Below are 115343 nucleotides of genomic sequence, written 5' to 3'. Positions count from 1 at the left end.
TCTTCGCTGCAACGCTGGTCACGCTGGCAGGCGCCGCGCTGGTGGGAGGGGCGTCCGACGCGTCCGCCGAGGAGATGTCTCGCCGCGCCTGGCTCGGCGTGGAGCTGGCGCCGGGGCCGGCCGGGGGCGTGATCGCCAAGCACGTCGTCACCAGCTCGCCCGCGGCCAAGGCCGGCATGGTGGACGGCGACCTGCTCGTCGCGGCGGATGGCGTGCCGCTCGAGGATCCGAAGCAGCTGATCGCCCGGGTCGCGCTCGCTGGACCGGGGAACGTGGTGAACCTCCGGATCCGGCGCGGCGGCCGGGAGCGCGATGTGGCGCCGACGCTGGCGCCATTCCCCGGGCGCGATCAGATCCTCCGCCTCGACAAGGTCGGCACGCGCGCGCCGGACTTGAAGGCGCTCGTCACCGTCTCCGGGACGGTCCCCGCGACCGTCGGGGCCCTGCGCGGAAACGTGGTGTTGCTCGATTTCTGGGCTACCTGGTGCGCGCCGTGCCGCCTCATGGCCCCGCAGCTCTCGAAATGGCACGCGACGTACGCCGCGCAGGGGCTGCGGGTCGTCGGGGTGACGAGCGACAACGTCGGCGTCGCGACGAGGACGGCTCAGGCGCTCGCCATGCGCTACGCGGTCGCGTCGGACGCCGCGGAGGCGACCTCCGCAGCGTACGGCGTCTCGGCGCTCCCGACGATGTTCGTGATCGACAAGAAGGGCATCATCCGCGAGGTGCTCGTCGGCTACGACCCGTCCCGGCACGCCCAGATCGAGAAGCTCCTCCAGGCTCTGCTCGCAGAGCCGGCGCCGTAGGAGCCGCAGGCCCGCGGGCTGGTCGGGTTGCCTCCCCATGCTCCTCTCCATCGACGAGTTCCTGTGGGCGCTGCGGCGCGACGGCTTCGCCGTCTCGACCGCGCAGGCGATCGACGCGGCGCGCGCCTGCGCCCTCGTAGGGTTCGGCGATCGCGCGGCGCTGCGGGACGCCATCGGCGCGGTGGTCGTCGAGCGCGCGGCGGATCTCCGGCGGTTCCACGCCTGCTTCGATCGCTTCTTCTCCCCTGCCGGCGCGCACGTCGGAGATCTCTGGGGACGCCTGCGGGAGCGCGGGTTCTCGGACGCGGAGCTCTCGGCCCTCCGCGATTTGCTGAGCGCGGCGGCGGAGCGGAGCGGCGCCCATGGCGACGCGGTCGCGTTTCACGCGCTCACCGGGGCCGCCGGGGAGCTCGATCAGCTGCTCCGATCGGCGGGGATCGCCCGCGTGCTCGCGCCGATGACGAGCTCGCTCCAGGTCGGCTTCTTCGCGCAGCGGGTGATGGACCAGCTCGGGGTGCCGTCCGTCGCGAGCGCGCTCCGGCGGATCCGGAGCGCGCTGCAGGAGTCGCTCGGGGAGGACCGAGGAGCGGCCCTCGCGGACGCGCTGTCCGCGGAGCTGGAGCGCATGCGGCACCGCGTGCGCGAGCACGTGACGCTGTCGCTGCGGCGCCTCGAGGGCGAGGCGCCCGAGACGGCTGGCCGCATGGATGTTCCGTTCGCCTCGCTCGGCGAAGACGAGATGGAGGACGTGCGCCGCGCCGTGCGGGATCTCTCCGAGAGGCTCCGCGGCGCCGAGCGGCTCCGCAGGCGCCGCGCGCGGCGCGGCAGGATCGACCCCCACCGGACCCTGCGGCGCAGCCTCCAGACCGGGGGCGTGCCCTTCCAGCCGGCGAGGCGGGCGCGCCGGCGCGACAAGCCGCGCCTCATGGTCCTGTGCGACGTGTCGGACTCGGTCCGCGTCGCCGCCAGGTTCATGCTCGAGTTCGTCTGCGCGGCGCAGGACCTCTTCGACCGGACCCGATCGTTCGTCTTCGTGAGCGAGCTCGCCGAGACGACCGAGCTCTTCGAGGTGGCGCCGACGAGCGTCGCGCTCGCTCGTATCCAGCGCGGCGAGGTGGTGAGCCGCGCGCACAACTCGAACTACGGGCGCGTGCTCAGGGCCTTCGAGGAACGGTACGGGCGCGAGGTCGATCGGCGGGTGACGATCGTGATCCTGGGCGATGGTCGCACGAACTATTTCCCGGACGAGGCAGAGGTCCTGAGGCGCCTCCGCGACCGGGCGCGAGCGCTCCTCTGGCTGTGCCCCGAGGGGCCCGGCGCCTGGGGGACGGGAGACAGCGCGATGCTGCGCTACGCGGCGGCGTCGACCAAGGTGCTGGTAGCCCGGACGGCGCGGGAGCTCGAAACGGCGGCGCGGGAGGTGGTCGCCAGGCGCGCTTAGGACTATGGCTCGCGCCATGTCGCTCGATCAGAAGCTGAGGGAGCTCACGGCGCGCATCGAGAAGGGGGGCGCGCAGAAGTACCACGACAAGAACGCGGAGCAGGGCAAGCTGTTCGCCCGGCAACGCGTCTCGCTGCTCCTCGACGAAGGCAGCTTCATCGAGGATGCGGCGCTCGCCAACGCGCTGGATCCCGAGCTGCCGGCCGATGGGGTCATCACCGGCACGGGGACCATGGACGGGCGCCCCGTGTGCGTGATGGCGAACGACTCGACCGTGAAGGCCGGCTCGTGGGGACGCCGCACCGTCGAGAAGATCCTGCGCGTGCAGGAGACCGCGCGGCGCCTCCGGTGCCCGCTGTTCTACCTCGTCGACTCCGCGGGCGCGAGGATCACCGACCAGATCGAGATGTTCCCCGGCCGGCGCGGCGCGGGCCGGATCTTCTACAACCAGGTCGAGATGAGCGGCCTGGTCCCGCAGATCTGCCTGCTGTTCGGGCCATCGGCGGCGGGGGGCGCCTACATCCCGGCGTTCTGTGACGTCGTGTGCATGGTCGAGAACAACGCGAGCATGTACCTGGGCTCGCCGCGGATGGCGGAGATGGTGATCGGCGAGAAGGTCTCGCTAGAGGAGCTCGGCGGGGCGCGCATGCACTGCTCGGTCTCGGGGTGCGGGGACGTGCTCGTGAAGACCGAGGAGGAGGCGATCGCGTTCGCGAAGCGGTACCTCGCGCTGATGCCGCAGAACGCCGAGCAGGCCCCGCCGCGGGTCGAGCCGAGGCCGGAGAAGCCGGCGCAGCGCTCGCTCGAGGACGTGATCCCCGCCGACGAGAACAAGCCCTTCGACATGATGGCCGTGATCGACGCGATCATCGACGAGGGCAGCTTCGTCGAGATCAAGAAGCTCTACGCGAAGGAGATCCTGACAGGGCTCGCGCGCATCGAGGGACGCGCGGTCGGGATCGTCGCGAACCAGCCGAAATACAAGGGCGGCGTGCTGTTCGTCGACTCGGCCGACAAGGCCGCCCGGTTCATCTGGCTCTGCGACGCCTTCAACATCCCGCTCCTGTACCTCGCGGACGTGCCAGGCTTCATGATCGGGACCGTCGTCGAGCGGCAAGGGATCATCCGCGCCGGCGCGAAGATGATCGCCGCGGTGAGCGAGGCGACCGTGCCGAAGCTGTCCGTCGTCGTCCGCAAGGCGTACGGGGCCGGGCTCTACGCGATGTGCGGGCCGGCGTTCGCGCCGGACGAGTGCATCGCCCTGCCCTCGGCGTCCATCGCGGTGATGGGGCCGAGCGCCGCGGTGAACGCGGTCTACTACAACAAGATCCAGGCGGTCCCCGAGGGGCCCGAGCGCGACGCGCTCGTGCAGAAGCTGCGCGAGGCGTACCGGGCCGACGTCGACCTGGAGAAGCTCGCGAGCGAGCTCGTGATCGATGCGATCGTCCCGACGGCGAGCCTCCGCCGCGAGGTGGCGCGCCGCTTCGATCGTTACGTCGGCAAGGTCGAGGAGCGCCCGCGCAAGAAGCACCTGGTCCCCCCGGTGTGAGCGGCGCGCCGGGAGCCCGCGCCGCGCGCGTGGCCCCGCAGCGCAGAGGCGCGGGGCGCCGAGCCCGATGCGCTCGGCGGCGCCGGCCGGTCGCGGTCGTGGTGTAGACTCGCCGCGTGCTTGCTCGCAGGCTCCCGCTCGCCCTCGCGCTGCTCGGCCTCGCCCTGACGACCGTGGATGCGCGCGCCGACGCTCCAGCCTCGGCGATGGCGCGCCTGCTCAGGCCGCGCCTGGGACGGCATCCGCTCGCCGATCCGCGCGGACGCATCCCCGTGCTGGTCCCGCTGCCGGCTCGCGCCGATGCGCGGTCGCTCGGGTTGCTCCCGGTCGCGCCGGGCTTCGGGACCGTCCGGCTCGCGCCCGAGGACGTCGACGCCTTCGCCGCCGAGCACCCGGAGCTGTCGCTGCTCACGGGACCGCCGCGGCTGCCCCTCCTGGATCGATCCAGGAGGTGGATCCGGCTCGATCAGTACCGGGAAGCCACGAGCGCGGACGGCATGGGCGCGGACGGCGAGGGGGTGGTCGTCGGCATCGTCGATACCGGCATCGACGTGACCCATCCGGATTTCCGGGATGAGGACGGCAGGACGCGGATCCGATGGCTGCTTCAGGCGGGGGATCCCAGAGGGCTGCAACCCGCGCTCGAGCGCGCGTACGGCTGCGATGATCCGAGCCAGTCCCCGTGCGCGATCTTCTCCAGCGTCGAGATCGACGCCATGCTGGCGGAGGAGCTGCCTGGCCTTCAGCGCGACATCACCGGCCACGGCACGCACGTGGCTTCTATCGCGGCGGGGAACGGCGGGCCGATGGTCTCCCAGCGGCCGCGCTACGTCGGGGTGGCGCCCGCGGCCACGCTGATCGTCGCCGCGCCTTCGCGACCCGGTGACGGCTTCGATGACCCGGACATCCTGAAGGCCGTGCAGTTCATCTTCGACCGCGCCGACGAGCTCGGCATGCCGGCGGTCGTCAACCTGAGCGTCGGGAGCGATTTCGGGCCCCACGACGGGACGAGCCCGCTCGAGGTCGGGCTCGCCGCGATGGTCGGCGGCGAGCGCAGGGGGCGCGCGATCGTCGTGGCCGCCGGCAACAGCGGCGCGCTGTACGAGATCGACGGCGAGGGGCCGATGGGGATCCACACCGAGGCGCATGTCTCGCCCCACGCCGTGACACGCGTGCCCATCCGCACGCCGGCCTCGTCGAACGGGTACGGGTACGTCTGGATCACGTTCCGCCCGGACGATGAGGTGTCGGTCGGCCTCGAGGGGCCGGGCGGCGAGGCGTGGATCGGCCTCGTCGATCCCGGGGAGGACGCCGGCTACAAGGGCGACGACGGCAGGACGACCGGCGCCGTGATCAACCGGCTCGCGAACGGGAAGTCGGCCATCACCGCGGACACGAACAGCGCGGTCGTGGCCTTCAGCGGGGCGTGGGAGGCAGGCGAGTTCGCCATCCTCCTGCAGGGCCGCGGAGACGCGCAGCTCTGGGTGACGGGGCTCGGCGACGTCTCGCCGTCCCACGATCTGGGGCTCCAGTTCACGCGCGGGATCAAGCAGGGCACGATCAACGTGCCCGCGAGCCACCCTGGCCTGCTCGCCGTGGGCTGTACCATCAACCGCGTGAGCTGGAGGCCGCACGGGCGCCGCACGAACGTGCGCCTCACGAGCGTCGAGGGCGAGCTGATCGAGGAGGACAGCGCCTGCTATTTCAGCGCGGCCGGTCCCACGCCGTTCGGCGTGGCGAAGCCCGAGATCAGCGCGCCCGGCGGCTTCGTCGTGGCGGCCATGGGCGACGGGGTGGATCCGCGCGACCGGCCCGGAGGGCTGTTCGACACGCCCGGGTGCCCCGACGACGAGCCGTGCTTCGTGGTCGACGATCACCACGCGGTCGCGTCGGGGTCCTCGATGTCGGCGCCGCAGGTCACGGGCGCGATAGCGCTCCTCTTCCAGCGCGACCCGCGCCTGAGCCAGGCGGACGTCACGGAGATCCTCCAGGCAGGCGCGCGGTATCCGAGGGGCAACGTGCCGCTGGACGCGCAGCTCGGCCCCGGCGTGCTCGACCTCGAGGGCGCGCTCCTCGCGCACTGGAGGCACCAGACCGAGGGCGGCGAGCCGGCGATCGACAGGAGCTGGTACGTGCTGTCGAGCACCTACGCGAGGCCCGATCCGTCATGGCCCGTCTGGGGGACGGTCGAGCTGCGGCGCTCGGATGGAGCGCCGGTGGGGGGCGCGGGCGACAAGCTCACGTTGTCTCTCCGCGGCGGGGTCGTGCACACGCCGCTCCGACAGGTGCGCCGCGGGCTGTGGCGGTTCGCGGTCGCGGCGCCGCGCGGCTCCGGCGGAGCGACGCTGAGCGTCGACGTGCTCTATGACGGCGTCTCGCTCGGCGCGCGCGAGCTCCCGATCGGGAGCGACGTGTGGATGGCGAGCGGGGAGCTCGAGGCGGCGAGCGGCGCGTGCTCCTGCGCGGCGCCCGGCTCGGTGCGCGGGCTCCCGCCGGGCGTCGCCGCGAGCTGGGTCGTGAGCGGCCTCGCGGCGGCGGCCGTGGCGCGCCGCCGACGCCGCGGCTGAGCTCCAGAGGCGCGGGGCGCCTGGAGCCGCGGGCAGGGGCGAGAGGACAGCACGATGGCGCAGGCTCGCGCCTGGCTGCCATCCGGCGCTGTCCGTGTCACCGTGGCCGCGCGGCAGGCGGAGCTGCCCACGATGCCGCCTGCCCGGGGGCTGTGATGGAGAAAAGGATGAGCTCAGGTCGACCGACCACCGAGGAGACAGGCGCGGAAGCGAGAGATCGGCTCCCGCCGCGGCCGATCCGCTTCGCGGCGCGCACCGGCTGGGATCTCTCGGAGAACCAGCTTGCTTCCGTCCTCGTCGAGGCCCGCCGCGCCGGGCGCGCGCTCGTCGACTTCACCGAGTCGAACCCGACGCGCTGCGGGATCGCCGAGACAGCCCCGCTCATCGCGCGGCTGGGCGAGCCGCGCGGCTGCCGGTACGCGCCGCTGCCGCTCGGCGATCCCGCCGCCCGCGCCGCGGTGGCGCGCTACTACCAGGAGCGCGGCCTCGACGTGGATCCCGCGGGCGTCGTGCTGACGGCCAGCACCAGCGAGGCCTATGGCTGGCTCCTCAAGCTGCTCGCCGAGCGCGGCGATGACGTGCTCGTCCCCGTCCCGTCGTACCCGCTGCTCGAGTACCTCGCCTGCCTGGAGGACGTCTCGCTCACGCCTTACCCGCTCGTCAAAGAGGAAGGATGGCGGATCGACCTCGGCGCGCTGGAGCGCGCGGCCGGCGAGCGGACGAGGGCGGTTGTGCTCGTCCACCCGAACAACCCGACCGGCTCCTTCGTGCGCCGCGACGACGCGGCCGCGCTCGAGGCGTGCGCGCGCGCGCGCGGCCTTGCGCTGATCGTCGATGAGGTCTTCGGCGACTACGCGCACGGAGACCTCCCCGCGGACCGGCTGCCGAGCTTCGCGGGCCGACGGCAGGCGCTGACCTTCGTCCTGAGCGGGCTCTCGAAGGTGATGACGCTGCCGCAGCTCAAGCTCGGCTGGATCGTGGTCTCGGGCCCGCCGGACCTCGCCGCCGCGGCGATGGAGCGGCTCGAGGTCATCGCCGATACCTACCTCTCGGTCGGCACGCCGGTGCAGCTCGCGCTCCCGGAGATCCTCGCGGCGCGCGCGCCCGTCCAGCGCGCGATCCTGGAGCGCGTGCGGACGAACCTCGCCGCGCTCGACGCGGCGATCGCGGCGCGGGCGACCGTGCAGCGCGCTGTCCGGCGGCTCCCGGTCGACGGCGGCTGGTACGCGACGCTGGAGGTCCCGCGCGTGCACGACGACGACGGGTGGGTCGAGCTCCTCGTGCGCGAGGAGGGCCTCATCGTCCACCCCGGCTACTTCTTCGACATGCCGCGCGACGGCTTCCTGGTGGTCGGTCTGCTGCTCGAGCCGCCCGTGTTCGCCGCCGCCGCGCTGCGGCTCGTCCACCGGCTGGAGCGCGCGCTCAGCGATGGATGAGGACCACCGTGGAGCGGCCCGCGTCGCGTGACGCCCGCAGGCCGTGCCACCCGTCCGGCACCGGCGGATCGGTCCACGCGAACATCTGCTTCGCGTCGATGGGGGAGAGGTTGACGCAGCCGCCGCTCTTCAGCTCGCCCCAGGCGTCGTGCCAGTACGCGCCGTGCAGGGCGTGAGGGCCATGGAAGTTCTGCACGAACTGCACCTCGGAGTGGACGAGGTCGTCGTTCGAGCTCGACACCATCGTCGCCGTCACGAACTTCCCGTCGATGCGGAAGCGCCCCGTGGGCGTCGCCGCGGTCTCGATGGCGGGGACACCCTTCCGCGGCACGCCGCCGCGCCCGGGCGAGACGAGCGTCGCGAAGACCGGGGTGAGCTCTTCGTACGCGACGAGCCATCCGCCGAGCACGCTCACCTCGATCCACTTGCGCGGCGGCGAGGAAGGGTCGTTCTCCCCATCGAGCGGTGAGCGCTTCGCCGCCTCGATCACGACCGCGTCCTCCGCGCGCACGTAGATCCCCGGCTCCTGCGTCTCGAGGAGCTGCTCGGCGCCGTCGACCTCGGCGCGGCCCGTGAGCCCGACCCAGTCGAGCCGCGCGAAGGACGCGCCGGTCGGCTCGAACCGGCCGTCGGCGCCGCGCCGGTACTTCGGTCGATCGGTCTTGCGGAAGAACGCGAGCGGGAGCGAACGCCCGTCCTTCAGCCACACGCCCTGGAAGCTCGAGCGCGGGTAGGGCCTGAGCCGATCCTTCGGCATGTACGCCTGGTCCGAGGTGACCACCCAGGTCCGATCCAGCGCGTCGAACGCCCGGGTGAACGCCACCGTCGAGCCGGTCACGATCCGGTCACGCGACTCGCGAACGAGGCCGCCGAAGGGGAACAGCGCCGGGGCAGCGACGCCCGCCGGCTCCAGATCGACCCCGACGAGGTCCGTGTCGATCGCGCGGATGGCGTCATCGCCGCCGGCGGCGCGCGCATTCGCGACGTTCGCGAGGTGCTCCGCGAGATCCCACTCGGCGCGTCGCTGCTCTTTCTCGCTCGGGAGGCGCGGGTAGCGCGGCGCGCCGGTCGACTCCGCGTACTCGTAGGGCCAAGGGGAGTCGATCCTGGGCGCGTGGGGGCGCAGCGCGACCACCACCGGGTCGTTCGGGTCGACGGTGGCGCTGGCGCCGGCGCAGACGTAGCCCCGCGGCTCGACGGCGTACCACGCGTCGCAGCCCGCGCCCGGCGTGCGCGCCGCCTCGAGGCTGCCGCCGCGCACGGCGACGGAGCCGCCGAGGCCGAGGTAGCCGCTCCATCCCCGCGTGGGGTAGGGGCCGGGGTTGATCCAGGCAAACCGCGCCTTCGAGTAAATGCGCGCGACCTCCGGTGCCGCGTCCGCGGAGGGCGCCGCCTCCGTCTCGGCCGGGTCGGCGGCGCGGGCCTTCGCTGCCGCGGCAGGTGCGGGCTCGACGGGCGCTGCGGGCTGGGCGTCGACGGGCTCGACGGGCGCTGCGGGCTGGGCGTCGACGGGCGCTGCGGGGTGGGCGTCGTCCGCCTCGGGCGGGGCCGGCGCGGCCACGGCAGGGCTCTCTTCGGAGCATGCGGCGGTGCCCCCGGAGGCGACCGCCCACGTCAGGGCCGCGAGGAGCAAGGGGCACGGTGAGCTGGCCATGCAAGCGGTAAGAGACTACTTGCCGGAAGCCACCGCGGACAAGCGGACGTCGGCGCAGAAGTCCGGGGCGGAACCCGCAACCCGGCCCGCGCCGCGCGCCCTCCGCCGGACCGCGGCGGCCCGATACCCGCCGGACCGCGGCGGCCCGATACCCGCCGGACCGCGGCGGCCCGATACCCGCCGGACCGCGGCGGCCCGATACCCGCCGGACCGCGGGCGTGGGGCGCTACAGCCTGCCGAGCACGGCCACCACGAGGAGGATGATCCCGACGAGCGCGGCCGCGAGCATCATGAACCGCGCCAGCCGCGGCTTGAGCCACCTCCACAGGACGAGGCGAGCCACCTTCCACAAGAGCGCCAGGATCTGCCAGAGGACCTTGCCCACGACGGCAGCGTAGCGCAGTCCCGGGGCGCGCGCCCCCGACCGGAGAAGCGTTTCGTGCCTGCTGAAGGGCACGGCGACGGAGGAGCCCAGCGATGGCCCGCGCGCCGGGCGGGCCCAGGGCGCAGCCGCACCGTCAGCACGACGGCGTTCTCGGGCCAGGCGTGCGCGACGTGCGACGTCAGTCGATGCTGACGCTGACCTTCGAGGCGTAGCTGCCAGGGGAGGGGAAGGTGATCTCGCGGAGCGCGTCTGCGACGCACTCGGCCGCCTCCTCGCCCCGCTCGTCGGCGCTGGAGACGCCCACCCCGAGCGCCTTGCCGTCCGTGTCGATGTACAGCGTCGCCGTGAGCTGGCTGGCGCCAGCCTGGCTCCGGCAGGACTCGAGCGCCGGGCGCGCCTTCTTGTACGGCGTCCCGAGCTGATCAGGCGTCCACGGCACGGGCAGGCGCTCGTCGCTGCTCGGCTCGAAGGTGAAGCTGTTCTCGGCCAGCCCCTCGCCGCCGACCGGCTTCGGCCACCTCGTTGCCTTGAGGACGTCGAGCATGCACGCCTCGGTCTCGCGATCGCCGAGGGTCGATTCCTTCACGAACGCCCAGCGCGCCGTGCCCTCCTCGGTCACCCGGACCTTGAACCGTATCTCGCCGCCGAGATACGGGATGCGCTGAACGCCCCTCTCGTAACAGCGCGAGAGCCGGTGCGACGCGCGCTCGAACGCCGCCTGCACCTTCTCCTCGTTCATGGCGCCGATCTCGGCGCGCGCGCTCATCGACGAGCGCCGCTCTTCCACCGGATCGGCGTCGCGCATGAGCGGCGCAGCGGGCGCAGGCTCGGCGCCGCCGCAGCCAAGGAGGGCCGACGAGGCCAGGAACGCGACGAGGAGGAGCGAAGCCTTGAGCAAGCGAGTGCGTTTCATGATTCGACACGGACTGTATACGACCGTGTCTTCCGGCGAAAAGAGGGGATGGAGGGCAGGCCGCGCTCCAGTCACCCTGATCGTTTCTATGCCGCCGCGAACACCGACGCCCCGCTCCAGACGCGCGTCCGCTCCGAGAGGAGGCGGCCGTGACGCACATGGTAGAGGCGGAGCGGCGTGTGTCCGTCCACGAGCGCCTGAGCGCAGAACATCCGGGCGGGCGCGCCGGCGCGGACAGGCGTGTCCGCTTCGCGGTGCGTGTGCCCGTGGAGCACATGGATGTGGTCGTGCTCCTGGAGCAGCGCCATCTGCTCGGCGCTGTTGAGCAGGCCGTCGAGCCACTGCCACGCGCCGACAGGGTGGCAGCGCGGCGGGTGGTGCTGGGCGAGCACGAGCGCGTCGCCCGAGCGCCGCGTCTCGGCGGCGAGCTGGGCGACCTGCGCCAGCGCGCGCGTCGCGATCGCGCCCGCCGAGCGGGTCACCGGCTGCAGGATGGCCGTGGAGACGGCGGCCAGCACGACACCGGGGAGGGCGACGGTCGTCCCGGGGCCGCTCGTCGCCGCGAAGGGGCGCAGCGGTCCGCAGAGGGCGCGCTCCCAGGCGTCGCCGCCAGCGTAGACGTCGTGATTGCCAGGCGCCAGGGTGACGCGCGCCGGCGGCCAGCCGCTCTCGGCCAGCACCGCGGCGAGCACCTCGAACTGGGGGGCGGTCCCGTCCTCGGTGAGGTCGCCCGTGAGCACCAGGTGGTCGGCCCCGCTCTGCCGCGCCTCGATGAGCGCGGCCAGCGCGCGGCGGCGCCGCTGCTCCGCGTCGATCGGGCGGCCGAAGCTCAGGTAACGGAGCCGCCACCGCTCGGCGCCGCGGCGCCGGCCGTGATCCGCCTCGAGGAGATGAAGATCGGTGAGGTGCGCGAGCGTCGTCATCGGCGGCGATCGTGCTCCCGACCCCGCGTCGTTCCAGCGACATCGACGCAAGCTCTCGGCGACGCAGCGCGGCCGCAGGCGCGCGGGCGCCGCGCGCGCTCGACCCGGCGCCCGCCCTCGATCCGGCCGGGGGAGGTGAGCCGTGACGCCCTCCCGGCCGCGCGCGCGACGCGATTGTGACAGGAGCAGGCGGAGCTCTACCATCGGCCGCCATGCCGGGTGCAGCTCACCACATCTCGGACGCGCTCGTGCGCATGGCGTCGTCAGGGGCCATCGGGGTGGGCATCGCCGCGGCGCTGCTCGTCGCGGTACGGATGCTGGCGCCCGCCGCGGAGCGCGGGAAGCTGCGGCTGCCGATCGCGTTGCTCTGCCTCCACGTGGCCGTGCTGCTCGCCCGGCTCCCGCTCGATCCGGCGTCGCCGCTGCACCGGGCGCTGTCGGTCGTCGGGCTCTTCTTTCTCCTGACCGCGCTCGGCCGCGCCGCCTTCCTCCTCGTCGTCGACCTCATCCTCGGCATCCGCCTCGGCCGGCCGCTGTCGCGGATCATCCGCGACATCTTCCAGGGGCTCGTCTACGCCGGCGCCGTGCTCATCACCCTCCGCGCCGCGGGGGTCGAGCCCGGCTCGCTGCTCACCACCTCCGCGCTGCTCACGGCGGTGATCGGCCTGTCGCTCCAGGAGACGCTCGGCAACCTCTTCGCGGGCCTCGCGATCCAGGCGCAGCAGCCGTTCGAGGTGGGGGACTGGATCCAGATCGAGCCCGATCCGAGGCTCATCGGGCAGGTGATCGAGATCAACTGGCGCGCGACCAAGGTGCTCACGAACGATCAGATCGAGCTCACGATCCCGAACGGCACGCTGGCGAAGAGCACCATCCGGAACTTCACGAAGCCCACCGCGACGGCGCGGCGGACCATCGAGGTGCGGGGCCCCCACGACGTGTCGCCGCGGGTCGTCGAGCAGGCGCTGCTCGACGCGGCGGCCTCCGCGCCAGGGGTGCTGCCCGCGCCGCCGCCCTTCGCGCTCGCCGCCAGGTTCGAGGACAACGGCATCGTCTATCAGCTCTACTTCTTCACCGACGACTTCGCCCGTCGCGACCGCGTCGACTCCGCCGTTCGCCAGCGGATCTGGTTCGCGTTCCAGCGCGCGGGCATCTCCATCCCCGTGAACACCCACGCCGTCAGGATGGCGGACACGTCGTCCGAGGCCCGCGCGCGCAGCGAGGCCGAGGCGCGGCAGCGCCGCCTGCAGTCGCTGCGCGTCGTCGACTTTCTCGCCGCGCTCCCGCCGCCGCTCCTCGAGCGGCTCGCGACGCTGACGAAGACCTGTCATTACATGGTCGGTGAGGTCGTGATCCGGCAGGGCGCCGTCGGGCACGAGCTCTTCATCGTGCAATCGGGCGAGGTCTCGGTGGTCGTGGGGCGCGAGGGCGGCAGCACGGCCGAGGTGGCGCGCCTCGGCCCGGGCAAGTTCTTCGGCGAGATGTCGCTGATGACGGGGGAGCCCCGCAGCGCCACCATCCAGGCGGTGAGCGATTGCGAGCTCGTGAAGGTCGACAAGGAGGCCTTCCACGAGATCCTGGCGGCGGCGCCCGACGTCGCCGAGAAGATCACGGAGGTCTTCGCCGCGCGGCAGTCCGCCATCGACGAGAACGTCTCGGTGCGCCGCGCCCGCGCCGGCGCGGAGGAGGCCAGGACGGTCGCGCTGGTCGAGAAGATCCGGCAGTTCTTCTCGCTTTGATCGCCCGTCCCTGGAGCGCGCCGGCGGCGGGGCGCTCGGGGAGCCCCACCGCCCGCGCGCCCGCTAGGGCGCGCCGCTCCCCGGGACGCGCAGCCCGCCCGCGGTGAGCTCGTCCTCCTCCCAGTTGTCCTCGAAGCTGTTGTCCTGCTCCACGTCCGGCCTTGGCGTGCCCTGGAGGACCAGGCCGAACCGGTTGCCGGTGGCGCGGGAGCGCGCGAGCGCGCCGTCGCTGTGGTCGAAGAGCAGCCCGGCGCGCGCGCAGCCCTCCACCTGCGTCGCGCTCACCTGCGCGGTCGAGCGGAGCGCGAGGATGCCGTCGCCCAAGTCCGGCACCGCCTCCACCCGGCCGCCGTCGCCCGGGGCAGAGAACGTCCCGATCTCGACGTTCCGGACGAGGGTGTCCTCGATCGCGCCCGAGGAGGACAGCAGCAGGAGGCCCGCGACGCGGCTCTCCAGCACGGCCGATCGCCGGACCACGAGATCCTCCACCGCGTCGCTCAGCAGGCCGACGCCGCCGGTGCCGTCGCGCTCCTCCGGCGCCGTGCGCTCGACGAGGCTATCCGAGAGCTCCAGGCCCGCGCCCCCGGACACGGCGATGCCCGCGACGCGGGCCCCCGAGACGTAGGTCGACGCCAGCACGGCGCGCGCATCCTGCACGAGCACGCCGGCGGAGCGCTCCGGGCGGAGCGGGCTCGCGCGCGTGCCCTCGATGACCACGCCCGTGGCCGAGAGCTCGCCGCCTGACGTGAGCAGGCCGACGTCGCCGGCCTCGAACACGAGGCTCGACGACAGCGAGAGCGCTCCGCCCCGCTGCTCGATGGCGTACCCGGGGCGCTCGGGACCCGCGGCGCCCGCACCCTGGAAGAGGCACCCGGAGGCGTCGACCGCCGTGCCGGCGCCCGCGATCTCGAGCTGGGCGTCGCACGCGCCGGACAGCACGGTGGACGAAAGCGTCGCGCGGGCGCCCTGCTCCACCGTCACGCCGCGCGTCTCCGGCGCCGCCTCGGGCGGGACGGAGACGAGGCTCCGGCTCGACACGAGCTCCGCGAGGGCGCCCGTCACCAGCGCGCCCACGCGGTGATGCACGAGCGCGCTCGCGGTGAGCCGGAGCGCGCCCGCGTCCAGGAGCACGCCGACGCTGTCGCTCGCCGCCGCCGGCGCGGCGATCTCGAGCAGGTTGCCCTCCGCGATCACCTCCTGCGCCTCGGAGCTGATCCGCAGGTTGACGGCGCCGTCGACCAGGGCGTTCTCGGTGAGCCGCGCGCGCGCCCCCGAGTGGACGAGCACGCCGGTCCAGACATCGGCCGTGACCTCGTCCGACGGCGCCGCCTGGATCAGGCTGCGGGACAGGTCGAGGCTCGCGCCGGGGAGCGTGACCACGATGCCGCTGCCGCTCGCGCCGGTGACGCGGACGTCGCGCACCGTCACCTCCGCCGCCTGGATGAACAGCCCGAGGGAGGCGCTCTCCACGCTCACGCCGCGCACGCCCGCGCCCTGGACATCGTGGATCCAGATCGCGCTCGTGTTGCCGTCCCGAGCGGGCTGCGCGCCACGGAGAGTGACCCTGGATGCGCAGCGCCCGACCACCTCGATGGGCCGCGTGATCTCGACCGGCTCGTCGTATACGCCCTCGGCCAGGACGACGCGGCCGCCGTCCTGCACCACCTGCAGCGCCTCCGCCAGCGTCGCGAACGGCTGCGCGCGCGAGCCGGCCCCGTCTCCACCTGCGTGGCTCGGATCGACATGCACGTCGCCGGGCGCCTCGACGACATGGCCCCACGGAGCCGCGCCGCAGCCGTCCGGCCCGTCGATGGAGACGCACCCCTTCTGCGGGACGGCGAACGTCCCTGTCGGGCACTTCGCCATGGTGGGGAGACAGGCGTCGCCCTCGATGAACTCCGCAGCACAGCCGGGGATCCCGACCTCGACGCACCCCTCGTCGTGCTTCGGCACGGTGCCGGGCGCGCACTTCGCGAGCGCGGGACGACAGAAGCCGTCGTCGTCGACGAACTCACCGGCGCAGCCCTGGATGCCGACGGAGACACAGCCGCTCGAGGTGTCGAGTTGATGCGGAGCGCACGCCGGCGCGCCGTCGTCGCGCGGCCGATCAGAGCGCCGCGAGACAGGCATGGTGTCGCAGCCGAGCGACGAGGCCGCGAACAGGCCAGCGGTGAGAGCGAAGAGACACCGGAACGTCGAGGATCCGAGCTTCACGCGCAACACCCAGGCAACGTAGCAGATGAACACGCCGCGCATTTCGAGGAATCGCGCATTTCTTCGTCGCGCGCCGCGATCGTCGCCGTCACCGCGGATCGAGGCCGGACACGCTCACGGTCGTGACCCGGACAGCTGCACGTCGGCGCGCGCCCACGCCCTCTCGAAGCGCTCGTGTGCGGCGTCTGCCTCCTGTTCCCTGCCCTGTGCGCGCAGGCTCTGCTCGAGGCCGCGGAGCGCCCAGCCGTTCTCGGGGTTGCGCCGCAGATCCTCCTTGTAGACCGTCTCCGCGTCGCGCGGGCGACCGGCCTCGAGGAGCGCTGCGCCGAGCGTGTGGCGGACCGGCTCGGGCCAGTCCGGCGGCTCGAAATAGCGCAGTGTGTCCTCGACGCGTACGGCCGCCTGGAGCAGGCGGACGGCGGCGCCGGCGTCGCCGCGCGCCGACGCGATCTGGCCCTCCAGCACGAGAGAGGCGATCTCGAGCAGGTCCCGCGCGCTGTTGTTGCCGATCGTCGTCCCGCCGAAGCTCTCGGACGACATCGCCCCGAGCGCCGTCGCCTCGCGCTCCGCCTCGTCGAGGCGCCCCGTGGACGCGAGCGCGAGGCCGCGCGCGTAGCGCCACACCCCCGTCGTGTAGCGCTGCTCGGGCGGCGGCGCCGGCTCCGCGAGGAGGTCGTCCCAGCGGCCGAACCGGACGAGCGCGAACAGCGTCGCAGGCTGGAACAGCTCGAGCATCGGCATGTGCCGCACCTCGTCGTCGGGCACCGCGGTGGAGAGCTCGCGGGCGGCGCGCAGGGCGACGGCGCTGCGCCCCTCCATGCTCGCGGAGAACGAGAGGAAGTACAGGTTGTGAGGGAAGTACATCCGCGGATAGATGCCCCGCGGGCGCTGCTCGCGGATGTACCGGCGATCGACCTCGGCCGCGCGCTCGTTCGCGTCGGAGGCGTCCGCGTACCGGCCGATGCGCACGAAGATGTGCGACGGCATGTGCACGAGGTGGCCGGCGCCCGGGGCCAGGCCGCCGAGCCGCTCGGCGCTCGGCAGCGCCCGCTCCGGCTCGGGCGACGCCTCGACCGCGTGGATGTAGTAGTGGTTCGCGCCGGTGTGCTCGGGATCGCGCCGGAGGACGCCCTCCAGGGTGGAGACGATCTCCTCGGTGTCCGGCTGCGGGCGGCCGTCGAGCGTCCAGAGATCCCACGGGCGAAGATCCATGAGCGCCTCGGCGAAGAGCGTGCTCGCGTCGAGATCGTCGGGGAAGCGGCGGGCGAGCTCCCGCATCGCGTCCGCGTACGCGCGGTCGAGGGCGGTCCGGTCGGCGACCGGCGCGGCGGCGTGGCGCTCCGCCAGCGCCTCGATGTACGCGCGCTCGGGCGCGCTCGCGCTCGCGGCGAGCGCGCGCGCCTCCTCGATCGCCTCGAAGGCGGCCCGCTCTCGCTCGGGCTCGGCCGGCTGGTTGATGTTCGGGCCGAGCGTGAGCGCGACACCCCAGCGGGCCATGGCGAGGCCGGGATCGAGGCGCGCCGCCTCCTGGAACGCCCGGCGCGCCTCGTCGTGGTTGAACGCGTAGACGAGCCGCAGCCCCTGATCGAAGTAGCGCTGCGCGAGGGGCGACGAGGTCGTCACGGGGTGATGGAGCGGGCCGAGATCGTCGAACAGCGGGACGCCCTCGGCGTCAGGCAGCTCCCCCTCGTGGCCGGGCGACGGCTCCGCTCCGGGCGAGGCGGGGTGTGGCTCCGCGCCGCACGCCGAGAGGGCGAGGGAGCAGAGCAGGGGCAGGCTGAAGAGCGCGTGTCGAGCTGTCATGGGCACCTCGCTGAGGCTCCGCTCTCCAGCGGCAACGGCGGTCCACCGCTCCTCGCGGGGTCGCTGTGCCCTGGGCGCCGCTGTCCGGCGTGAGCGCGGAGGTCGATGGAGGCGAGGGCCATGCACGCGTGGTTCCCGCCGGGCGGGAAGGCAGCGCACAGCAGACAGGGGGCGCTCGCGCAGAGGGGCGCACCCCGCCGCCATCACCGTGTGCGATGGACGGACGGCGAACTTTGCGCCACCCTCGGTACATGACGACCTGCCGAGAAGAAGCTCTCCGCTGGGTTCACCGCTACGCGATCGGCGGCGCCGCGTTCGCCGCCCTGCCGCTCCCGGTCTCCACGTCCGCCGGGCTCGTCGCGATCGAGACCCACATGATGACGATGATCGGCGAGATCTACGGAGAGAGCGTCGGCTCCGTGGCGACGACCGCCGCCGGCGGGAGCTTCGCGATCCTCGGACAAGGCCTGAAGTTCCTCGCCACCCGGGCGGTCGGCTTCGTCCCCGTGATCGGGCCGGCCATCCGGATGACCATCGCGGGGCTCACGATCGTGGCGATCGGCCGCGGCATCGTGGGGCACTTCGAGAGGAAGTACCCGGGCAAGGTCTTCGATCGGCCATGAGCGGCCGGCGCGCGCGGGGAGCTCCCGCCCCGGGATGCCGGCGCGCCGCCGCGTCGTCGTGGGAGGTCCGTCAGCCCTCGCAGCCGGAGCAGGCGAGCGGGCACGTCCCGTTCACCGGCTCCTGGCAGTGCAGATCGGGCGCGTCGGCGCTGGCGCCGTAGTCGCAGCAGAGCGCGCCGGGGCCGCAGCACGCCTTCCCGCAGCAAAGGCCCTCCTCGCACCCGAAATCGGGATCGCAGGGGTCCTTGCACTCGCCCTGGATGCAGGCCTCCTCGGCGCCGCACTGCGCGCCGCACGCGCCGCAGTTGAGCGGGTCGCTGGCCATGTTGACGCAGGCCGGGCCGCAGCACGTGAGCCCCGCCTCGCACGTGCATTCCACCGGTCCTCCACCCTCGCCGCCAGCGCTGGTCGTGCTGGTGGTCGTCCCGACGTCACCGCCCCCGCCGCCGCCGGTGGAGGTGGTGCTCGTCGTGGTGACGTAGAGCGGCATCACGTTGACGGTGCCCGGATCGGCTTCACATCCAGCGAAAGCGAACCACGTGGTCAACGACAACAATGCGATCACCCGGTGACAGGGCATGAGCACCTCCAAGCCGATCATGACACTACCACGGAGGGATGCGGCGATACGAGGGGCGCGCCGCACGACGCAGCGCGTGCTGCACGGGCGTACGCGCTGGCCGCGCGGGCGCGTGCGACATCAGGGCGTGACGCGCTTGCAATCCGACAACAGCCCCGTGTACCAGTCGTCGTTCCTGTCGAGCCAGGCGCCCTCGCTGGACCACCGGATGCCGGGACGCTTGATCTTGCCTTCGACCGCGTAGGTGCATTTCACGGCAAACCGCGTGGACGGCAGCGTGCCCGTGAGGGCAGGCTCGCTCCAGAGGCCGGCAGCGAGGAACTGGACCCGATCCGTGGTGGTGTAGGGGCGGAGCAGCGTCTTGTCGTCCGCGGTCCCCTTGGACCAGCCCTTCGTGGGCGATTCGAACGCGCAGTGCCGTCCGTTGACCTCCTGGGGCGACCAGCAGGCGAGATCCTTGATGTCCGTGGACACCAGCGTGATCTCGAGCTGGGCCTTGTCCCCCGTCTTCCACCGGGGGCCGGCCGTGCCGCCCGCGGGCTCACGCCCGAAATAGGCGAACGCCCCGGCGAGACCGCCGACGATGATGAGGAACAGGATCATGCTCTTGCCGAGCGACCCGCTCTGGGCATGGGAGGCCGCGCGAGGTCGCGCCCCGGGCTTCCTGCCCGCCGCGCGCCGGGCGGCGCCCGCGGCCTTCGCGGGCCGCGAGGCCCTCTCGGGCGCTGCGGCGTCGGCGCCGGAAGCGGTCCCGCTCTCGCCGTCGCCGTCCGTCTTCGTGTCCTGCGCGTCGGCCTCGTCGGAAGGCGCATCGTCCGTGCCGGGGCGGTCTCTGTCTTCGGAGCTCGTAGCCATCGAGGCGCTTTATGTACCGGAGCGCGTCCCCGACTCAAGCATTCCGTCGACCGGGGCGCTGTGTGCGATCGAACGTCCCATCGCGCGGCCCATGATGTAGGCTGCGCTCCCGATGACCTCCGTTGCCAGAAATCCTCGCGCGCGCATTCTCGGCACAGGCCGCTCCCTGCCGCTCGTCGCGCCGGAGGGTGCGGCGCCGGCGCCGGCGACCCCCGGCGCCCCGGAGGACGGGAGCGCGGGCGCGGACCGGCGCTGCGCGGGGCCGGGCGAGGCGACGAGCGATCTGGCGGTGAGGGCGGCGAAGGCGGCCCTCGACGCGGCCGGCGTCGGGCCGGGCGACCTGGAGATGATCCTCGTCGCCACCTCGAGCGGCGACGCGCCGATGCCGGCGACGGCGGTCTATGTGCAGCGGAAGCTGGGGGCCGAGCTCATCCCGTCGTTCGATCTCTCCGCGTCGCTGACGGGCTTCCTCTACGGGCTCTCGGTGGCGGACCAGTTCGTGACGGCCGGGACGATGAAGCGCGTCCTCGTGGTCGGCGCGGACCTGCTCTCGCGCCGCGTGGATCCGCGCGATCGCGCCTCGGCCCTGTTCTTCGGCGACGGCGCCGGCGCGGTCGTGGTCGGGCCGGCGGCCGGCGACGGGCGCGGCATCCTGAGCGTCCGCCTCCGCGCCGACGGGAGGAAGGCCGACGTGCTGCTGGTGCCCGGAGGCGGATCCGCGGAGCCGCTCACGGCGGAGCGGCTCTCCGACGGGCGGCAGTACCTGCGCGCGAAGCTGCCCGAGCTGAGGCAGGCCGCGGACGAGCGCCTCGGGGCGCAGGCCCTCTCGGCGCTCGACGCGGCAGGGCTCGCGCCCGCGGACGTCGACTGGGTGATCGTACACCACGCCGACGGCCACCTCGTGGCGTCGCTCGCCGAGCGCCTCGGCTGCCCGGCGGAGCGCGTCCTCGGCGTGGTCGACGAGTCCGGCGCGGCCCGGGCCAGCGCGGGCTCGGTCGCGATCGCGCTCGACCAGGCGCTCCGCGACGGCCGCATCCGCCCTGGCCAGGCCGTGCTGCTGTGCGCGCTCGGCGGCGGCCTCACCTGGGGCAGCGCCGTGCTGCGCATGTGAGCCGGCCCGGGCGGCCCGGCGAGCGCGGACGCGCGCTCGCCGCCGCGGGCTCGTCGCGGAGCGACGCCTAGAGCCCGTAGAAGCGGGCAGGGTTGTCCCAGAGGATCTTCCGGAGGACCTCGTCGGGGAGCTCGCCGCGCAGCGCGAGCGCCCGAGCTACGAGATCCGGTCCGTGATCCGGGTGGGGATAGTCGGTGCCGAAGAGCAGGTTGTCGGCGCCGATGCGGGGGATGACCTCCGGCAGGTACGGCTCGTCGGGCTCGAGCCCGACGAAGCACTGGCGGCGGAAGTACGCCGACGGCGCCTGCCGGACGTGCGGCGCGACCTCGCCGGCGAGGTTTCCGTACTCGATCTCGTCGAGGCGATAGAGCCAGTACGGCAGCCACCCGCAGCCGGCCTCGAGGAAGGCGATCCGCAGGCCCGGGTGGCGCTCGAGCACGCCGCCCTCGAGGAGGGCGAGCAGCGCCATCATCTGCTCCATCGGGTGCGAGCACGCGTGCAGGGCGAAGCGGCTGGAGAAGCGATCGGCGCCGGCCGCCGGCAGGTGCGCGTGCGCGCCCTCGTGCACGGCGACCGCGATCGAGCGCCGCTCGCACTCAGCCCAGAACGGCTCGTAGGCCGGGTCGCCGAGCGTCCGGCCCTCGACCGGGTTGGGCCGCAGCACGACGGCGCGAAACCCGAGCGCGGCCGCGCGCTCGAGCTCGAGCGCCATCCGCGCCGGATCGTGGGGGCTCACCAGGCCGACGCCGCGGAGGCGCTCGGGATCGCGCGCGCAGAAGTCGCGCAGCCACGCGTTGTACGCCCGCGCGTACGAGGTCGCGACGCGCGGATCCAGCGGGGCCACGCCCTGCAGCGCGAGCCCGAGGGTGGGGTAGAGGAAGGCCACGTCGACGCCCTCCCGGTCCATGTCCGCGAGCTGCGTCTCGGGCCGCTCCAGCGCGCCGCTCCCCCCGTGCCGCCGGGAGGCCGCCGCCGCGAGCTCGCGCGCGGCGCGCGCGCCCATCCGGCGATAGACCGGGCGACCGTCCACCACGGGCTGCGGCGGGAGCGGCAGCCAGCCGTCCGGACCCCGGCACGCGACGCGATCGGCCAGGGCGCCCTCGCCGACGTACGCGAGGCGGGGCGCGTGCGACCGGAGCTCCGGCTCCATGTACGCGGTCCAGAGATCGATCGGCTCGATGACGTGGCGATCTGCGTCGAGAATGCGGTGTCCGTCGCGCACGAGCGCCCCCCTTCGCCCGCCGCCGCCCCATCCGTCACACGGAGAGGGGGGTCGGGTTGAGATCCTCCTCCCGCGCCGGCCGGGCGAGCCAGCCCAGGCGGACCGGGACGTCGTACAGGCGCCCTGGCCCGAAGCGCGGCCAGAAGTGGCGCAGCCCGGGCACGACCACCTTCACGGCCGAGAGCCCGGTGTCCGGGCGCGTCTGATCGAGCACCACGGTCTCCAGGCCGACGCGGGCGGCGCGCTGCACGCACTCAAGGACGTCGTCGAGGAGATCGTCGCCCGGCGCGCGCTCATAATCGTCGCGCGTCCGCGGCGGGGCCGCCTCGGCGGGCAGCGCGTAGGCCGCGCCGCCTTGCAGGGCGCGCTGCCACGGCGCGGGCGCGCGGTCGTCCAGGTCGAGGAGCTGGTTGAGCTCGGTCAGCGCCCGCTGCACGCCGAGCCGGGCCTCGAGGTGGCAGCCGAAGCCGATCGTGAACCGGCCGGCGTCGGCCGCCCGGGCCAGCGCGACGAACGCCGGGACGCCGAGATCGGTCGTGACGTCGAGGACCCAGAGGCGCCGGCCGAGCGCGCGGTAGTGGGCCTCGAGCGCCTCGAAGTAGGGCTCCTCGAAGCTGCGCAGATCGACCGCGGGCCGCTCGACGCGGTTGTACCACCAGAGCGCGACCGCATCGCGCTCCACGAGCTCGAGGAAGCCTTGCAGGATCGCCTCCTCGAGGCAGTTGCCCGCCGCGTGCCCGCTCGGGTTCATGCAGGCGAACCGCTCCTCCGGGGGCACCGGGAGGTGGAGATAGCAGCAGGCGGCCGGCAGGTAACGCCGCTCTCCGCGCGTCAAGGACCACGCCGGCGCCCAGTCGATCACGGCCTCCTCGCGGAAGGGGAGGGGGACGCGCTGCCGCCGATCCGCCACCGAGGCGTTGATGGCCTCCCGGTCGCGGTACTGCGCCTCGCTGAAGTGCTGGAGATCGTGCGGGTGGATCGCGGCGCCCCCGAGCTCGGCGCGGCGGGCGCGGACGAGGGGCTCGTCGCCCTGGAACGTGGCGCTGTAGCGCTCCACGGCCTCGCACAGCGCGGCCGCGCGGGCCTGCGCGGCCGTCTTGCCCTTGCCGCCGCACGCGCGGTGGAAGTCGTCGAACGACGGCGGCTCCTCCCGGGGGCAGGCGTGGCTCACGGCCCCGTACACCGGCCGGAGCGGGTGGTCGCGCCCCGCGACTGGCCCGAGGCCCGCGACGATCCCGGTGATGGGGCTGATCAGGTGCCGGGCGCGCGCGAAGGTCTCCTCGGGCGTGACGGTGCGGTAGCCGCCGTCGTCGGTGAACCGCTTCGGGCGCGGCTCGAGCCGCACCGGCGCGCTCGCCCGTGCCCGCGCGGCCTCGGGGGCGCCGCACGCGGGGCACTGGGGGCGCCGCGCCACCGCGTGCTCGGCGAGCTGCGCGCGGGCGAGGTCGAGCGAGACGAGCCGGCCGTCGAGGGGGCCGGCGCCGCCGCCGGCGATCCAGCGGGCGACGAGGACGGCGGCGAGGGCGAGCGCGGCGCGGCGACCGGCGGGGAGCCCCACGCGCGGCGGCAGGAGCGGCGCGCCGTCGCGGCCGAGGCGGCGCTCCAGGTAGGTCTCCACGGGGCGGTTGTGCCGCAGCCGCTGGGCCAGGCAGGCCCAGCACGGCCCCGCCCCGGGCCGGAACACGGGCCCCGCCCACGGCTCCACCCCGCCCGGCTTGACGGGCAACCACGGCGCCGCGTCCCGGAGCGCCCGCCGGTTCCACGCCTCGAGCTCGGGGTCGAGGTAATCGCCGGTCACGACCGCGACGAGCGCGGCCTCGCTCCGCACCACGACGCCCGCCTCGGCGAGCGCGTCGGCGAGCGCCCGCGGATCCTCGCCGCCCACCGCGGCGACCGCGACCGGCGTCGCCGCGAGCCGCCCGGCCGCGCGTCCGGCGCACTCGCCGAGCGCCTGCCAGAAGCCCGCGGCGCCGGGCGCCGGCGCGGGCTCGGCGAGGTAGCCGCGCTCCTCCAGCCGGCGCAGCGCGTAGCCGACCTCGGCGGGGGACGCCGCGCCGGCGAGCTCCGCGACGAGCTCGGCCTCGGTCCGGCGGCCGTCGAGCAGCGGCCCGAGGAGGCGGTAGAGCCGGCCGCGCAGCATGAACCGCTCGCGCTCCCCGACGAGGAAGAGCGTCTCGTCGCCGACGGGCTCGACGCGCAGGTGGTGCTTTATCGCAAGACACCGCCGCTCCATCCAACTACCCCCCCTGAGCTCCAGCTCTAGCACGCCGCCCGTGGCCCGGCCGTCGCGCCCGGTGGCCTCGGGGGAGGGGGAGCGCGCGTGGACACATGAGGTCTCGCGCTCGCCGTCGCGGCGCGCGGACGGAGCGCCGCGACGGCGCCGCCAGCGATGAGCTCGTCCCGCGCCGAGGCGGCGAGTGCGAGAGGGGCGGTGTCCGGGGGCGCGCGGCGGAGCGGCCGAAGAGCTCCTCCGCTCGCAGCAGGAGCGCTGTCTCTCGGTCACGCGGCGCTCCCAGGGGGAGACGTCCGCCGGCGTGCTCGGCGAGCACCGTGAACGTGGTGAGCCCCGGTCTATATATATCCACGCCACCCGCGTAGAGGGCCCGAGCTTGCGCCGGCGGGCGGACCTGTTATCGTGCCGGCCCCATTTCACTCAGGAGATCTCATGAACGACACTCCGCTGTACAAGGATCCCACGCAACCCGTGAGCCGGCGGGTGGATGACCTCCTGAGCCGGATGACCCTGGACGAGAAGGTGGGGCAGCTCATGCAGCTCGACGCCCAGGGGGATATCGAGGACGCCATCGGGCGCATGAAGGTCGGCAGTCTCCTGCACTGCAACGGCAAGGACGCGGACGCGGCGATACGGCGCTCGCTCCGCACCCGCCTCGGGATTCCGGTCCTGATGGCCGACGACGGCATTCACGGCCACTCGTTCTGGGCGGGGGCCACGATCTTCCCGACCCAGCTCGCCATGGCGTGCACCTGGGATGCGGGGCTCCTGGAGAAGGTCGCCCGGGTGACCGCCGTCGAGATGCGGGCGACGGGGCTCAAGTGGACGTTCTCCCCCGTCCTCTGCCTGACACGGGATCTCCGCTGGGGCCGAGTAGGGGAGACGTTCGGCGAGGATCCGCACCTGATCGGAGAGCTCGCCTGCGCCATGATCCGCGGCTACCAGGGCGCGGGGCTCGGCGATCCGGACGCGGTCCTGGCCACGGCGAAGCACTACGCGGGGTACTCCGAGACGCTGGGCGGGCGCGACGCCTCGGAGGCCAACCTGCCGCGGCGCTACCTGAGGTCGTATTTCCTGCCGCCCTTCGAGGAGGCCGCGCGCAGCGGCTGCATGGCGTTCATGACAGGATATCAGTCCATGGACGGGATCCCCGCCACGGCCAACCGCTGGCTCCTGACGGAGGTCCTCAGGGAGGAGTGGGGCTTCACGGGCGTGGTCGTGACCGACTGGAACAACGTGGCCAGCCTCGTGCACGATCAGAAGGTCTGCAAGGACATGGCCGAGGCGGCCGCGGTGGCGATCCGCTCCGGCAACGACTTCATGATGGCCACGCCGCAGTTCTACGAGGGGGCGCAGGAGGCGGTGCGCCGCGGTCTGCTCGCCGAGGCCGAGATCGACGCGGTGGTGCGGCGCGTCCTCGGCCTCAAGCTCTCGCTCGGGCTGTTCGAGGATCCGGGGTACAGCAGCGAGCAGCGGATCCGGGAGGTCATCGGGTGCGCGGCCCACCGGGAGCTCAACCTGGAGGTCGCCCGGGCGTCGCTGGTCCTCTTGAAGAACGACGGCCTCTTGCCGCTCCCGGACGGCCGCGCCGCGAGCTCCTCGGCGGGCGGCGCCGCCTCCGGGGTGGGCGCGGCGGAGCGGCCCCTCCGCCGGATCGCGGTGATCGGCCCGAACGCCGACGATCCGATCGCCCAGCTCGGGGACTGGTCGCTCGGCTCGGGCCAGATGAGCGGCGGCAACGGCCCCGAGCACCCGCGCTCGAGCATCATCACGATCCTGGATGGGATCCGGGAGCTCGCGCCCCCGGGGTGCGAGGTGGTCGATGCCCCGGGCTGCTCGATCGTCAGCGACGACGCGTCGGGGATCCCCGCGGCGGTCGAGCTGGCCCGCGGCGCCGACGTGGTGGTCCTCGTCCTGGGAGACCGGATCGAGTACATCGGCGAGACCAAGAGCACCGCGACGCTCGAGCTCATGGGCGGGCAGAGGGCCTTGGCGGACGCGATCGCCGGGGTCGGCGTCCCTGTGGTCGTGGTGCTCGTCAACAGCAAGCCCCTGGTCCTGCCGCGCTCGGTGCTCGGGGCTCCGGCCCTCGTCGAGGCGTTCAACCCGGGGATGATGGGCGGGCGCGCGGTGGCCGAGGCGCTCTTCGGGCGCATCAACCCGTCTGGCAAGCTGACGATCTCGTTTCCGTACCACGTGGGCCAGCAGCCGGTGTTTTACAACCAGGCCCGCGGCCAGCACGGGACCCGTTACGCCGACCTCACCCAGGAGCCGGCGTTCGCCTTCGGCTTCGGCCTGAGCTACACGCGCTTCGCCTACGCCGACCTCAAGGTCCTGACGCCCACCGTGGCGCGCGACGGCGCGGCCTCGTTCGAGGTGACGGTCGCCAACACGGGGGCGCGCGACGGGGTGGAGATCGTCCAGCTCTACATCGAAGATCGGGTGACGTCGTCGACCTGGGCCGTGAAGGAGCTCAAGGCGTCTGCCCGCCTGAGTCTCGCCGCCGGGGAGGCGCGCACGGTGCGGTTCGACGTGCCGGCCGCGGAGCTGTCGATCGTCGACGCCGAGGGGCGCCGCGTGGTGGAGCCGGGGGAGTTCCTGGTCCACATCGGCGCCTCGTCGCGCTCGCAGGATCTCTTGAGCGCCGGCTTCGCCGTGGCGTGAGCCGTCACGGCGGCCGCGGGCGGCAGCGCCGACCTCTCTCTGACAGAGGGGGGATGATACCGGGCGTGACCTCAGGCCGTGCGGCGCTGCTGGGCACGCCAGGCGGCGGGGCTGACGCCGTGGTGGCGCCGGAACAGCCGCACGAAATGGCTCGGGTCGGCGTAGCCGACGCGCTCTGCGATCACCTCGACATACTCGTCGGTCGCGAGGAGCCGGCGTCGCGCCTCGGCCAGGCGTCCCGCCACGATCCACGCGCCGACCGTGCGCCCGGTGGCCTGCTTGACCGCGGTGGTCACGTAGGCAGGCGTCCGCCGCACCGCCGCCGCGACGTCCTTCAAGGAGAGCGGCCCGAGGCACCGGGCCTCGATCACGGCCAGCGCCTCGACCACGATGGAGGGGCGCTGCGGCGGCGCGGCCTGGGCGCTGCCGCTCGCGCGCACGACCTCCGCGAGCACCAGCGCGAGCAGGCTCTCGGCGACCACCGGCATCGCGCCCGCTGCGTGCTGCTCACGCTCGAGCTCCCTCATCAGATCGAGCACGTACGCCTGTCGCGCCGCCGGCAGGTCGACCACGGGGGATGCCCCGTGGCGCACGCGGTCGATCGGGGCGAGCAGCTCGCCGTAGCGAGCCGGGTCGAGGCACGTCCGGCAGAAGCCCAGCCCCCACACCTCAGGGCGGTTCATGGACAGGACGCGGTGCGCGTCGCCGGCAGGAATGATGTGGAGGTGCCCGGCCGTCAGCTCGAACTCGCCGCGATGCTCGACCCGCATGCGACCTCCGACGTGCAGCGCGAGGGCGACGTAGGTGTGCACCGCAGGGCTCCGCCTCGGCCGCGGGGGGTCGCCGGTGCACGAACGCTGTAGGACCCGGATCGGCGTGGGATCGAGATCGTCGTGGCTCACCCGCGGAGGGTACCACCCTCGCCGTGGCCCGGCCGCGGAGAGGCGCGGCGATCCAAAAGGCGGCCAAGGCAACCGAAGAGGCGGCCACGGACGCGCCCCTCGGACGGCGATGGGCGCGCGCGGTTGAGCGGTCCGCTGCGAACCGCCATCGAGTCCTGCGCCGAGCCTGGCGGAGCCGTCCGCGGCCCGACGACGGCGAGCATCGCGATCGGCCGCAAGACCGGCTGACAAGGATGGCAGTGCGACCCGTCCTGCCTGGTCGCGCTGCATTCTCCTTCTCGACCCGACGCCGGACGGGTCGAGCTGCTGTCCGACCGATGCGCGGATGCGCGATCCGTCGCGCCCCTCGAAATCCTGGGAGGGGAGGGTCGGATCCGATCGCGACCGCTCGTCATCGCGAGTTCGCCCTCGGGCGACAACGTACTAGGGTGGAGGCCGCCCATGCACATCCTCTCGCTGCGACCGCTGGCCGTCTCCACGATCCTCTGGCGAACGCCCGCGGGCCTCTCTCTCACCATCCCCCTGAAGGCGACCTTCCAGCTCGCGCCCGAGGCCGTGGCCTCGCTGACCTCGCCGCTGCCGCTCTTTCATGACGTCTTCTTCGAGCAGAACGCAGGTCGCAGCCTCTATGTCGCCTCGGACGCCGCCCCGCACAAGCCCCGCGCCGACGTCCTGCTCACCGGCAGCGCGTACGCCCCGCCGGGCCAGCGCGTGCCCCACCGCCGGGTGCGCCTCGCGATCTTCGGCGGCGCGTCCGCACAGGCGCCCGCCGTCGACAAGCGGATCCAGGTCGTGGGCGAGCGGCGGCGCGATCCGGCGACGGGTCAGCCGAGCGCGGCCGCCCCGTTCGCGCGGCTGCCGATCCGCTACGAGCTCGCCCACGGCGGGGCGACCTTCCCCGAGAACCCCGTCGGCATGGGCGCCGACCCCGCCGACCTCCGGCTGCCGAGCCTCCTCGACCCGTCGAACCCGTCGGCCCCCGTCGGCTTCGGGCCCATTCCGGGCGCCTGGCCGCAGCGCCGGCGCGCGCTCGCGGGGTGGGACCCGGCCCTGCTCTCGAAGCCCGTCCCGGAGCTCCCCGCCGCCATGGACTGGGGTTATTTCAACGCCGCCCCGCGCGACCAGCAGATTCCCTACCTGCAAGGCGACGAGTGGATCCTGTTCGAGGGCCTCCACCCGACGGCCGCTCAGGTGCGCTCGCGCCTGCCCGGCCTGGAGGCGCGCGTGCTCGTCCGCGCTCCGCCCCTCACCGATCCGGCCGGGGTGGAGCTCCGCGCCTGCTGCGACACGCTCTGGATCGACGCCGATGCGCTGCGGTGCACGCTCACCTGGCGCGCGTCCCTGGCCGTCGCCGAGCACGCCCTGGAGGGCCTCCAGCGCGGCAGTGTCCTGGCGACGCTCGCGCTCCCCCGCGAGCGCGTGGCGTGGCCTTCGCCGGCCCCCGCCGCGTCCACACCGGCCGCGTCCACACCGGCCGCGCCCCCGCCGCCTGCGCCCCCGTCGGCCGCGTCCTCGCCGGCCAGGCCTCCGGTCCTGCCCGTCGGCGCGACGACGGCGCCGCTGCCCGAGGGCGTGCGGCCCCCTGTCTTGCCCTTCGGAGGCCCGGGCGCGGCCGCGGGCCGGGGCTCCGGTCCGCCGCCGGTGCTCGCCGGCACGCGCGAGTTCAACCTCCAGGATGTGATGCGGGGGCTCCGTCAAGAAGACGCCCCGTTCCCGCTCGCGCCGGCGCGCCCCCCGGAGAGCGTCGACGCCGCGAGGCAGCCCGCCGAGATCCCGTGGGAGAGCCTCAAGCAGGCCTTCCCCGCGATGGCCGCGCACATCGAGGCGCTGGGCGGCGCGCCGCTGCCCACGGCCACGCTCCCCCTCCCGGAGCCGGAGCCCTCGCGGCCGACCAGCGAGGACCTCGCGGCCTCGCCCGACATGCCGCCGCCCGCGCGGACCACCGAGAACATCCCCCTGTTGAACCTCACCCCGTTTCCGGCCTTCACCCTCCCATGGCAGGTCCGGCCGCCGAGAGACTCGCTCACGATCGTGGTCAAGGGCACCTTCACCCTCGTGCCCGGCGCGCCGGCCGCGATCGCGCCCGACCAGGAGCTCCCCGCCGGCGACACCCCCGCCGAGGGCGGCCCCGCCCAGGGCCTCCGCTACCCGTCCGATTTCGCGATCTTCAAGCCGAAGGCCGACGTCCTCCTGGTCGGGCACGCGCATCGCCCGAGGGGCGCCGAGGCCGCGGCGCTCGTCCGGCTGCGCCTCGGCGACGCGCTCGATCGCGCCGTCGTGGCCGTCGGCCCGCGCCGCTGGGACGCGCTCGGCGTCCCCACGGCGCCCGAGGCGTGGAGCCGCATCCCGCTCCGCTTCGAGCACGCCTTCGGCGGGCCCGGGTTCGACGCGAACCCCGCGGGGACCGGGTACGGGGCGCGCGCCGGCGACGCGCTCCCCTCGCTCGAGCTGCCCGACCTGCTGATCCGCGCGGCGGGCGACAGGCCCCCTCCCGCCTGCTTCGCGCCGGTCCCGGCCGCGTGGCGGGAGCGCCTCCAGAAGATCGGCACCTACGGCGACCGCTGGAGGAAGACGCGCTGGCCGTTCTTCCCCGACGACCTCGACTGGACGTACTTCAACGCGGCGCCCGCCCCGCAGCAGATCCCGTATCCGCGCGGCGACGAGGCGTTCGAGCTCTGGTCGGTCCGCCCGGACGGGGAGGTCGCCCGGGGGCAGCTCCCCGGCGTGCGCGTCCGCGTGTTCGCCCAGGCCACGGAGCAGGGCGGCGGCGGGTTCTCCGAGGTCCCGATGCGGCTCGACACCGTGTGGTTCGACGCGGACGCGCTCCGGCTCGTCCTCGTCTGGCGGGGCCTGCTCGACGTCGCCGACGAGGACGCCTCCGAGCTCGCGTCGCTCTTCGTCGTCAGCGAGCCGATGGGGAAGGGCGAGCCGATGACCAAGAGCGAGGCGAGGGCGCGCTTCTTCGCGGAGCTCGCGGCGCGCGAGGCCGCCGAGCAGCCGCCCGCGAGCGACGCGGAGGCGGCCAACGACAACGCGGGCGAGGGGGCGGAGATGGCCCTCGACGCGCAGATCGCCGAGCGGCTCGCCAGGGCGCGGGCGCGGCGCCGGGTCGCGGGGGGCGCCGCGGCTGCGGGGGCGGTCGAGCCCGTGGGGGCGGTCGAACCCGTGGGGGCGGTCGCGGACGCGGACGTGGACGGCGAAGACCTGTCGGGAGGCGCAGCGGCATCCGCGGACGCGCCGCCCGGAGCGCCGGCGGCGGCGCGCGAGGGGATCCTCGAGCTGCTTCGCCTGGGCGAGCCGCTCGCGGGCCTGGATCTGACGGGCGTCGACCTGTCCGGGGCCAGCCTGGAGGGGCGCGATCTCGGCGGCGCCGTCCTCCAGCGAGCGAACCTGCGCGGCGCCCGGCTGGACGGCGCGCGGCTCGTCGAGGCGGTCCTCGCCGGGGCGGACTGCGAGGGCGCGAGCTTCGAGGGCGCCGACCTCACGCAGGCGGATCTCACGGGCGCCAACGTCCAGGGGGCGCGCTTCTCGGGCGCGGTCCTTTCGCTGGCGGCGGCGGCGGACGCCCGCTGCGAGGGCGCGGTCTTCGAGGGCGCGCAGGCGCCCGGCGCGAGCTTCGCGGGGGCGGCGCTCCGGCGGGCGCGCTTCGACCGGGCGGACCTCTCCGGCGCGGAGATGATGGGGAGCTCGATCGACGAGGCGAGCTTCCGCGACGCGACGCTCGACGACGTGAAGCTCTACGGCGCGTCGGGATCGCGCGTGATCCTGGACGGGGCCTCGCTCGTGGACCTGCGCGCCGACGACGTCGCGCTCCGGGGCAGCTCGTTCCGGCGCGTGAAGGGCCCTGGCTCGGTCTGGGAGGGCGCCGACCTCACGGAGGGCGTGTTCGAGGGCGCGGCGCTCCGGGAGGCGAGCTTCACCCGGGCGACGCTCGACCGGGCCGTCCTCGACGCCGCCGACCTGCGCGACGGCCGCTTCCGCAAGGCGCGGCTCCGCGGCGCGCGCCTGGTCGAGGCGAACCTCATGCGGGCGGCGTTCGACAGCGCCGATCTCGAGCGGGCCGATCTGCGCGGCGCGAACCTGTACCAGGCCGAGACCTGGAAGGCGCGCACGGCGGAGATCGATCTCACCGGGGCGTTCGTGGCGGGCACCAAGCTGGCCTAGAACGCCGATCACGTTGAAGTTCCGCAGCGATCAGCCGATGGGAGAGAAAACTGCGAGGGCGCATCGCTCAAACTGACGGTGGCTCCCTGATGATGATTGCCGACCCCCCTGAGCATTGGTGTTGACCGTTAACCAAGCTCGTCCGGTCGCGCTCAGGGCCCGAAGCCCGAACCGCTGCCCCCTCATCGGTCACCAACGTGAACGTAAACGTGGACGTCTGAGCATCCATCACATCTCGCCTAACCTCGCGAAATTACTCGTATTTGCCCTGAGGGCAAAGTCCAATCATTTCGAGGGCTTGAGCGAGATGTGACGGATGATGAGACGTTCACGTTCACGGTCACGCTCCGCGACGGATCCGCCGGGGGTCACAACCTTTTGAATTTGTACGAGTTTCAACCTGTCCGGTGAGCTAGGGCCGCTCCAGGACCATCCGCGCGCCGAGCGCCACGAGGACCACGCCGGAGATCGCCTCGAGCGTCCGGCGCGCGCGACCGCCGGCCATGGCCGCCTGGAGCCGGCCGAGGAGCAGGACGAGCGCCAGGTACCAGGCGGTGTCCACGGCGACCCACGCCAGCGCGAGGACCAGCAGCACCGGCAGCGCCGGCGCACCGGTCGGCACGAACTGCGGCAGGAAGGAGGCTGCGAACACGGCCGCCTTGGGGTTCGCCAGGATGGTGAGCAGGCCGACGCGGAAGGCGCTCCACCCGCCGCCGGCGGCGGGCTCCCGGGCGCCCGACCCCAGCTCGCCGCCGCCGGCCCGAGGCCGCCCCAGGATCGACTGGACGCCGAGCACGACGAGGACCGCCGCGCCGGCGAGGCGGAGCGCGTCGTAGGCGACCTCGGAGGCCTCGACGAGCGCCGTGGCGCCGAGCGCCGCCACGAGGGCCCAGAACAGGAGGCCGACCTCGTTCGCGGCGATGGTCGCGAGCGCCGCGCGGCGCCCGCCGCGCAGCGCCTGCCGCACGATGACGGCGGTGCTCGGCCCCGGGATCATGGCCAGCACCAGCGCGGCGCCGCAGAAGGCAAGGAGGGTCGGGGTCATGAGGAATCGGTGTCGTCCGAGGGCGGCTCGCAGGCGGCGTGGCACCACAGCTCGCCTTCAGGCCTGGTGATGGGTCTGTCCGGGGGAATATCACAGACCCGCCGTCGGGCAGAAGCGAGCGGGCTCGGACGTCGCCCCTCAGGTTCGTCTGACGAACGGTGACGACTCCAGAAGGGTTCTCCTCTCCGCCCTCCTGGCCGGCCTGTGCGCCGCGCCACCCGCAGGCTGTGGAGGGAAGGAAGCCCCTCCGATGCACGGGCAAATTGTTGACGGTGTTACTTTTCAGTGGAGGTGAATTCAATGGAACACTGTGCTGCCAACCCGGGGCAGATCCCGCCGTTTGGGGCTTGACGTCACCGAGGTGTTTGCCTTTCCTCCCACCCCGTTTCGCCCAGGGCGACCCCCGGGAACCGGGGCACGGCGATTTCCCACTTGATCCGCCGTCGCGAACGGACGAATGAGCCGGCGCTCGCTCCGGCCGGGGGCGAGCGAGAGGACCATCACCCGTGGATGCATTGTCGTATCAGTCGATCGCAACGGGCGCCGTCGCGCTCATGGTCGCGCGCGTCTTCTACGTGCGCGTCAAGAAGGCCCCCGAGGGCAACGAGACGATGGCGCGCATCGCGCGCTACGTCCGCGAGGGGGCGATGGCCTTCCTCGCGCGCGAGTACAAGGTGCTCGCCATCTACGCCGTCGTCGTCTTCGCGCTCCTGGCCGCGACGCTCGGGCTCCTCGCCGCGGGCGCCTTCGCCGCCGGCGCGTTCCTGTCGCTCATCGCCGGCTTCTTCGGCATGAAGGCCGCGACGTACGCCAACGTCCGCACGGCCGAGGCCGCGCGCGCGCACGGCAAGCCCACCGCGCTCGTCACCGCGCTCGACGGCGGCGCCGTCATGGGCCTCTGCGTCGCGGGGCTCGGCCTCATCGGCCTCGGCGGCATCTACGCCCTGTTCCGCAACGACGAGCACCTCGCCACGATCGTCCACTCGTTCGCCGTCGGGGCGAGCTCGATCGCGCTCTTCGCCCGCATCGGCGGCGGCATCTACACGAAGGCCGCCGACGTCGGCGCCGACATCGTCGGCAAGGTCGAGGCGAACATCCCCGAGGACGACCCCCGCAACCCGGGCGTCATCGCCGACAACGTAGGCGACAACGTCGGCGACATCGCGGGCATGGGCGCCGACATCTACGAGAGCTACGTGGCCGCGGTCGTCGCCGCGATCGCGCTCGGCCTCACGATGCCGATCGCCACGCTGCAGCAGCTCGCCCCCTCGATGGGCGAGACGGAGCTCCGCGCGATGGCCGTGTCGCTGCCGCTGCTCCTCGCGACGATCGGCCTCGCGGTCTCGGTCGTCGGCATCTTCATCACGCGCGCGCTCAAGAACCTGCCGCCGGCCCGGGTGCTGCGCCTCGCGCTCATCCTCCCGCCGTTCCTGGTCGTGCTCGCGGCGGCGGCCGTCCTCCCGCAGCTCGGCTACAGCTTCGGCGCCGTCGTCACCCTCGCGGCCGGCGCGGCGGGCGGCGCCATCGTCGGCCTCGTGACCGACTACTACACGTCGATGGGCCCCATCCACAAGGTGGCCCAGAGCTCGCTCACCGGCCCCGGCACCAACGTCATCCGCGGCCTCGCGGTCGGCCTCGAGAGCGTCGCGATCCCGCTCCTGGTCCTCTGCGCGGTGGGCTGGATCTCGAACCACTACCTCGGCCTCTACGGCATCGCGCTCGCCGCGGTCGGCATGCTCGCGGGCACCGCGATCGTCATGACCGTCGACGCCTACGGCCCCATCGCCGACAACGGCGGCGGCATCTCCGAGATGGCCGGCCTCGGCAAGGAGGTCCGCGAGATCACCGACGAGCTCGACGCGGTCGGCAACACCACCGCGGCCGTCGGCAAGGGCTTCGCGATCGGCTCGGCGGTGCTCACCGTCGTCGCGCTGTTCGCCGCCTTCAACATGGAGGTCGACGCGGTCCGCCGCGCGAAGGGCCTGCCGGAGCTCGTCCTCTACCTCACCGACGCGAAGGTCCTCATGGGCCTCCTCTTCGGCGCCCTGCTGCCCTGCCTCGTCGGCGCGCTCACGATGACCGCCGTCGGCCGCGCGGCCGGCTCGATCGTCGAGGAGATCCGCCGTCAATTCCGCGAGATCCCCGGCCTGCTCGAGGGCAAGCCGGGCGTCGACCCGCAGCCGAAGGTCATCGTCGACATCGCCACGACGGCGGCCATCCGCGAGATGATCGCGCCCGGCGCCATCGCGGTGCTCGCGCCGGTCCTGGTCGGCTTCCTGGCCGGCCCCGAGGTCCTCGCGGGCACGCTGGCCGGCGCGCTCGTCGTCGGCGCGGTGCTCTCGCTGATGATGGCGAACGGCGGAGGCGCCTGGGACAACGCCAAGAAGCACATCGAGAAGGGCGGCCTCGCCGGCCACGCGAAGGGCTCCGACGCCCACAAGGCCGCCGTCGTCGGCGACACCGTCGGCGACCCCTTCAAGGACACGTCGGGCCCCGGTATCTCGATCCTCATCAAGGTGATGGGCGTCGTGTCGCTCCTCATCGCCCCGCTCATCGCCTGAGCGGACACGTCGTCGCGACGACCGAGGACGCGGCCCTTACCGGCCGCGTCGTCGTTTTGTGGGCCTCGCGCGTCGCGGGGGCGCGGCGCGCCGGGAGGGGGCGCCGAGGTCCCTTTCGTCAGGCGTGGCTCGCGATGAAGCTGGCCGTCGCCTCGGGCGACGAGAGGATCGCCCACTGACGATCCGGGTACGCGAAGTTCGTGGCGAACGCGTCGGCCAGCGACTGGCTGCGCGAGGCCGCGGCGAGGAGCGCCAGCGCGTGATCCGGCGGCGGCAGGAGGGAGGCGTTCGTCCACTCCGTGGCCGGCCGGAGCGCCTCCCAGAGGCGGTCCTCCAGGTCCGCGCAGAACGCCTCGTCGAACGCGGCGCCGGCGGCCGCCTGCCCGGCGATCCGCTCGGCGGCGAGCCACGCCGCCAGCGTGGCCATGTTCGCGCCCTGGCCCGTGATCGGATCGTGGGTGATGTGGAGATCGCCCAGCGCGAGCGCGAACCTGCCGCCGCCGAGGGCCGCGTACGCGCGCCGCACCACCGGCCTCACGGCGCCGATCACGTGGTCGCGCGGGCCGGCCACGCCGAAGCTCGCCCGATCGACGCGCTCGGCCGTGAGCGGCGCGTGCGCGAGCACCGCCTCGAGCAGCGCCGCGTCGAACCGCGCCGGATCGTCCTCGTAGCGCATCCGCGTGAGCGGATCGAGCGCGCCGCCGGGAATCGCCTCGATGAGCAGGGCGGGCATGACCCCGCCGAGGGTGAGGTACTGGTTCTCGAAGAGCTCGCCGTGCCCCGGGGAGACCTGGAACATGAACTCCAGCCGATCGGGCATGCGGAGCCCGCGGACGATGCCCGCGAAGAGCCGCCGCAGGGGCGCGGCGTGCGGGCTGCGCTCGGGGACCGTCGGGAAGAGGTCGGAGAGGCCCGCCCGGCCCGTGGCGACGACCACGAGGTCGTGCCCCGCGGCGAGGTCGCGGAGGGCGGCCGGATCGAGCGAGGCCTTCACCACGCGGCCGCCCCGCGCGGCGAAGTCCTCGAGCAGCCGCGGCAGGTAGACGCGCATGTCGATGAAGAGCATCGAGTCCTGGAGGTGGCTGACGAAGCCGAACGGCGGCTCGGCCGCCACGCGCAGCCGGACGGTGCGGGTGGCGTGCTCGGGCCGCTCCCAGTGCGCGACGCCGAGCGCCCGCTGGCGCGCCCGGGTCGGTGCGGAGAGCGCGACGGTGCTGGGCAGGCGCCCGGCCCGGATCTCGTCGGGCGTGCGCTCCACATAGAGGCTCACGTCGAGTCCCTCCTTCTGGAGGTGCAGCGCGAGGTGCAGGCCGGCCATGCCGGCGCCGACGATTGCAATGGTGGGCATCCTTGTCCTCCTTGTCCCTCTCACCGGTTCGATGCGAGCTTCACGGCGAGGTCCGCCGGGATCTCGGCGCCCCCGACCGCGGCGACTCCGCAGGAGCGGATCGCGGCGGCGAGGGCCCCTCGCGCGGCGGCCCTCTTCCAGAGGACCACATCGCTGCGCGGAGCGCGCGGGTCACTGCACCTGGCTGCCTCGTGCGCTCGCTGTTCGGCCAGAACGAGGAAGGCCGCGCTCGCCCGGCGGCCACGATCTCGGGTAAGGTGCGCGCTCGAGGCATCGCACCAATGCGCAAGAATCTTGTTTCGATGGGGTTGCTCACCGGCCTGCTCTGGTCTTGCACCTCGTCGACCTCGGGGCCGGACGCCGCCGCCAGCGGCACGGAGAGCACGGTTCAAACGGGAGGATCCTCGACGAGCGCCGGGGGGGATGCAGGCGGCGACGCGGCGGGCGGATCGGCGGCGCAGGGCGGCGCAGGCGCCGCGGATCCGAGCGGGGGCACGGGCGGCAGCGGCGCTGGAGACAGCGCGGCGGGCGGCGGTAATCAGACGAACGCGGGCGGGAGCGGTGGCACGGACGACGCCACCTCCGGAGGCACGGGGGGTGAGGGGACAGGCGGCGCGGACACGGGCTGCACGCCGAATGGCGACTCCCAGAACCTGGCGGAGAGGTATGCGAATTGCTTTCCGATCGGGGCAGCGGTGGATTCGCAGTCGTACACGACGCACGCCGCGCTGCTGAAGGCGCACTTCAACAGCGTGACCGCCGAGAACGAGATGAAATTCGAGTCGCTGCAGAGGACTGAAGGCAACTTCTCCTACGACGCGGCGGATCGCATCGTGAATTTCGCGGTCGCGAACAACATGAAGGTCCGCGGACACGCCCTGGTCTGGCACAGCCAGAACCCCTCCTGGCTGTTCTCGAGCGGCGGCGGCGCCGTGTCGAAGCAGGTCTTGCTCTCGCGCATGAAGAACCACATCAGCAACGTGGTGCGCCACTTCAAGGGCAAGATCTACGCGTGGGACGTCGTGAACGAGGCCATCATGGAGGACGGCTCGTACCGCGGGGGCAACCTGCCGGACGGCCAGAACAGCCGCTGGTACGAGATCCTCGGCGAGAGCTACATCGCGGAGGCGTTCAAGTACGCGCACGAGGCCGATCCGGACGCCAAGCTGTTCTACAACGACTTCTACAACTACATCCCTGCCAAGCAGCAGGGCATCTACAACATGCTCAAGGGCTTGCTCGATCAGGGCGTGCCGGTCCACGGCGTCGGGCTGCAAGCGCACTTCAACATCGAGCCCTCCACGGTGACCACGAACCAGGCGTATCACCAGCACGTGGCCAACCTGGAAGAGGCGATCAAGCTCTATTCGTCGCTCGGCCTGGAGGTGCAGGTCACGGAGCTCGACATCTCGCTGTACATCCCCGGCGTGACGTACAACCCGAGCACGTTCTACACGACCGCGACCTTCACCGACGACCTGAAGGCCAAGCAAGCCGCGCGCTACCGGGAGTTCTTCGAGCTGTTCCGGAAGTACGGCTCCGCGATCACGGGCGTCACCTTCTGGGGCATCGCGGACGACAACACCTGGCTGTCCGAGTTCAGCTCGGGGCGCAAGGACTTCCCCCTGCTCTTCGACGTCGACCACAGGCCGAAGCCGGCGTTCGACGCCGTGATGGATTTCTGAGCGGTCATGGTGGGCCGCGCGCCCCGGCCTGACGCGGGGTGACCGGGCGGGGGCGCTGCCGGCTGGTTCGCGCTCCGCGGCCCCGACGCGTCCCCCGCCTGCTCGACCCGTTCCGACGCCGCCTCAGGGGGCGACGAACACCTTCATCTGCGACGGCGCGACGTGCGCGCCGACAGGCATGTTCGCGTTGGCGCCGTTGTGGGCCGAGATCGCCGTGTGGACCACGATCTTCTTCCCCTTGGCGTAGACCTTCGAGCTCGCGCGCTTGAAGGCCACCTGGCCGCGGTTCACGTTCGAGATCATCCCGCCGAGCGTCCCGGCCTCGTCCCCCTTGCTGCTCGGCATCTTCGACGCCTCGGTCACGGTCTCCTTCTTCTGGATCAGCACCTTGGAGACGACCGACTCGCAGCCGCTCAGGCTGCCTACGTTCGGGAACGGCGTGGGCACGGGGGGCGCCGGTGGCGCGGGCACCTTGCACACGTCCGGCATGGCAAAGCAGGTTCCGCCGGCCTTCGATGCTGCGGGCAATCCCATGTCGTGTGTCCTCCGCCCCGGCTCAGCCGAGCAGCACGCGCTCGCCGTCGATGGAGGTTTCCTTCTTCGAGACCAGCCGGGTCCGCTCGCTGACGAGCTGGTAAGCCTCGCGGATCAGGGAGCGGGCGCGCCCCGCCCGGATCTGGAGCAGCCCGTCGACCTCGCGGTAGACGTCCCTGGCCCGCTCGATCAGCCGCTCGGCCTGGATCTCCATCCGGCCGGCGGTGGCGGCGATCTGGGCGGCGGTCGTCGCGATCCGCTCGGCGAGCACGGTCGCCTCGGTGGCGTGGAGCGAGGCCCGGTCCGCGGTGACGTCGACCGCCGGCGCGGCCACGCGCACCGCCGCCCGCTCGACGACGAGGCCCGGCTCGCCGCCCTCGCCGGCCTCGCTCGCCACGCGCCGCGCCGCGCGGTGCCGCACGTCGCGCCGCGCGCGGAGCTCGACGTCCGTGGCCGCGTCCACGACGACCTTCCCCCGCGGCGCCGCGAGCGTCAGGTCCCCCGCGGGCGCGGCGACGCGCGCCGCGCCGGTCGCCGCGTCGTAGGTCACGGCGAGGGCGCCCTCGCCGTCCCGGATCGCGATCGTGCTCCCCTCGAGCGACGCCGTGGCGCCCTCGGCCGTCTGCAGCACGGGCCCCCGCGCCGCGAGCAAGACGCCCACGATGTAGAGCTCCGAGCCGGTCGCGTGCGCGGCGACGAGCACCCGGTCGCCGGTCGTGCTCCGGTATCCGGGCACGGCGATCCGCGCGCTGGCCGCGGCGCCCTCGACGCCGGGGGCGCCGGGCCGCACGACGCGCACGACGGCGCGCGCGCCGTCCCCGGCGTCCACCACGGTGGCCTCGATCACGCCCGCGCGGGCGGGCTCGTGCTGCAGGGCGGCGGCTTCGTTTCCCATCCTCAGGTCTCCGTCCGGAAGTCCTCGGCGCGCGCGCGGTCCGGGTCGGTGTCTTTCGCGCCCTGGGTCCGCGCGCCGCGCAGCTCGGCGCCGTCGCGCTGCGCGCGGTGGAGATCGGCCCCCTCGAGGCGCGCGCCGGTGAGGTCCGCGCGCTCGAGGCGCGCGTGCGAGAGGTCGGCGAGGGAGAGGTCGGCCCCGGCCAGCCACGCCTCCCGCAGATCCGCGCCGGGGAGCCTGGCCGCGCCGAGCCGCGCGTCGCGCAGGTCGGCGCGGCGCAAGAGCGCCCCGTCGAGCGCCGCGTCGGAGAGATCGGCGCGCGAGAGGTCGGCGCCGTCGAGGATCGCCCGCTTCAGGTTCGCCGCGGGGGCCTTCAGGCCCGCGAGCGTCGCGCCGGACAGGTCGGCGCCCTCCAGGTTGACCTGAGCGGCCTTCACCGCGCCGAGGTTCGCGCCGCGGAGGTCGGCGCCGGACAGCGTGGCGTTCGTGAGCTCGCAGCCGCGGAGGTCGACGCCCTCGCCGCGCGCGTCGCAGAGGAGGGATTGCTCGATCACCGCGCCCGCGAGCTGCAGGGTGCGCAGGTCGGCGCCGGAGAGGTCCGCGGCGAACAGCCGGGCCCGGCGGAGATCCGCGCCGGTGATCGAGGCGGTGGACAGGGAGGCCTCGGAGAGGTCGGCGCCCGAGAGGTCCGCGTTCGTGAGGTCGACGTCCGCGAGCTGCGCGCCGCGGAAGGTCGCGCCGCCGAGCGCCGCGCCGGCGAGGCAAGCGCCGGACAGGTCGGCGTCCGAGAGGTCGGCGCCCGAGAGGTCCGCGTCCCGGAGATCGGCGCCGGCGAGGTCGGCGCCGGCGAGGCGCAATCCGGCCCACGAGACCGAGCTGAACACCGCCTTGCCGAGGGACACGCCCGCGAGGTCGAGGCCGCGGAGGTCGACGCCGGCGAGGCGCACGCCCTCGAGCGAGCACCCCTCGAGCCTCGCGCCCCCGAGCGAGGCGCCATCGAGCGTGGCGCCGGCGAGGTCTGCGTTCCGGAGATCCGCGCCGTCGAGCGATGCGCCGCCGAGATCGACGCCCCGGAGCGACGCGCCGCGGGCGCGCGTGCCCTTGAGCCGGGCGCCCCGGAGCGACGAGCCGTCGAGGACGAGGCCGTCGCAGGTGGAGCCGGCGAGGTCGGCGCGGGCGAGCTCGCACCCGACGAGGCGCGCGCCCTCGAGGGCGGTGCGGCGGAGGTCGGCCGCGCCGAGGCGCGAGGCCTCGAGCTCGGCGCCCGCGAGGGAGGCCGGGGGGCCCGACGCGGAGAGGTCGAGCCCCGAGGCGCGCGCCCGCAGGAGATCGGCGCCGCCGAGGAGGAGGCCTGTCGTGGCGGCGGCGCGGAGATCGACGTCGCGGAGCGAGGCGCCGGTGAGGTCTGCGCCGGAGAGGTCGGCGCCGTCGACGGCCGCGCGGTCGAGGCGGGCGCCCTGGGCGTCGCAGCCCTGGAGGAGGGCGCGGGAGAGGACGGCGTCGAGGAGCTCGGCCTTGCGGAGGGTGGCGCGGCGGAGATCGGCCCGCTCGAGGAGCGCGCCGGAGAGCTTGGCGCGGGCGAGGTCGACGCCGGCGAGGGTCGCGGCGGTCAGGATCGCGTCGCGCAGGTCGGCGCCGGCGAGGCGGCAGGCCTCGCCGGGAGGGCCGCTGAGATCGGCGCCCGAGAGGTCGGCGTCGGTGAGATCGGCGCCTTCGAGGTTCACGTTGCGGAAGATGGCGCCGGAGAGCGTGGCGCCGGCGAGCTTCGCGCCGGAGAGGTCGGCGTCGCGAAAGAGGACGTTCGAGAGATCGGCGCCGCGGAGATCGACGCCCGGCGCGGCCACGCCCGAGAGGTGGCTGCCGGCGAGCTGACCGAGCTTGCTCCGTCGCAGGAGATCTGCCGCCGTCGTGCGGGATCCGCCGTGGCTCGCGGTGCTCATGATCGCGAGGAGGCTAGGGCATCGCGCGGCGCGTGTCACTGAGGTAGCGTGCGTGCTGGCGTGTGCTCGGCGGGCCGCGAGGAGCGGCGCGCCGGCGGGGGACGGGAGAGCCGGAGAGCGGGAGGAGGCGAGGGGAGCCATGATCAGCGTCGCGGTGAAGGTGGAGACGGCGTGCGGCGCCTGCCGGATGCCGATGCCGGTCAACACGCTGGCGCGCGAGGCGCGCTGTCCGAGCTGCGGCAGGTCGACGGGGCTGGGCGACGATCTCTGGAAGGCGCTGCTCCGTGACCCGCTCTACAACGGCCCCAGGTTGCTCGCGAACGAGGTGCGTCGTAGCTCGGCTGGCAAGCTCTCTGCGGCGTACACGCGGCGCGGGCCGCGTTGCCAGGGCTGCGACAAGGAGATCCCCGTCGAGAGGATCCAGGAGGTCCGGGAACAAGCAATGCTCCGGTGCGAGCGGTGCGCCGTGCAGACGTGGGTCCGGGCGGTGCCCGCGGAGCTGGCAGGAGCGCTCCCGAACGTCACGCACCTCGTCGGCGAGGAGCCGGACCGGCTCGCAGGAGCCGCTCCGCCACCGGCCGAGGCGGCGACGTTCCCGTGTCCACAATGCGGCTCGCCGATCGCGTTCGATGGCGTGAGCCGGGCGTGCACGTGCCGCTTCTGCAACGCGAGCGTGCACGTCCCGGATGAGTTCGTGTACCGGGGCCAGCGGCGCGTGGTGGCGCACTGGTATCTCTGTTTTCATCCATCGGTGACCGCGAGCGCCCCCGCCGCGCAGGCCGTCTCTGCCGGCCTGTTCGACTGGGATGGGATGCCGGTGGCTGTCGTCGATGCGGAAGGGAATCTGTACTGCGCGGCCACGCAATCGCGCTGGTATCACGATGAACATGGCAGACTGCAGGAGAAGATCGACCACGTCCTGTGGTCCATGGACCCCTCGCTGAACATCCGCTGGCTCCAGCGAGATCGAGCGGAGCCGGCGCGCTTGCTGTGCTGCCTGAAGGACAGGCTCCTCGTGATCGGCGCCGCCGCCGGCTCACCGCCGCTCTGGCTCTCCTCGGGGACGGGCACGCCCGTCGAGAACGCCGGCGCTGTCATGCCGAGCATCGAGATCGCTCGGCTGGAGCCAGGCCACCTGACCTGCGACCGTGATGGCTCGCTGCTGCTCGAGAAGGACGGCAAGCTCAGGAGGATAGCACCGGACGGGACGGAGAGGCCCGTGTGGGCCCACCGCGATCCGCGGGGCGACGCTGGCGATGGATACGCCTGGGGGCTGAGCTCGCTCGCGGACTGTCCGGTGAACGTCCCGTCCATGCTCACGGGCATCTACTGCGGTCCAGACGGCTCGCTCTATCTGCTGGACTCGGACAAGCTCGCTCGCTTCGACGCGAGCGGGAGGAAGGTGTACTGCGAGGATCTCGACGCCAGATCCGCGGATCGAGGGGAGGGCTTGATCGGCGCCGATCTCCAGGGGAATGCCCTCGTCCTTCGCAGGGATCGGCTCGTGCGGGTCAGCGCTGCGGGCGGGCAGGGCGCGATCCTGGTCGCGGAGCGCGACGCCCTCCCCCACGAGAAGATGCGTGTTGCCGTGTGCCCTGATGGGTCGTTCTGGCTGTTCGGTGAGAAGGGGCTCGCGTGGAAGCTCGGGCACGGAGGCAGGCTGGTGTTCGCGAGCGAGAAGGAGCCCAGGCCGAAGAAGCCGACCGTCGACGAGGTCGTACAGCAGCGCGTGGAGATCGGCATGGAGATGGTAAAAGTGCGGGCGCAGGCTGAGCTTGAGAATTTGCAGCGAATATGCGGTGAGATGGAGAGGCAGGAAAAGGCCAGAGAGCGCCGGGCCAATCTTATCGCATGGATCTTCGGGATTGTGTTCTTTGTGGTGCTTTCTCTGCAAGGGACGTGCTACTGATCGCGCTGGGCGTCCAGCATCACCCGAGATCGATCCGACGTCCGCGGAGCTTTACAGCGCCCTTGCCGACGGTGATCTTCGACGAGCCAGCCAGCAGCTCGACGCTGCTGCTATTCACGTTGCACATCGAGCCACCCTTGACGAGGCGCGCCTGGCTCCCTGAGACCGCCAGCCGGCTCTCTTCGTTTCCGACAGTGATGGCGCCGGCTTCTGCGTTCAGGCTCCACTGACCCGCTTTCACGATCGCGGTGCTGCCTTCTGCCACGAGCTTGCCCGCGCTCTTGATCTCCATGGCTCCCTTGGACTTGATGTTGACGGTCCCATCGGACCTGGCAAGGAACGGACCCGTGGCTCTCATCTCGAGCGAGCCCCCAGCTCTCATCTCGAGTCGCGTGCCCGACTCGATGTCCACCACGTTGCCGCTTTCGATGCTCACCAGCTGGCCGCTCTTCAGCTTCATGCTTCCGAGCGACAGGAGGTCCACGAGCTGGTCGGAGGTCACCAGAGCGCTGCGCCTGCCTGCGATCTCCACAGAGCCGCCGGCCTTGAGCACGGCGGCGGCTCCACCTGCAACGACGGCCTGGCCATTCGATGACATGGTCGCGTTGGCCCCGCCGCACACGAAGGCGCTTACGGTCCCGGTGATGGCGGAGGTGGCTGTGGCCGAGTTCAGGTTGATGGGGCTCCCTGGCGCGGGTACAGGGGATGGGATCCGGCCCGCTGTGGCGAAAGCGTCGGCCAGGAGAGCCATCCCTTTGGCGGCCGCGACGCGGGCATGATCGATGCTCCGCTGCGCGATCTTTGCTCTGGAGCTGATGAGATCGCGTGTGCCTTTCACGCCGGTATTTGCAGCCTTGAGCCTTTCAACCACATTGCCGGCCTTTCTCCAGCCGATCGCGTCGTCGCTCTCCGTGTTGAGCCTTTTGTACGAGTTGGCCAGCTCCCTCGCGCCCTTTGCTGCCTCGGTCGCTTTTGCGATTCTCTCGACGTCTGTGGGGGAGTTGGCGAGCCACTCCTCGCGTGTCATCGGCCGGCGCGCGCCGTTCGGGTCTTGACCTGGAGGGTTCGTCATGAAGCTGAGCGTCTGCCACCGATTGGTCACCTCGCGCTCGATCGCGTCGACGCGCGCCTGCGCTTTCACGGCTTCCTCTTCGAGCTTGGCGTGCTCCTTGGCATGCCATTTCGTGGTGGTGTCGACAACGCCCTTGGCCACCCCCAGCACGCCGTCCATTAGCTTGTGCAATTTTTCGCCCTTGAGCGCATCCATGATGCTCGAGGCTCCGGCATGATTGACGATGTTCGCGGAAGTCAAGATGGAAGCGACCTCGGACACGACCGTGCTCACGGACGTGAGCGTGCTCACGCCTGCGTTCGCCACCGCGGTGTAGGCCTCGCTCGTCGTGATCGCCGCCCCGGCCTCGGGCGTGTTCGGTGAGCCGAGCTGGAACGACGCTCCCCCGAACGGCGTGGACAGCTTGATGCGCTCCTCGCCCTCGGTGTCGTCGAGGTTGATCTCGTTGTTCCCGCCGGTCCGGATGACATTTCGCCGGGAGTTCTTCGCGTCGACCGTGCTCGGCGTGTGCGGGTTCGGGACCGCCCCGGTGATGATCGGCCGGTCCGGATCGCCGTCGATGCACGTGAGGATGACCTCCACGCCGCTCCGGAGCGGGAAGTGGAACCCGTAACCCGCCCCGGCGTGCGGCTGGGCCATGCGGACGAGCCGCGAGGCCTTGCCGTCCGCGGCGCTGCTCGTGTCGAACAGGAAGCGCACGCGGTAGCGGCCCGCCTCATCGACCTCCGCATACTGGCCCTTGGCGGCCGCGTCGATGACCCCCGTGATGGCCCCGTGCACCCGGGGCTTGGGCGTGACGCGCGGCGGCCGGTAGGTCGTCGCGAACGGGATCGCCCGGAACTCGTTGGTATAGGCGTGCTCCTCGCCCCGGCCCGTGCTGAGCGTCGCCTGCTGCAGCCGGTGGCGCACCTCGACGAGCAGCAGCTCGACATCGCCGCGCGGGTGCCCCTCCAGCATGAACCGCGCCCCGGCGCCGAGGGTCTGCACGTCGCTCGCCCCCTCGAAGACCTTGCGCCCCGCGCGCAGCTCCTCGGCCCGGATGACCGCGATCCGCTCGCCCTCGTCGGGCGTCTTGAAGTGCGCGCCGTACTCGACGATATCGCCGCCGGCCGCGCCCGAGACCGTCGCGGCGGCCATCAAGGGCACGTGCGGCGTCCGGTAGTTGTAGTCCTTGACCACGTAGCGGCCCGGGATCGTGCGGGTCGTGCCCTCCAGCCGGTGGACGCCCATCTGCTCGCCCCGGGGGTAGAACTGCGCGCGCCCGCCGCCCTCGATCGGCTGAAAGCCGCTGTTGGCGTCGGAGAAGACGATGACGTCGCGGCCGTCCCGGTGCTCGAAGAAGAAGGAGATGCCGAGGTGCTCGGAGAGGCGCGAGGCGAATTGGAGATCCGTCTCCCTGTACTGCACCACGTACTCGCGGGGCGGATACGGCGCGACGAGGCGCAGCTCGAAGTCGTCGCCCTCGTGGAGCCCCGCGCGCTCGAGCTTCTTCTTGAGGATCTCCGGGACCGAGAGGTCCATGAAGATCTCCGACGTCTCGGTGAGCGTCATCCGGAAGGCGCGCGGCACGAAGGTGAGCGTGTAGGCCATGTGCAGCGTCTCGGTGTGGAGCGCGTCGCGCACGACGGAGACGACCCCGAAGAGCCGCCGCACCTCGCGGTCGCCCCGGTAAAACACGAGCGCGGCGGGCTCGGCGAGGAGCGCCTCCTCGTGGAGGCCTTCAGGGCTCTTGCACACGACGTGGAGCTGGAACTCGAAGAGCTGCGAGATGACCTCGCGCCCTTCGAGCTCGTACAGCGCGACCGCGTCGGCGGGGAAGGCGCGTGACTCCAGGCGAGCAGACAGAATGTCTTTCATGGGCGTCCCTCGGGTGAGAAGACGCCATCATCGCCCAGGTGCGCGGCGTGGTTCAACGAATTTTCCGGAGGCCGAGCCGGGCGAGCTCGCCCGCCCACGAGGTGCTCTGCGAAGGCCCGCAGCGCGGAGCGACCGCCGTCGCCCGTCCGTGCGGTCGAGTCTCGGCTTCCGTTGAGTTCGCGAGAACTCCCGATGGAATCCTTGGAGTCCGGCCGGAAGCGCTCCGGTGGGTCCCTTGGATTTCATCAGGTAGGGTGGAATGCGAAGGACACGCCTCCTTGTGTGCATGCTGTTCATTGTTGCCGAGTGTGGTTGTATGGGAATTGTGTGCCTGGGTGATAGTGCAGCGGCCGCGCGCTGGTGTGATCAAACGCCGATGTCGCGGGAATATCTAGGGGATCTGGTGTATCAGCGACGGCGTGCGGTGCGCTGCTCACTCGCGATCTCAAGGAGCACAGGTCTGCATGGCGACAAGACACGGTCTCTCTGACAATCCCTCACGCATGCGCCAGTGGAGCAGCAAGCGGAGCGCCTGGGCGGAAGATCGCGGGGCCGGCGAGGCCCCTCGCCCCCTCACCGTGGCTCGACCGGGAGGCGCCGGCGCTCGGGGGCGGCCCCCGAGGACCGGGACCTCGAGGACCTCGGCCATCATCGCGATCGCCGTGGTCCTCGTCTCGGGCTGCGGCCGTGACGCGGCAGCTCCCTCGGACGGGGCCGTATCGAGCGGTGGAAGCGGCGGCGCGCTCTCGACCGGAGCAGGGGGAGGCGGGGCAGGGGGAGGGGCGGGGGGCTCGGGAGGGGCGCCGCCGGGAGCCGGCGGGGTAGGGGCGGTGGGCGCGGGAGGCAGCACAGGGGCGAGCACCGGCGGCGCGCAGGGCGGGAGCGGGGGCTCGCCGAGCGAGCCTCGCCCCATGGTGACCGCCGCTCCGGGCACGGCGCTCGTCAGGATCGACACGAGCGTGCGGCACCAGTCGTTCGAGGGCTGGGGCACGAGCCTGTGCTGGTGGGCCCATCACGTGGGCGGATGGGAGGAAGCCAGGCGCAATGCCGTGGTCGAGGCGGTCGTCGATCCGGTGAATGGCCTCGGCTACAATATCTTCCGCTACAACATCGGCGGCGGGGAGAACCCGTCCCACGAGCACATGAAGCAGCATCGCGAGATGCCGGGGTTCCAGCGCGCCGACGGGGCCTTCACGTGGGAGAGCGACGCCAATCAGCGCGCCATCCTGTTGCGCATCGCAGAGCGCGGGACGGCGCTGATCTTCGAGGCGTTCTCCAACTCTCCCCCCTACTGGATGACGCACAGCGGTTGCGCCTCGGGCAGCCGAGACGGCGGGGACAACCTCAAGGCCGAATACTACGACGACTTTGCCCACTACCTCACGGAGGTCGTCCGTCACTACAGGGATGAGCACGGGATCGTCTTTCGCACGCTGGAGCCGCTGAACGAGCCTCAGGCCAACTGGTGGAAATCGAACGGCTCCCAGGAAGGCTGCCACTTCGACCGGGCGAGTCAGGAGAAGATCATCCAGGAGGTGGCCGGACAGCTCGCCAGCAAGGGCCTCGACGGAACGGTGGTCAGCGCGTCGGACGAGAACAGCATGGATGATGCCCTCCGGAACATCGACGCCTTCGGCCCGGCGACGCTCGCCGCCTTCCAGCAGATCAACGTCCACTCCTACGCCGGCAGCGAGCGCAAGGAGCTCCGGCGGCTGGCGGACGAGCTCGGCAAGCGGCTCTGGCAATCGGAGTCGGGGCCGCTCGGGCAGAGCATCAGCGACGACACGGACGCGGCGCTGTTCATGGCGGAGCGCATCATCAAGGATCTGCGTGAGCTGAAGCCGGAGGCCTGGGTGGACTGGCAGTCGGGCGATCCGTCGCGAAGCTGGGCGAGCTTCACGCTGGATGACCGCGAGCAGTCCTACGCTCCCATCAAGCGCTTTTACATGCATGCCGGCTTCAGCCGCTACATCCGGCCCGGCGCGACGTTCGTCGAGGTCGACAGCGAGGACATGGTGGCCGCGGTCAGCGCCGACGGGAGCTATCTCACGCTCGTGGTCCGCAACGGCGATCGCAACGCGAGCCGCGGCTACACGCTCGATCTCACCCGGCTCCCCACGGTCGGCCTCGCGGCGGAGGGGCACCGCACCTCGCGCACGGAGGACCTCGTGCGGCTCCCCGACATGGCGATCGAGGACTATCGCCTGGTGGTCACGATCCCGGCCTATTCCATCACCACCTTCGTCATCCCGATGCCCTGACTTCTCCTTTGGAGCGACGTTCATGATCGAGCATCGAACCCTCAGGTTTGCGAGTCTGTGCATCGGCGCGCTGTGCGGGACGCTCGCGGGCTGCGCCGGGGGTGGCCCCGCGGTAGCGGACGCGGCCTCCGGCGGCGCGGCGCCGGTGAGCGGCAGCGGCGGAGCCGATGCCGCCGGTGGAACGGGAAGCGGCGGGGTGGGGGGCAGCCCGGTTTCGAGCGGAGGCGCGACGGCGGCGGGGGGAGGCGAGAGCGGTGGTGGCTCGGCCAGCGCGCCCCGCGGAGCGGGGCGCGTAGGCGCAGCGCTCATTCTGAGCTCCGCGGCCCCCTGGGCGTCTGGATCCGGCCATGTGGCGTCGACGTCGTCGCCTATGCCTCGTCCGGAACCTCGACGAGCCAGCCGTGCTTGTCAGGCATGTGGCCGCGCTGGATGGCCGTGATCGTCTCGAAGATCTTTTTGGCCATCTCCCCCGCGCGCCCGTCGTTGATGCTCATGCGCCCGCCTCTCCAGCCCAGCTCTCCCACCGGCGAGATGATGGCTCCCGTCCCGCACCCGAACACCTCGGCCAGCTCCCCCCGACCGTGCGCGGCCACTACCTCCTCGAGCGCGATCCGCCGCTCCTCGACCTGGACGCCCCACTCCTTGAGGAGCGTGATGATCGACTCGCGCGTCACGCCGGCCAGGATGCTCCCTTCGAGCGGAGGCGTGATGAGCGTGTCGCGGATCCGCACGAAGAGGTTCATCGTCCCGACCTCCTCGAAATACCGATGCTCCTTGGCGTCCAGCCAGAGCACCTGCGAGTAGCCGTTCTTCTTGGCCCTCTCCGAGGCATAGAGGCTCGCGATGTAGTTGGCCCCGGTCTTGGCCGCGCCCAGGCCGCCGACGGCGGCGCGCACGTACTCATCCTCGATCCAGATTCGCACCGGCTCGAAGCCTTCGGCGTAGTACGCGCCGACGGGGCAGGCGATGATGTAGAACAAGTACGTGTCGGCCGGTCTCACGCCGAGGAACGGCTCGGTCGCGATGATCGCGGGACGAATATACAGCGACGCGCTGGGCGCCGAGGGGACCCAGTCGCGCTCGATGCTGACGAACTTCAGCAGCGCGTTCATCAGCAGGTCCGCGTCGACCGGGGGGATGCACAGGCGCTCCGTCGTCGCCAGCAGGCGACGGCAGTGCCTGTCCGGCCGGAACAGGTGGATGCGACCGTTGTCCGTGCGCCATGCCTTCAGGCCCTCGAAGGCCTCCTGAGCGTAATGGAACACCGCGGCCGCCGGATCGAGGGAGAGCGGACCGTACGGGACAATACGCTGATCGTGCCAGCCACGTTGACGATCGAAATCCATGATGAACATATGATCGGTGAAATGGCGGCCAAACCCGAGCGTGCCCTCGGGCATTGCCCGGCGCTGCTCAGTTTTACGGACTGTGATGTTCATCGCAGAGTTCCTTCACTGTGTGCGTGGCGGGTTAGGAAATATGAAATGCTGTACATGTGAACAGGTGTCCGGCAAGCGTGGAGGAAGCGGGCGCGCCGACGGCCTGGACGTCGTAGCAGCCTGGATCCACCGCTGCCCATTATGCGCCCACACCTCGAGCGTGCGCAATCCCGGTTGAGCGTGCGCGGCCCTCCGGCAGGCGCGGCCATGCGCGCTGGAGCGCTGCGCGCGGCGAGCGCGCGACCTCCGCCGAGCGGCCGGCGCCCCGAGCGGCCGGCCGTGGTGATGCGCCGCGCGCGCCGCGCTGCGGCAGCTGCTCCGGGCGCGCCGCGCGGGGTGGTCCTGGATCACACCTCCAGCGTCATGACGCGTCCGGCGGGCGGGTGTGGGCGGCGGGCGGGTGTGGCCGCCAGCATGAGCGCCATACCGCGGCGCGGGGGGGCTGGATGGATCGCCTCATATCCCCAGGATACCGGCCGCGTCACTGCAACATAGCAGGGGCGCGTGAGAGGCCCATTCCCCTCATCTCAGCGCGGGTGGTTGGCCGGTGGCCGAGGTGATGTTGGCGGCCATGAGGACATCCTTGTCGAGCACCGCGACGTCGCCCGCCCGATCGTTCTGCGCGCTCGAGACCTCGCCAGGCGCATCTGGAGACGCGAGCGCGCGTGTCGCGAGCTCATTATTCATCGAGGGACGGTGGCGAGCATGGAGGCAGGTGGATCCCCGAGGCCGCCTGCCGTCGCTCCCCGCCACGGGACGGGACGATGGAGCGGTCGCCAGGTGAGCGTCGAATTCTTGCTGCGGGCGCGCTCTCCGGTCTGCGGCCGCCTCGAGGGCACCGGCGGGCACCGCCTGCGCCCTGGTTCGGCGACGCTCCCGACCGCGAGTTCACGTTTGTTAACAATTCGGAAACATTGCTGCAGCGATCGTGCGTCGACCATTTGGCCGCGATGGACGTCCTGATGCCCGCGCAGAGAGAATGAGGAGCCACAGAGGGTACCCAAGCTCACTCCGGGCGTCGTCAGGCAGTGCGGCGAACGAGGTAGAATCGCCTTGACATGCAAAATCTATCGTGGTAGAGGCTCGAAGAATGTGGATTGTACGTATGAATGAAATCATGCGTACGCTCCTTAGGTTGCTGTCAATCCACGCGAAGACCGAGACAATGCACGACAGAATTCTCGCCGAGCAGGTTGAATCAGGGAACGCGCGGTGGGTCGAAGGCCCCGAACAGTTCGAGCGGATGCCCGAGGAGTACAAGGATCTCGTCGTCCATCAGATGATGGCGCACACGGAGGGGGAGCTCTCCGGCGCGGACGACTACCTTGAGCTCTTCTATCCCATGACGGACGACCCCTACGAGAAGAAGGTGTGCTGCGAGCGCGGCGGGGAGGAGGTCGATCACTATCGCAAAGGGGCGAAGGTCCTCGCCGACATCGGCAAGGATGCGAGCTTCATGATGGACATCCCGCTCCAGGATCGCAGCCTCTACGCGACCGAAGCCGTGAAGCGGATCGACAACTGGCCCGAGCGCGGGTTCTTCTCGATGCTCGGCGAGGCCGCCGTTCTCGAGATCCTGAAGGAGATGGCGGAGAGCAGCTACAAGCCGATCGCGGACATGTGCCCGGGGGTGATCAAGGAGGAGCGGGTGCATGTCGCGCACGGGTTCCGCATCATCCGCGACCTCTGCCAGACCCACGAGGGAACGCAGCAGGCGCAGCGCGCGCTGCTCCGCTGGTGGCCCGTGTCGCTCGACGTCTTCGGCCGCAGCGAGTCGAAGCGGTCGCGGCTGTACGTCAAGTGGCGGCTCCGCAAGTACACGAACGAGGAGGCGCGCAACCGCTTCATCGAGGCGATGGTCCCCAAGCTCCAGCAGCTCGGGCTGGACGTCCCGGATCACTCGGCCAACCGTCGCTTCCTGTAGGTTCGGAGAGCGCAGATGGAACCGAGTACACATCGGCCCTACAAGACAGCGGAGCGCGCCATCCTGAGCCTGCTCGGCGGTGATGTCGATTATCTGGAGCGGTTCAGGAAGGTCACCGCCCTCTCGCGCAAGGTACGCTCGTCAGAGTATCTGCTCACGAACGCGTGCAACATTCGCTGCGAGGGCTGCTGGTTCTTCGAGCATGACTTCGACAAGGGCACGAGGGAGCTCAAGTCTGTCGATGACGTGAGGGAGTTCGCGAAACGGGAGCGCGAGCGCGGGATCACCTACGCGATCATCATCGGCGGCGAGCCAACCCTCATCCCGGAGCGGGTCGCCGCGTTCGTCGAGGTGATGGACTACGTCACGATCTCCACCAACGGACTGCGACGTCTCCCGGTCCATGGCTTCGAGAACGTGGCCGTGCAGATCTCGCTCTTCGGCGGCGGACAGCTGGACGACAAGCTCCGCGCCATCAAGCCCGGCGGCCAGAGGTTCACGGGCCTCTTCGACACGGCGCTCCGCAACTACGAGGGTGACCGCCGTGCGTGCTTCGTGTATGCGATCACCGAGGACGGCATCGAGCACATCGAGGATACGGTCCGCCGTATCCATGAGAACGGCAACCGAGTAAGCCTCAATTTCTACAGCAAGTACAACCGCGACGAGCCGCTGCGGATGGAGAACGCGCCGCGCCTCGTCGAAGAGGCCCTGCGCGTGAAGGCGCTGTACCCGGACACGCTCCTCAGCCACCCGTATTTCATCCGCGCCATCGTCACCGGCGAGTCGCACTGGGGGACCTTCGGCTACGACGTGTGCCCGAGCCTCAGCGTGGATCACCCGGCGCACGCGGAGCGGCTGGCCAACGGCAACCCGGTCCTCCCGCGCTTCAACGCCTGGGCGGCCGACTGCAGCACGGTCAACTTCTGTTGCACCTCGGGGCACTGCGGAGACTGCCGCGACAGCCAGGCCGTGCTGAGCTGGATCCTCGTCAGCCTCGATCGCTTCCGCGAGAGCGGCGGGCACCTGAAGACCTGGATCGAGATCAGCGAGAGCTACTGGAAGCAGTTCTGCTGGGCGCCGTACGATGCGCAGAGCACGCTGGCGCAGCCGCGGCGCGCGCTCCCCCTCGTCTCGAACGCAGTCTGAGCCCCCGCCCGGTACACCCCCCAAAAAAGCGATGAGTACGCAAGCGCAATCGACTCAGATCCAGCAGCTTTCATTGTACGCGGCGGCGGCGGCCACGTGCGCCGATCGGTACGCCAAGGCGTTCTATCCGATGATCAGGGACGCGGACGAGAAGATGGTCTGCTGCGTCCACGGCGCGGAGGACATGGAGCACTACATCTCGGCCGCGGAGGTGCTGCGCGGCCTCGGCGTCGACCTCGGGAGCGTGGTCGATCGGCCGATCTCCGAGCGGGGGCTGTATGGCGCCGACGTCCTGGAGACGACGGCGAGCTGGCCGGAGCGCGCGGCCTTCTCGGCGGTCTTCGAGCGAGCGCTGCTCGCGCAGCTCAGGGAGCTGGCGCGGTCCACCTGCGCGCCGATCGCGAAGATGGCCGGCTCCGCGGTCGCGCGTGAGGAGCGCCACGCCGCGCACGGGCTCGAGCTCCTGCGCAAGGCGTGCGGCGTCGAGGAGGGCCGGGCACAGGCACAGCACGCCGTGAGGCGCATATGGCCTGTGGCGCTCGCGGCGATCGAGGAGGGCGGGCCGCGGCAGGCGTTCGCCGATGCGATGCGCGACGAGCTCGGCGCGCTGGGGCTCGCGGTCCCGGAGTGACAGGCGCGATGGCGCGCGTGGCGATCATCGACGGCGTGAGGACGGGCATCTCGAGGGCCTTTCAGGGCCGCCTCCAGGCCGCGCGTCCGGACGACATGGCGGCCCACTGCATCGACGCGCTGCTCGCGCGCAATCCGCGGCTCGACCCGGCGCGCGTCGACGACTGCGTGATCGGCTGTGCGTTCCCGGAGGGGCCCCAGGGGATGAACCTCGGGCGGAATGCGGCCGTGCTCTCGCGGCTCGGCCTGGGCGTCGCCGGGTTGACGATCAGCCGGTACTGCGCGTCGGGCCTCGACGCGGTAGCTCACGCGGCGAGCTCGATCGCGAGCGGGCAAGCGCAGGTCGTCGTCGCGGGAGGGGCCGAGTCGATCTCGATGACGATGAAGTCCGTGAACGCGTCGAACATCTTCAACCCGGCGATACGCGAGAGGTCGCCCGGCACGTACCTCAACATGAGCTGTGAGGTCCCGACCATCCCCTTCTGGAAGCGGGCTTTCCGCTCGATGGGCGAGACGGCCGAGGTCATCGCGCAGCGCGAGCGGATCACGCGGGAGGAGCAGGACGGCTACGCCTGGCGCAGCCAGATGCGCACGCTGAGCGCGCAGAGGGCCGGCTTGTTCGACGACGAGATCGCCCCGCTGGCCGTCGACGTCGCCGAGCAGCCGGGCGGGCCTGTCGAGCGCGTCGTGGTCGATCGGGACGATTGCACCCGGCCGGACACGACGCCCGAGGTCCTCGCGACCCTTCAACCGGCGTTTCGCCCCGACGGCTCGGTGACGGCGGGCAACGCGGCTCCGGCCGCCGATGGCGCGTCGTGCACTCTCCTCGCGGACGAGGAGGTCGCCCGGCGCGACGGGCTGGAGATCCGCGGCTTCTTCGCGGGCTACGCCACCGTCGGCTGCGAGCCCGAGCTGATGGCCGTCGGCGCCGCGCGCGCGACATCGAAGCTCCTCGCCGCGCGCGGGCTCTCGGTCCGCGACGTCGACCTCTTCGAGATCAACGAGGTGTTCGCCGCGCAGATCCTCTGCTGCATGCGCGCGCTCGAGCTGGACGAGGCGCGGGTCAACGTGAACGGCGGGGCGATCAGCGTCGGTCATCCGTTCGGAATGACGGGCTCGCGGCTCGTCGGCCACGCGGCGCGCGAGCTGCGGCGGCGAGGGGGGCGTCGGGCGGTCGTCGCGATGTGCGTCGGCGGGGGGATCGGGACGGCGGCGCTCATCGAATCCTCGTCGTGAGGAAGTACTATTGGTCTGAGTGACCGATTGGAGAGCAGTGTAATGTCGACAGCCGATCAAGTGATGCAGATCATCGCCGAGCACCTCGAAAAGGACGTCGAGGAGCTCAACCCGGACGCCTTGTTCGTGCAGGACATGGGCGCCGATTCCCTCGATCTCTCCGAGCTCGTGATCGCGTTCGAGCAAACGTTCAACATCCGCGTGCCCCCCGAGCACGCAGCGCAGATCCGCTCTCCGCGCAGCGCGATCGAGTACATCGAGGCGAGGGCGTCAGGGGCTCCCGGAAAGACGGCGTGAGGTGACGATTCCGATGCGTCGCGTGGTGGTCACGGGGATCGGGTGCGTGTCTCCGCTCGGCAACGATGCGGACACCACATTTCAAAGGCTCCTGGAGGGGCAGTCGGGGATCTCGCGCATCACGCGCTTCGATGCGAAGAATCACCAGGCGCAGATCGCGGGCGAGGTCCGCGGGTTCGACGTGGCGCAGTACGTCCCGTCCCGCAAGACGGCGAAGCACATGGACGTCTTCGTCCGGTTCGCGATCGGCGCCGCGGACATGGCCATCAAGAGCAGCGGGCTGGATCTCGCCGCCTGCGATCGCGAGCGCGCCGGCGCGGTGGTCGGCACCGGCGTCGGCGGCCTCCAGGTGATCGAGGCGCAGCAGCGCGTCTTGCTCGAGCGGGGCCCACGCGCGATCAGCCCCTTCTTGATCCCCATGTTCCTCGGCAACCTCGCCCCGGGGCACCTCGCGATCCACTACGGGCTCAAGGGCCCGAACGTCCACCTCTCGACCGCCTGCGCGACGGGGACGCACGCGATCGGAGAGGCGGCGCACGTCATCCTGCGCGGCGACGCGGACGTGATGCTGGCGGGCGGCACGGAGTCCGGGATCACGCCGCTCCTGGTCGCCGGCTTCTGCGCGGCGAACGCGCTCAGCACGAGGAACGATAGCCCCGAGGAGGCCAGCCGTCCGTTCGATCGCGGTCGCGATGGATTCGTGATGGGCGAGGGGGCGGGCATCCTCGTGCTGGAGGAGCTCGAGCACGCGCGCAGGCGCGGCGCCCCGATCCTCGCCGAGCTCGCCGGCTACGGGCTCACCGACGACGCGCACCATATGACCTCGCCGGACGAGAACGGAGACGGCGGCAGGCGCGCCATGCAGGCGGCGCTCGAGCGCGCAAAGGTCAACCCGGAGGACGTCGACTATGTGAACGCGCACGGCACCGCGACGCCGATCGGCGACAAGGTCGAGACAGCGGCGCTCAAGGCGCTCTTCGGCGAGCACGCCACCTCGAGGAAGCTCTGGATCTCGTCGACCAAGTCGATGATCGGCCATCTCCTCGGGGCCGCAGGGGCCGTGGAGGCGATCGTCTGCGTGAAGACGATCATGGAGGGCAAGGTCCACCCGACGATCAACCTGCGCGATCCAGATCCCGAGTGCGATCTCGACTACGTGGCGAACGAGGCGCGCGACCGCGAGGTGCGCCTCGCGCTGTCGAACTCCTTCGGCTTCGGCGGCCACAACGCGAGCCTCCTGTTCCGCTCGTTCGAGGGATGAGTGTGTCGGCGCTGCCCCCGCACATCACCTTCCTGCAGCGCGGGGTGCTGAACAGCAACAGCGTCGTCGTCCACGCGCCCGACGCGTTCCTCCTGTTCGACACGGGCTACTGTACGGGGGTGCCCGCGCTGGAGCGCGCCGTCGCCGAGCAGGCCGGGCGGTCGCTCGCCGAGCTGGCGATGATCGTCAACACCCACGCGCACCCCGACCACACCGGCGGAAATGCTTACTTGCAAGCGCGATCGCGCTGCGAGATCGTGACGAGCGACATCGATCGCATGCTCATCGAGAGCGGGGACCCGGTCACCTTGATGCGCGACTGGGCCGACCTGCAGTGTCCGTCGTTCCAGGTGACGCGCGCTGTCCGCCCCGGCGAGACGCTCGCCTTCGGCGGGGCGGAGTTCGTCGTCATCGACGGCTCGGGCCACGCGGCGGGCGAGGTGAGCTATTACTGCGCGCGGGACAAGCTGCTCATCTGTGGGGATCTCCTGTGGCAGTCGGGGTTCAGCAACGTCGTCCCGCTCGTCGAGGGGATCGGCGGCCTCGCGCGCCACGAGCGCTCGCTCGCCGCGCTGAAGGCGCTCGACGTGGAGATCGCGATCCCTGGTCACGGGCCTCTGCTCGTGGGGCGAGACGCCGTACGGCAGCGCATCGACGACAGCATCGAGACCATCCGGTTCTACCGCGCTCACAGGGATCGCTGGGCGAGCACGGTCCTCAAGTCGTTCGTCATCATGCACGTCCTCGCCGCGGGACGCGCCACGCGTGGCGCGTTCGTCGCGCGCTGCGAGCGCTCGCCGTGGTTCCGCGAGCAGGCTGCGCGCTTCTTCCCCGGCCAGGAGCGCCTCCTCGACGCGCTCGTCGACGATCTGCTCGGCAAGCGGATCCTGCGCGCGGAGCACGACCAGCTCACCTGTGCTCTGGTCGCTTGAGGGATCCGGCGAGGACCGCCTCGGCGTCCCACATCCGCCCGGTCCGGGTCGCCGCGGGGCGAAGGCGGACCGTGTCCATCGGGCGCGGACGGCCCGGCGCCGGGCGAGCCGCCGCACCTCAACCCTCCAGCGGCGTGTCGAGCGCCTGCCGCCGCGAGAGCAGCCGCAGCTTGCTCAGCGCGTTCTCCTCGATCTGCCGGACGCGCTCGCGGCTCACCGAGAACTTCCCCCCGATCTCGGCCAGCGTGTGCGCCTGCTCGCCGTCGAGGCCGAAGCGGAGCCGGAGCACCTCGCGCTCGCGCGGCGTGAGCGAGTCGAGCAGCGTCCGGACCTGTGTGTGCATGCGCCGGTGCACGAGCACCTCGTCCGGCAACGCCTCCTCGCTCGCGAAGAAATCGCCCGCGCGCGCGCCGTCGTCGTCGCCGATCGGGGCGTCCATGTACACGGGCTCCAGCGCGATCTCGCGCAGCATGTGGATCTTCTCCACCGAGAGGCCGCTCCGCTCCGCCACCTCGTCCGGCGCCGCCTCGCGCGCGTGCTCCTGCTCCAGCTCCCGGCGGGCCTGCAGCGCCCTGCGCCGGTTCTCGGCGAGGTGCACCGGCACCTTGATGACCTTGCCCTGATAAAGCAGCGCGCGCGCCAGCGCTTGCTTGATCCACCACGTGGCGTACGTGCTGAACCGGTAACCGCGCCGGTAATCGAACTTGTCCGCCGCCCGGATCAGCCCGAGATTGCCCTCCTGGATGAGATCGAGCAGCGGCACGCCCCGGTGCCGGAGCTGCCGGGCCGCGGCGGCCACGAGGCGCAGGTTCGCCTCCACGAGCTCGGCCCTGGCCTCCGCCGCCGCGCGGGAAGCGCCCATCATCGCCGAGAGCGTCCTTTCGATCGCCGCGCGCTCCCGCCCGGTCGCCCGGGATGCGGCCTCGCAGAGCGCCCGCTCGATGCGCTCCTGGAGGAGCGGCGCCGGGCGCACCTCGGTCAGCCCGGCCGCCAGATCGGCCCGGGCGCGGGCGGCGTCGCGCTCGCCCCGCCGCGGAGGCGGCATCGACCGAGCGAGCCCGAGCAGCCGCGCGAGCCGCACCGACGCCGAGCCGCGGAGCCCGTCGTCGGTGTCCGCGTTCAGCAGCAGATCGTTGAGCTCGACCCGCCCCGCCTGCAGTTCGTCCGCGATCGCCACGAGCTCCCGCAGCGCGACAGGCGACCCGACCCAGGCCTCGATCGCCGCGCGCTCCGCCGCCTCGATCCGGCGGCCGAGCTCCACCTCGAGATCGCGGCTCAGCGGCGCGTTGCCCGAGATCTCCTGGAGGTAGAGCTCGGTCACGTCCTCGGCCGATCGCGCCGACTGCGCAGCTCGCCCGCGAGCTCGCGTGGCGTGCCGGAGCACGGCCGCGCGGCTGAGGCCGGTATCCGGAGAGCGCGCGACGCGATCGTCGGCCGTGTCCGCCATTGGTTCTTCGGTCTCGCTCTCCAGGAGCGAGCTCATGGGCTTCTCCTTCATCATCGTTCACTCCACCATGGTGCCCGCGCCGTGCGCTGAGCCGCCGCGAGGGCTCACCGGAGCGCATGCGCTGGTGCGCTGGGGGGGAGCCTCCACGAGGGCTCACGACCCGATCCGGTCACGCCACGGCAGACGAGAGGGGCGCTCTGCCGGTCTCCGTACAGTAATCACCCGCCGCGTCCGGGGAAGGTCCGCAGCGAGGACGCTCCAGATATCACGTCACAGCAGCACGGCCAGCGGCAGCACGGCGGGGCGCCGCCCCGGCTCGCGGCGGAAGACGCGCCGCACGCCATGGCTGAGCGCGTCCTCCAGCGCCGGCGCCGCCGTGCGCGCCTCCGGGGGCATCGCCGAGAGCGCCTCCCGCGCGCTCGCGACCGCGGCCTCGAAGAGCGGGCCGCCCTCCTCGAGGTGCGCCACGCCGCGCCCCAGGATTTCCGGTCCGCGCAGGATCTCGCCCGTCTTCCGATCCGCCACGACGAGCACCATCAGGAGGCCCTGACCCGAGATCTGCTCGCGCTCGCGCAGCACGAGCTCGGAGACGTCGAGCCCGCCGCGCGCGTCGAGCCACACCCGCCCGCTCGGCACCGGCTCGCCGAGGCGCATGCGGCCGCCCTCCACGACCAGCGCCTCGCCGTCCTCCACGACGAAGACGCCCGACGCGGGCACGCCCATCCGGAGCGCCGTGCGCGCGTGGGCGAGGAGCATCCGGTACTCGCCGTGGATGGGGACGAAATGCTCCGGCCGCACCGCGTCGAGGAGGATCTTCTGCTCCTCGGCCTGGGCGTGGCCGCTCGCGTGGACCGCGTCGAGGGCGCGGTCGATCACGACGGCGCCCCGCTTCGCCAGCCGGTTCACGAGCTGGCCCACCGCGATCTCGTTCCCGGGGATCGCGCGCGACGAGAAGATCACGGTGTCGCCCGGCTCGATCCGCAGCCCGTGGTAGTCGCCCACGGACATGCGCGCGAGGGCGCTGTTCGGCTCGCCCTGCGCGCCCGAGGCGAGCACGACCAGGCGCTCGGGCGGGAGCGCCGCCGCGACGGCATCGTCGATGAGCACGCCGGCGGGCACGCTGAGCAGGCCGAGCTCCTGGGAGATGCGCGCGTTGTTCGCGAGGCTCCGCCCGGCGAGCACGACCTTGCGCCCCATGCCGGCGGCGAGGTCGAGGACGCTCTGGACCCGGTGCACGTTGGAGGCGAAGAGGGCGACGAGGATGCGCCCCTTCGCCTCGCGGAAGCGCCGCACGAACCCCTCGGCCACCGCCGCCTCGCTGACCGACCAGCCCTCGCGCTCGGCGTTGGTGGAGTCGGACAGGAGGGCGACCACGCCGGCGCGGCCGTACTCGGTGAAGCGGCCGAGATCGAGCCGCTCGCCGCCCACCGGGGTGAGGTCGATCTTGTAATCGCCGGTGTGGACGACGAACCCCTCGCCCGTCTCGATGGCGTAGCCGACCGCGTCGGGGATGGAGTGGGTCACGCGGAGCGGCTCGGCCTGGAACGGGCCCACGGCGAAGCTCCGGCGCGGCTCGACCTCGCGGAGCGGCACGTCGATGCCGTGCTCGGCGAGGCGCTCGCGGACCAGCCTGAGCGTGAACCGCGTCCCGTGGACAGGGACGGGGAACTCGCGCAGGAGCGACGGGAGGCCGCCGATGTGATCTTCGTGGCCGTGCGTCACGAGCACCGCGTCGAGCCCGCCCGCCTCGCGCACGTACGTGAGGTCGGGGATCGCGACCTCGACGCCGAGCACCTGGTCGTTGGGGAACATCACGCCGCAGTCGACGAGCACGCGGCGGCCGTCCTCCTCGATGAGCAGGGCGTTCATCCCGACCTCGCCCAGCCCGCCGAGAGGAATGATCCGGACTGCCATGTTGCGCAGCCTAGCACCGCGGATCGCGCGGACAGGCCACACCCCGGGCCGCGGCCCCGCCCGGCGCGCCGCGGCCGTGTCGCGCGCCGCGCCGTGCGACGCGCGCGCCAGGCGATCGAGCGCCCTGCGCGCGGAGGGGATTGGATCCGGCCCAGGAACGCCGTAGCGTGATGAGAGGCTCGTGGCCGACGTCGAGGCAGCTCGGAGGAGTGCGTCGCTGTTCCAGCCGGGCACGCCTGCCCCGTGCGAGCGGCCGGCCAGCGGACACCTGACCCGGGACCTCAGGCCATGACGACGCAGCGCCGGACGATCGCCGTCCTGATCGACAACGTCGTGGGGGACTACCAGTCCGAGCTGCGCGCCGGGGTCGAGCGCGCCGCCGAGGCGCACGACGTCAACCTCCTGACCGTCTTCGGCGACGCGCTCGAGCGCCCTGACGCGGACCAGCCCGCCCAGCGCAGCCTCTATCACCTCCTCGGCCCGGAGACGATCGACGGCGTCGTCGTCGCCTCGGCGACCCTCTGCCAGCACGCCGGGATCGACGACGTCCGGGAGTTCTGCCGGTCGTTCGCGCCGCTGCCCGTCTGCAGCATCGGCATGGCCATCGACGGCGTCCCGAGCCTCATGGTCGACAACGGGCTCGGGATCGAGCTCTCGGTCGCGCACATGGCCGACGATCACGGGTGCCGGCGCATCGCGTACATCGGCGGGCCGGAGAACCACGAGGAGGCGAGGCTGCGCGCCGGCGCGTACTGGAGGGCGCTCGCGGCGCGGTCGCTCCCGCGCGACGGGCGCCTCTTCGCCCACGGCGCGTTCACGATCAACACCGGGCGCGGCGCCATGCGCGAGATCCTCTCGCGCGGGGTCGAGCCCGACGCGGTCGTCGCCGCCAACGACAGGATGGCCCTCGGGGCGATCGAGGTGCTCGAGGCGCACGGGCTCCGCGTCTCGAGGGACGTCCTCGTGAGCGGCTTCGATGACGTCGGCATCGCGCGCTTCACGAAGCCGTCGCTGACCACCGTCCGCCAGCCGATCAAGCGGCTCGGGGCGCTCGCCGTGAAGACGCTCCTGCGCATGATCGACGGCGAGGCGGTCGAGGCGACGCGGCACGTGCAGGTCGAGCTCACGCGGCGCGAGTCCTGCGGCTGCGGGCGCCACGCGGGCGAGGCGCTGGCGTCTCCGGGCGGGGCGGCGCCGGGCGGCCCGCGCTCGGTCGAGGCCCACCGCGCGGCGCTGGAGCGCGCGCTGGAGCGGAGCGTGGTGATCCCGGCCGGCGCGCTCGACGGCTGGGCAGGCGAGCTGGTCCGCGCGCTCGACGCGGAGCTCGCCGGGGAGCGCGGCCGCTTCCTCTCGGCGCTCCAGGAGCTCCTCGACGCCGCGCGGCGCGAGGGCGCGCTCCTCGACCAGTTCCAGGCTGCGATCTCGGTGCTGCGCGCGTGGCTCCGCCGGCCGCCCGAGGACGGCGGGGACGCCGCCGCCCGGAGCGAGGCGCTGGAGGCGCTCTGGCACGCGTCGCGCATCCTGATCGCGGGCGCGGCCGTGCACGCCGAGGGGGTGCAGCGGCTGGACGTGGAGCTCGCCGCGGTCGACGTCACCTACGGCGTGCGGGAGTTCGCGGCGTGCCTGAGCCTGCCCGTGCTCAAGGACCTGCTCGCCACGGAGCTGCCGAGGATGCAGTTCTCGCGGGTCGCCGTGTCGCTCTACGACGACGCGCACGGCGCGCGGCGCGCCACGATGAGGCCGCTGTTCCTGATGGAGGACGGCCGCGAGGTGGAGGCGCAGCCCGCGCCCTTCCCGGCGCGGCTGCTCGCGCCCCCGGGGTTCTTCGGCTCCCCGACGCGCGCGAGCTTCATCGTGTTCCCCGTCGCGTTCGGCGAGGTGGAGAAGTTCGGCGTCGCGGTGCTCGACGACCGGGCGAACGCGATGATCTACGACGTGCTGCGCCTGCAGCTCGGCTCCGCGATCAAGGCGGCGGCGCTGCACCGGGCGATCGTGCGCGAGGTGGCGCTGCGCGAGCGGCTGGAGCAGGAGCGGGTCCGGGAGGAGAGCCGCGTCGCGGCGCGCATCCAGACCACGCTGGTGCCGAAGGCGCTCCACGTCGACGGGCTCGAGCTCTGCGCGGTCATGAAGCCGGCCGCCGAGGTCGGCGGCGACTACTACGACGTCATCGCGACGCCCGACGGCGGGTGGCTCGGGATCGGCGACGTGGCGGGGCACGGCCTCGCGGCGGGCCTCGTCATGCTGATGATCCAGAGCATGATCTCGGTGCTGGCGTGCAGCGAGCTGACCGCGAGCCCGGCGAAGGTCGTCTCCGCGCTCAACAGGGCGCTGTACAAGAACGTCCGCGATCGCCTGGCGCGCGACGAGCACGCGACGCTGGTCCTGCTCCGGTACGAGCGTGACGGGCGGGTGACGTTCGCCGGCGCGCACGACGACATCATCGTGTGCTCCGCGCGCACCCGGCGCTGCGTGTGCATCCCGAGCACCGGCGTCTGGATCGGCGCGCTGCCCGTCATCGACGCGATGACGCGAGACTCCGAGTTCTTCCTGGAGGACGGGGACGTCCTCGTGCTCTACAGCGACGGGGTGACCGAGGCGCGCAACGCCCACCACGAGCAGTTCGGGCTGGAGCGGCTCTGCGCCGCGATCGAGGCCGTCCAGTCGGCGCCGGCCGACGCCATCTGCGACCGGATCCTGGGCGAGGTCGCGAGCTGGTCCTCGAGCACGGACGACGACATCACGGTCGTCGTGGCGCGGTACCGCGCGCCCGGTCGATAGAGCGGCGCCTGTGTATCCTTTCGCCGCGAGGCTCATGCCTCGTCGGAGGGCGCGGCGGCGGGGCCGGGCTCCTCCGTGTCGCGCAGGCCGTAATCGCGCCTGGCCTGCTCCAGGGTGATGTAGCCGCAGCGCAGGTCGTCGAGCACGCGCGCGCGGCTGCGCCGCGCGGGATCGCCGTGCCCGCCGCCCGTGCCCGTGCGGAGCCGGCAGAGCTCACCGCGCTGGAGGAGGTGACGGGCGCACTTGCCCAGCGCGAACCGGCGGCCGTCCTCGTGCACGAGCTCCACGATGTTGGGCGAGCCCTGCTGTCCGCCGTTCAGCCCCCACGGCGCGAACCGGTGCCGGCCGAAGGTCGCCGTGACCCGCGCCCACGCCGACGTGACGCGGTAATCGCGCACGAGGCCCCGACCGCCGCGGTGCTCGCCGGCCCCGCCGTCGACGATATCCAGGGCGTACTGCTCGACGCGGACCCCGTACCGCGTCTCGCAGATCTCCACGGGGATCATGTAGGTCTCGCCGTCGCCCGCGCAGACAAGCCCGTTCTCGCCGTCCTTGTCCGCGCCCGCCCCCCAGCCGCCCGCCTGCGGCTCCACGAGGAGATACGGAGTCCCATCGTCGGGGTGGATTCCATGGATGAGCGTGCCGCAGACGGACAGGAAGTGTCCTGCGGTCAGGCGGCGCGGGACGAGCGGCGCCATGGCCTTGCAGACGAGGTCGGTCGCGTACTGCGCGGTCTCCCAGTAGGTGGAGACCGGGGCCGGCCTCTCCGCGGTGAAGATCGTCCCCGGAGGGCAGATGACGTGGACCGGCCGGAACACGCCCTCGTTGGACGGGAGCAGGGGATCGGTGATCGCCTTCCAGGCCTGGCGCACCGCCGAGCACAGGCTGGTGCGGCCGCAGTTGATCGGCCCCGGCACCTGGGCGGCCGTCCCCGTGAAGTCGCAGACGAAGCGGTCGTCGAGGGTGATCTTCACCCGCACCTCGAACGGGCCGTTGCCGACGCCGTCGTCGTCGACGAAGTCGGTCGCCTCGTAGGTCCCGCGCGGGAGCCTCGCGAGCTCCAGGCGCGCCCTGCGCTCTCCCTCGTCGAGGAGCTCCTCCATGGCGCAGCGCACGGTGGTCTTGCCGAACTTGCGGAGGACGCGGTGGAGCGCGCGCTCGCCCACGCGCAGCGCGCCCACGCAGGCGTGGAGATCGCCGAGCGTCGCGTCGGGCGTGCGGACGTTGGCCCGGATGAGCTCGAGGAGCCCCTCGTCGGGCCGGCCCGCCCTGAAGAGCTTGATGCCCGGGAACTGGAGGCCTTCCTGGAACACGTCGGTCGCGTCGGTGGTCCAGGAGCCGGGATCCTTGCCGCCCACCTCGGTCCAGTGCGCCTTGTCGACGGCGAACGCGACGAGCTCGCCCTCGTGGAAGATCGGCAGGATCAGCGCGACGTCGGAGAGGTGCGTGCCGCCGCCCACGTAGGGATCGTTCAGGATGACGATATCGCCGCTCGCGAGGCGCTCTCTCCCCATCTTGTCGAGGACGTGGGCGACGCCGAAGCCCAGGGCGCTGATGAAGTCGGCGACCCCGTTGCCCTGGGAGAGGAGGTTTCCGCGCGCGTCCGTGAGCCCGGTCGCGTAGTCGAGGACCTCGTAGATGATCGGGCTCATGGCGGCGCGCTTTAGCGCGTGAAACATCTCGTCGCCCGCGGCGATGAGCTCGTTCTTGATGATCTCCAGCGTGAAGGGGTCGATCCGAGCCTCTCGGCTCATGGTGGGCTCCTCGGCAAGGGGGCGTGGGGGCGTGGCGCGGTTCACCCGGCGGAGGGCACGTCGATGAGGAGGCTGCCCTGCTCGTGCACCGTGAGGCGATCTCCCGGGTAGAGGACGGTCGAGGCGGCCGGCTCCTCGACGACGGCCGGCCCCGCGACGCGCATGCCGGGCCGCAGGCGAGCGCGCTCGTAAAGGGGGCTGTCCAGGATCCCGAGATCGTCGAAATCGACGATGCGAGCGCCCTTGCGGGCGGGCGCGGGATCCGGAGGCGCGCGCTCGAGCCGCGGAGGGCGCGGCCTGTCCACGGCGCCGAGGGCCGCGACGTGGAGGCTCACGATCTCGACCGCGGCCCCCAGGCGGAACGTGGTGCGCTGCTCGTGGAGCGCGTGGAAGCGCTCGACGATCTCCGCCATCGCCCCGCTGTCCAGCGCGCCGCCGGGGAGGGGGATCTTGACGGTGTGCTCCTGGCCGACATAGCGCATCTCCGCGTGGCGGCGCGCGGAGACGCGGCCGGGGTCGATCCCTCCCCGGGAGACGCGCGCGGCGACCTCGAGCTCGGTCTCGCGGAGGAGCGCCGCGAGCGCCGCGGCCGAGGTCGGCTCGGCGCGCACCATCACGGTCCGCACGAGATCGGCCCGCAGATCGGCCATGAGCATGCCCCAGGCCGAGAAATGCGCCGGCGCGACCGGGACGACGACCCGCCGGATGCGCAGGCTGCGCGCCAGCGCCGACGCGTGCATCGGGCCGCCGCCCCCGAAGGCGACGAGCGTGAACTCCCGCGGATCGAACCCGCGGCGGAGGGACACGAGCCGGAGCAGGCTCTCCATGGTGGCGTGGGCCAGCCGGAGGATCCCGCGGGCGGCCTCGGCCTCGGTGAGGGCGAGGGGCGCGGCGATGCGGCCGATGGCCCTCCGGGCGGCCTGCACGTCGAGCGGGATGGTGCCGCCGAGGAAGTACGCCGGGTTGATCCGGCCGCACAGGAGGCTCGCGTCCGTGGTGGTCGGCTCCTCGCCGCCGCGGCCGTAGCAGGCCGGCCCGGGCGCCGCGCCGGCCGACCGCGGGCCGACCTCCAGCCGTCCGGCCGCGTCGATCCGGGCGATCGAGCCGCCGCCGGCGCCGATCTCCGCGAGGTCGATCACCGGGATCATGACGGGGTATCCGGGGGACGTCGGGGTCCACTCCACCTTGTACTCGGTGGTGACGCGCGCCTCGCCGCCCTGGAGCACGGCGCTCTTGGCCGTCGTGCCCCCGATATCGAGGGAGATGAGGTCGCGCTCTCCGAGGAGCTGCCCGAGCGCGACGGCGCCGAGGACGCTGCCGGCCGGCCCGGACTCGACGAGGCGGATGGGCGCGGCGCGCGCCTCGGCGAGGGGGGTGATGCCGCCGCTCGACTGCATGACATGGAGCGCGGGGCCCGGCGCGCCGCGCTCGGTCAGGCTGCGCTCCAGGAGGCGGAGGTACGAGCCGGCGAGCGGCTGGACGTACGCGTTCAGCACGGTGGTGCTGGTGCGCTCGTACTCGCGCCACTCCCGGGTGATCTCGGAGGACGCGCTCACGGGCGCTCCGGGGGCCTCTGCCCGGGCGAGCTCGGCGGCGCGGCGCTCGTGGGCCGGGTTCCGGTAGGCGTGGAGGAAGCAGACGGCGATCGCGCGGGCGCCCTTGTCGAGGAGCGCGCGCACGCCGCGCCGCACGCCGTCCTCGTCGAGCGGCGTGAGCACCTCGCCCTTGTGGCTCATCCGCTCGGTGACTTCGAGGCGGAGATCGCGGGGGACGAACGGCGCGGGTTTGCGGAAGGCGAAGTTGTAGATGTCCGGCCGGTTGGCGCGGCCTATCTCCAGCACGTCGCGGAAGCCCCGCGTCGTGAGCAGCCCGGTGCGGGCGCCCGTGCGCTCGGTGAGGGCGTTGATGATCAGGGTGGTGCCGTGGATGAAATAGCGTATCCGGGCGGCCTCCACCTGCGCTGAATCGAGGGTCTGGAGGACACCGCGCGTGAGGGCGTCCGGCGTGGTGGGGACCTTGGCCAGCGAGAGCTCCCCGGTCTCCTCGTCGAGGGCGACGAGGTCGGTGAACGTCCCGCCGATGTCGCTGGCAACACGCATGAGCATGCCTTCCTGGGCGGGCCGGCGGCCCGATCCGGGGCAGGGGGGCGGCGGCAGCGCCGCCTCGCTGGCGCGCCGCGGCCGGGGTGCCGTGGCAGCGCGGCCGTTCCGGGTCGGGGCGATCCGTGGGCCCCGGGCGCGCCTGCGTCAATGGCGGTCGCCGGGGCGCGCCGGGGGGCGGCCGGCCGCCGCTCCGGGGCTGGGTGCCGAGCGGCAGGTGTCGAGCGGCGCGTGGCGCTTCGCCCGGCGCTCGGAGAGCGCGCTGCGCTCCGCGAGAGGCTCGCCTCGGCGAGGCTGCCGGCGTGTGACGACGCTGCCGGCGAGCAGCGGCTGACGATTCCGAGATCGTCGCGCTCCGGTCCCCGGAAGTAAGGAGTGGAGGATGGCGCGACCCGCGTGCGGGGTGGCGCAACGCACGATGCGCACACGTTTTGATCAGCTCAGCAAGGCGCTGCTGGAAGATACCTTGGCCGTGGGTGGCCGACTCGTGCCCGAGAAGGAGGTGGCCAGTGAGGTTCAAAGCATCGATGGGTGGTTCGTCCCGGACCCGGGCCGTCGCGGCGCGCTCTCGGGGCGCGGCCTGCTCGGCCGGATGGTGCTCGACGCGTCCGGCTTGCTGGAGGCGTTCCACGAGCCGCCGGACATCGACGAGGTCCGGGCCTGCGTTCACAAGCAGCTGACCGTCGACCTGCAGCAACTGCGGGCCACTCCTCGGGGCGTTGCGGCGCCGCGACCGCCATTTCCGTCGCTATGGATCATCTCGGCGGGCAGGCCGGAGCGTGTGCTGGCGGCGTATCAGTTCATCCGGCTGGCCGGCTGGCCGCCGGGCTTCTGGGGGCGCTGCGAGGCGGACGCGGTCGGCTTGGTGGTCGTCCGCGACCTGCCGCCCGGGCGCGACACGCTGATGTTGCGGCTGATGGGCCGCGGGGCGGTGCAGACGGCGGCGATCGCGGAGCTGATGCAGTTGCCCGAGGACGCCTGGGAGCGCAGGGTGGCGGTCGAGCACCTGGTTGCGTTCCGTTTCAAGCTACCCCAAGATGGGTCCCACGAGGACCGGGAGTACATGATGAGCACCGAGAACCTCTATGAAACGTGGCGAGAGCGCTTCCGCGAAGAGTGCCGGAAGCTCGGCCTGGATGAAGGGCTCAAGCAGGGCCTGGACGAAGGGCTGAAGCGGGGCCTGGACGAAGGGCTGAAGCGGGGCCTGAATGAAGCGCGCAAGCAGGGCCTTCGTGAGGTCTACGAGGCGCGCTTCGGCCCGATGCCCGCGAACCTGGTCGCGATCCTCGAAGCGACCGACGACGAAGCCCGGCTGAAGTCATGGAACGTCCTGGCCGCCGTCGGCTCCGCCGAGGAGTTCGCTGCCGCACTGGCGGCCGGTAGCAACAACGGCGGCTGAGCCGCGCCGCACCCCACCTCCCAGCCCTGACGTCGTTGCCGGAGGGCCGACGATTCCTGAACGATCCTCCGTACGACCCCGTAATTCGAAGCGGGTGACCTCACCTCAGCCTGCGTGTCCGCTCGCGCGGGGGGGCCCGCAGGATGGGCTCTGAACAACCCTGACGGGACGGAAGTCAGCGTTCGCCTGGACCCCGAGCCGGCGTCCGCGAGCCCCTCGGCCACCGCCTCACCTGGCGGCCGCCACCCCCGCCGCCGCCTCCGCCACCCGTCCTGCCGCGCAGATCCCCGAGATCCTGCGCATCCCCGCCTGGCACGCCGTTCGCGAAAGAGCCCCGGCATGCAGGCCACGGCGCTCACGTTCTCTCTGCTCGGACTCGACGCGCACCCGATCCGCGTGGAGGTCGACTCGGGTCGCGGCCCGTCGTTCTTCCAGATGGTGGGCCTCGCCGAGGCGAGCGTCCGCGAGAGCCGCGTGCGCGTTCGCGCGGCGCTCCAGCAACTGGGCGTCGAGCTCGACGAATACGTGATCACCGTGAACCTCGCCCCGGCGGACCTGAAGAAGAGCGGCGGCGCTTACGACCTCGCGATCGCGATCGCCGCGCTCGCGGCGCTCGGCAAGATCCCCGCCGAGGGGCTCGATCGGACAGGCCTGCTCGGCGAGCTCTCCCTGAGCGGCGCGGTGCGCCCGGTCCGCGGCGTCCTGCCCGCGCTGCGCGGCGCGGCGGCGCTTGGGATCGCCCGCGCGATCGTGCCTCAGGGCAACGCGCGAGAGGCGGCGAGCGTCCCCGGCATCGACGTGCTCATCGCGGAGCACCTCGGCCAGGTCATCGCCCACCTGCGCGGCGACAGGCCCCTCCCCGGCGCCGGCTCGGTCTCGACGACGCCGGTCGAGCCGAGCGCCGCGGCGGTCGATCTCGCCGAGGTGCGCGGCCAGCACGGGGCGCGCCGCGCCCTCGAGATCGCGGCGGCGGGCGCGCACAACCTGATCATGATGGGCCCGCCCGGCAGCGGCAAGACGATGCTCGCTCGCCGACTGCCCACGATCATGCCGCCGATGTCCTACGAAGAGGCGCTGGACATCACCGCGATCCACTCGGTCGCCGGCCTGCTCTCTCCGGACAGGGGCCTCGTCACGACCCGCCCCTTCCGCGCCCCGCACCACACGGTGAGCTCCGCGGGCCTGGTCGGCGGCGGCGATCCGATCCGCCCCGGCGAGGTCTCGCTGGCCCACCATGGCTGCCTGTTCCTCGACGAGCTCCTCGAGTTCCGCCGCGGGGTCCTCGAGGCGCTGCGCGAGCCGCTCGAGGAGGGCACCGTCGCCCTCTGCCGCGCCCGCGCCCGCGTCGTCTTCCCCGCGCGCCCGATCCTGGTCGCCGCCATCAACCCCTGTCCGTGCGGCTTCCACGGCGATCGACGGGACCGTTGCGTCTGCTCCGTCGACCGCGTGCGCGCCTACCGCGCGCGGCTGAGCGGCCCGCTGCTCGATCGCATCGATCTCCAGATCGCGCTCCCCCCGGTGGATGTCGCCCACCTCTGCGCGCCGGAGAGCGCGCCGCGCGACGGCCGGTCGCCGCGCGAGGCGGCCCACGCCCCCGAGAGCTCGGCGGCGGTGCGGGCGCGCGTGGTCGCGGCGCGGGCCGCGCAGCGGGCGCGCCGCGAGGCGGGGGAGGTCGCGGTGGCGCACAACGCCGGGCTCGGCCCGCGCGAGCTGGCGCGCGTCGCCATGCCCGACGCCTCGGGCGCGCGCGTGCTCTCGTCGGCGGTGGAGCGGCTCGGCCTCTCGGCGCGCGCCTACACCAAGGTACTTCGGGTCGCGCGCACGCTCGCCGACATGGACGGGAGCGACGCGGTGCGGGCGGCGCACGTGGCCGAGGCGATCGGAGCGCGGCTGTTCGATCGCGAAGCAGGCTCCGGCCCGCCGCCCGCGGCGGCCGCGGGCGCCTGAACCCGCGCCGCGCGCTCAAGGACGTTGCGCCCGGGGAGCCCCGGGCGTGATCGCGGCCGCCCCGACGGCCGCGCTGAATGGCTGTCCGCGCGCTCGGGGGCGCGCACCGAAGACACGCAAGAGAAGCAGCTTCGACAAGGGAGATATCGAGATGATGATCGAGATGGCCGAGAAGCTCCGCACCGTCAAGACCGTGGTGGGCACCATCGAGAAGCAGTTCGGGAAAGGGGCGATCATGTCGCTGAACGAGGACGCCGAGGCTCGAGACATTGGCCTGATCCGGACCGGCTCGCTGTCGCTCGACGCGGCCCTCGGGATCGGCGGCTATCCGCGCGGGCGCATCGTGGAGATCTACGGGCCCGAGTCGTCGGGGAAGACCACCCTCACGCTGCACGCCATGCGCGAGGCGCAGCGGGCGGGGGGCGTCGCCGCGTTCATCGACGCCGAGCACGCGTTCGACGTCACGTACGCGCGGTCCATCGGCGTCGACATCGACCGGCTGCTCGTCTCGCAGCCGGACAACGGCGAGCAGGCGCTGGAGATCGTCGAGATGCTCGCGCGCTCCAGCGCCGTCGACGTCATCGTCGTCGACTCGGTCGCGGCGCTGACGCCCAAGGCCGAGATCGAGGGGGACATGGGCGAGTCGCACATGGGCCTGCAGGCGCGGCTGATGAGCCAGGCGCTCCGCAAGCTCACGGGGATATGCCATCGCACGGACACGACGCTCATCTTCATCAACCAGCTCCGGCAGAAGATCGGCGTGGTCTTCGGCAACCCCGAGGTGACGACCGGCGGCAACGCGCTCAAGTTCTACGCGAGCGTGCGGCTCGACGTGCGCCGGATCGGGCCGGTGAAGGTGAGCGACGAGGCGATAGGCTCGCGGACGCGCGTCAAGGTGGTGAAGAACAAGATGGCCCCGCCGTTCCGAGAGGCCGAGTTCGACATCCGCTGGGGCGCGGGCATCGACGGCGCGGCGGACCTCATCGACTTCGCCTGCCAGCTCGGCGTGGTGGAGAAGAGCGGCGCGCACCTGTCGTTCGGGGGCGAGCACATCGGGCAGGGGAGGGAGCGCGCCCGCGAGGCGCTGCTCGGCAAGCCGGCCCTCGCCACGTCGCTGCGCGCCGCGGTCGACGCGGCGACGCCGGCGCGGCCCGGCGCGAGCGCGGCGATGGATGCCTGAGCCGGGGCGGCGGCGGGCCCGGCGGCCCGGCGCCGCCGGGGCCGCGCCTCGCCTTGAGCGATGAGCCCGCGCCTCGCCTTCAGCGATGAATCCGCGCCTCGCGGGGCAGGGCGAGGCGCGGCACGGAACACGACGGACACGACCGCGGCGACGGAGGACGGGGGTCGACGCCGCGGCTGACGACATCACACGACGACCGAGCCACATACCTGGAGCACATCATGAACGAGGGACTGAACAAGGTGATTCTCATGGGCAATCTCGGCGCGGATCCGGAGCTGCGCTACACCGGGAACGGCACGCCGGTGCTTCACATGCGCATGGCGACGAACGAGTCGTTCCTTGACAAGAACAAGGAGCCCAAGGAGCGCACCGAGTGGCACAACATCGTGTTCTGGGGCCCGCGCGCCGAGGCGCTCGCGAAGGTCCTGACCAAGGGCGACGGCGTGCTCATCGAGGGCGGGCTGCACACGTCGAGCTACGACAAGGACGGCATCCGGCGCTACCGCACCGAGGTGATCGCGCGGGACCTGCGCTTCACCGGGCGCCGGCCGGTGGGGCAGGCGCTGCCGGGGCCGGACGACGACGGCGAGCCGACGCAGCCCGGGGCCGGGGTGGCGACGACCGCGCGGCTCGGGAAGAACGGCGCGCGGGGGCGGCCGCCGGAGGTGCCTGTGCTGGATGAGCTGCCGTACTGAGCGCAGCCGGAGGGACGCCGCGGGGCGGCGGCCTCGAGCCGCCTCGCGGCGCGCCGTGCATGCAATGCTCGAGTGCGTGACGGTATCCGTTCTGTAGACCGCATCGTCGCGTGATGCGCGCCATCAGCCATCGTTCCGTTGTGCCGCCCTGGCGCGGCAACCGGCACGGCTTGGCGCAATTCGGCGCAAATTCAGGAGCTCCGTGGTCGACGCTGAGCTCTGACTGGACGGAATCAACGGGAGACGAGATCCTTCATCCAGGGCACGTCGGGGGTCGCTCGCAGGATCGCGCCGCTCCATTCCCTGTCGGTCAAGCGCTCGAAGTCCTCGGTGACGGCCTCGTAGTACGACGAGGCGAGCCCCACGAACGCGCGCGACGGGCCGCCGCAGGGATCGGCCGTCACGACCATGAGCCGCGGCAGGCCGGTGCCCACGTGCAGCACGCGGCCGACCGGCGTGCCCACCTCGTCGGTCGGCTGCGTGTGCACGTCGGCGATCGTCGGGTCCTGCTCCAAGCTCTTCGTCACGTCGAAGAAGAGCTGCCTGTACCACCCCTCGAGGCCCCTGATCTCGCCGCAGTCGCCCCGGTCGATCCTGACGGCCTGGTTGATGAACTCGAGGTGCTCCTCGGTGAGGGGCAGGCCGGCGCGCTCGTTCTCGGCCATCTCGCCGAGCGTCCGCGCGACGTCGCGGAGCCGCGAGAAGTACGCCGGCAGCCTCTCCGCGAGCTGCGGCGCGGTCGACAGATCGAGCGCGCCGATGACCTCGACGCCGTGATCGGCCAGCTCGGCGATACGCGCGAAGAACCCCGGGTACGGATCGACGTACGCGTCCGGGAACTCGCACGTGGCCCCGTCCGTGTACGACGGCTTGGCGTAGAGCAGGGTGTCGTGGCGGAGCTCGGCCCAGGAGGCGAGCTGGGTGTTCAAGAGGCGCCGGCCCCACGCCTCGGTCTTCGCCACCCCGGGCAGCCCCTCGCCGTCGCCGATCGCCCGCGCCGGCGACAGCTCCCGCAGCGCGCCGAGCCAGCGGTTATAGAGGTTCTTGCCCCAGAAGTCCTCGGGGTGCGCGTCGACGAGCACGCGCATCATGTGCAGGTCGGACGCGTAGTCGAACCGCCCGAGCTCCGGCGCGAGCAGCTGGCCCGCCTGGTCGTTGCCGAGCGCGGCGAAGGCCACGTCGAGCGGATTCGGCATCATGCGCTTCACGGCGCCGTCCTTCACCCGGTCGTGGACCACGTTCGAGAAGACGTGGGAGTCGACCACGTACCGCTGGCCGAGCAGCGCGAAGCTCGACGGGAGAGGCGTCGTACCGTCGTCGAGCCCGTTGATCATGATGTGGCTGGCGATCCGCTGCGTGCCGTGGCCCTCCTTCACGAGGACCTCGGCGATCCGCGCGTCCGGGACGCCGGCGAGGCCCGAGGCGTCGCTGAGGCCGAGGTCCTCGAGCAGGTCGTCGAGCTCGGGCAACGTCATGAAGTCGCTCTCGCCGACGAAGGCCTCGATCGCGTCGTCGATGCGCTCGTAGCGGGCGAGGGTCTCCGCGTCGGCGAGGGCGCGCAGCGCGTACGCGCCCTCGAGCTGCCGCCGCTGCACGCGCTGGGTGCCGTCCGGGTGGGTCTCGAGGAAGCGAAAATCCACGCGGCCGAGCCACATCATGGTGCGGAAGTAGCGCGCGAGCTCGGGGCGCTGCTCGTCGACGTAGTGGCCGCGCGGCTCGAACTGCGAGAAGTCCATGAGCCGCTCGGCGCCGAACAGGCGCACCTCCGCCATTCCCTGGTGGGCCTCGGCGCCCGCGACGAGCTCGTCGATCGTCGCGGCGCTGGCGCCCGCGACGGGGGCGACGGGCTCGCCGTCGAGCAGCGCGAGCGCGACGGCGGTGAAGAGGTCCGCGTCCGCGCGCGCCTCGTCGCCGAGCGCTCCCCCGGCGCCCGCCGCGAGCCGCGCGCGCATCTGCTCGAGCATCTCCCCGAGCTCGGGCGCGAGCGAGGCGAGCTCCACCTCCTTCAGGATCGCGTTGTACGAGCGGTGGACCGCGTACAGGATCGAATCCGCGGACACGTAGAGCGGCAGGTCGAGCGCGTAGATGCTGTCGTAACCGTAGGCGAAGGTCGGGAATGCCTTCTTGCTCGAGATGACGAAGCCGTTCTCGGAGAGCTTCGCGAGCTCGTCCTCGTCGAGGGCGAGCACGGTGCTCTGGAGCAGCGCGAGACCCTCGGCGTCCGCCGGCGCGTAGGACAGGCCCGAGGCGAGGGACACGGGGTACTTCGCGGCGAAGTCCTCGGCGGTCATGCTCGCCGACGCCTCCCGCTCGGCGAGCAGCGCGTCCAGCTCCGCCTGCTGCTCGCGCCCGAGCGCCGAGCGCGGCTGCTCCTGCGGCTGCTCCTGCGGCTGCTCCGGCGGCTGCTGGGTGCCGCCGACGCTGGGCGCAGGCTGGATCTCCTCGCCCGCGCACCCGACGGCGAGGGCGACCACGATCGGGATGACCTCCAACCGAAAAAGCATGTTGCGCATCTTGCTCCTCTTCCCGGTGCGCGCCCCTGAACCCGGAGCGCAACGCGCCATGCGGAAAGCAAAGAGGGTGCCGTGGGCGAGGGCGCCGCACTCCGAGGACGCGGAGGTCGTCGAGCGCGAGTTTCTGGACATGGCCGGCCGTCGCGCTCCCGCCGCCGCGAGCGAGCAACCCAGGAATCACGCAATGACGATGGATGACCTCGCGACGAGCGCCGCCAGCCCGGGCACGCCGCATCCTGACAGCCGCCCACGCCGGACGCGGCTCGCCCTACCACAGAGCAGCGCCGCCCGTGCGCTTCAGGCAGCGCCCGGCGGCGCGGCGAGCTCGCTGGAGTCGAGCGGTGACGCTCTTCGCTGTTGCTGCAATTGTTCAAGTTATGCGCTGATTTGTCGCGCATGGCGGCACCGCGCACCGCCGTGCGCCGGTGTCCAGGTGATATGTTCCGCGCCATGCGAGCGCGTTCCTTGGCCTGGTCTTTTGCATTGCTCACGCTGACGGCGACCCTCGCCGCCGGTTGCTCTGGATCTTCTGACGACGGAGGCGTCGGCGGCGGTGCGGCGGGATCCGGTGGGCTGCCGGACGCGAGCGGCTCGGGGGGCGACGACGCGAGCGGGAGCGGCGGCTCGACCACGGGCGGCACCGGCGGAACCGGTGGCGGCGCCGTCGGCGCGGGCGGCGGCTCCACGACAGGAACGGGCGGCGGCGGAGCGGGAGGTAGCGGCGGCGTGGGCGGCGGCGGCACGGCCGGCGGCGGCACGGCCGGCGGCGGCACGGCCGGCGGTGGCACGGCCGGCACCGGCGGCACCACGAACCCGGGCTCCGAGCTCGGCACCGGCACCATGAGCGGCTCCGGCAGCTCGAGCGAGCGGTACGAGACGGGCCTCGTCTCGCGCGACGACACGCCATACGTGCTCATCACCAACGGCTGGGGCCCCGGCTTCGGCAGCCACAGCATCTCGTGGGAGGGCACCTCGTTCACGGTGCAGAGCATGAGCGGCTCGGCCGGCGCGATGGGGCAGCCCGCCTCGTACCCGACCGTATTCTGCGGCCGCTACTCGGTGAGGGAGGTGCCAGCGTGCGGCTTGCCGGCGCCGGTCGGATCCATCACGAGCCTGCGCACCGGCTGGCGCTGGGCCAAAAATGGCAACGAGGGCGAGTACAACGCCGCCTACGACATCTGGATGGGCAACGGCACGCAGCTCCAGGGCTACCTCATGGTGTGGCTGCGCGATCCGCCGAGCTATCAGCCCGCCGGGCAGCCGAACGCTGCGCACCAGGGCGTGACGGTCGCGAACGTCCCAGGCACGTGGAACATCTGGAACGGGATGGTGAACGGCCTTCCGATCGTGAACTGGGTGCGCGCCGAAGGGAACGACAGCTCCGAGATCGAGTTCGACGTCATGGACTTCGTGCGCGACGCGGAGATGCGCGGCCTCAGCGTGCCCGGCAACCAGGTGAACGCGGTCGCCGTCGGGTTCGAGATCTGGGAGGGCCCGATCACGAACCTGCAGAGCCTCGACTTCTACGTTCACGTGAACTGAGCGCGCGCTCCGCGCCTCGAGTCGGCGCGCGCCGCCTCGGTCACGTTGTCGCACGTGACCCCCCCATCAACCGCGCCCGCTCTGCGCCTCATCGCCGCGCGTCTCGTCGCCGCGCGCCTCGTAACCGCGCGCCGCGCGCGCAAGCGCGGCGAGCCACCCTCATGGCTCGGTTGCGCCACCATCACGAAGCCTCATTGCGTGGCACTGGAATCTAGCTGGACTTGATCTCCAGTGCTGACCTTGCGCACGGCGGCGCTCCACGGGGGCGTGGGTGGGTGGCGAAACCCCGCGCACGTCCGAGTCGACGGCTCGAGGCGTCCATCCAACGGTGGACGGTATCCGGTGGTGCCGGCCGAGGAGCCCATGTGTCCTACATGAGCCCATGAAAATGATGGTCTGACTCACCAAGATGCTCGAAGTGTGTTGACGGTTGCCTTGTAATAACAGTAATCATTGGATGCTAGGCTCGACCCGACCAGGTGTGATTCTCTGGCTGTGCCCAATCGACCTCCTTGACCGAATCTGCTCGGCCTGCGGAATGGCAATGTAGTAACCGTTCACCGAGGTACCTCATGCTCCGTAACGCGGCTCGTTTTCTGATGGTTTCTGCTGCTGCTTCTCTCGTCTCGCTGGGCTCCGCCCCGGCCGAGGCGTGCAGTGCTGTCGCCGACGCGGCGCTCGCCCTCATCGCGAGTCAGACGCCGTCCGGTAATGGTGCTTCGTTCTTCACGCTCGCCATGAAGACCCAGTCGGGATACTCGAGCGGCGACATCGCCCAGCTCTGGGGCTCGACCAGCCCGAACTCCAATCTCTACTACAACCACATCCTCGCGGGGAATCACTTCACGCAAGTCACGAACATCGCCGGTATCGCCGCCGGTGACATCATGGTCATCGACGAGGTGTGGGAGAATGGCGTCCGGAAGTACCCGGGGCACACCGTGATCGCGACAGGGCCTGCGGAGCCCATCACCGCGATGAACCCGGTCTACTCCGGTACGCTCCAGTACGCCTTGCCGATCGCCGACGCCACCTCCTCGGTCCACGGCTGCAGCAGCTTCTACGAGGACAGCCGCTGGCCGGACGGCTGCACCACCGGCACGTTCACGGCGGGGCCGGGGACGGCCTTCATGCGTCTCTACGCGGATGCCACCACGGGAGATCTGGAGGGGTACACCTGGAGCGTCACCTCGGGCGGCACGTACTACTCGCCGGCCAAGCGACCCTACGCGATCGGCAGGCTGACGTCCTGCTTCCCGACCCCGGACGACGTCTGATCGCTCCTCACGAGCGCGCCGGCGCGCGGTGATCACCGCGCCCGCGCCGGCGCGCGGCCTCGTGCCCTCGAGGCCCCGCGCCACCCGAGCTCGCCCATCCCCATCGCCCTCCCTGTGCGGGAGCCGATCGCGCTCCAGGGCAGGCCCTGTCTGACGGACGTCGCGAGCGGCCCGAGCCCAGCGAGAGCGGGCGAGGAAACCTGCCGTATCTCGATCGAGCTCTACTGACGGCTCGGGCCGCGCGGCCGTTCGTCGGAGGGAGCCTAGCGCATGCCGTGCTTCTGACCCTGCGATGGCACGCGGCAGAGCTGGGCAACGCCACGGGCGCTCAGCTTCTCGCGGCCCACCTCGAACTGAGGCACGTACATGCAGAAGCGGCCGTCTTTCTCGGTCGTGATGCTCGTCCGCCGCGAGATCATGTCCTCGAGCTCCGAGCGGGAGACCGGCGTGTCCGTCTTCAAGGTGTCCTTCACGCGGATGTCGGCCTTGCCCGGGCAGCTCACGGACGCCGTGAGGGTGAGGTTCGGCTTCACCTTCTCCTGGTCACCAGCGCCCGGCTGGCTGCCGGCCTGGGCGCCGCCGGCCTGCGCCTGACGATCGCCCCGCGCGCCGCCGGGCTGGGCCTGCTGGTCGCCCTGAGCGCCGCCGGCCGGGGCCCGGCTGCCGCCGGTGTCCTGGTCGCGGCCCTGGGCGCCGCCGGCCTGCGCCTGACGGCCGCTCTCGTCCTGATCCTGGGCGGCGCCGCCGGTCCTGCCCTGGGCACCCGGGCCGCCCCGTCCTTGACCGCTGCCGCCAGGCTGGGCTCCCGAGGGCTGCTGCGATTTGCCCGCCTTGGCCTGCTCGATCTTGCCGCTGACGGACGCGGTGTAGGTGCAGCCGTCCTCGACCGGATACGCGATCTGCTCCTGGAGCCTCATCGCTTGCTTCTGCTTCCCCTGGTCCTTCTGACCCTGGTCCTTCTGGCCCTCCTCCTTGCGCTGCGCGCGCTCGCCGCCGCTCGCCCCGGGCTGGCCGCCCTGCTGCGCGCCGCCCTGCTGCTGCTGAGCGCCCCCCTGCGCGCCCGATTCGCGCTGCTGCGGAGCGCCCGAGCTGCCCGTCTGAGCGGCCGCGAGCGCCGGCACGGTCGCGAGCGCGCCCAGGACGAGCGCGAGATGGATGGATCGATTCGACTTCATAGTACCCCCACCGTGGAATTTGCTTCAGATCGTGTTCGACGCCGTCATGGCCGAGCGTCCACCTAGGCCGCCTGCTCCCACACCTTCCTCGACAGCGCATCCTTGATCCACGCGAGGTGCCGCTGCTCGTCGGCGCGATTGCGCTCGACGACCGCCCGCGCCTCGACCGTGAGCGCCTCGTTCAGCGCCGCCTCGTACTTCCGGTTCGTGAGCTCCTCGTTGCCGCGCATCGCGAGCAGCGCGCTCTGGTCTCCGAAGCTCGTGATCGCCGTGAAGCCCTCGATGAGCTTGCCCTTGAGATCGCGTGTCTGCGCCGGGGCGCCGCCGAGCGACGTCACAAGCGCGCTCAGGTCCGTCACGTGGCGCGCATGATCGTCCCTGAACCTCGCGAGGGTCTCCCTGACCGACGCGCGCTCGCACGCCTCGATGGCCTGATCGTAAGCGGCGATCGCATCGCGATCGAGCTGGATGAGATCGTTGAGGACCTCGATGACGTCTCTCGCCATGATCGACTCTCCTTCCCGGGGCAGCGCTCCGCACCTGCCCCCCGGTCCAGCACCTTGGGCCATTGCGCGGGGACGCAAGCCGTGCGCGACGCTTCGGGCCGGGGGCGAGGGCCGGCCGCGCAGCGCTCGGCTCGACCGCCGTGGGGCGCCGCGCACGGCGGCCGGGGCGGGCGGCCTGGCCGTCCCTCGGGCCGGCGCGCTCGACCTGGCGCGGACCGTGGACCCCGGCGGGAGACCTCGCCGTTGTCGTCGCCCGCCGCCGGCGACGGCATCACGGAGATGGGATGAGCCCACGAGGCGCTCCCCGCCACGATCACGGATCGGGCGCGCCGCTGCCCGCCGCGGGACCCGTGGCGGCGGGGCGGCTCCGCGGCTCGTCGGCGGGGGACGCGCGGCGCGCGGCGTCCGCGGCGCCGGTCGCTGGCTGCGCGGCCCGGCGGCGCTGCGGCGCGAGCGGGATCGTGATCGGCTCCTCGATGAGCTCGGGCGCGAGGGCGCCGGTGGCCGGGGCCAGGGCGGGCTCGCCGGGCTCGCGACCCGCGACGACCCGCCAGGCGCGCGGCACCTTCCTCAGGCCGACGGGGTAGATGGTGAGCCCGCCGCGGTGGACGTGGATCCGCAGGAAGTTCTTGTAGTCCTCGATCCGCAGCGCCGAGAACGCCTCGTTGCCGTGCCTCCGCGCGATGTTGAGGGAGAGCAGGAGATAGACGCCGAGGAGCGTCGACCCGATCACGGCGCCGGTCAGGCCGGCGAAGAGCGTCACGCCGAGGATGCCCCACATGGCGTCGAGCGTCCGGACATCGAGGTCGAGCAGCGCGCCGCCGAGGTGGGTGAGGCCCAGCGCGGCCCCGAGGTGCGCGAGCGCATGGAGCGAGCCGGCGAGGCGGCGATACCACGTCCGGTGGGTGTCGGTGAAGACGATGAACGCCATCAGGACAAGGAGGCTCCACACCACCGCGGCCGACCCGGGATTGCGCAGCGTCAGGGAAGACAGCATGTAGAGGACGGCGGCGACGGGCAAGAAGCCCGGGTTGTAACGCGCGAACAGGAGATTGCGCCAGGTGAGCCGCCGCGAGACCGACGCGGGGGGGAACGAGGCCTTCAGGGTGTAGGGGCGCAGGCAGCCGCCCGGGCCGGAGTACACGACGTCCACCCGCTCGCCGTGCGTCGGGTGGAGGAACGCGCCGCCGCCGCCGGCGGTGATGTTCTGCCGGCCGTCGTCGGACTCGTGGCGGCGGTAGTGGTGCAGATCTCCTGCGAGGCGGACGACGATCTCGACCCCGGGCCGCGCGTCGGCGAGCTGCTTCTCGAGGAACGCGAGGTTGCTCTGGAGATCGGGGTTGTAGAGGGTGCCCTTCACCCAGTCCGGCTCGGCGGTGCAGAGGATCACGCGGTCGCCGTCGCGCATCTCGTGCCTCGCCAGCCGGCAGAAATACTCGATCTGGGGCTGGTCGATGTCGGACTCCAGGTGGATGTCCACGCCGAGCAGCCAGAAGCCGTGAGGGAGCTTCAGCGCGAAGTAGCTCCGCGACTGGCGCGTCCTCCACGCCCCGAGCGTGCGCCTCTGGCCGAAGAGGCGCATGAAGCTCATCAGCCCGTCGTACCAGTCGTGGTTGCCCGGGATCGCGAACAGGTGTGGAGGCTGCTCCACGTCGGCCTTCGGGAGCGCGGCCGCGTAGGGCGCGACGAGGCGCGTCCAGTACGCCTTCCGTGTGGCCGAGGGGTAAACCTGGTCCCCGCCCATGATCAGCACGTCTCCGCGCATCGTCTCCCGGCCGCCGAGCACCAGCGACGGCCGCGCGAGCAGGCACGCGACGGCGTAGGTGGGGTTGAAGCCGTCCCCCGTGTCGGCCACGTAGTCGAGCCAGAGCTCGTCGCGCTCCAGGTCGCCTCGGACGGCATAGTCGAAGGGCGGCTGCGGCCCGGCGATCGCCTCGAGGAGCCGGAAATCGCCGCGCGCGCCCATCAGGCCGGAGATGGCCATGTCGAGCGCGGAGCGGGCGAGCTGGAACGGGCTGTACCAGCTCGTCATCTCGTTGTCCGGCAGGGCTTCGAGCCACTCGCGATCGAGGAGATCGGGGCGGTGGGGGCGATGGGGGCGAGCGGTCATCCATTCCCTCCGAACATGGGAGGTTACCACCGCCGGCGCGGTGCGTCCGCTTCACGCAGGTCGGACTTCCACCGTGCGTGGGCGGGGAAGGGCGTGTGCGTGACGCGGGGAAGGGCGTGTGCGGGGTAGCGCAGGGGAGGCGCGCTCACGCCGTCATGCGCCGTCCTTGAGGCAGCCGGCGAGCTCGCTGAGGAGCTTGTCGGTCGCCTCCAGCCCGCTCGTGAAGACCTCGCCGTCCCTGGCGCGGCGCGAGAGCCGCATGTCGGGCGAGAGCCGGTACGGCGAGCCCTTCGGCTGCACCAGCTTCAGCACCCTGGCCGTGTCGAGCGGCGTGTCCTCCCGCAGGTGCAAGGTGACGCCCCGCGCGCTCGCCTCGCAGGCGAGCGCCTTCAGCCGCCGCAGCTCGGTCTTGAGCCGCATCAGGTGCACGAACCGGCGCGCCTCGATCGGCGGCGGGCCGAAGCGGTCCTCCATCTCGGCGGCGAGGTCCTGCACGTCCTCGGCGGCGCCGGCGCTCGCCAGGCGCTTGTAGAGCGAGAGGCGCACGCCGACGTCGGCGATGTAGTCCTCCGGCAGCAGCGCGTCGGCGTCGAACGACAGCTCCGGATCGACGTCGTGGACCACCGGCTCGCCGCGCAGCTCGTGCACCGCCTCGTCGAGCATCTGGCAGAAGAGCTCGAAGCCGACCTGGGCCACGGTGCCGCTCTGCTCGGCGCCGAGGAGGTCGCCGGAGCCGCGCAGCTCCAGGTCGAGCGAGGCGATCTGGAAGCCGGAGCCGAGCTCGGTGTGGCGCTCGAGGGCCTCGATGCGGGCGCGGGCCTCGTCGGTCATGGCGTTCGGCGGCGGGACGATGAGGTAACAGTAGGCCCGCTCCTTGGCCCGGCCGACGCGCCCGCGGAGCTGGTAGAGCTGCGACAGGCCGAACATGTCGGCGCGGTCGATGAGGATGGTGTTGGCGCGGGGGATGTCGAGCCCACTCTCGATGATGGCGGTGGCGCAGAGGACGTCGTAGCGCCCCTCGACGAAATCGAGCATCGCCTGCTCGAGGTTGTGCTCGCTCATCTGGCCGTGCGCGACGCAGATGCGCGCGCTCGGCACGAGCTCCGCGAGGCGGGCGGCCCGCTCGTAGAGGCCCTCCACGCGGTTGTAGACGTAGAACACCTGGCCGCCGCGGCCGAGCTCGCGGAGGACCGCCTCGCGGAGGACCGCCTCGTCGTGGCGGGTGACCACGGTGCGGATGGCGCGGCGGTCGACCGGCGGGGTCGTGATGATCGACATGTCGCGGAGGCCGGAGACCGCCATCTGGAGGGTGCGGGGGATGGGCGTGGCCGAGAGCGTGAGCACGTCGACGTTGGTCTTGAGCGCCTTGATGCGCTCCTTGTGGGTGACGCCGAAGCGCTGCTCCTCGTCGACCACGAGCAGGCCGAGCCGCTTGAAGTGGACGTCCTTCGAGAGCAGCCGGTGGGTGCCGATCACGACGTCGACGGTGCCGTCGCGCAGGCCGCGCGAGACCTCGTCCTGCTCCTGCCTGGTCTGGAACCGGGACATGGCGCGGACCTCGATCGGGTACGAGGCCATGCGGGCCCTGAAGCTGAGGTAGTGCTGCTGCGCGAGCACCGTGGTCGGGCAGAGCACGGCGACCTGCCGGCCGGCGCTCGCGGCGCGGAACGCGGCGCGGATCGCGACCTCGGTCTTCCCGAACCCGACGTCGCCGCAGACGAGGCGGTCCATCGGGCGGCCGGACTCGAGGTCGGCCGCGACCTCGGTGATCGCGCGGGCCTGGTCGGGCGTCTCGTCGAAGGGGAACGTCGCCTCGAAGGCGCGGTAGTCGTCGTCCGGCGGCGGGATCGGCTCGGCCGTGGCGGCGCGCCGCTCCGCGTACAGGCGCAGGAGCTCGTCGGCCATCTTGCGGACGCTCTTCTCGACCCGCGCCTTCGTCTTGGCGAACGTCTGCCCGCCGAGCCGGTCGAGCTTGGGCGCGCCCTCGCCGCCGCTGAACTTCTGGATCTGGTTGAGGCGGTAGACCGGGAGGTAGAGCTTGTCGCCGCCCGCGTACTCCACCGCGATGAGGTCGACCGTGGTCGAGCCGACCTGCTTGTGCACGAGGCCGAGGTATCGGCCGATGCCGTGCTCGACGTGCACGACGAAATCGCCCACGGCGAGGCTGCGGAGGTCCTCGAGGAAGGCCTGCGACGGCTTGGTCGAGGAGGCGGCGGCGCGGGCGGCGCGGCGGTGGGCGCGCGCGCCGAAGATCTCCTCCTCGGTGACGAGCGCGAGCCCGTCGGCCGGCGCGACGACGCCGCGCGCGAGGGCGCCCGCGACGACGAGGGCGGCGTCGCGCGACGCGGCCGCGCCGTCGCCGTCGAGGAAGGCCGGGTCGAGCGGGCCGAGGTGGGCCTTCACCCGCACGTCGCGGTGGCGGAGCAGGGTGACGAGGCGCTCGACCTGGGTCTGGGCGCGCGCCGCGATGAGCACGCGCAGCCCCGCCTCTTGCCAGGCGACGACGCGGCGCACGAGCGGATCGAGGGCGCCGTGCTTGCCGCGGGAGGCGCGGGCCGCCTTGATGGCGCGCTCCAGGTCCGACTGGTCGCGCGTGGCGAGCGAGGGGGCCCCCCCGGGGACGACCTCGAAGCGCTCCAGCGAGCCGGGGTTGTCCGTCGCGCCCTCGACCCCGGTGCGGTGCAGCGCGAGCGCGGCGCGCGCCCCGAGCCACGAGGCGACGGACGCCTCGTCCTCGTAGAAGGCGTCGACCGGGAAGTGGGGCTCGCGGTCCTTGTGGCTCCGGTCGGCGGCGGCGCGGCCGAGCTCGTCGCGCAGGCTGGCGGTGAGCGAGGCCGGGTCCTCGAGGAGCACGAGCGCGTCGTCGGGCAGGTACGACGTGAAGGCGTCGAGCTCGACGTAGGCGGGCAGGTACCCCTCGGCCCCGAAGAAGGCGCGGCCGCTGGCGACGTCGTCGACGAGGGCGCGCGCCTTCGTCGAGGGGAAGTCGATGGCGTCGCACGCGGCGCGGACCCGCTGGCGGGCGCGCTCGACGTTCTCCGGCGTGAGGATCGCCTCGCGCGCCGGCGGGAGCCAGACCTCCTTCACCTCGGCGATCGTGCGCTGATCATCCGGGTTGAACGTCTTGATGGATGCGACGATGTCGCCGTAAAAATCGATTCGCACGGGAAATTCCGCGGAAGGGGCCCAGACGTCGAGGAGGGCGCCCCGGACCGCGAACGAGCCTGGGTCCTCGACGAGGGGGCTGCGCACGTAGCCGGCAGCGCCGAGGCGGGCGGAGAGCGCGTCGCGATCCATCTCCTGCTCGGCGAGGACGAGCTCCGCGTGCTCGGTGACCTGGTCTCGCGGGACCACCTTGCGGGCGAGCGCGGCGATGGGGGAGACGAGGACCGACCACGGCAGGTCCATGGCGAGGTGGAAGAGCGTGGCGAGGCGGGTCTGGGCGCCGCGGCGGTCCGGGTTGACGTCGGCGTAGGGGCTGGCCTCGTTCGGCAGGTACAGGAGGACGCGGCCGGAGGTGGCCGCGCCGGCGGCCTCGGCGTCGTCGGCGTCACGCTCGCCGAGCAGGAACGAGGCGTCCGCCGCGAGGGCGCGGGCGCTGTCCACGTCGGCGGTGAGGGCGACGATGCGGCGACCCGCGGCGGCCGCGACCAGGCGGCGGAGGACGAGGGCGCCGGCCGAGCCGGCCGCGCCCGTGACGTGGAGCGCGCCAGGCGGCGCCGCGACGAGCGCTGCGGCGAGCTCGCGCGGCGTGACGACGCGGCGGTCGGCGGGGAGGTCGAACGAGGGGAGCGGCTCGAGATCCACCGGCGTGGAGGCGGGCGCGTCGCTGGAGGCGAGCGGGCTCGCGGCGCTGTCGTCGAGATCACCGACGAGCTCGCCCACCGTGGCGGTGAGGGGGGAGCTCGAGGCAGAGAGTGGGTGGTGCTCGGGGGGCATCGGCGCCGCGCGGTGTAGCACGGGCGGCGTGGGCCGACCCAGCGGCCGGGAAGATTGGAAACCGTGTCGAGGTGCGCCTCCGCGCCGGGCGCACCGCGCGCGCTCGCGCCCCGCGCGCGGCCGCTGCGTGCGTCGACGCTGCTGAGAGGACGACCGCAGCACACCGGGCTTTGGGCTGGTCAGACCGTGTGGAGGTGAGCGAAAGGGGAAATCGGCACGTCCTGTGAGCTTCCGGCATCTATCTCTGTTCGGAGGTGCTCATGTGCGCGCGACGCGGGGTCGCCTTGTTGCTCGGCGGAGGGCTGCTCGCAGCCGGCGTGGGTTGCGGCAGCGACGAACCGGCGGCGCTCGGCGCTGGCCGGCTCGCCCTCGCCGGGAGCGACGACCTCGCCGTCCACGCGCCCGATGCGCTCGGCGCCCAGAGCCACGCCGCCATCGCCGCGAACGCCGACGGGAGCCTCCTTGTCGTGACCTACACCGATCCTCGCGGCGCGCTCACCACCCCGATCAGCCTGTCCGGTGTGGCCCGCTCCATCGACGGAGGCAGGACCTTCGCCGAGGTGCTCGGTCCGAACGGCGAGCCCACCCTGCCGTCCGCCGCCGGCGGCCAGGTGCTCGGCGCGCCCCGCATCGCCCACGATCGGAGCCGCGATCGGTTCGTCATCGCCTCGACGTGCGTCCGTCCCGGCGACAGCCTGCAGGGCATCTGCATCCATGCCTCGAACGCCGGCAGCACGGCCGGCGCCTCCTGGTCCGCGCCGGTGGAGGTGACGCCCTCGTTCTCCGCCGGGGAGCGCGCCGAGCAGGCCGCGATCGACCTCCACGCGACGACCGGGCGGCTCGCCGTCACCTGGGTCCAGCGCGGCGCGGCGCCGCCGCGGATCGTGTACAGCCACTCCGACGATCTCGGCCAGACCTGGTCCCCCGGCGAGGTGCTCGCGCAGGCGCAGCCAGGCGGCGACATCGACGGGCCGAGCCCGCGCTTCCTGCCCGGGATGACCGACGGCGAGTCGACCGTCTACGCCGTCTTTCGATCCATCGAGTCGGGGACCTTCCTCCGCAACATCGGCTGCCGCCGATCGACCGACGGGGGCGCCACCTGGGAGCCGCCCGTCCTCCTCGACGCGACCGGCTACCCGCCCGAAGATCAGATCCTCGGCGTCGACCACGCCGGGAGCTCCCCGTCGATCGACGTCGACGAGGCCACGCGGCAGGTCTATGTCGTCTACCAGCGGAGCGGCGACGGGGGGACAGGGGACATCGCCCTTCGCTCCTTCACGGGCCCGTGCGCCTCCGGCAACGCCGTCCTCCTCAACAGCGATCCGGGCCGTGATCGGGCCCAGTTCTTCCCGATCGTGACCGTCGACCGGTCGACCGGCACCGCGCACGTCGTCTACTACGACCAGGATGTCGCGAGCTCGGGCGACCTGACGGAGGTCATGCACACCGCGTCGAGCGACCAGGGCGCGACCTGGAGCCCGCCCGTGCCGATCTCGGACCGCCCCTTTCATGCGGGCCACGGCAACGACGACTCCCGCCCGAACCTCGGCGAGCGCCTCGGCGGCGTGGCGCTCGCCGGCGAGCTCCACAGCGTCTTTGGCATGACGCGCGCCGCGCCTCGGTTCGACGAGGGGCAGCCGGGGTCGGCATCCATGATCGCGCCGAACATCCATGTGGACACCCGCGACGAGCTCGTGCGCGTCCCCCCGCTGCGCGTCGCGGGCACGCGGATCGCGGAGGCGGCCTGCGGCGCCCTCGCCAACGATCGCGTCGATCCAGGCGAGCTCGTCGAGCTCCGCGTCTACCTCGAGAACTACCTCGCGAACCCGATCTCCGGCAGCACGACCCTCTCCGGGATCACGGCGACGCTCGGCGCCGAGACCGCCTCCGCGACCGTCGTGAGGGCGAGCGCGACCTATCCCGACATCGAGCCGCTCCGCACCTTCGCGGGCGACGCTCCTTTCCTCCTCAGCACCGCCCGGGATCTCGTCCCGGGGACACCGATCGAGCTGACGCTCACGGTGAGCTCCGATCAGGGCACGATCGAGCTGCCCGTCCAGATCGAGACGGGCACGCCGGGCGCGGCGGACATCCTCCTCGACGAGGATTTCGGCGACGACGGCGCGCCTGAGCTGCCCTCCGGGTGGGCGTCGGAGCGCGCCGGCGGGCCGGCCTCCGCCGCGCCCTGGGTCGTCGCGCGGACGCTGACGCCCGGCGACAACGCGGCGTTCCATGACGAGTCGCGGACGACGTCGCTCGTCGAGCTGGTGTCGCCCGCCGTGACGATCCCGGAGAGCTCCGGCGAATCTTACGTCACGCTCGACTTCGATCTCACCTACGAGCTGGAGGACGACCCGCTGCGGATCATCCAGGCGTTCGACGGCCTGACCTTGCTCATCGAGGACCTGACGGCGGGCGCCACGCCGCGCAGGGTGCTCGCCGAGGCGTTCGCCGAGCGGATCGAGACCGGCGCGGCCCTCCACTTTCCCAGGCACCTCCCGGCCCGGGACGACCCGGACTACCTGCAGGATCAGTCGGTGTGGTCCGGGAGCTCCGGCGGGAGAGAGCGCGTGTCGATGCGGTTCCCGGGCGCGGGGCTGCGCGGGCGGACCGTCAAGCTCCGCTTCGCCTACACGCAGGATGACAGCCTGGTTTGCACCGACGTCGGGCTGCCCGGGCCGTGCGGCGTCGCGGTGGACAACGTCGTGCTCGCCGCGGTGCCGGTCGTGGCCGCGCCTTGCGGCGCGGATCTGGCCATCGCCCTGACGGACGCGCCCGATCCCGTGTCGCCCGGGGCGCAGCTCACCTACACGATCGAGGTCTCCAACGAGGGACCGGAGGACGCGAGCGACGTCGTCGTCACGACCGCCCTGCCGGCCGGGGCGAGCCTCGTCAGCGCCGCCGGGGCCGACTGGACGTGCTCCGCCTCCGCCGAGGAGATCGTGTGCCGGCGCGCGTCGCTCGCCGCGGGCGCGAGCGCGTCGATCGCGGCCACCGTGGTCGCGCCCGCGCTCGAGCCGCCGGCCGTCGCCGGCGAGATCGAGAGCACGGCGAAGGTCACCGCGGCGGAGCACGATCCGGAGCCGGCGAACAACGAGGGCAAGGCGAGCACGACCGTCTCCGAGCCGGTTCGCCTGATCGGCAACCTGACCGTCATCAGCTCGCGCTACGCCGACGATGCCGTCATCTACACGGCGCTCATCCACAACACGGGCGGACGCACGCAGCCCGACAACCCAGGGTTCGAGCTCGTGACCGTGCTCCCGCCGGAGCTCTTCCTGAACGGGGCGGTCGCAGAGAAGGGGGCGATCTCGGCCAATCCCGTCACCAACACGGTCGGCTGGGACGGCGAGGTGCTGCCCGGAGAGTGGGTGATCCTCACGATAGACTCGACGCTCAGGCGGTTCACCGAGGGGCTCTTCGTATCGACCCAGGGCACCATCTACTTCGACGCGGACTCGGACGGCATCAACGAGTCGAGCGTGCTCACGGACGAGCCCCTGTTCGCCGGCACCGCCGATCCGACCGTGATCCTGGTGCGGCCCGCGATCTGCGGAGACGGCGTGCTCGGGCGAGGCGAGGAGTGCGACGACGGCAACCTGTTCGACGGGGATTGCTGCTCGGCGCTGTGCACCGCCGAGCCGCCGGACGTCCTCTGCCGCGTCCCTATCTCGCCCTGCGATCTGGCCGAGTACTGCGATGGAGCAGGATACTGCCCGCAGGACCTGCTCTTGCCGGACGGCATGCCCTGCGATGATCTCGACGTCTGCAACGGCTTCGAGCGCTGCTTCGAGGGAAACTGCGTGAACGGCCTCCCCCTCGACTGCAATGACGGAGACGCGACGACGACGGACGAGTGCCATCCTCTCCACGGCTGCCGCAACACGCCGGTCAGCGTGGAGAGCACCGCCGCCGGAGGAGGCGGCGCCGGCGGACATGGCAGGGACGGAGCCGGAGGCGTCGACCCAGGCGAGGTCGGGGGCGCGGGCGGCGCCGGAGGAGACAGGGAAGCGGCCGCCGGCGCGGGCGGCGCCGGGGGCGACGGGGGAGCCGCCGCCGGCGCGGGCGGCGCCGGAGACGGGGGAGCCGGCGCAGGTGGCGCGGGCGGGGCAGGCGGAGCCGGCGCAGGTGGCGCGGGCGGGGCTGCAGGCGGAGCCGGCGGAGGTGGCGCGGGCGGGGCCGCAGGCGGAGCCGGCGGAGGTGGCGCGGGCGGGGCCGCAGGCGGAGCCGGCGCAGGCGGGGCTCTCGGCGCAGGCGGAGGTGACACCGTGGCGGGCGCGGGCGGCGCAGGCGGGGAATGCGGCCCGGAGACCAGCGGCGCTGCCAGCGGCGGCTCGGGCGCCGCGGGCGGGGAAGGGGACGCGGGCCGCGCCGGGGGCGCCGCGCAGCACGAGCCGTGCTGCTGCATCCGCTTCAGCTGCGCCCATGCGCCGATGCACGGCGAGGCCGGGCGCTCGCCGGGGGCGGGCCGCGCGCACGCCCTGATCGGCGTCCTCGCCGCGCTCGGCAGCGCGCGGCGCGCCCGGTGTCGCCGCCCTCGGCCCCGTCGCGCGCCACGCGACTCACCGCGACGTGATCACCTGTAGAGGAAGACGCCCTTCAGATCCTCGGTCTGCGAGATGGGCGTGCCGGCCTTCATCGAGGTGGCCCGGAACTGGTAAATCATGCCCGGGATCAGCGCTGGACCGCCGTACTCGACGGAGACGTTCTCGCTCCCCGTCACCCTGGGCACCTCCAGGTCCTCCCACACCTTCGTCCCCAGCGCGTCGAACACGGTCACTTCATAGAGGTCCTCGCTGGAGTCGTCCCGGAAGACGAACGTCGGCGCCCCGCTCACCTCGTCCAGCGTGCTCGCGCCGGGCGACACGACGGCCAGCGCCTCCGTCACCTTGAACGACTCCTGGACGGGCACGTCTCCGCCAGAGACCGTGATGCGCACGATCTCGGTCCCGCCGATCGACGTGTCCGGATCCCGCACGAGCGCGTCGTCCTCGAACGCCGCGAGGACCACGTACTCGCCGTCCGGCACCCCGGCGATCGAGAAATCCCCGGTGACGTCGCCTTGCCTCAGCCCTCGCGGGGCCTCGCCGCGCGCCGTCGCTTCATCGAAGGTGTCGCCGACGACGAGGATGACCGAGGTCGCGCTCCCGCCGGGCGCATTCACGATCTCGACCTTGCCGCTCACCACGGCCGTCGCCTCTCCGATCGCGTGCAGATCGACGCCCTGGGTCTCCTTGTCCGCGCTGACCGTCGCGGACGCGGTGTCGAGCGCGAGGCCGGCGGCATAGCCCCTCACCGTGACCTCGCCCGGCGTGACGTTGAAGATCGTGTAAGACCCGTCGAGATCGGCCGCTCCAGTGGCGCCGCCCGCCACGAGCAGCGTCCCGCCCGGCTGGTCGGCGTGGACCACGCCGGAGATGGAGCCGCGCGCGTCGCCGTCGGCGAGCGGCAGCAGCGCGATCTCGGTCGCCGCCGACGCGAGGGTGGGCGGCTTGCCCGCGGCGGTCGCCAGGTCGATGGGCAGCGCGACCCGCGGCGCCTTCGGGAAGGTCTCGTACGCGAGGGCGTCCGCGCGCAGGGTGAGCTCGGCCTTGACGGGGACGCCGTTCGCGTCGCGCCGGGCCGGCACGACGAGCGCGTACGTCCCGTCCTCTTTCGTGACGGCCACGCGCGAGATCACGGCGTCGTTCGCGTCGCGGGCGAGCACCCGCGCGCCCGCGATCGGCTGGTCGTCGAGCGAGTCGACCACGCGACCCGTCACGGTCACCGGGTCGAAGCACGCCGGCTCGGCGCCCTCCACCTCCTCGCAGACCTGCGGCGCCGCGCACCCCGTCTGCGCGGCCACCGAGCAGCTTTGCGCCTCTTCCTCGTCACCCCCGCCGCAGCCCGCCGCCGCGAAGGCGCAGAGCATCCCAACAGCCATCGAGCGCATCCCCATCGACTGGTCTCCTTTCAACCTGCGTCTCCCCTCGACACGCACAGCCTCCAGCCCTCGGACCGCCAGCGCGCCGCCTCCCCCAGGCGGTCCTAGAGCACCGATCATGTTGAACAAGCGAGAGCTCAACCGCCAAGGACGCCAAGGAGAGAATCAATTCTTGGCGTCCTTGGCGCCTTGGTGGTTCGTGTTTCTGCACTTTTCAGGCGGTTTCAACCCGTTTGTCGCCCTAGCGAAGGTTGGGCTGGCAGCATCCGGTGATGCAGTAGTAGCCCGCGGAACAAGGCTCCTGGCCGGGCAGCCCGCACGGCTGCACCCCGGCCTCGCACTGGCCCCCGTTTTCACCGCCCGTCCCGCCCCCGCCGGTCCCGGTCGCGCCGCCCGCGCCGCCGTCGCCGCTGGCGCCGCCGCCCGCGCCGCTGGCGCTGCCGCCCGCGCCGCCGGTGCCGCTGCCCGCGCCGCCCTCGAAGCAATCGTCGGGCAGCGTGTCCTTTCCGAGGCACAGCTCGCAGCGGCCGCACGTGTTGAGGCAGGCGGCCACGGGCTTGCAGGGCTCGCAGAGGCTCGGATCGTCGGCGACGTCCAGCGTGCAGGAGCCGGTGCCGTCGCCGCGCGCGTCGGAGCCGAGCCAGACATATTTCCCGCCGCCCGCGGGCAGCTCGCAGCAGCCGAAGCAGTCGCAGCCGTTCGGCGTGAGCGGTCCGCAGACGGTATGGCACGTGCTGGACTGCTTTCTGTCGAGATCCGCGCAGCTCTTGTCCTGGGCGCCCGGCGTCGACGCGGCCTCGTTGTATGCGCACATGGCGCCGTTGCTGGACTCGGGGTGATAGCCGGGCGCCACCTCGTTCGGATCGCACTGGTGATTCCAGTGACAGTCGTCGTTGCCGGACCCGGAGTCCTGGTCGAAGTAGCAATCGACGGTGCACGCGGGCCCTGCCTGGCCGGGGATCCCGCCGTAGTAGCTGTCCTCGGTGTTGTCGCACGCGCCGAGGCAGTCAGGATCCTGCGAGTCGATCAGCCCATCGCCGTCGTTGTCCAGGAGATCTCCGCACTCGTACACCTTGCCCTGGCAGGTGACGACGCTCGTCGGGGGCGCGCCGCCGCCGACCCCCGCGGTGCCCGCGCCAGCCCCGGCGCCCCCTGCGCCGCCGCTCGCGCCGCCGCCGCTCGCGTCGCCGCCGCCGCTCGCGTCGCCGCCGCCGCTCGCGCCGCCGCCGCTCGCGCTGCCTCCTCCGCTGTCGCCGGCGCCGGTGCCGTCGGGGGGGGCGGCGCCGTCAACGGTGCTGCTGCTGCAGCCGGCGCCGACAGCAGACCCGAGCAACGTCGTGAGGAACATGAAAGAGAGCGGCAAGGCGATGCGCATGGTGTCTCCAGAGCGGTGGCTCCAGCGCGCCCGCCCCGCAGCGCACGCTGGGGAGCGGGTGTACCGGCGCGGTCCACCCAGGGCAGTCACACCACGGCGATGTCGCGGCTCATGAAAATGTGCGGGTCGGTATCGAGTGTGTGCGTCGTGCTCCGGTCAGGCGTGTCGCGGTGGGGCAACAGCCCACCTCGCGCCCGTCCTGCGCCGCTCGGTGGCGCGGCCATTTGGGGGCTCACCTCCGGGGCTTGCGTTCCGGTGAGCCCCTTTTGTGGCTCGCCTGCACTTCAGCCCCTCCGGTGAGCCCCCAAACGGCCGCACCACCCGCCGCTCGAACCCCGGGCGAGCCGGTCTCCGCCGCGAACGCGGCGGAGTCACCCGGCGCGGCGGCGCCGCCGGCGAGACCCGAGGCCCACGGCCCCGGCGAGGAGCGCCGCGACGCCGACGAGCTCCCCGCCGCCCGCGCCCCGCTGCCCCGCGCCTCGCTGGAGCGAGCAGACCAGCCCGGACGAGACGTCGGGCTCCGGCGTCGCCCCGCCGCCGCTGCTCTCCTGGCAGGCGTCGCCGATCCCGTCGGCGTCGCTGTCCTCCTGCGCGGCGTTGGCCACGAGCGGGCAGTTGTCGTCCTCGTCCGGCACGCCGTCGTCGTCGTCGTCCTCGTCGTCGCCGTCGCAAGCGTCGCCCAGATCGTCGCCGTCGCTGTCTTCCTGGCCGGGGTTCGGAGCGGAGGCGCAGTTGTCGTCCTCGTCCAGCACGCCGTCGTCGTCGTCGTCCTCGTCGCAGGCGTCTCCCTCCGCGTCGCCGTCGGCGTCGGCCTGATCGGCGTTCTCGATCAAGACGCAGTTGTCCGCCGCGTCCGACACGCCGTCGCCGTCCTCGTCGTCGCACGCGTTGCCCACGCCGTCGTCGTCGCTGTCCGTCTGGTCGGGGTTCCGGACCCGCGGGCAATTATCCTCGTCGTCCGGCACGCCGTCGCCGTCGGCGTCGATGTCCGCGCCGTGGTCGCAGGCGTCGCCGCGGCCGTTGTCGTCGCTGTCCGCCTGATCGCGGTTCAGCGCGTGCGGGCAGTTGTCGTCCTCGTCCGGCACGCCGTCGTTGTCGTCGTCGTCGTCGCAGGCGTCGCCGCTCTCGTCGCCGTCCGTATTTTCCTGGAAGATGTTGGGCACGAGGGGGCAGTTGTCCTCCAAGTCGACCAGGCCGTCATCGTCGCTGTCGTCGTCACACGCGTCCCCGAGGCCGTCCCCGTCCGTGTCTCCCTGGTCCGGGTTCTCCTCCATCGGGCAGTTGTCGGCGTCGTTGGTCAGCCCGTCGCCGTCCGCGTCGCTGCCCGGCTCGCACACATCCCCGACGCCGTTCGAGTCCCCGTCCTCCTGGCTGGGATTGGGCACCTCGATGCAGTTGTCGCAGGCGTCCCCGATCTTGTCATTGTCCGTATCCCGCTGGTCCGGGTTCTCAACTGCCGGGCAGTTGTCCTCCGGGTTGCTCCACCCGTCGCCGTCGTCGTCGCCGGCCTCGGCGCTCTCTTCGCAGGCATCCCCGACCCCGTCGCCGTCATCGTCGTCCTGGTCCGGATTGAAGACGTCCTTGCAGTTGTCGGCGTAGCTCGGGATTTCATCCCCGTCGCGGTCGTCGTCGAGCCTTTCGCACGCATCCCCGACGTCGTCCTCGTCCTCGTCCTCCTGGTACGGATTGAAGGCGTACGGGCAGTTATCGATGAGGTCGGGAACCCCATCGTCGTCGCTGTCGGGGAGCTCTCCTTCGCCGTAGGGGAGCTCATCGTCGAACTCGTCGCACGCGTCCCCGATGCCGTCACCGTCGCTGTCCGCCTGATCCGGATTGGGGAAGTATGGGCAGTTGTCGCGGATATCCGCGACACCATCCTCGTCCTCATCCGGCCCCGCCCACGCCGCCGCCGGCAGGATCAGCGCGACGAGGCCCGCCGCGAGCCCCCTGGCCAAGCGTCGTCCGAGCGACCCCGCGCCCCCTCTCTCCGCACGCCTCATCGCGCCTCTCTCCTTCATGGCGACAGCTTCGTCACGAACATGTCCGCGCCCTCGCCGCCGGCGAGCCGCGCCTCCCCGAACTCCACGCTCCCGGTGAACGCCCCGGTGACGAACACCCGACCTTCCGGATCGATCGCGATCCCCGTCGCCCGGTCCGCGCCCGCCCCGCCGAACCGCTGGCTCCACAGGGCGCCGCCGTCCGGATCGAGCTTGGCCACGAAGACATCGTCGCCCCCCGCGCTCTCCAGCGACCCGCCCCCGAGCTGCACGTTCCCGCGGAACCCCCCCGAGAGGAGCACGTTCCCCGCGCCGTCGACGAGGAGCTGTCCCAGCGACGCGCCCTGCTCGCCGAGGCTCCGGCTGAAGCGGTGCTCGCCCTTCCCGGTCAGCTCCGCCACGAACACCGCGTCTCCCTCGCCGGCCGTCCGCGGGCCCCCGCCGAGATCGATCGTCCCGCTGAACTCCCCGCCCACGATCACGTTGCCCGCGCCGTTCACCGCCACGGCCCGCGCCCGCTGCGGCCCCGCGTCGCCGAAGCGCTTGCTCCAGCGGTGCCCGCCGAGCGCGTCGAAGCTCGCCACGAACACGTCGAGATCCCCGGCGCTCCGCAGCGGCTCGCCGCCGAGATCGAGCTCCCCGGCGAAATCCCCGACCACCATCACGTTGCCGAGCCTGTCCATGGCCACCGCGCGGGCCTGCTGATCGAAGCCGTCGCCGAAGCGCCGGGCCCAGAGCAGGCCGCCCGCCGGGTCGAAGCTCGCCACGAACACGTCGCTGCCGCCGGCGCTCTCGAGCCGCTCCGCGCCGACCCGCAGCGCCCCCGAGAAGCGGCCGGCCACGACGATCCGGCCGTCCGCGCTCGCGGCCACGCCCAGCGCCGCCTGCAGGCCGGGGCCCCCGAGCGGCTCCAGCCACAGCGCTCGCCCCTCGGGGTCGAGCCGCGCGACGTAGCCGTCCCGCCCGCCGGTGCTCGTCCGCTGCTCGCCGCCGAGATCCAGCGTCCCCGAGAACTCCCCGGCGACCAGGAGGTCTCCGTTCACGTCGGTCGTCAGCGCGTTCACGATCTGCGGATCGAACGCGCCGAAGCGCTTCAGCCCGAGCGCCGCCCCGTCGTCGGGCGCGAGCCGCGCCCAGAACACGTTCTCCACGCCGACCGGCTCCACGCTCTCGTCGTCGAGCGCCACGCTGCCCGTGAGCCGGCCGAGCAGCGCCGCGGTGCCGTCGCCGGCGACGGCCACGCTCGGCCCGGCGCGCTCCCCGTCGCCCACGAGCGCGCGCGCCCACAGCACCCCGCCGTCCCGCGCGCCGCCGCCGCCGCCGGCTCCGGAGCCCGAGGGCTCCGACAGCCTGAGCTCCGGCGCGCAGCCGAGCGCCGCCCAGCCGAGCGCCGCGCAGCCGAGCGCCGCCCAGCCGAGCGCCGCGCGGCCCAGCGCCGCGCGCGAGCAGAAACCCCGCGTCGCCATCAGAACACCCCTCGCCACAGCACGCCCTGCGCCCCGGGCGCGAGGAGCGGCACGAGCGACGCTCCCCGCTCGCTGCCCGACCGGGGCCGCAGGACGATGCCGCTCACCGCCGCGCCCACGCCCGCGAGCCCCACCGCGCCCAGGGTCACCGACAGGCCCAGGCTGCGGTTCCAGCGCGCCCGGAGCGCGTCCATGCTCTCGAGGTCGTGGGTGCTCCGGTCGCACACGGATCCGGGGCACTCCTCGTCCAGCGTGTCGCGCGCGGCCGCGTGGTCGATCGCGAACCCCACGCTCCCGACGAGCGCCGCGAGCCCCACGCCGCCCGCCGCCCACGCCCACGTCGGCACCGGGGCGCGAGGCGCCGCGGGCGCCCCGGGAGGCGGGGGCTCGGCGCCCCCGGCCAGCTCGGCCTGCGGCCCCGGCACGAGCGTGATGCGCACCTCCACCGGCGCGCGCACCCCCTCGTTCAGCGTGACCTCGCGCCGCTCGGTCGGGAAGCCGGGCGCGCTCACCACCACCTCGTGCCGACCGGGGTTGAGCCTGCGCGGGAGCGCGAGCGCCGGGCCCGGGATCCGCTCGCCGTCCACCCGGGCGTCGACCTCGTCGAGGGGCGCGCCCTCGATGCGCAGGAGGAGCGACGGGATGCGCGCCTCGAGCCGCTGGAGCAGCGCCGCGGCCTCCGCCCGGGCGCGCGTGAACGCCGCGGGCTCGCTCTGCGCGACCGGGAGGTGCACGACCTCGTAGGCCGTCGCCCGCGCCTCCACGAGGCGGCCCAGCGCCTCGTCGGCGCGCGCGAGGTCGAGCCCCGTCGTGGGGACGTGCATGAGGGCGTGGGCCGCACGAAAGTTCGCGCGGGCGCCCTCGACGTCGCCCGCGTCGCGCTTCTTGCGGCCCTCGATGAGCAGGGCGCGCGCGGTGTCGCGGTCGGCCGCCGACGGCTCGGCCCGCGCCGGGAGCGCTCCGGCGACCGAGAGGAGGACCAGGGCCATGCCTGCGGCGCGCGAGGCACGAGGGCGCAGCAAATTCATGAAATCACCAAGCATTCCGGGGAAACACCCCCCGGCTCACCCCGCCATGATCGCACGCGCGTCGCGCGCGGGTCAACCGCGCCCTGCTGCGCGAAGCGCGCGCGATCCGTGGCGATCAGGTGACAGGACGGCTCCGCGGCGCGCTGGACACCGCCGACGCCGGCGCGACGGCCTGCCCCCTCGTCCTCGGCGGCGCCTCCTCGGGCGTGGCGCGGTCGCCGGCGTGCGCCGGGGCCTCGGTCGGCGCGACCTTCGCGAGATCGGCCGTGGCGGGCCCCCGGATGACCCGGCCCGTGGCCTCGTACCGCGCGCCGTGACAGCGGCAATCCCAGCTCCGCTCGGCGGGATTCCAGGACACGAGGCCCCCGAGGTGGGCGCACATCGCCGACATCTCGTGGAGCTGCCCGTGCGGATCGCGGTAGACGGCGAGCTTCTTCAGGCCCCTGCGCACGACGGCGCCCGAGCCCGGCGGGATCCGCGCCACGTCCTCGACATCGCCCTTGCCGAGCCACGAGGCGTACTGGCAAGCCACGTTGGCGTTCTCGCGGACGAGCTCGGCGATCGCCGGCGGCCTGAGGTTGACGCGGGTCGGCGCGTAGAGCGACGTCATCCGGCCCTCGCGGCCCTGCACCAGGTCCGAGATCACGAGCCCGGCGATCGTCCCGTGGGTCATCCCGTTGCCGCAGTCGCCCGTGGCGATCAGGATCCTCGAGCCGTCCTCGATCCGGCCGATGTAGGCGAGCCCGTCGACCGTCTCCATCACCTCGCCCGACCAGCGGTGGAGCACCTCGCCGGCCTGCGTGAACCGCGCCCTCGCCCACGCCTCGAGCCGCGCGTGGCGCCTGTCCGCGTCGCTGGCCTGGCCCGTCTTGTGGTCCTCTCCTCCCACGAGGAGGAGCTCGTCGGGCCCGTCCGCGCCGTCCACGCTGGCCAGGCGGACGTAGTGGAACGGATCGGCCGTGTCCCAGTAGAGGCCCGGCGGCACGGCGCCGCGGGGGATGCGCAGGCCGATGACGTAGGTCCGGTAAGCGGCCTGCTTCATGTGCAGGCCGATCCGCGGGATGAAGGGGGAGTTCGTGGCGAGCACCACCTCGCTGGCCACGACCGCGTGGCCCCGGGCCGTCTTGACGACGACCTTGTCGGGCACCGCGCGCTCCTCGACGTCGATCACGTGCGCCAGCGTGTAGAGATTGCCGCCGTCGCGCTCGATCGCCCGCGAGAGCCCGGCGAGGTAACGGCGGATATGAAACTGGGCCTGATCGGGGAAGCGGACCGCGGGCCCCGTATCGAAGTCGAGCAGGGGCGCCCGATCGACGTAATGCACGGAGCCGAGGCCGGCGCGGTGCGCGGCCTCGATCTCCTCCCGGAGGGCGGTCGTCAGCGTGCCCGGGGCCGCGAAGAGATAGCCGTGGACGCGCTCGAAGTCGCAGTCGATCTCCTCCTCGCGGACGATCCGCTCGATGGTCTCGATCGCGGACGTGTGGCTCCTCGCGGCGGCGCGGAGGTCGGTCACGCCGTGGAGCTTCGCGAGCGACGCCCAGCGCCGGTCGAGCGCGTTCGTGATGTGGGCGGTGGTCAGCCCCGACTCGCCCCCGCCGACGGAGCCGTTGTCGAGGACGACGACGCTCTTCCCGGCCTTCGCCAGGAAATAGGCCGTCGAGAGCCCCGCGATCCCGGCGCCCACCACGCACACGTCGGCCGTGTGGTCCCTGGCGAGGGGCGCCATGGGGGGGAGGACGGTCTGGGTCCAGGCGGTGTTCTTGTCGTACGCTCGCTCGGTCATACACCCTCCGCGGCTCTGCGCCGGGGGCTGCTGCCCGGCGCTCCGGTCATCGATCCATCGTTCGCGTCGCCCGCCTCCGTGGAGGCGTGGTGAAGGAGAAGCTCCTCGCGGAGCGCCGAGCGCGTCACGTGTCGCGCCTCGACAGGGTGAGTGCGAGGCCATCGCCATCGGACGACCGGAGAATGCAGGTCGCGTACCGCGGCGACCCGCGGGCCGGCGCGGCGCGGCGCGTCCGGCCGGAGGGCGCGCGCCGCGCCGGCGAGGGCTGCGGCATTCCGCCACGATGAGGCCAGGATGCACCGAGCGCGGCCGGGCCAATGCGATTCAGCGCGAGGCGTGCTCCTGCCGTCCCGAGGGTAGCAGGATGTCCTCCCGGATCTGGCGAGATCAGCGGCTTGATTCGATCATCGCGCACGCGTAGTGCACCTCAGGGCACAGCGGATGGCGGCGTTCGATGATCCACGATGCGTGTGGCTTCCCCGGCGCCGCCGGACGCCCCGCGGCGCGGGTTCTTCGTCGAGACACGGAGGAAGGATGAAAGAGCACTTCGTATCGAAAGTGGCCCAGATCGCTCTTGTCACGAGCCTGTTGCTGCCCCTCGGCTGCGACGGCTGCGGCTCCGAGCCCGAGGCTGACCCCGAAGCGTCCTCCACCGGCACGGGAGGCGCCGGCGGGGAGGGCGGTGCGGGCGGCGAAGGCGGTGCGGGCGGCGAAGGCGGTGCCGGCGGCGAAGGCGGTGCCGGCGGGGAGGGCGGTGCGGGCGGCGAAGGCGGTGCGGGCGGCGAAGGCGGTGCCGGCGGGGAGGGCGGTGCGGGCGGCGAAGGCGGCGCAGGTGGCGAAGGCGGCGCAGGTGGCGCCGGGGGCGAGGGCGGCGCCGGGGGCGCAGGCGGCAGCGGCGGCGGTGAGCCCCCTGCGCTCCTCGGAGAGGCCCTCTGGGGCCGCGGCGCCGGCGATGAGAGGAACGACCGGGTCGAGGCGATCGCGACCGACCAGGACGAGAACATCGTCCTGGTCGGCGGCTTCGAGACGGCGGTCAACTTCGGTGGCGAGGCCGACGAGCTCGTGAGCGTGGGCCTCCACGACGTGTTCGTGGTCAAGCTGGACGCCGGGGGCAACCATCTCTGGAGCAAGCGTTTCGGCGACAAGCTCCATCAGTACGCGCTGGCGGTGGCCACGGACGCGAGCGGCAACATCGTCGTCGCCGGCGAGTTCGAGGGGACGATCCGCTTCGGCACGGACCCGAGCTCGGAGCTCACGAGCGCCGGCCTGAAGGACGTGTTCGTGGCCAAGCTCGACGCCGAGGGCAACCACCTCTGGAGCAAGCGTTACGGCGACGCGCTCGAGCAGTACGCCACCGCCGTGGCCGTCACCGGCGAGGGCGACATCGTGGTCCTCGGCCTCGCCGACGGCGGCATCAACTTCAGCGAGGATCCCGGGACCGCGATGACGAGCGACGGGGGCTCGAACGTCGTCCTCGCGAGGCTCGACGGAAACGGCAATCATCTCTGGAGCAGGCGCTTCGGATCCGAGTCGAGCTGGCAGCGCTTCCGCGGCCTGGCTGTCACCGACTCGGCGATCTACGCCGCCGGGGCGTTCGGCGGACGCGTCGAGATCGACGGCCACGTCGTGGAGAGCGTCGTCGACCGCGAGATCCCCGGCGCGGGCGACGGCGGGGACGGCGGCGGCGGGGACGGCGGCGACGGCGGGGACGGCGGCGGGGACGGCGGCGGCGCCGGCGAGCCGGTCTACGGCATCGACGCGCTCGTCGCCCGGTTCGATCTGGCGACGGGGGGCCTGGTCTGGGCCCGTACCCTGGGGGCCGCCGGCGAGCAGTACGCGAAGCTCATCGGCCTCGGGATCGACGGCAATCCTGTCGTCCTCGGCAATTACAGGGCTGCGTTCCAGATCGGAGGGGCCGAGATCCCGCACGCCGGGGCGGGCGAATACCACCTCTACCTCGCCCGGCTCGACGCCGAGGCGGGCGAGCCGCTCGCGGCGCGCGGGTTCCCGTCCGAGGGCGACCAGTTCGTCTGGGGCTTCTCCCAGGATCCCTGGGGCAACCACGTGGTGAGCGGCTATTTCACGAGGTCGCTGGCGCTCGGCGGCGCGCCCATCGCGATCGAGGCGCCGTCGACGGCCGACGCGTTCGTCTCCAAGCTGAGCCCGGACTTCTCCGAGGCGCTCTGGACCGATGTCTACCGGGACCAGCTCTACTCGTTCATCTCCGCTCAGGCGGTCACCGCGAGCGGCAACACGGTCGCCGCGGGGCTCTTCTACGGGGAGCGGCTCGACCTCGGCGGCGGCCTCCCGCCCATCGAGCACAGCGCGCCAGCGCGCGACGGCGAGAACGGCGATCTCTTCGTCGTCACCGTCTCGCCCTGATCCCACCCGAGGCGCGGGGCTGCCGCCGGCGCCCCGCGCGCCGCCTCGCGACGGCGGTGCGCGTGACGCGCAGGATCTGCAGGGCAGGAGCGCCGCGGCGATCCCGCGGCGCCTGGTCCCCCCGGGCGAGGGGCGCTGGGCTCTACGGCGTCGAGAGAGCTGAGACAACCTGCCTGGTCCCCCCGGGCGAGGGGCGCTGACCGCAACGCGGATCAGTGGGCCGGGGGGCTGGCCGGGGCGTGCTGCTCGTGGCCGCCGGCGCGCTGGCCCTGCTCGCCCTCGCGCCCGCTCCGGCTCGGCTCGCCGCTCGCGCCGTCGCCCCGAGCCTCGCCGCCCTTGCGGCCGATCTGGGCCATGTGCTCGCGGTTCCGGCTGACGGCCGCGCCGCCCTTGCGGCCGATCTGGGCCATGTGCTCGCGGTTCTGGCTGACGGCCGCGCCGCCCTTCTTGCCCGCCTCGCGGGCCTCCTCGGAGCTGAACTCGTGGGCGGTGCCCTTCTCGTGCGCCGCCTTGCCGCCCATGCTGGCGATCTGGCGCTGCTGCCTCTCGTCCATCGCCGCGAAGCCACGATTGCTGCTCTGATTCTGCTGCTGTGCCATGGTCATTCTCCCTGACTTAGCGCATCGTTCAGCGCGCACACGAGGCCTCGAACGCCGTCGTGCTCTTTCATGCCTCGCTGAACGACGTCGGCGACGAGGGGGGTGTGCAACGCGGGTGCCATGCAGAAAAGGCGTGGATACCGGGCGCGCGCGAGCGGGGCGGACGGAGGTCCACCCGGCGCGGGCCGACAGCTCGCCGCGGGTCGAGGGGCGCCCAGCCGGGGATGCCCACGCCGCGTGGCGCTCGAGCCGTTCAGCTCGACAGCGCCCCTCGCCTGGCGATCCTGCCGCGCGGCAGACTGCCTCATGGCGCCTGCGCCCGCGGACCATCGCGCCTCGCCCCGAGCGCGAGCCGCCACCGACAGGCGCGGTGGAACGGCCGGGATCGGCTGCCGGCAAGCCACGGTCGAGATCACCCGCGACCCGTTGGCGATCTCGCAGGGCAGCGGGCCTTGACGCCCCCGTCGAGCCGCGCGCCGGTCAGCCGCCGGGAGCGCCCGGCCGGCGAGGAGAGCGCGCGTCCGCGACGCAGTGCGGCGGCGCGTACGGCCCGCGCCGCTGCGTCGGCTCGTTCGCACGCGGGCGCCGCCTGCGGGCGTGGGACCGGGCGCGGTCGGGGTGAGCTGCCTCGCCGGGACCGATCGCGCCCGGGGGCGTTCCTGCTGCCGTGCTCGCGGCGGAGCCGAGCGTCGAAAACTCGACGTCCTCGTGGCCCCGGGGTTGCTGAACGGTGTCGCGGAACGGCGTCGCGACGTCGGATCGTTGAAACGTCACGGCGAGGCCACCCCATGGTAAAGAGCCGCCTGACTTCGGCGCCCACGCGCGCCACGCCTTCACTGGAACAATCCACACATGCATGAGAGGCTCACGACAGACTGTGGCAAGGTGGCCGGCCCCCGCGGCCTGCTCGACGTCGGGCGCGACGGCGCGCTCTGGAAGGACGTCTTACGCGGCCTCACGGCGGTCTTCGCGCTTCAGGACGTGATCATCCTCGGATACATCGCGGCGACGACGGTCCTGCTCCTCTGCGCGGGGCCGGCAGAGATGCAGTCCGAGAGCGTGCACCGCAACCTGGCCTGCATCGCCGCCACGGTGCTCGGCTGCGTGTTCGCGCGCCGGGCCACGTTCGTGGCGCCCGTGATCCGGAGGTCCGTCTACCGGCTGGTGCTCGTCGGCATCTTCCTCCAGAACTACCTCTCGCTTCGCCACATCTTGCCGATCGTCCGGAGCGACTCCCTCGACATGGAGCTCCTCCGCGTCGATCTCTTCCTCTTCGGCGTCGAGCCCGCGCTCTGGCTGGAGCGGTTCAACACGCGGCCGATCGTGGAGTGGTTCTCCTTCTTCTACTTCAGCTATTTCTTCATCTGCTTCTTCTCGATGGTGCTGGCCATCTGGGTCGACCGCCCTGGCCGCGCCACGACGCAGTACGCGATCGGCACCGCGCTCGTCTACTGCGTCGGTCAGCTCGGCTACATGGTGGTCCCTGCTTATGGCCCCATCGTCGCGCTGAACGACGCGTATCAGGGGCCGGTCGACGGCGGTTTCTTCTGGGGCTGGGTGATCCGCGTCGTGCAGAGCGGCGGCGCGATGAAGGACGTCTTCCCCTCGCTGCACACGGCGGCGCCGCTCTGGTTCGCCCTGCACACCTTCCAGCGGGCGCGCGCCGACCGGCGCCTCCTCTGGCCGGCCTCGGTGACGGCGTTCTTCTCGGCGAACATCATCGTGTCCACGATGCTCCTCCGCTGGCACTACGCGATCGACGTGGTGGCCGGCGTCGCGCTGGCGGTGGGCGCCGCGTGGGTCACCCCGCGGCTCGCCGCGTGGGAGGAGCGATTCCGCGCCGGCCTGGGCCATTCCCAGCCCTGGATCTTCCGGTGAGCGCGCGCGGGGGTGGTGCGGTCAGCACCGCCTCCAGCGCAGGTTGAGCTGCAGGTCGAACGTCCCGTCGTGTTGCTCCACCGTGATGAGGCCCGAGCTCGACCGGTCTTGCCGGTTGCTCACCTCGACCGTCGCCAGGACGTTGACCGGCAGCGCGCCGCGGCGCGCGCAGGGCGACCAGCGCGCGGTGTCGAACTGGCGGAGGAGCTCGAAGTCCTCCGTCGCGAACCCCGTGAGCTCGACCTCGGCCGAGGACGACGGGGTCCCGGGGAAGTTGTACCGCGCCCCCATCCTGGCGCTCACGCGCGGGCCCAGGATCGCGTTGCCGCGGTAGACCACGCTGGCCGCCGTGAAGCTCCAGCCCTCCGGGTAGCGCAGGTGCACGCTCACGTTGCACCGCGAGCGCCCCTCGGAGGGCGAGGCGCTGGGGCCCGCCTGGGCGTTGAACTCGGTGAAGACGATGATGAACGCCGTGCCTCCCCCGACGATCTGCGCGTCGGCCGTCCCCTGCCGGCACCCCGTTCCGCGGTACATGAGGCGCTCGATACGCACGCCCTCGGGGCGCTCCTGGGCCCTCGCCCTGCCCGCGGGCGCCGCGCAGAACAGGCCCGCCGCGAGCGCCGCCACGGCGCCGTGACACGTCGCCTTCTTCATGGCGTCGATCCCCCCTAGCATCGCTGCCAGCTCAGGTTGAGGATCACCTTGAACGTCCCGTCCGTCTGCTCCACGGTCAGGAGGGCAGTCCGCGACGGGGCCGCCGTGTTGTTCACCCGGCCGTTCGCGGCGATCGTCATGGGCAGGACGCTGCCTCCGCAGGGCGCCCACGCCTGCTGCTCGAGCGCCCTGCGGGTCTCGAAGTCGCCGAGCCGCGGACCGACGAGGTTCAGGTCCTGCAAGACCGAGGGGTGGCCGGGGAAGGAGTACCGGAAGCGCAGGTTCGCCAGCGTGCCGGGGCCGAGGGACACGTTGCCGCGGTACACGACGCTCGCCACCGAGTAGGTCCAGCCAGCGGGGTAGTTCAGAAAGATGGTGAGGGTGCAGGCCTTCGAGGTCTGCGTGAGGGGCACGCCGGGGCCGGCCTGCGCCTGGAACCTCCGGTAGGTCACGAGGAACGCCGTCCTGTCGTCGATGACGTCCACGTCCGCCGTGCCGGCGGGGCACCCGGTGCCGAAATACGTGATCCGGTCGATGGTGACCCTGTCCGGCGCCTGCGCCGCCGCCGGGCTCGCGGAGGCGAGCGCCGCGACGCCCGCGAGGAGACCGAGAACGCCGATGTGGATCTTCATGTCGCACCCCCATCGATGAACCTGGGGCCGTCGCGGCGCGTGGCAATCACGGACGTGCTCGCCGGACGAGCGCGCGGCTTCACCGCGAGCACCGGCTCCAGGTGAGCTCGTAGACGATGGCGGACGGGCCGCCGGCGCTCATGAGACCGACGCTGCGGGGCTCGAGGAGGTTCGACGCCGCCACCGTGGTGTGGAGGAAGAGCGGTCGGTCGAGGTTGCAGAGCGAATAGACCGCCTCCGGGCCGAAATCGCTGCCGATGCGGTACCGGCCGCGGTGCGGCCCGTGGAGCTCCGCCATGCGCGCGGGCGCCCGCGTGCCGAGGAACCATGTGCGGGTCATGTGTCGTCCGGTCACGCCCGCTTGCAGGTAGGCGACCCCCCGGTACGTCGCGCGCCGGAGGGCGACGCGATGGCCGAGGGGAATGCGCAGGTCGAGCTGCATTTGACAGGTGCGCCCCGCCGCGGTGGAGCCCGGGCCGACGAGCACCGTGAGCAGCCCCGGATCGAGGTCCACGACGAGGGCCTGTCCGTCGGGCGCGAACGCCACGGTCACCGTCTCCGGACCTGGACACGCGGCCCCCCGCGCGATGACCTTCTCGACGGCAAAGCTCCCGGGCGGCGGCGCAACAGGCCCCTCGGCGACCTGCGCGGCCGCTCTCCCCGAGAGCGCGGCCGCCGCCGCGGCGGCCAGGACGAGGGTTCCGCGCGAGCCTGATCGCCTCATGGGCCTCCTCCTCCGCGGGAAACGGTCCCGCACGCGGCCGCCGCGGCCGCGCTCGTCACCGGCCGGAGCAGCGCCGCCACCGCAGGTTGAGCTTCGTCTTGAACTTGCCGTCGGTCTGCTCCGTGGTGACGAGGCCCGTGGAATCCGGGTTCCTGGAGAGGAGCTGCGCGGTGCCTGTCGCGATCAGCGTGGCCCGCCCGGTGCACGGCGCCCAGGAGAACATCCGGAGCGGGTTGTTCAGCTCGAAGTCGGCGAGCATCGGTCCACGCAGCGTGACATCGTCGGAGATCGAGCGCTCGCCCGGGAAATTGTAGCGCGCCCGGAACCTCGCGGAGACGCCCCGCTGGAGGGTCGCATTGCCGCGATAAGCGATGTTCGCGACCGTGAACGTCCAGCCCTTCGGGTATTCGATGTCGAGCAGGAGATTGCAGAATTTCGAGGACTCCGTGAGGGGGATGCCGGGCCCCACCTGCGCCTGGAAGACGTCGTAGGTGACCAGGAAGGCCGTCTTGCCGTCGACGATATCGATCGTCGCCGTGCCGGCGGGGCACGCCGATCCGCGATACTCGACGCGCTGGAGCCGCGTGAACTCCGGCGCCTGCGCGCTCGCCGTGCTCGCGAGGACGACGGTGGAGAGGGCTGCCAGGAAACTCAGGATGCCGACGCGCTCGTTCATGGTATCCACCTTTCCGCGGAGAGGACGTGCCCCGCCCGCGGCTGCGCCCGGAAGGACAGCGCAGGACCGCCGAGCTCATGGTCAGTGGTCCCGTGCGTGTACATGGGACCGGCCGTCCACGCCGCAAGTACCAGGCTCGAGGAGACCGGCCTGTGTGTCTCAGCCATGATGATCTCGCGCTGCGCGGTTGCGGGCAGCTCGAGAGAAAATGGGCGAAGCGGGGCCGCGCTGGACGAGCTCCCGCAGGCTGGTCGTGGGGCGAGGGCAGCCCCGTTCGACGCGGGGACACGTTATAGGTACGGTGTCGCTTTTCCAGGCAGAGGGCGAGCGCGGAAGGAATCTTCTGTCATCGCGAAATTCAGGGCCAGGGGCGCCGGAGGCGACCGGGAGCATCGAGTGTCAACCCGAGACGATCACCGCGGTTCATCCTTGACTTTGGAAATACATTTGCATTTCCTTCTGCCTGGATCCCTCCCCGGAAAGGCTGCTGCAGATGGCGCTTCCTGCGAATGCGAAGAACGAGAGCTCATGTTGCGCGGATCGGCCGCCCGCCGGGCGGTCCCGTTCAATGACGTCTCCGAGGGGGCCGCTCCTTCTCGTCGGGCTCCTCAGCGTCGCGCTCGCGAGCGCCTGCTCGTCGGGCGGCGCCGAGGGGCCGAACGAGACGACCGGTGGTGGGGGCGGCGCCGGGAGTGGCCAGAGCGGCGCTGGCGCCGGGTCGAGCTCGGGGGGAGGCTCCACCGGCGGCGCGGGCGCGGCCAGCGCGAGCGCCGGCTCGGGCGGCGGCGCCTCGGTCGGCCAGGGCGGCATGGGCGCGGGAGGGGCGGACGGGACCGGGAACACGGGCGGAATGGGCTCCGACGAGGAGTACCCCGTGCCGGGCTCCCTGCCGGACGAGGACGGGGCGGCCCTCTGGCTCAGGTATCCAGAGCTCCCGATTCCGGAGCGCCTCGCGGAGTATCAGGCTGCTTTCAAGCGCGTGGTCAAGTCGGGGAGCGGGGCGAGCCTCGACATCGCCGAGGCCGAGCTCGTCAAAGGGCTGAGCGGCTTGACGGGCGGAGCGGTCGAGACCGGCGCGGCCGTCGAGGGCCCGGGCGCGGTGGTGATCGGGACGGCCACCGCCGACCTCATCAAGGACCTGCCGCTCGCGGCTCGCCTCGGGGCCCTGGGCCCCGAGGGTTACCTCGTCGAGGCCGCGGACGTGGGGGGCCAGCCGGCGATCGTCGTGGCGGGCAACACGGAGGTGGGCGTGCTCTATGGCGCCTTCGCGCTCCTCCGGCACGCCCAGACGCACAGCGCGCTCGCGGGGCTGCCGCTCACCAGCTCTCCCAGGATCAAGCACCGCATCCTGAACCACTGGGATAACCTCGATCGCTCCGTGGAGCGCGGCTACGCGGGCCGCTCCATCTGGGACTGGAGCGCGCTGCCGGGCACGCTCTCCCCCCGTTACAAGGACTATGCGAGGGCCAACGCCTCCCTCGGCATCAACGGGACCGTGCTCACGAACGTGAACGCCAACGCGCAGGTCCTGACGCCGTCGTACCTCGTGAAGGTCAAGGCGCTCGCCGACGTCTTCCGCCCTTATGGCATCAAGGTCTACCTCACGGCCCGCTTCAGCGCGCCGCGTGAGATCGGCAATCTGAGCACGGCCGATCCGACCAACGCCAGCGTGAAGCAGTGGTGGACGAACAAGGTCGACGAGATCTACCAGCAGATCCCCGACTTCGGCGGCTTCCTGGTGAAGGCGAACTCCGAGGGGCAGCCCGGGCCGCAGGACTACGGGCGGACCCACGCCGACGGCGCCAACATGCTCGCCGACGCGGTCGCGCCGCACGGGGGCATCGTGATGTGGCGCGCCTTCGTTTACTCGGACGCCAGCCCTCCGGACCGCATCAAGGAGGCCTACGAGGAGTTCAAGCCGCTGGACGGCAAGTTCCGGGACAACGTCCTCGTGCAGGCCAAGAACGGCCCCCTCGATTTCCAGCCCCGGGAGCCGTTCCATCCGCTGTTCGGCGCCATGCCCGAGACGCCCCTGGCCCTCGAGCTCCAGATCACGAAGGAGTACCTCGGCGAGGATACGCACCTCGCCTACCTCGGCCCGCTCTACGAGGAGGTCCTCAAGGCGGACACCTACGCGGACGGGGAGGGCTCGACCGTGGCGCGGGTCATCGACGGCAGCCTCCACGGCCATGAGACCACCGCGATCGCGGGCGTGTCCAACGTCGGCGACGACGTGAACTGGACCGGGTCCCACATGAACCAGGCGAACTGGTACGTGTTCGGACGCATGGCGTGGAATCCAGACTCCTCCGCGGAGACCATCGCCGAAGAGTGGGTCCGTCAGACCTTCTCGAACGACCGCGTGGTCGTCGAGCCGGTCGTTCAGATGATGATGGGCTCCCACCAGGCGCTCGTCGACTACATGACGCCCCTCGGCCTGGTCCACATCATGGGCAGCGACCATCACTACGGGCCGGCCCCGTGGGTGAGCAACCTGAGCCGCGCGGAGTGGAACCCGGTCTACTATCACAAGGCGGACGCGAACGGCATCGGCTTCGACCGCACCTCGTCGGGCAGCAACGCCGTTGCCCAGTACTTCGCGCCGGTGGGACAGGCGTTCGGGAGCCGGGACACGGTCCCCGATGATTTCCTGCTCTTCTTCCACCGCGTCGGCTGGAAAGACGAGCTGAGCTCGGGGCGAACGCTCTGGGAGGAGCTCGTCCACCGTTACAGCCACGGCGTCGACGAGGTGGGGGTCATGCGGGAAGCGTGGAAGTCCGTCGAGGGCCGCATCGACGACAAGCGCTTCGGCGAGGTGGCCGACTTCCTGGAGATCCAGCACTACGAGGCGCGCTGGTGGCGGGACGCGTGCCTCGGGTACTTCGGCCAGGTGTCGAAGCTCCAGGTCCCGAGCGGCTACGCCCCCCTGGCGAGCTCGCTGAGCTTCTACCAGGGGCTCCGCTGCCCGGCCAACGCGGCGAAGCCCCGCTGCTCGCAGGTCTACACGGGGGATCCGTCACCGGCCATCCTCCCCTGAGGGGAGGATCCCGCCCTTGGCGGCATGGCGGTTCGCTTTCCAGGCCGACTTCTCGCAGTAGAGCTACGGCTTGGTCACCTCGAAGGAGGCGATGTGCACCGAGCCGCCCAGGGACTGCGTGGCGTAATTGAAGATGCCAAATCGATAGCCAAGGAAGTATTGCCAGTTCTTGTTCATTCTGAGCGTGTCGCCCAGGCTGGTGAACTGGGTGCCGTCGGTGCTGTAGGAGAAGCGCGCCTGCGCACCGCCGTTGTCCGAGCGGACGTTGGCCTCCACGCGCAGCCAGATCTTGTCGCCGGACACGTTGGCCCCGGCCACCTCGGTGCCCGTGCTCGTCGTCTTCCAGGAGGTGTTCATGTTGACCCCGTTGGTCATCACGACGCGCGTTGCCCCGTTGGCTTTCTTGACCCCGATCCACGCCGACACGTCACGCAGGGCGGCGAGGCCGGCCACGTCGCCGTTCTGCATTTTGCTGAAGTCGAGCTCGATCGTCGCGATCGAGACGGGGCCCTCGATGCGACGCGTCAGCGTGTTTCGAGCGGCGTAGAGATCGTCGGTCACCGTCGCCGTCTGCAGGGTCAGTCCAGCCCCGGAGGACCACTTGGTGTCGTCGGGGTTGTGGTTCCACTCCCACTCGGGGCGCAGGGTCTCTCCCGCGAAGGTGTCCTTGGTTGGACGCGGCTTCACGCGATTCGATCCGCAAGGCAGGTCCGGGAAGGGGTAGGTGCCTCCCCACTGGCCGTTCACCAGGGTGACCGAGGGCCAACCGTCGGCCCACGTCACCGGGGCCATGACCGGGATGCGGCCGGCCGGGTACGAGTCGTTGAACCCGATGTAATACCAGTCTCCGTTCTGCGTCTGGACGATGCCGCCCTGATGCGGGCTCCCCCCGGAGCCCGGAGCGCCGGCGTAGGGCAGCTTGACGGCGAAGGGCCGCAGCTCGTAGGGGCCGAACGGCCCGCTCGTCGATCGCAGCACGTACTCGCCGTTCGCGTATTGCGTGACGAGGATGTAGTAGTTTCCATCGATCTTGTAGAAGCGAGAGCCCTCCAGCGGCCCGGAGAGGTCGCCCGGCGTCTGGAAGACGGCCTGGTTCTTGACCTGGCTGAGGCCGTCCGCGCTCAGCTGGGCCACGCTGATCGTGTTGTTCCCGTAGGCCACGTACATGGTGTCGTCGTCGTCGATCAGCAGCCCCATGTCGTAATAACAGCCGCCCTTGTGCTTCTCCCACGGACCTTCGGGGGACTTGGCGGTGAAGACCCAGCCGCCGCCCACGTTGTGCATGCAGCCCATCCAGTAGAAGGTCTCGTTGCTCTTCCGGTACTGGAGCGTGGACGCCCAGATGCCGTTGACATAGGAGCTGCCCCTGCTCAGGTCGTACGACGCGTCGAAGTCCAGCCGGGGAACGGAGTGTGAGACGTACTCCCAGTGGACCAGATCATAGGAGCGGAGCAAGGGCGCTCCAGGCGAATGGTGGAACGTGGACGCCGTGTAGTAGTAGGCGTCGTCGACGCGAATGACCTCGACATCGGGGAGGTCTTCCCAGATGAGAGGGTTGGAGTAGGTCTCGGGGCAGACGGCAGGGGCGCCGCCGCCCGAGCCACCGTCGCCGCCGCCGCTGCCCGGATCGCCGCCGCCGGACGCGTCCCCTCCGCCGCCCCCGTCGCCTCGACCCCCGCCGGTCTGCCCGGAAGATCCTCCGCTGGGGTCCGTCGCGCCGCCGCTCGTCGCTCGCCCACCGCTCCCGCCCGAGCCGCTGCGGATCGAACCGCCCGCGCCAGAGGCGGTCGTCGTACCCGTGGGGTCGCCGTCGCCCCCCTGCGACTCCCCGCCGCAACTTGCAAGGAGAGCGAGGAGGACGGCCGCGGACGCCGTGCTGCCTGTGCGTAGGGTGCGAGAGCGGGTGTTGGTGGACAGGGAAGGGAAGGGCATGGTGATATCCTGATGAGCGATGTCAGCGAGCGCGCTCGGCGCGCGGCTGACAGAAGAATGAACGGGTCAAGGTGAGCTGCTTCCTGGTCGGAGCGACCTTCTCGAGCGTGCCGCCTTCGTCGTCGCAAGAGCGATCCAGGCACATGCGAGATACAGGTCCAGCAACCAGGATCGAGCGAGCGTGATCCATGCGGAGCACCGGCTGCCGATGCCGCCTGAGCCGCCCTGATCGCTGCTGCTGCTGGACTGGCCACCGGCTGTGGCCGACCTGCCTCCGGCGCTCCCCGCGCTGTCGCCCGGGGTGCCTGGTTCATCTCCTCCTCCGTCGCGCGGCTTCGTCCTGCTCGAAGGTCCCAGGGGGAATTGTGAACGTTCACATGCTGGTGTCAATCAAAATTGACCGGCGCGCGACGCTCCTCGATCCGGCCGGGGGGCGCAGCGGCGGCCGGTCGCGGTGGCCATGGACGCGGTGCTGGCACGGCTGCGGGAAGTTGCCCCTGATCAGAAGAAGAACCGCCATGGCGCCAACGACGCCAAGAAGAGAGGGAAGGGTTGTCCCTCCATTTTCCCCTTCTACTCCCCTGGTTTCCTGGCGCCCTTGGCGTCATGGCGGTTCGCCTCTCGGCCCGACTTCCCGCAGCAGCGCTAGCGCCACCTCGGACCGGAGAGGTTCGCGAGCACCGCGAGCAGCTCCGCCGGCTCGATGGGCTTGGGCACGTGGGTGTTGAACCCCGCCCGCAAGGCCCTCATGCGGTCCTCCGTGCGCGCATAGGCCGTGAGCGCGACCGCCGGGACCCGCCGGCCGCTCGCCGCCGGGAGCGCCCGGATCTTGCGGATCAGCGCGTAGCCGTCCTCGCCCGGGATCGCGATGTCGGACACCAGCACGTCCGGCTGGAGCGCCTCGAACGCGAGCATCGCCTCGGCCGTCGTCTCGACGGACGTCACGTGCGCGCCGCACTGCTCGAGCATCGTGACGAGCAGCTCGCGCGTGTCCTCCTCGTCGTCCACCACGAGGATGTGCATCCCGTCGAGGTCCGCGCGCGCGTCGACCTCGACGGAGGCGCCCGGCGAGACGCGCCTCCGGCGCCCCCTGTCGAGCCGCTGCTCCGCCGCGAGCGGCAGCCGGACCGTGAACGTCGCGCCCCGGCCGGGCCCGTCGCTCGTCGCCTGCGCCGTGCCGCCGTGCAGCTCGACCAGGCTCTTCACGATCGTGAGCCCAAGCCCGAGGCCCCCGTGCGTGCGGGTGGTGCCGCTCTCGGCCTGCCGGAACTGCTCGAAGACATACGGCAAGAACGCCGGATCGATCCCCTGGCCCGTGTCGGCCACGACGATCTCGGCCGACGCGTCGACGCGCTCGAGCCGGATGCGCACGCTCCCCCCCCGCGACGTGAACTTCACGGCGTTGCTGAGGAGATTCCAGATCACCTGTTGCAGCCGGCCCGCGTCGCCGGCGACGGGGCCCACGCCGGGGTCGAGCACGGGCTCCAGCCGGACCCCCTTGGCGTCGGCGGCCGGCCGCACCACCTCGAGCGCGGCCTCGATCACCGAGACGAGCTCGATGCTCTGGACGTCGAGCCGGAGCTTGCCGGCCATGATCCGCGAGATGTCGAGCAGGTCGTCGATGAGCTGCGCCTGCGCCAGCGCGTTGCGCTCCACCGTCTCCAGCGCCTTCTCGCGGCGGTCCTCGGGGAGCTTGCCGGTGCGCAGCATCCGGATCCACCCGAGCACGGCCGTGAGCGGCGTGCGGAGCTCGTGGCTCATCGTGGCCAGAAATTCGTCCTTCAGGTGACTCGCGGTCTCGGCCTCCCGCCGCGCCGCCTGCGCCGCGGCGAGCAGGCCCTGTCGCTCCTCCTCCGCGCGCTTCTGCGCGGTGATGTCGAAGAACGACGACACGACGCCGGCGATCGAGCCGTCCGGGCGGTGGAGCGGCCGCGCGTTGACCGAGAGCCAGAGGACCGCGCCGTCCGGCCGCTCCATCCCGAGCGGGACGCCCGACCGGGGCTCTCCGGTCCGGAGCGCGACCTCCGCGGGGGTCATCTCGAAGCGAAAGGGCGAGCCGTCCTCGTGGATCAGCCGGGCGGACCGATCCAGCGTCGTCGAGCCGACGATCTGCGCCATGGGCAGCCCGAGGATCCGCTCGGCGCTCGCGTTCGCCGTGCGGATGACGCCGCGCGCGTCCTGGAGCGTGATGCCCTCCTCGAGCGCGCTGATGATCACGCGGTACCGCTCCTCGCTGTCCCGGAGCGCCCGCTCCGCCTCGATCGCGTCGGTCTCGTCGCGCGTGATCAGCACGGCGCCCGCGGGCGATCCGTCCGCGTGCCGCAACGGTGACGCCGTCCCGGCGAGCGCGCGGACCGCGCCGTCGGGGCGCGCCACGAGCCAGCGCGCGCTCTCGACCCGCTCGCCCCGGAGCGCGCGGCGGAGCGGGTTCTCGTCGTCCGAGAGCGGGCGGCCGTCCAGCCCGCGCAGCGCGCGGCCCGCCACCAGCGCGTCGATGGCGGCGACCGCGTCCTGCCCGACGACGCCGTGCTGCCGCTGGGCCTCGGGGTTGCAGACGCAGAGCGCCCCGCGCTCGTCCGCCGCCATGATGCCGTCGCCGCTCTGCTCGATGAGCGCGCGCAGGAGATCCCGCTCCACGGCCGCGGCCCGCTCGGCCCGCTCGGCCCGCTCGCGGAGCCGCTTCGAGCGGATGAGGGCGCCGACCCGCGCCGAGAGGGCGGCCGCGGGGCACGGCTTGACCACGTAATCGTCGGCGCCCGCGCTGAGCCCCTCGACGAGGTCCTGCTCCTGGCCGGCCACGGTCAGGATGAGGATCGGGAGCCCGATCGTGGCCGGGCATGACCGCAGGAGTCCGCAGATCTCCGTGCCGGACATGGCTGGCATCATCTGGTCGAGCACGAGCACGTCCGGGAGATCGTGCGCCGTCATGTGCTCGAGCATCATCACGGCGTCCGTGAAGACGTCGACCTCGTACCCGGGCGCGAGCGCGCGCGCCGCCATGTCGGCCTCCAGCGGAGAGTCGTCGACGATCCACACGCGCGCGCGCGCCGTCCCCTCGCCCCGCGCGGGCCCCGCGCTCGCGTCCCGGGCTCCCCGGGCGCCTCGCCCGCCTGCCTGCGGCGAGCGCCGCGTCGGAGCGGTCTCCTCCCGCGCCGCGTCGGTGAACATGAAATCCATCGAGGTGCGCCGGTTCATGGTCCTCCAGGAGCAGCGAGAGCCGCGT

General features: G+C 72.3%; 74 protein-coding genes (1 of these 74 only partly in view). 32 read left to right on the top strand and 42 right to left on the bottom strand.

Annotated features, from left to right (window positions below):
- From WMF31_RS25175 to WMF31_RS25155, 5 genes are all read left to right on the top strand, one after another.
- Nucleotides 1-806 carry the 3' portion of a redoxin domain-containing protein gene (locus WMF31_RS25175; protein ID WP_436604383.1) on the top strand. Its footprint begins 43 nt before the window's first position, so the window shows 806 of its 849 coding nt (coding positions 44-849); the start codon falls outside the window, past its left edge; the stop codon is at nt 804-806.
- Nucleotides 807-843: 37 nt separating this feature from the next.
- On the top strand, nt 844-2247 hold the full coding sequence (locus WMF31_RS25170; protein ID WP_436604382.1) for a VWA domain-containing protein: 1404 nt from the start codon (nt 844-846) through the stop codon (nt 2245-2247).
- Nucleotides 2248-2263: 16 nt separating this feature from the next.
- Complete coding sequence (locus tag WMF31_RS25165) at nt 2264-3796, top strand: acyl-CoA carboxylase subunit beta (protein ID WP_436604381.1); 1533 nt, start codon at nt 2264-2266, stop codon at nt 3794-3796.
- A 116-nt stretch (nt 3797-3912) separates the two neighbouring features.
- The gene (locus WMF31_RS25160; RefSeq protein ID WP_436604380.1) at nt 3913-6363 is read left to right on the top strand and encodes a S8 family peptidase; all 2451 of its coding nucleotides are present in this window, start codon (nt 3913-3915) and stop codon (nt 6361-6363) included.
- Nucleotides 6364-6530: 167 nt separating this feature from the next.
- On the top strand, nt 6531-7799 hold the full coding sequence (locus tag WMF31_RS25155) for an aminotransferase class I/II-fold pyridoxal phosphate-dependent enzyme (RefSeq protein WP_436604379.1): 1269 nt from the start codon (nt 6531-6533) through the stop codon (nt 7797-7799).
- Here the strand turns inward: WMF31_RS25155 and WMF31_RS25150 are convergent.
- The 4 genes from WMF31_RS25150 to WMF31_RS25135 all read right to left on the bottom strand — a co-directional run bounded on the left by WMF31_RS25150 (nt 7786) and on the right by WMF31_RS25135 (nt 11674).
- Nucleotides 7786-9453, bottom strand: a complete 1668-nt coding sequence (locus WMF31_RS25150) for a L,D-transpeptidase (RefSeq protein ID WP_436604378.1) — start codon at nt 9451-9453, stop codon at nt 7786-7788. The genes WMF31_RS25155 and WMF31_RS25150 overlap by 14 nt on opposite strands.
- 226 nt (nt 9454-9679) lie before the next feature.
- Nucleotides 9680-9838, bottom strand: coding sequence for a hypothetical protein (locus WMF31_RS25145; RefSeq protein ID WP_436604377.1), 159 nt, complete (start codon nt 9836-9838; stop codon nt 9680-9682).
- A gap of 178 nt (nt 9839-10016) precedes the next feature.
- Nucleotides 10017-10751 (bottom strand): AgmX/PglI C-terminal domain-containing protein, encoded by a 735-nt coding sequence (locus tag WMF31_RS25140; RefSeq protein ID WP_436604376.1) that lies wholly within the window; start codon nt 10749-10751, stop codon nt 10017-10019.
- Between the two features lie 86 nt (nt 10752-10837).
- Entirely contained in the window at nt 10838-11674 is an 837-nt protein-coding gene (locus WMF31_RS25135) for a metallophosphoesterase family protein (RefSeq protein ID WP_436604375.1), read from the bottom strand.
- 212 nt (nt 11675-11886) lie between these two features.
- Here WMF31_RS25135 and WMF31_RS25130 point away from each other — a divergent pair, with 212 nt between their 5' ends.
- A complete protein-coding gene (locus tag WMF31_RS25130; protein WP_436604374.1) occupies nt 11887-13413 on the top strand; it encodes a cyclic nucleotide-binding domain-containing protein in 1527 nt (508 codons plus the stop codon).
- Between the two features lie 63 nt (nt 13414-13476).
- On the opposite strand, the gene WMF31_RS25125 is transcribed toward WMF31_RS25130, so the two are convergent.
- Together WMF31_RS25125 and WMF31_RS25120 are read right to left on the bottom strand one after the other, a co-directional pair.
- On the bottom strand, nt 13477-15627 hold the full coding sequence (locus tag WMF31_RS25125; RefSeq protein ID WP_436604373.1) for a hypothetical protein: 2151 nt from the start codon (nt 15625-15627) through the stop codon (nt 13477-13479).
- Nucleotides 15628-15741: 114 nt separating this feature from the next.
- A complete protein-coding gene (locus tag WMF31_RS25120; RefSeq protein ID WP_436604372.1) occupies nt 15742-17430 on the bottom strand; it encodes a tetratricopeptide repeat protein in 1689 nt (562 codons plus the stop codon).
- A gap of 251 nt (nt 17431-17681) precedes the next feature.
- On the opposite strand from WMF31_RS25120, the gene WMF31_RS25115 reads away from it, so the two are divergent.
- Complete coding sequence (locus WMF31_RS25115; RefSeq protein ID WP_436604371.1) at nt 17682-18053, top strand: hypothetical protein; 372 nt, start codon at nt 17682-17684, stop codon at nt 18051-18053.
- 70 nt (nt 18054-18123) lie between these two features.
- On the opposite strand, the gene WMF31_RS25110 is transcribed toward WMF31_RS25115, so the two are convergent.
- Nucleotides 18124-18654 (bottom strand): hypothetical protein, encoded by a 531-nt coding sequence (locus WMF31_RS25110; protein ID WP_436604370.1) that lies wholly within the window; start codon nt 18652-18654, stop codon nt 18124-18126.
- A gap of 99 nt (nt 18655-18753) precedes the next feature.
- On the bottom strand, nt 18754-19488 hold the full coding sequence (locus WMF31_RS25105) for a hypothetical protein (RefSeq protein WP_436604369.1): 735 nt from the start codon (nt 19486-19488) through the stop codon (nt 18754-18756).
- 112 nt (nt 19489-19600) lie between these two features.
- Between WMF31_RS25105 and WMF31_RS25100 the strand changes: the two genes are divergently transcribed.
- Nucleotides 19601-20599: a beta-ketoacyl-ACP synthase 3 gene (locus tag WMF31_RS25100; protein ID WP_436604368.1), complete on the top strand. Its 999-nt coding sequence runs from the start codon at nt 19601-19603 to the stop codon at nt 20597-20599.
- Nucleotides 20600-20666: 67 nt separating this feature from the next.
- Here the strand turns inward: WMF31_RS25100 and WMF31_RS25095 are convergent, their stop codons facing one another.
- Nucleotides 20667-21821 (bottom strand): amidohydrolase family protein, encoded by a 1155-nt coding sequence (locus tag WMF31_RS25095; RefSeq protein WP_436604367.1) that lies wholly within the window; start codon nt 21819-21821, stop codon nt 20667-20669.
- Between the two features lie 34 nt (nt 21822-21855).
- Nucleotides 21856-24054 carry a TOMM precursor leader peptide-binding protein gene (locus tag WMF31_RS25090; protein WP_436604366.1) on the bottom strand — a complete coding sequence of 733 codons (2199 nt, stop codon included), beginning with the start codon at nt 24052-24054 and terminating at the stop codon, nt 21856-21858.
- Nucleotides 24055-24486: 432 nt separating this feature from the next.
- Between WMF31_RS25090 and WMF31_RS25085 the strand changes: the two genes are divergently transcribed.
- Nucleotides 24487-26718 (top strand): glycoside hydrolase family 3 N-terminal domain-containing protein, encoded by a 2232-nt coding sequence (locus tag WMF31_RS25085; protein ID WP_436604365.1) that lies wholly within the window; start codon nt 24487-24489, stop codon nt 26716-26718.
- A gap of 71 nt (nt 26719-26789) precedes the next feature.
- Here the strand turns inward: WMF31_RS25085 and WMF31_RS25080 are convergent, their stop codons facing one another.
- Complete coding sequence (locus WMF31_RS25080) at nt 26790-27620, bottom strand: helix-turn-helix domain-containing protein (RefSeq protein ID WP_436604364.1); 831 nt, start codon at nt 27618-27620, stop codon at nt 26790-26792.
- Between the two features lie 441 nt (nt 27621-28061).
- Between WMF31_RS25080 and WMF31_RS25075 the strand changes: the two genes are divergently transcribed.
- Nucleotides 28062-31784, top strand: a complete 3723-nt coding sequence (locus tag WMF31_RS25075; protein WP_436604363.1) for a DUF2169 domain-containing protein — start codon at nt 28062-28064, stop codon at nt 31782-31784.
- Nucleotides 31785-32196: 412 nt separating this feature from the next.
- Here WMF31_RS25075 and WMF31_RS25070 read toward each other — a convergent pair whose 3' ends face one another.
- A complete protein-coding gene (locus WMF31_RS25070; RefSeq protein WP_436604362.1) occupies nt 32197-32829 on the bottom strand; it encodes a LysE family translocator in 633 nt (210 codons plus the stop codon).
- A gap of 554 nt (nt 32830-33383) precedes the next feature.
- Here WMF31_RS25070 and WMF31_RS25065 point away from each other — a divergent pair.
- Nucleotides 33384-35390 (top strand): sodium-translocating pyrophosphatase, encoded by a 2007-nt coding sequence (locus WMF31_RS25065; RefSeq protein WP_436606596.1) that lies wholly within the window; start codon nt 33384-33386, stop codon nt 35388-35390.
- Between the two features lie 118 nt (nt 35391-35508).
- On the opposite strand, the gene WMF31_RS25060 is transcribed toward WMF31_RS25065, so the two are convergent.
- Nucleotides 35509-36738 (bottom strand): styrene monooxygenase/indole monooxygenase family protein, encoded by a 1230-nt coding sequence (locus WMF31_RS25060; RefSeq protein ID WP_436604361.1) that lies wholly within the window; start codon nt 36736-36738, stop codon nt 35509-35511.
- A 302-nt stretch (nt 36739-37040) separates the two neighbouring features.
- Here WMF31_RS25060 and WMF31_RS25055 point away from each other — a divergent pair, with 302 nt between their 5' ends.
- Nucleotides 37041-38423, top strand: a complete 1383-nt coding sequence (locus tag WMF31_RS25055) for an endo-1,4-beta-xylanase (RefSeq protein ID WP_436604360.1) — start codon at nt 37041-37043, stop codon at nt 38421-38423.
- A 123-nt stretch (nt 38424-38546) separates the two neighbouring features.
- Here WMF31_RS25055 and WMF31_RS25050 read toward each other — a convergent pair whose 3' ends face one another.
- From WMF31_RS25050 to WMF31_RS25040, 3 genes are read right to left on the bottom strand one after another with little or no spacing between them, the layout of a single operon-like run.
- A complete protein-coding gene (locus WMF31_RS25050) occupies nt 38547-38957 on the bottom strand; it encodes a PAAR-like domain-containing protein (RefSeq protein ID WP_436604359.1) in 411 nt (136 codons plus the stop codon).
- 22 nt (nt 38958-38979) lie between these two features.
- On the bottom strand, nt 38980-39852 hold the full coding sequence (locus WMF31_RS25045; protein ID WP_436604358.1) for a DUF3540 domain-containing protein: 873 nt from the start codon (nt 39850-39852) through the stop codon (nt 38980-38982).
- A 2-nt stretch (nt 39853-39854) separates the two neighbouring features.
- Nucleotides 39855-41789, bottom strand: coding sequence for a pentapeptide repeat-containing protein (locus WMF31_RS25040; RefSeq protein ID WP_436604357.1), 1935 nt, complete (start codon nt 41787-41789; stop codon nt 39855-39857).
- A gap of 139 nt (nt 41790-41928) precedes the next feature.
- On the opposite strand from WMF31_RS25040, the gene WMF31_RS25035 reads away from it, so the two are divergent.
- On the top strand, nt 41929-43698 hold the full coding sequence (locus WMF31_RS25035) for a hypothetical protein (RefSeq protein ID WP_436604356.1): 1770 nt from the start codon (nt 41929-41931) through the stop codon (nt 43696-43698).
- Nucleotides 43699-43717: 19 nt separating this feature from the next.
- Here WMF31_RS25035 and tssI read toward each other — a convergent pair whose 3' ends face one another.
- Nucleotides 43718-46627 carry a type VI secretion system tip protein TssI/VgrG gene (gene tssI / locus WMF31_RS25030; protein ID WP_436604355.1) on the bottom strand — a complete coding sequence of 970 codons (2910 nt, stop codon included), beginning with the start codon at nt 46625-46627 and terminating at the stop codon, nt 43718-43720.
- A gap of 911 nt (nt 46628-47538) precedes the next feature.
- Between tssI and WMF31_RS25025 the strand changes: the two genes are divergently transcribed.
- Nucleotides 47539-48888, top strand: a complete 1350-nt coding sequence (locus tag WMF31_RS25025) for a glycoside hydrolase family 30 protein (RefSeq protein WP_436604354.1) — start codon at nt 47539-47541, stop codon at nt 48886-48888.
- 368 nt (nt 48889-49256) lie between these two features.
- Here the strand turns inward: WMF31_RS25025 and WMF31_RS25020 are convergent, their stop codons facing one another.
- Entirely contained in the window at nt 49257-50327 is a 1071-nt protein-coding gene (locus tag WMF31_RS25020; RefSeq protein WP_436604353.1) for a branched-chain amino acid aminotransferase, read from the bottom strand.
- A 522-nt stretch (nt 50328-50849) separates the two neighbouring features.
- Nucleotides 50850-51014: a hypothetical protein gene (locus WMF31_RS25015; RefSeq protein WP_436604352.1), complete on the bottom strand. Its 165-nt coding sequence runs from the start codon at nt 51012-51014 to the stop codon at nt 50850-50852.
- Between the two features lie 478 nt (nt 51015-51492).
- On the opposite strand from WMF31_RS25015, the gene WMF31_RS25010 reads away from it, so the two are divergent.
- Genes WMF31_RS25010 through WMF31_RS24980 form a run of 7 tightly spaced genes read left to right on the top strand, consistent with a single transcriptional unit; the run spans nt 51493 to nt 57756 of the window.
- Nucleotides 51493-52251, top strand: a complete 759-nt coding sequence (locus WMF31_RS25010) for a Phenylacetic acid catabolic protein (protein WP_436604351.1) — start codon at nt 51493-51495, stop codon at nt 52249-52251.
- Between the two features lie 15 nt (nt 52252-52266).
- On the top strand, nt 52267-53400 hold the full coding sequence (locus WMF31_RS25005) for a radical SAM protein (protein WP_436604350.1): 1134 nt from the start codon (nt 52267-52269) through the stop codon (nt 53398-53400).
- A 31-nt stretch (nt 53401-53431) separates the two neighbouring features.
- Nucleotides 53432-54031, top strand: a complete 600-nt coding sequence (locus WMF31_RS25000) for a Phenylacetic acid catabolic protein (RefSeq protein ID WP_436604349.1) — start codon at nt 53432-53434, stop codon at nt 54029-54031.
- Between the two features lie 8 nt (nt 54032-54039).
- Nucleotides 54040-55266, top strand: coding sequence for a thiolase family protein (locus tag WMF31_RS24995; RefSeq protein ID WP_436606595.1), 1227 nt, complete (start codon nt 54040-54042; stop codon nt 55264-55266).
- Nucleotides 55267-55308: 42 nt separating this feature from the next.
- A complete protein-coding gene (gene acpP / locus WMF31_RS24990) occupies nt 55309-55563 on the top strand; it encodes an acyl carrier protein (protein WP_436604348.1) in 255 nt (84 codons plus the stop codon).
- Between the two features lie 13 nt (nt 55564-55576).
- Complete coding sequence (gene fabF, locus WMF31_RS24985) at nt 55577-56824, top strand: beta-ketoacyl-ACP synthase II (RefSeq protein WP_436604347.1); 1248 nt, start codon at nt 55577-55579, stop codon at nt 56822-56824.
- A gap of 2 nt (nt 56825-56826) precedes the next feature.
- Nucleotides 56827-57756, top strand: coding sequence for an MBL fold metallo-hydrolase (locus WMF31_RS24980; RefSeq protein ID WP_436604346.1), 930 nt, complete (start codon nt 56827-56829; stop codon nt 57754-57756).
- A 118-nt stretch (nt 57757-57874) separates the two neighbouring features.
- On the opposite strand, the gene WMF31_RS24975 is transcribed toward WMF31_RS24980, so the two are convergent.
- Both WMF31_RS24975 and WMF31_RS24970 read right to left on the bottom strand, forming a co-directional pair.
- On the bottom strand, nt 57875-59257 hold the full coding sequence (locus tag WMF31_RS24975; protein ID WP_436604345.1) for a sigma-70 family RNA polymerase sigma factor: 1383 nt from the start codon (nt 59255-59257) through the stop codon (nt 57875-57877).
- Nucleotides 59258-59473: 216 nt separating this feature from the next.
- A complete protein-coding gene (locus WMF31_RS24970; RefSeq protein ID WP_436604344.1) occupies nt 59474-61117 on the bottom strand; it encodes a ribonuclease J in 1644 nt (547 codons plus the stop codon).
- A gap of 288 nt (nt 61118-61405) precedes the next feature.
- On the opposite strand from WMF31_RS24970, the gene WMF31_RS24965 reads away from it, so the two are divergent.
- Nucleotides 61406-63895 (top strand): SpoIIE family protein phosphatase, encoded by a 2490-nt coding sequence (locus WMF31_RS24965; protein ID WP_436604343.1) that lies wholly within the window; start codon nt 61406-61408, stop codon nt 63893-63895.
- 32 nt (nt 63896-63927) lie between these two features.
- On the opposite strand, the gene WMF31_RS24960 is transcribed toward WMF31_RS24965, so the two are convergent.
- Together WMF31_RS24960 and WMF31_RS24955 are read right to left on the bottom strand one after the other, a co-directional pair.
- Nucleotides 63928-65649 (bottom strand): hydantoinase B/oxoprolinase family protein, encoded by a 1722-nt coding sequence (locus WMF31_RS24960; protein ID WP_436604342.1) that lies wholly within the window; start codon nt 65647-65649, stop codon nt 63928-63930.
- Between the two features lie 41 nt (nt 65650-65690).
- The gene (locus WMF31_RS24955; RefSeq protein ID WP_436604341.1) at nt 65691-67748 is read right to left on the bottom strand and encodes a hydantoinase/oxoprolinase family protein; all 2058 of its coding nucleotides are present in this window, start codon (nt 67746-67748) and stop codon (nt 65691-65693) included.
- A 382-nt stretch (nt 67749-68130) separates the two neighbouring features.
- On the opposite strand from WMF31_RS24955, the gene WMF31_RS24950 reads away from it, so the two are divergent.
- The 4 genes from WMF31_RS24950 (at nt 68131) to WMF31_RS24935 (ending at nt 72972) form a co-directional block, all read left to right on the top strand.
- Nucleotides 68131-69147, top strand: coding sequence for a hypothetical protein (locus WMF31_RS24950; RefSeq protein ID WP_436604340.1), 1017 nt, complete (start codon nt 68131-68133; stop codon nt 69145-69147).
- Nucleotides 69148-69486: 339 nt separating this feature from the next.
- Nucleotides 69487-71094 carry a YifB family Mg chelatase-like AAA ATPase gene (locus WMF31_RS24945; protein WP_436604339.1) on the top strand — a complete coding sequence of 536 codons (1608 nt, stop codon included), beginning with the start codon at nt 69487-69489 and terminating at the stop codon, nt 71092-71094.
- Nucleotides 71095-71245: 151 nt separating this feature from the next.
- On the top strand, nt 71246-72274 hold the full coding sequence (gene recA / locus WMF31_RS24940; RefSeq protein ID WP_436604338.1) for a recombinase RecA: 1029 nt from the start codon (nt 71246-71248) through the stop codon (nt 72272-72274).
- A 221-nt stretch (nt 72275-72495) separates the two neighbouring features.
- Nucleotides 72496-72972 (top strand): single-stranded DNA-binding protein, encoded by a 477-nt coding sequence (locus WMF31_RS24935; protein WP_129347134.1) that lies wholly within the window; start codon nt 72496-72498, stop codon nt 72970-72972.
- Between the two features lie 233 nt (nt 72973-73205).
- Here the strand turns inward: WMF31_RS24935 and WMF31_RS24930 are convergent, their stop codons facing one another.
- Nucleotides 73206-75476 (bottom strand): DUF3160 domain-containing protein, encoded by a 2271-nt coding sequence (locus WMF31_RS24930; RefSeq protein WP_436604337.1) that lies wholly within the window; start codon nt 75474-75476, stop codon nt 73206-73208.
- Between the two features lie 459 nt (nt 75477-75935).
- On the opposite strand from WMF31_RS24930, the gene WMF31_RS24925 reads away from it, so the two are divergent.
- Nucleotides 75936-77027 (top strand): GH12 family glycosyl hydrolase domain-containing protein, encoded by a 1092-nt coding sequence (locus tag WMF31_RS24925; protein WP_436604336.1) that lies wholly within the window; start codon nt 75936-75938, stop codon nt 77025-77027.
- Between the two features lie 599 nt (nt 77028-77626).
- Entirely contained in the window at nt 77627-78304 is a 678-nt protein-coding gene (locus WMF31_RS24920) for a hypothetical protein (RefSeq protein WP_436604335.1), read from the top strand.
- A 263-nt stretch (nt 78305-78567) separates the two neighbouring features.
- Here WMF31_RS24920 and WMF31_RS24915 read toward each other — a convergent pair whose 3' ends face one another.
- From WMF31_RS24915 to mfd, 4 genes are all read right to left on the bottom strand, one after another.
- The gene (locus tag WMF31_RS24915) at nt 78568-79479 is read right to left on the bottom strand and encodes a hypothetical protein (RefSeq protein ID WP_436604334.1); all 912 of its coding nucleotides are present in this window, start codon (nt 79477-79479) and stop codon (nt 78568-78570) included.
- A 62-nt stretch (nt 79480-79541) separates the two neighbouring features.
- On the bottom strand, nt 79542-79985 hold the full coding sequence (locus WMF31_RS24910; RefSeq protein WP_436604333.1) for a PA2169 family four-helix-bundle protein: 444 nt from the start codon (nt 79983-79985) through the stop codon (nt 79542-79544).
- Nucleotides 79986-80298: 313 nt separating this feature from the next.
- Nucleotides 80299-82095 carry a metallophosphoesterase gene (locus tag WMF31_RS24905; protein WP_436604332.1) on the bottom strand — a complete coding sequence of 599 codons (1797 nt, stop codon included), beginning with the start codon at nt 82093-82095 and terminating at the stop codon, nt 80299-80301.
- Nucleotides 82096-82248: 153 nt separating this feature from the next.
- A complete protein-coding gene (gene mfd / locus WMF31_RS24900) occupies nt 82249-85980 on the bottom strand; it encodes a transcription-repair coupling factor (protein ID WP_436604331.1) in 3732 nt (1243 codons plus the stop codon).
- Nucleotides 85981-86294: 314 nt separating this feature from the next.
- On the opposite strand from mfd, the gene WMF31_RS24895 reads away from it, so the two are divergent.
- Entirely contained in the window at nt 86295-90620 is a 4326-nt protein-coding gene (locus WMF31_RS24895; protein ID WP_436604330.1) for a hypothetical protein, read from the top strand.
- On the opposite strand, the gene WMF31_RS24890 is transcribed toward WMF31_RS24895, so the two are convergent.
- The 7 genes from WMF31_RS24890 to WMF31_RS24860 all read right to left on the bottom strand — a co-directional run bounded on the left by WMF31_RS24890 (nt 90611) and on the right by WMF31_RS24860 (nt 100686).
- Nucleotides 90611-91957, bottom strand: a complete 1347-nt coding sequence (locus tag WMF31_RS24890) for a carboxypeptidase-like regulatory domain-containing protein (protein WP_436604329.1) — start codon at nt 91955-91957, stop codon at nt 90611-90613. The two genes, WMF31_RS24895 and WMF31_RS24890, sit on opposite strands and share 10 nt — an antisense overlap.
- Before the next feature lie 241 nt (nt 91958-92198).
- Nucleotides 92199-93332, bottom strand: a complete 1134-nt coding sequence (locus tag WMF31_RS24885; RefSeq protein WP_129347145.1) for a hypothetical protein — start codon at nt 93330-93332, stop codon at nt 92199-92201.
- A gap of 371 nt (nt 93333-93703) precedes the next feature.
- Nucleotides 93704-95332, bottom strand: a complete 1629-nt coding sequence (locus WMF31_RS24880) for a thrombospondin type 3 repeat-containing protein (protein ID WP_436604328.1) — start codon at nt 95330-95332, stop codon at nt 93704-93706.
- Nucleotides 95333-95346: 14 nt separating this feature from the next.
- Nucleotides 95347-96795 (bottom strand): SBBP repeat-containing protein, encoded by a 1449-nt coding sequence (locus tag WMF31_RS24875; protein WP_436604327.1) that lies wholly within the window; start codon nt 96793-96795, stop codon nt 95347-95349.
- The gene (locus WMF31_RS24870) at nt 96795-97823 is read right to left on the bottom strand and encodes a hypothetical protein (protein WP_436604326.1); all 1029 of its coding nucleotides are present in this window, start codon (nt 97821-97823) and stop codon (nt 96795-96797) included. Before WMF31_RS24870 ends, WMF31_RS24875 begins: the two co-directional genes overlap by 1 nt.
- Nucleotides 97824-97938: 115 nt before the next feature.
- Entirely contained in the window at nt 97939-99606 is a 1668-nt protein-coding gene (locus WMF31_RS24865) for an FAD-dependent oxidoreductase (protein WP_436604325.1), read from the bottom strand.
- A 387-nt stretch (nt 99607-99993) separates the two neighbouring features.
- Nucleotides 99994-100686 carry a hypothetical protein gene (locus WMF31_RS24860; RefSeq protein WP_436604324.1) on the bottom strand — a complete coding sequence of 231 codons (693 nt, stop codon included), beginning with the start codon at nt 100684-100686 and terminating at the stop codon, nt 99994-99996.
- Here WMF31_RS24860 and WMF31_RS24855 point away from each other — a divergent pair.
- Complete coding sequence (locus WMF31_RS24855) at nt 100669-101988, top strand: PE-PGRS family protein (protein WP_436604323.1); 1320 nt, start codon at nt 100669-100671, stop codon at nt 101986-101988. The genes WMF31_RS24860 and WMF31_RS24855 overlap by 18 nt on opposite strands.
- 212 nt (nt 101989-102200) lie before the next feature.
- Here the strand turns inward: WMF31_RS24855 and WMF31_RS24850 are convergent, their stop codons facing one another.
- Nucleotides 102201-102587: a KGG domain-containing protein gene (locus WMF31_RS24850; protein ID WP_436604322.1), complete on the bottom strand. Its 387-nt coding sequence runs from the start codon at nt 102585-102587 to the stop codon at nt 102201-102203.
- A gap of 852 nt (nt 102588-103439) precedes the next feature.
- Between WMF31_RS24850 and WMF31_RS24845 the strand changes: the two genes are divergently transcribed.
- Entirely contained in the window at nt 103440-104465 is a 1026-nt protein-coding gene (locus WMF31_RS24845) for a phosphatase PAP2 family protein (protein ID WP_436604321.1), read from the top strand.
- A 21-nt stretch (nt 104466-104486) separates the two neighbouring features.
- Here the strand turns inward: WMF31_RS24845 and WMF31_RS24840 are convergent, their stop codons facing one another.
- The 4 genes from WMF31_RS24840 to WMF31_RS24825 all read right to left on the bottom strand — a co-directional run bounded on the left by WMF31_RS24840 (nt 104487) and on the right by WMF31_RS24825 (nt 107151).
- The gene (locus WMF31_RS24840; protein ID WP_165373162.1) at nt 104487-105119 is read right to left on the bottom strand and encodes a DUF4360 domain-containing protein; all 633 of its coding nucleotides are present in this window, start codon (nt 105117-105119) and stop codon (nt 104487-104489) included.
- Between the two features lie 14 nt (nt 105120-105133).
- A complete protein-coding gene (locus WMF31_RS24835) occupies nt 105134-105751 on the bottom strand; it encodes a DUF4360 domain-containing protein (protein ID WP_436604320.1) in 618 nt (205 codons plus the stop codon).
- 79 nt (nt 105752-105830) lie between these two features.
- Nucleotides 105831-106475, bottom strand: a complete 645-nt coding sequence (locus WMF31_RS24830; RefSeq protein WP_436604319.1) for a DUF4360 domain-containing protein — start codon at nt 106473-106475, stop codon at nt 105831-105833.
- 55 nt (nt 106476-106530) lie between these two features.
- Nucleotides 106531-107151, bottom strand: a complete 621-nt coding sequence (locus WMF31_RS24825) for a DUF4360 domain-containing protein (RefSeq protein WP_436604318.1) — start codon at nt 107149-107151, stop codon at nt 106531-106533.
- A gap of 568 nt (nt 107152-107719) precedes the next feature.
- Between WMF31_RS24825 and WMF31_RS24820 the strand changes: the two genes are divergently transcribed.
- On the top strand, nt 107720-110188 hold the full coding sequence (locus WMF31_RS24820; protein WP_436604317.1) for an alpha-glucuronidase family glycosyl hydrolase: 2469 nt from the start codon (nt 107720-107722) through the stop codon (nt 110186-110188).
- Nucleotides 110189-110251: 63 nt separating this feature from the next.
- On the opposite strand, the gene WMF31_RS24815 is transcribed toward WMF31_RS24820, so the two are convergent.
- Together WMF31_RS24815 and WMF31_RS24810 are read right to left on the bottom strand one after the other, a co-directional pair.
- On the bottom strand, nt 110252-112120 hold the full coding sequence (locus tag WMF31_RS24815; protein ID WP_436604316.1) for a glycoside hydrolase family 43 protein: 1869 nt from the start codon (nt 112118-112120) through the stop codon (nt 110252-110254).
- Nucleotides 112121-112765: 645 nt separating this feature from the next.
- On the bottom strand, nt 112766-115315 hold the full coding sequence (locus WMF31_RS24810; protein ID WP_436604315.1) for a hybrid sensor histidine kinase/response regulator: 2550 nt from the start codon (nt 115313-115315) through the stop codon (nt 112766-112768).
- Nucleotides 115316-115343 lie beyond the last annotated feature (28 nt).

The organism is Sorangium sp. So ce1036 (assembly GCF_051369805.1).
GTDB classification, from domain to species: domain Bacteria; phylum Myxococcota_A; class Polyangia; order Polyangiales; family Polyangiaceae; genus Sorangium; species Sorangium cellulosum_F.
Note: the sequence above shows the minus strand (reverse complement) of the source record. Positions and strands in the feature narration are given on the sequence as shown.

Coding starts and splice junctions, on each gene's coding strand:
- WMF31_RS25045 (WP_436604358.1), bottom strand. CDS start 39,852: ATGGGAAACGAAGCCGCCGCCCTGCAGCACGAGCCCGCCCGCGCGGGC.
- WMF31_RS24870 (WP_436604326.1), bottom strand. CDS start 97,823: ATGAATTTGCTGCGCCCTCGTGCCTCGCGCGCCGCAGGCATGGCCCTG.
- WMF31_RS24975 (WP_436604345.1), bottom strand. CDS start 59,257: ATGATGAAGGAGAAGCCCATGAGCTCGCTCCTGGAGAGCGAGACCGAA.
- WMF31_RS25170 (WP_436604382.1), top strand. CDS start 844: ATGCTCCTCTCCATCGACGAGTTCCTGTGGGCGCTGCGGCGCGACGGC.
- WMF31_RS24930 (WP_436604337.1), bottom strand. CDS start 75,476: ATGCTTTTTCGGTTGGAGGTCATCCCGATCGTGGTCGCCCTCGCCGTC.
- WMF31_RS25120 (WP_436604372.1), bottom strand. CDS start 17,430: ATGACAGCTCGACACGCGCTCTTCAGCCTGCCCCTGCTCTGCTCCCTC.
- WMF31_RS24910 (WP_436604333.1), bottom strand. CDS start 79,985: ATGGCGAGAGACGTCATCGAGGTCCTCAACGATCTCATCCAGCTCGAT.
- WMF31_RS25165 (WP_436604381.1), top strand. CDS start 2,264: ATGTCGCTCGATCAGAAGCTGAGGGAGCTCACGGCGCGCATCGAGAAG.
- WMF31_RS24840 (WP_165373162.1), bottom strand. CDS start 105,119: ATGAAGAAGGCGACGTGTCACGGCGCCGTGGCGGCGCTCGCGGCGGGC.
- WMF31_RS25130 (WP_436604374.1), top strand. CDS start 11,887: ATGCCGGGTGCAGCTCACCACATCTCGGACGCGCTCGTGCGCATGGCG.
- WMF31_RS25150 (WP_436604378.1), bottom strand. CDS start 9,453: ATGGCCAGCTCACCGTGCCCCTTGCTCCTCGCGGCCCTGACGTGGGCG.
- WMF31_RS24960 (WP_436604342.1), bottom strand. CDS start 65,649: ATGAGCCGAGAGGCTCGGATCGACCCCTTCACGCTGGAGATCATCAAG.
- WMF31_RS25115 (WP_436604371.1), top strand. CDS start 17,682: ATGACGACCTGCCGAGAAGAAGCTCTCCGCTGGGTTCACCGCTACGCG.
- WMF31_RS24890 (WP_436604329.1), bottom strand. CDS start 91,957: ATGGCTGTTGGGATGCTCTGCGCCTTCGCGGCGGCGGGCTGCGGCGGG.
- WMF31_RS25070 (WP_436604362.1), bottom strand. CDS start 32,829: ATGACCCCGACCCTCCTTGCCTTCTGCGGCGCCGCGCTGGTGCTGGCC.
- WMF31_RS24905 (WP_436604332.1), bottom strand. CDS start 82,095: ATGACCGCTCGCCCCCATCGCCCCCACCGCCCCGATCTCCTCGATCGC.
- WMF31_RS24915 (WP_436604334.1), bottom strand. CDS start 79,479: ATGAAGTCGAATCGATCCATCCATCTCGCGCTCGTCCTGGGCGCGCTC.
- WMF31_RS24970 (WP_436604344.1), bottom strand. CDS start 61,117: ATGGCAGTCCGGATCATTCCTCTCGGCGGGCTGGGCGAGGTCGGGATG.
- WMF31_RS25155 (WP_436604379.1), top strand. CDS start 6,531: ATGAGCTCAGGTCGACCGACCACCGAGGAGACAGGCGCGGAAGCGAGA.
- WMF31_RS25005 (WP_436604350.1), top strand. CDS start 52,267: ATGGAACCGAGTACACATCGGCCCTACAAGACAGCGGAGCGCGCCATC.
- WMF31_RS24955 (WP_436604341.1), bottom strand. CDS start 67,748: ATGCGTGTTGCCAGCGACATCGGCGGGACGTTCACCGACCTCGTCGCC.
- WMF31_RS24830 (WP_436604319.1), bottom strand. CDS start 106,475: ATGAGGCGATCAGGCTCGCGCGGAACCCTCGTCCTGGCCGCCGCGGCG.
- tssI (WP_436604355.1), bottom strand. CDS start 46,627: ATGAAAGACATTCTGTCTGCTCGCCTGGAGTCACGCGCCTTCCCCGCC.
- WMF31_RS25075 (WP_436604363.1), top strand. CDS start 28,062: ATGCACATCCTCTCGCTGCGACCGCTGGCCGTCTCCACGATCCTCTGG.
- WMF31_RS25050 (WP_436604359.1), bottom strand. CDS start 38,957: ATGGGATTGCCCGCAGCATCGAAGGCCGGCGGAACCTGCTTTGCCATG.
- WMF31_RS24850 (WP_436604322.1), bottom strand. CDS start 102,587: ATGGCACAGCAGCAGAATCAGAGCAGCAATCGTGGCTTCGCGGCGATG.
- WMF31_RS24895 (WP_436604330.1), top strand. CDS start 86,295: ATGTGCGCGCGACGCGGGGTCGCCTTGTTGCTCGGCGGAGGGCTGCTC.
- WMF31_RS25110 (WP_436604370.1), bottom strand. CDS start 18,654: ATGATCGGCTTGGAGGTGCTCATGCCCTGTCACCGGGTGATCGCATTG.
- recA (WP_436604338.1), top strand. CDS start 71,246: ATGATGATCGAGATGGCCGAGAAGCTCCGCACCGTCAAGACCGTGGTG.
- WMF31_RS25090 (WP_436604366.1), bottom strand. CDS start 24,054: ATGGAGCGGCGGTGTCTTGCGATAAAGCACCACCTGCGCGTCGAGCCC.
- WMF31_RS24885 (WP_129347145.1), bottom strand. CDS start 93,332: ATGCGCATCGCCTTGCCGCTCTCTTTCATGTTCCTCACGACGTTGCTC.
- WMF31_RS24820 (WP_436604317.1), top strand. CDS start 107,720: ATGACGTCTCCGAGGGGGCCGCTCCTTCTCGTCGGGCTCCTCAGCGTC.
- WMF31_RS24995 (WP_436606595.1), top strand. CDS start 54,040: ATGGCGCGCGTGGCGATCATCGACGGCGTGAGGACGGGCATCTCGAGG.
- WMF31_RS24880 (WP_436604328.1), bottom strand. CDS start 95,332: ATGAGGCGTGCGGAGAGAGGGGGCGCGGGGTCGCTCGGACGACGCTTG.
- WMF31_RS24945 (WP_436604339.1), top strand. CDS start 69,487: ATGCAGGCCACGGCGCTCACGTTCTCTCTGCTCGGACTCGACGCGCAC.
- WMF31_RS25015 (WP_436604352.1), bottom strand. CDS start 51,014: ATGAATAATGAGCTCGCGACACGCGCGCTCGCGTCTCCAGATGCGCCT.
- WMF31_RS25140 (WP_436604376.1), bottom strand. CDS start 10,751: ATGAAACGCACTCGCTTGCTCAAGGCTTCGCTCCTCCTCGTCGCGTTC.
- WMF31_RS24950 (WP_436604340.1), top strand. CDS start 68,131: ATGGCGCGACCCGCGTGCGGGGTGGCGCAACGCACGATGCGCACACGT.
- WMF31_RS25055 (WP_436604360.1), top strand. CDS start 37,041: ATGGGGTTGCTCACCGGCCTGCTCTGGTCTTGCACCTCGTCGACCTCG.
- WMF31_RS25135 (WP_436604375.1), bottom strand. CDS start 11,674: ATGACGACGCTCGCGCACCTCACCGATCTTCATCTCCTCGAGGCGGAT.
- WMF31_RS25025 (WP_436604354.1), top strand. CDS start 47,539: ATGGTGACCGCCGCTCCGGGCACGGCGCTCGTCAGGATCGACACGAGC.
- WMF31_RS25100 (WP_436604368.1), top strand. CDS start 19,601: ATGACCTCCGTTGCCAGAAATCCTCGCGCGCGCATTCTCGGCACAGGC.
- fabF (WP_436604347.1), top strand. CDS start 55,577: ATGCGTCGCGTGGTGGTCACGGGGATCGGGTGCGTGTCTCCGCTCGGC.
- WMF31_RS25020 (WP_436604353.1), bottom strand. CDS start 50,327: ATGAACATCACAGTCCGTAAAACTGAGCAGCGCCGGGCAATGCCCGAG.
- WMF31_RS25010 (WP_436604351.1), top strand. CDS start 51,493: ATGCACGACAGAATTCTCGCCGAGCAGGTTGAATCAGGGAACGCGCGG.
- WMF31_RS24845 (WP_436604321.1), top strand. CDS start 103,440: ATGCATGAGAGGCTCACGACAGACTGTGGCAAGGTGGCCGGCCCCCGC.
- WMF31_RS25085 (WP_436604365.1), top strand. CDS start 24,487: ATGAACGACACTCCGCTGTACAAGGATCCCACGCAACCCGTGAGCCGG.
- WMF31_RS24875 (WP_436604327.1), bottom strand. CDS start 96,795: ATGGCGACGCGGGGTTTCTGCTCGCGCGCGGCGCTGGGCCGCGCGGCG.
- WMF31_RS24865 (WP_436604325.1), bottom strand. CDS start 99,606: ATGACCGAGCGAGCGTACGACAAGAACACCGCCTGGACCCAGACCGTC.
- WMF31_RS24925 (WP_436604336.1), top strand. CDS start 75,936: ATGCGAGCGCGTTCCTTGGCCTGGTCTTTTGCATTGCTCACGCTGACG.
- WMF31_RS24965 (WP_436604343.1), top strand. CDS start 61,406: ATGACGACGCAGCGCCGGACGATCGCCGTCCTGATCGACAACGTCGTG.
- WMF31_RS24835 (WP_436604320.1), bottom strand. CDS start 105,751: ATGAAGATCCACATCGGCGTTCTCGGTCTCCTCGCGGGCGTCGCGGCG.
- WMF31_RS25000 (WP_436604349.1), top strand. CDS start 53,432: ATGAGTACGCAAGCGCAATCGACTCAGATCCAGCAGCTTTCATTGTAC.
- WMF31_RS25040 (WP_436604357.1), bottom strand. CDS start 41,789: ATGAGCACCGCGAGCCACGGCGGATCCCGCACGACGGCGGCAGATCTC.
- WMF31_RS25060 (WP_436604361.1), bottom strand. CDS start 36,738: ATGCCCACCATTGCAATCGTCGGCGCCGGCATGGCCGGCCTGCACCTC.
- acpP (WP_436604348.1), top strand. CDS start 55,309: ATGTCGACAGCCGATCAAGTGATGCAGATCATCGCCGAGCACCTCGAA.
- WMF31_RS25105 (WP_436604369.1), bottom strand. CDS start 19,488: ATGGCTACGAGCTCCGAAGACAGAGACCGCCCCGGCACGGACGATGCG.
- WMF31_RS24815 (WP_436604316.1), bottom strand. CDS start 112,120: ATGCCCTTCCCTTCCCTGTCCACCAACACCCGCTCTCGCACCCTACGC.
- WMF31_RS24935 (WP_129347134.1), top strand. CDS start 72,496: ATGAACGAGGGACTGAACAAGGTGATTCTCATGGGCAATCTCGGCGCG.
- WMF31_RS24810 (WP_436604315.1), bottom strand. CDS start 115,315: ATGAACCGGCGCACCTCGATGGATTTCATGTTCACCGACGCGGCGCGG.
- WMF31_RS24920 (WP_436604335.1), top strand. CDS start 77,627: ATGGTTTCTGCTGCTGCTTCTCTCGTCTCGCTGGGCTCCGCCCCGGCC.
- WMF31_RS25035 (WP_436604356.1), top strand. CDS start 41,929: ATGATCAGCGTCGCGGTGAAGGTGGAGACGGCGTGCGGCGCCTGCCGG.
- WMF31_RS24825 (WP_436604318.1), bottom strand. CDS start 107,151: ATGAACGAGCGCGTCGGCATCCTGAGTTTCCTGGCAGCCCTCTCCACC.
- WMF31_RS25065 (WP_436606596.1), top strand. CDS start 33,384: ATGGTCGCGCGCGTCTTCTACGTGCGCGTCAAGAAGGCCCCCGAGGGC.